100 protein-coding genes and 7 pseudogenes (2 of these 107 only partly in view) are annotated in these 115,343 nt (G+C 42.3%); 47 read left to right on the plus strand and 60 right to left on the minus strand.

Translation table 11 applies throughout. From position 1 onward, the window contains the following. A protein-coding gene (gene hrpA, locus MIS45_RS04075; RefSeq protein WP_249451097.1) for an ATP-dependent RNA helicase HrpA crosses the window boundary here: on the plus strand, nucleotides 1-1,036 show its 3' portion. 356 nt of this gene lie to the left of the window's left edge; only the last 1,036 of its 1,392 coding nucleotides appear in the window; its start codon lies off the left edge, out of view; its stop codon occupies nucleotides 1,034-1,036. Between the two features lie 78 nt (nucleotides 1,037-1,114). Here hrpA and MIS45_RS04080 read toward each other — a convergent pair whose 3' ends face one another. Next, entirely contained in the window at nucleotides 1,115-1,720 is a 606-nt protein-coding gene (locus tag MIS45_RS04080) for a DUF4334 domain-containing protein (protein WP_249443367.1), read from the minus strand. A 48-nt stretch (nucleotides 1,721-1,768) separates the two neighbouring features. Between MIS45_RS04080 and MIS45_RS04085 the strand changes: the two genes are divergently transcribed. The 6 genes and pseudogenes from MIS45_RS04085 to MIS45_RS04110 form a co-directional block, all read left to right on the plus strand. Next, entirely contained in the window at nucleotides 1,769-2,314 is a 546-nt protein-coding gene (locus tag MIS45_RS04085; RefSeq protein WP_249451098.1) for a TetR family transcriptional regulator, read from the plus strand. A gap of 143 nt (nucleotides 2,315-2,457) precedes the next feature. Next, nucleotides 2,458-2,646, plus strand: coding sequence for a hypothetical protein (locus MIS45_RS04090; protein ID WP_249451099.1), 189 nt, complete (start codon nucleotides 2,458-2,460; stop codon nucleotides 2,644-2,646). A 111-nt stretch (nucleotides 2,647-2,757) separates the two neighbouring features. Next, nucleotides 2,758-3,285 carry an REP-associated tyrosine transposase gene (locus MIS45_RS04095; protein ID WP_249451333.1) on the plus strand — a complete coding sequence of 176 codons (528 nt, stop codon included), beginning with the start codon at nucleotides 2,758-2,760 and terminating at the stop codon, nucleotides 3,283-3,285. 141 nt (nucleotides 3,286-3,426) lie between these two features. Further along, nucleotides 3,427-6,963: a DUF3418 domain-containing protein gene (locus MIS45_RS04100; protein ID WP_430472155.1), complete on the plus strand. Its 3,537-nt coding sequence runs from the start codon at nucleotides 3,427-3,429 to the stop codon at nucleotides 6,961-6,963. Nucleotides 6,964-7,161: 198 nt separating this feature from the next. Beyond that, on the plus strand, nucleotides 7,162-8,913 hold the full coding sequence (locus MIS45_RS04105; protein WP_249451100.1) for an ATP-dependent nuclease: 1,752 nt from the start codon (nucleotides 7,162-7,164) through the stop codon (nucleotides 8,911-8,913). 45 nt (nucleotides 8,914-8,958) lie between these two features. Then, a pseudogene (locus tag MIS45_RS04110) lies at nucleotides 8,959-9,108 on the plus strand (DNA-formamidopyrimidine glycosylase family protein); the annotation flags it as partial. A gap of 55 nt (nucleotides 9,109-9,163) precedes the next feature. On the opposite strand, the gene MIS45_RS04115 reads toward MIS45_RS04110, so the two are convergent. Next, entirely contained in the window at nucleotides 9,164-10,807 is a 1,644-nt protein-coding gene (locus MIS45_RS04115; RefSeq protein ID WP_249451101.1) for an SWIM zinc finger family protein, read from the minus strand. A gap of 121 nt (nucleotides 10,808-10,928) precedes the next feature. On the opposite strand from MIS45_RS04115, the gene mutM reads away from it, so the two are divergent. The 4 genes and pseudogenes from mutM (at nucleotide 10,929) to MIS45_RS04135 (ending at nucleotide 14,818) form a co-directional block, all read left to right on the plus strand. Next, entirely contained in the window at nucleotides 10,929-11,747 is an 819-nt protein-coding gene (gene mutM / locus MIS45_RS04120; protein WP_249451102.1) for a bifunctional DNA-formamidopyrimidine glycosylase/DNA-(apurinic or apyrimidinic site) lyase, read from the plus strand. Between the two features lie 389 nt (nucleotides 11,748-12,136). After that, on the plus strand, nucleotides 12,137-12,610 hold the full coding sequence (locus MIS45_RS04125; protein ID WP_249451103.1) for a YceI family protein: 474 nt from the start codon (nucleotides 12,137-12,139) through the stop codon (nucleotides 12,608-12,610). Between the two features lie 206 nt (nucleotides 12,611-12,816). After that, on the plus strand, nucleotides 12,817-13,644 hold the full coding sequence (locus MIS45_RS04130; protein ID WP_249451104.1) for a substrate-binding periplasmic protein: 828 nt from the start codon (nucleotides 12,817-12,819) through the stop codon (nucleotides 13,642-13,644). Between the two features lie 331 nt (nucleotides 13,645-13,975). Continuing rightward, nucleotides 13,976-14,818 (plus strand): annotated as a pseudogene (locus MIS45_RS04135) (IS630 family transposase). A 114-nt stretch (nucleotides 14,819-14,932) separates the two neighbouring features. Here MIS45_RS04135 and MIS45_RS04140 read toward each other — a convergent pair. Together MIS45_RS04140 and MIS45_RS04145 are read right to left on the minus strand one after the other, a co-directional pair. Then, a complete protein-coding gene (locus tag MIS45_RS04140) occupies nucleotides 14,933-15,739 on the minus strand; it encodes an integrase core domain-containing protein (protein ID WP_249451105.1) in 807 nt (268 codons plus the stop codon). Between the two features lie 47 nt (nucleotides 15,740-15,786). Then, nucleotides 15,787-16,079: pseudogene (locus tag MIS45_RS04145) on the minus strand (IS630 transposase-related protein); the annotation flags it as partial. Between the two features lie 43 nt (nucleotides 16,080-16,122). Here MIS45_RS04145 and MIS45_RS04150 point away from each other — a divergent pair. After that, a complete protein-coding gene (locus MIS45_RS04150) occupies nucleotides 16,123-16,425 on the plus strand; it encodes an IS630 transposase-related protein (protein ID WP_249441922.1) in 303 nt (100 codons plus the stop codon). Between the two features lie 85 nt (nucleotides 16,426-16,510). After that, nucleotides 16,511-16,960 (plus strand): annotated as a pseudogene (locus tag MIS45_RS04155) (transposase). 402 nt (nucleotides 16,961-17,362) lie between these two features. On the opposite strand, the gene gtfA reads toward MIS45_RS04155, so the two are convergent. The 3 genes from gtfA to hemG all read right to left on the minus strand — a co-directional run bounded on the left by gtfA (nucleotide 17,363) and on the right by hemG (nucleotide 22,526). Then, a complete protein-coding gene (gtfA, locus tag MIS45_RS04165) occupies nucleotides 17,363-18,817 on the minus strand; it encodes a sucrose phosphorylase (RefSeq protein ID WP_249451107.1) in 1,455 nt (484 codons plus the stop codon). A gap of 212 nt (nucleotides 18,818-19,029) precedes the next feature. Then, nucleotides 19,030-21,735, minus strand: coding sequence for a phosphoenolpyruvate carboxylase (ppc, locus tag MIS45_RS04170; protein ID WP_249451108.1), 2,706 nt, complete (start codon nucleotides 21,733-21,735; stop codon nucleotides 19,030-19,032). A 266-nt stretch (nucleotides 21,736-22,001) separates the two neighbouring features. Further along, nucleotides 22,002-22,526, minus strand: a complete 525-nt coding sequence (gene hemG / locus MIS45_RS04175) for a menaquinone-dependent protoporphyrinogen IX dehydrogenase (RefSeq protein ID WP_249451109.1) — start codon at nucleotides 22,524-22,526, stop codon at nucleotides 22,002-22,004. Between the two features lie 421 nt (nucleotides 22,527-22,947). On the opposite strand from hemG, the gene MIS45_RS04180 reads away from it, so the two are divergent. Next, entirely contained in the window at nucleotides 22,948-24,204 is a 1,257-nt protein-coding gene (locus tag MIS45_RS04180) for a GntP family permease (protein ID WP_249443373.1), read from the plus strand. A 151-nt stretch (nucleotides 24,205-24,355) separates the two neighbouring features. Here the strand turns inward: MIS45_RS04180 and MIS45_RS04185 are convergent, their stop codons facing one another. The 20 genes and pseudogenes from MIS45_RS04185 to iscR form a co-directional block, all read right to left on the minus strand. Then, nucleotides 24,356-24,871 carry a transposase gene (locus tag MIS45_RS04185; RefSeq protein ID WP_430472165.1) on the minus strand — a complete coding sequence of 172 codons (516 nt, stop codon included), beginning with the start codon at nucleotides 24,869-24,871 and terminating at the stop codon, nucleotides 24,356-24,358. A 119-nt stretch (nucleotides 24,872-24,990) separates the two neighbouring features. Further along, nucleotides 24,991-25,088 (minus strand): annotated as a pseudogene (locus MIS45_RS11460) (IS5/IS1182 family transposase); the annotation flags it as partial. A gap of 204 nt (nucleotides 25,089-25,292) precedes the next feature. After that, nucleotides 25,293-25,415 (minus strand): annotated as a pseudogene (locus MIS45_RS11465) (transposase); the annotation flags it as partial. Between the two features lie 20 nt (nucleotides 25,416-25,435). Further along, nucleotides 25,436-26,311, minus strand: a complete 876-nt coding sequence (locus MIS45_RS04195) for an IS982 family transposase (protein ID WP_249450967.1) — start codon at nucleotides 26,309-26,311, stop codon at nucleotides 25,436-25,438. Between the two features lie 59 nt (nucleotides 26,312-26,370). Then, nucleotides 26,371-26,604, minus strand: coding sequence for a transposase (locus MIS45_RS04200; RefSeq protein ID WP_249451110.1), 234 nt, complete (start codon nucleotides 26,602-26,604; stop codon nucleotides 26,371-26,373). 81 nt (nucleotides 26,605-26,685) lie between these two features. Beyond that, nucleotides 26,686-26,991, minus strand: a complete 306-nt coding sequence (hfq, locus tag MIS45_RS04205; RefSeq protein ID WP_249444751.1) for an RNA chaperone Hfq — start codon at nucleotides 26,989-26,991, stop codon at nucleotides 26,686-26,688. A 352-nt stretch (nucleotides 26,992-27,343) separates the two neighbouring features. Then, nucleotides 27,344-28,216: a 3-deoxy-D-arabino-heptulosonate 7-phosphate synthase gene (locus MIS45_RS04210; protein WP_249451111.1), complete on the minus strand. Its 873-nt coding sequence runs from the start codon at nucleotides 28,214-28,216 to the stop codon at nucleotides 27,344-27,346. A 262-nt stretch (nucleotides 28,217-28,478) separates the two neighbouring features. After that, complete coding sequence (locus MIS45_RS04215) at nucleotides 28,479-30,014, minus strand: LysM peptidoglycan-binding domain-containing protein (protein ID WP_249451112.1); 1,536 nt, start codon at nucleotides 30,012-30,014, stop codon at nucleotides 28,479-28,481. A gap of 227 nt (nucleotides 30,015-30,241) precedes the next feature. Next, a complete protein-coding gene (locus MIS45_RS04220) occupies nucleotides 30,242-30,628 on the minus strand; it encodes a hypothetical protein (protein WP_249451113.1) in 387 nt (128 codons plus the stop codon). 201 nt (nucleotides 30,629-30,829) lie between these two features. Beyond that, nucleotides 30,830-32,050 carry a D-alanyl-D-alanine carboxypeptidase family protein gene (locus tag MIS45_RS04225; RefSeq protein ID WP_249451336.1) on the minus strand — a complete coding sequence of 407 codons (1,221 nt, stop codon included), beginning with the start codon at nucleotides 32,048-32,050 and terminating at the stop codon, nucleotides 30,830-30,832. A gap of 245 nt (nucleotides 32,051-32,295) precedes the next feature. Continuing rightward, nucleotides 32,296-33,387: a metallophosphoesterase gene (locus MIS45_RS04230; RefSeq protein ID WP_249451114.1), complete on the minus strand. Its 1,092-nt coding sequence runs from the start codon at nucleotides 33,385-33,387 to the stop codon at nucleotides 32,296-32,298. 64 nt (nucleotides 33,388-33,451) lie between these two features. Then, nucleotides 33,452-34,144 carry a TIGR02117 family protein gene (locus MIS45_RS04235; protein WP_249451115.1) on the minus strand — a complete coding sequence of 231 codons (693 nt, stop codon included), beginning with the start codon at nucleotides 34,142-34,144 and terminating at the stop codon, nucleotides 33,452-33,454. 70 nt (nucleotides 34,145-34,214) lie between these two features. Beyond that, nucleotides 34,215-34,535: an iron-sulfur cluster assembly protein IscA gene (gene iscA / locus MIS45_RS04240; RefSeq protein ID WP_249447397.1), complete on the minus strand. Its 321-nt coding sequence runs from the start codon at nucleotides 34,533-34,535 to the stop codon at nucleotides 34,215-34,217. A 230-nt stretch (nucleotides 34,536-34,765) separates the two neighbouring features. Beyond that, nucleotides 34,766-35,149, minus strand: a complete 384-nt coding sequence (iscU, locus tag MIS45_RS04245) for a Fe-S cluster assembly scaffold IscU (RefSeq protein ID WP_249451116.1) — start codon at nucleotides 35,147-35,149, stop codon at nucleotides 34,766-34,768. Between the two features lie 148 nt (nucleotides 35,150-35,297). Next, nucleotides 35,298-35,561, minus strand: coding sequence for a hypothetical protein (locus tag MIS45_RS04250; RefSeq protein WP_249451117.1), 264 nt, complete (start codon nucleotides 35,559-35,561; stop codon nucleotides 35,298-35,300). 91 nt (nucleotides 35,562-35,652) lie between these two features. Next, nucleotides 35,653-35,820: pseudogene (locus MIS45_RS04255) on the minus strand (IscS subfamily cysteine desulfurase); the annotation flags it as partial. Nucleotides 35,821-35,882: 62 nt separating this feature from the next. Further along, nucleotides 35,883-36,062 carry a hypothetical protein gene (locus MIS45_RS04260; RefSeq protein WP_249451118.1) on the minus strand — a complete coding sequence of 60 codons (180 nt, stop codon included), beginning with the start codon at nucleotides 36,060-36,062 and terminating at the stop codon, nucleotides 35,883-35,885. Between the two features lie 57 nt (nucleotides 36,063-36,119). After that, nucleotides 36,120-36,602 (minus strand): hypothetical protein, encoded by a 483-nt coding sequence (locus MIS45_RS04265; protein WP_249451119.1) that lies wholly within the window; start codon nucleotides 36,600-36,602, stop codon nucleotides 36,120-36,122. A gap of 91 nt (nucleotides 36,603-36,693) precedes the next feature. Continuing rightward, nucleotides 36,694-37,902, minus strand: a complete 1,209-nt coding sequence (locus tag MIS45_RS04270; RefSeq protein WP_249451120.1) for an IscS subfamily cysteine desulfurase — start codon at nucleotides 37,900-37,902, stop codon at nucleotides 36,694-36,696. Nucleotides 37,903-37,973: 71 nt separating this feature from the next. Further along, a complete protein-coding gene (iscR, locus tag MIS45_RS04275) occupies nucleotides 37,974-38,423 on the minus strand; it encodes a Fe-S cluster assembly transcriptional regulator IscR (RefSeq protein WP_249443390.1) in 450 nt (149 codons plus the stop codon). Nucleotides 38,424-38,705: 282 nt separating this feature from the next. On the opposite strand from iscR, the gene MIS45_RS04280 reads away from it, so the two are divergent. Then, nucleotides 38,706-39,185 carry an S-ribosylhomocysteine lyase gene (locus MIS45_RS04280; RefSeq protein ID WP_249451121.1) on the plus strand — a complete coding sequence of 160 codons (480 nt, stop codon included), beginning with the start codon at nucleotides 38,706-38,708 and terminating at the stop codon, nucleotides 39,183-39,185. Then, nucleotides 39,182-39,901, plus strand: a complete 720-nt coding sequence (locus MIS45_RS04285) for a 5'-methylthioadenosine/adenosylhomocysteine nucleosidase (protein ID WP_249451122.1) — start codon at nucleotides 39,182-39,184, stop codon at nucleotides 39,899-39,901. Before MIS45_RS04280 ends, MIS45_RS04285 begins: the two co-directional genes overlap by 4 nt. 72 nt (nucleotides 39,902-39,973) lie before the next feature. On the opposite strand, the gene MIS45_RS04290 is transcribed toward MIS45_RS04285, so the two are convergent. The 3 genes from MIS45_RS04290 to MIS45_RS04300 are packed head-to-tail and all read right to left on the minus strand — an operon-like array spanning nucleotide 39,974 to nucleotide 41,760. Next, complete coding sequence (locus MIS45_RS04290; RefSeq protein ID WP_249451123.1) at nucleotides 39,974-41,272, minus strand: MFS transporter; 1,299 nt, start codon at nucleotides 41,270-41,272, stop codon at nucleotides 39,974-39,976. Further along, on the minus strand, nucleotides 41,269-41,448 hold the full coding sequence (ccoS, locus tag MIS45_RS04295) for a cbb3-type cytochrome oxidase assembly protein CcoS (RefSeq protein ID WP_249443396.1): 180 nt from the start codon (nucleotides 41,446-41,448) through the stop codon (nucleotides 41,269-41,271). Before ccoS ends, MIS45_RS04290 begins: the two co-directional genes overlap by 4 nt. After that, on the minus strand, nucleotides 41,449-41,760 hold the full coding sequence (locus MIS45_RS04300) for an HLGFF motif protein (RefSeq protein WP_249451124.1): 312 nt from the start codon (nucleotides 41,758-41,760) through the stop codon (nucleotides 41,449-41,451). A 110-nt stretch (nucleotides 41,761-41,870) separates the two neighbouring features. Here MIS45_RS04300 and MIS45_RS04305 point away from each other — a divergent pair, with 110 nt between their 5' ends. The 4 genes from MIS45_RS04305 to dapE all read left to right on the plus strand — a co-directional run bounded on the left by MIS45_RS04305 (nucleotide 41,871) and on the right by dapE (nucleotide 47,465). Continuing rightward, nucleotides 41,871-42,737 carry a DMT family transporter gene (locus tag MIS45_RS04305; protein ID WP_249448377.1) on the plus strand — a complete coding sequence of 289 codons (867 nt, stop codon included), beginning with the start codon at nucleotides 41,871-41,873 and terminating at the stop codon, nucleotides 42,735-42,737. Between the two features lie 297 nt (nucleotides 42,738-43,034). Then, nucleotides 43,035-44,069 (plus strand): D-alanyl-D-alanine carboxypeptidase family protein, encoded by a 1,035-nt coding sequence (locus tag MIS45_RS04310; RefSeq protein ID WP_249451125.1) that lies wholly within the window; start codon nucleotides 43,035-43,037, stop codon nucleotides 44,067-44,069. Between the two features lie 235 nt (nucleotides 44,070-44,304). Further along, the gene (locus tag MIS45_RS04315) at nucleotides 44,305-45,957 is read left to right on the plus strand and encodes a phospho-sugar mutase (protein ID WP_249451126.1); all 1,653 of its coding nucleotides are present in this window, start codon (nucleotides 44,305-44,307) and stop codon (nucleotides 45,955-45,957) included. Between the two features lie 380 nt (nucleotides 45,958-46,337). Continuing rightward, entirely contained in the window at nucleotides 46,338-47,465 is a 1,128-nt protein-coding gene (dapE, locus tag MIS45_RS04320; RefSeq protein ID WP_249451127.1) for a succinyl-diaminopimelate desuccinylase, read from the plus strand. A gap of 43 nt (nucleotides 47,466-47,508) precedes the next feature. On the opposite strand, the gene scpC is transcribed toward dapE, so the two are convergent. After that, entirely contained in the window at nucleotides 47,509-49,029 is a 1,521-nt protein-coding gene (gene scpC, locus MIS45_RS04325) for a succinyl-CoA:acetate CoA-transferase ScpC (protein ID WP_249451128.1), read from the minus strand. A gap of 375 nt (nucleotides 49,030-49,404) precedes the next feature. Between scpC and pheS the strand changes: the two genes are divergently transcribed. From pheS to MIS45_RS04370, 9 genes are all read left to right on the plus strand, one after another. Further along, complete coding sequence (gene pheS / locus MIS45_RS04330) at nucleotides 49,405-50,400, plus strand: phenylalanine--tRNA ligase subunit alpha (protein ID WP_249451129.1); 996 nt, start codon at nucleotides 49,405-49,407, stop codon at nucleotides 50,398-50,400. A 197-nt stretch (nucleotides 50,401-50,597) separates the two neighbouring features. Beyond that, nucleotides 50,598-50,888, plus strand: coding sequence for a hypothetical protein (locus tag MIS45_RS04335; protein ID WP_249447410.1), 291 nt, complete (start codon nucleotides 50,598-50,600; stop codon nucleotides 50,886-50,888). 47 nt (nucleotides 50,889-50,935) lie between these two features. After that, a complete protein-coding gene (locus MIS45_RS04340; RefSeq protein WP_249451130.1) occupies nucleotides 50,936-52,003 on the plus strand; it encodes a hypothetical protein in 1,068 nt (355 codons plus the stop codon). Between the two features lie 58 nt (nucleotides 52,004-52,061). Next, nucleotides 52,062-53,138 carry an AAA family ATPase gene (locus tag MIS45_RS04345; RefSeq protein WP_249451131.1) on the plus strand — a complete coding sequence of 359 codons (1,077 nt, stop codon included), beginning with the start codon at nucleotides 52,062-52,064 and terminating at the stop codon, nucleotides 53,136-53,138. Then, on the plus strand, nucleotides 53,139-53,816 hold the full coding sequence (locus tag MIS45_RS04350; protein ID WP_249451132.1) for a DUF4276 family protein: 678 nt from the start codon (nucleotides 53,139-53,141) through the stop codon (nucleotides 53,814-53,816). Between the two features lie 56 nt (nucleotides 53,817-53,872). Then, on the plus strand, nucleotides 53,873-56,227 hold the full coding sequence (gene pheT, locus MIS45_RS04355) for a phenylalanine--tRNA ligase subunit beta (RefSeq protein ID WP_249451133.1): 2,355 nt from the start codon (nucleotides 53,873-53,875) through the stop codon (nucleotides 56,225-56,227). Between the two features lie 78 nt (nucleotides 56,228-56,305). After that, nucleotides 56,306-57,763, plus strand: a complete 1,458-nt coding sequence (locus MIS45_RS04360; RefSeq protein ID WP_249451134.1) for a hypothetical protein — start codon at nucleotides 56,306-56,308, stop codon at nucleotides 57,761-57,763. A gap of 39 nt (nucleotides 57,764-57,802) precedes the next feature. Beyond that, nucleotides 57,803-57,943, plus strand: coding sequence for a hypothetical protein (locus MIS45_RS04365; RefSeq protein WP_249451135.1), 141 nt, complete (start codon nucleotides 57,803-57,805; stop codon nucleotides 57,941-57,943). Between the two features lie 18 nt (nucleotides 57,944-57,961). Continuing rightward, nucleotides 57,962-58,492, plus strand: coding sequence for a hypothetical protein (locus MIS45_RS04370; RefSeq protein WP_249451136.1), 531 nt, complete (start codon nucleotides 57,962-57,964; stop codon nucleotides 58,490-58,492). Between the two features lie 46 nt (nucleotides 58,493-58,538). Here the strand turns inward: MIS45_RS04370 and MIS45_RS04375 are convergent, their stop codons facing one another. From MIS45_RS04375 to MIS45_RS04385, 3 genes are all read right to left on the minus strand, one after another. Continuing rightward, nucleotides 58,539-60,200: an AMP-binding protein gene (locus MIS45_RS04375; protein ID WP_249448366.1), complete on the minus strand. Its 1,662-nt coding sequence runs from the start codon at nucleotides 60,198-60,200 to the stop codon at nucleotides 58,539-58,541. Between the two features lie 355 nt (nucleotides 60,201-60,555). Next, entirely contained in the window at nucleotides 60,556-61,395 is an 840-nt protein-coding gene (locus MIS45_RS04380; RefSeq protein WP_249444782.1) for a transporter substrate-binding domain-containing protein, read from the minus strand. A gap of 147 nt (nucleotides 61,396-61,542) precedes the next feature. Then, on the minus strand, nucleotides 61,543-62,823 hold the full coding sequence (locus MIS45_RS04385; RefSeq protein ID WP_249448364.1) for a LysM peptidoglycan-binding domain-containing protein: 1,281 nt from the start codon (nucleotides 62,821-62,823) through the stop codon (nucleotides 61,543-61,545). Nucleotides 62,824-62,991: 168 nt separating this feature from the next. On the opposite strand from MIS45_RS04385, the gene def reads away from it, so the two are divergent. Continuing rightward, entirely contained in the window at nucleotides 62,992-63,495 is a 504-nt protein-coding gene (gene def, locus MIS45_RS04390; protein WP_249443465.1) for a peptide deformylase, read from the plus strand. Between the two features lie 459 nt (nucleotides 63,496-63,954). Here def and MIS45_RS04395 read toward each other — a convergent pair whose 3' ends face one another. Beyond that, nucleotides 63,955-65,469 (minus strand): polyamine aminopropyltransferase, encoded by a 1,515-nt coding sequence (locus tag MIS45_RS04395; RefSeq protein WP_249451137.1) that lies wholly within the window; start codon nucleotides 65,467-65,469, stop codon nucleotides 63,955-63,957. Nucleotides 65,470-65,959: 490 nt separating this feature from the next. Here MIS45_RS04395 and MIS45_RS04400 point away from each other — a divergent pair, with 490 nt between their 5' ends. From MIS45_RS04400 to yccS, 4 genes are all read left to right on the plus strand, one after another. Then, entirely contained in the window at nucleotides 65,960-66,373 is a 414-nt protein-coding gene (locus MIS45_RS04400; protein ID WP_249451138.1) for an HIT family protein, read from the plus strand. Nucleotides 66,374-66,460: 87 nt separating this feature from the next. Beyond that, entirely contained in the window at nucleotides 66,461-67,684 is a 1,224-nt protein-coding gene (locus tag MIS45_RS04405) for an LD-carboxypeptidase (protein ID WP_249451139.1), read from the plus strand. 865 nt (nucleotides 67,685-68,549) lie between these two features. Continuing rightward, on the plus strand, nucleotides 68,550-69,626 hold the full coding sequence (gene pheA, locus MIS45_RS04410) for a prephenate dehydratase (protein WP_249451140.1): 1,077 nt from the start codon (nucleotides 68,550-68,552) through the stop codon (nucleotides 69,624-69,626). 97 nt (nucleotides 69,627-69,723) lie between these two features. Further along, nucleotides 69,724-71,913 carry a YccS family putative transporter gene (yccS, locus tag MIS45_RS04415; RefSeq protein WP_249451141.1) on the plus strand — a complete coding sequence of 730 codons (2,190 nt, stop codon included), beginning with the start codon at nucleotides 69,724-69,726 and terminating at the stop codon, nucleotides 71,911-71,913. Between the two features lie 160 nt (nucleotides 71,914-72,073). Here the strand turns inward: yccS and MIS45_RS04420 are convergent, their stop codons facing one another. Continuing rightward, nucleotides 72,074-73,846, minus strand: coding sequence for an acyl-CoA dehydrogenase family protein (locus MIS45_RS04420; RefSeq protein WP_249451337.1), 1,773 nt, complete (start codon nucleotides 73,844-73,846; stop codon nucleotides 72,074-72,076). A gap of 209 nt (nucleotides 73,847-74,055) precedes the next feature. Here MIS45_RS04420 and MIS45_RS04425 point away from each other — a divergent pair, with 209 nt between their 5' ends. Together MIS45_RS04425 and MIS45_RS04430 are read left to right on the plus strand one after the other, a co-directional pair. Further along, nucleotides 74,056-74,265, plus strand: coding sequence for a heavy-metal-associated domain-containing protein (locus tag MIS45_RS04425; RefSeq protein ID WP_249443479.1), 210 nt, complete (start codon nucleotides 74,056-74,058; stop codon nucleotides 74,263-74,265). 182 nt (nucleotides 74,266-74,447) lie between these two features. Beyond that, complete coding sequence (locus MIS45_RS04430) at nucleotides 74,448-76,784, plus strand: heavy metal translocating P-type ATPase (protein ID WP_249451142.1); 2,337 nt, start codon at nucleotides 74,448-74,450, stop codon at nucleotides 76,782-76,784. Between the two features lie 290 nt (nucleotides 76,785-77,074). Here MIS45_RS04430 and dxs read toward each other — a convergent pair whose 3' ends face one another. The 6 genes from dxs to MIS45_RS04460 all read right to left on the minus strand — a co-directional run bounded on the left by dxs (nucleotide 77,075) and on the right by MIS45_RS04460 (nucleotide 84,367). Then, the gene (dxs, locus tag MIS45_RS04435; RefSeq protein ID WP_430472156.1) at nucleotides 77,075-78,949 is read right to left on the minus strand and encodes a 1-deoxy-D-xylulose-5-phosphate synthase; all 1,875 of its coding nucleotides are present in this window, start codon (nucleotides 78,947-78,949) and stop codon (nucleotides 77,075-77,077) included. Between the two features lie 303 nt (nucleotides 78,950-79,252). After that, a complete protein-coding gene (gene purF / locus MIS45_RS04440) occupies nucleotides 79,253-80,785 on the minus strand; it encodes an amidophosphoribosyltransferase (RefSeq protein WP_249451143.1) in 1,533 nt (510 codons plus the stop codon). 85 nt (nucleotides 80,786-80,870) lie between these two features. After that, on the minus strand, nucleotides 80,871-81,383 hold the full coding sequence (locus MIS45_RS04445; RefSeq protein ID WP_249451144.1) for a CvpA family protein: 513 nt from the start codon (nucleotides 81,381-81,383) through the stop codon (nucleotides 80,871-80,873). 2 nt (nucleotides 81,384-81,385) lie between these two features. After that, nucleotides 81,386-82,654: an SPOR domain-containing protein gene (locus MIS45_RS04450; RefSeq protein WP_249451145.1), complete on the minus strand. Its 1,269-nt coding sequence runs from the start codon at nucleotides 82,652-82,654 to the stop codon at nucleotides 81,386-81,388. Nucleotides 82,655-82,664: 10 nt separating this feature from the next. Continuing rightward, entirely contained in the window at nucleotides 82,665-83,921 is a 1,257-nt protein-coding gene (gene folC, locus MIS45_RS04455; protein WP_249451146.1) for a bifunctional tetrahydrofolate synthase/dihydrofolate synthase, read from the minus strand. Nucleotides 83,922-83,986: 65 nt separating this feature from the next. Next, nucleotides 83,987-84,367, minus strand: coding sequence for a hypothetical protein (locus MIS45_RS04460; RefSeq protein ID WP_249443495.1), 381 nt, complete (start codon nucleotides 84,365-84,367; stop codon nucleotides 83,987-83,989). Between the two features lie 286 nt (nucleotides 84,368-84,653). On the opposite strand from MIS45_RS04460, the gene MIS45_RS04465 reads away from it, so the two are divergent. After that, entirely contained in the window at nucleotides 84,654-85,760 is a 1,107-nt protein-coding gene (locus tag MIS45_RS04465) for a methyltransferase (RefSeq protein ID WP_249451147.1), read from the plus strand. Then, nucleotides 85,757-86,047, plus strand: coding sequence for an anticodon-binding domain-containing protein (locus tag MIS45_RS04470; RefSeq protein ID WP_249451148.1), 291 nt, complete (start codon nucleotides 85,757-85,759; stop codon nucleotides 86,045-86,047). Before MIS45_RS04465 ends, MIS45_RS04470 begins: the two co-directional genes overlap by 4 nt. Before the next feature lie 381 nt (nucleotides 86,048-86,428). Here MIS45_RS04470 and MIS45_RS04475 read toward each other — a convergent pair whose 3' ends face one another. Beyond that, the gene (locus tag MIS45_RS04475; protein ID WP_249449392.1) at nucleotides 86,429-87,280 is read right to left on the minus strand and encodes a substrate-binding periplasmic protein; all 852 of its coding nucleotides are present in this window, start codon (nucleotides 87,278-87,280) and stop codon (nucleotides 86,429-86,431) included. 250 nt (nucleotides 87,281-87,530) lie between these two features. On the opposite strand from MIS45_RS04475, the gene dnaG reads away from it, so the two are divergent. Together dnaG and MIS45_RS04485 are read left to right on the plus strand one after the other, a co-directional pair. Continuing rightward, complete coding sequence (gene dnaG / locus MIS45_RS04480) at nucleotides 87,531-89,294, plus strand: DNA primase (protein ID WP_249451149.1); 1,764 nt, start codon at nucleotides 87,531-87,533, stop codon at nucleotides 89,292-89,294. A 173-nt stretch (nucleotides 89,295-89,467) separates the two neighbouring features. Then, nucleotides 89,468-91,429, plus strand: a complete 1,962-nt coding sequence (locus tag MIS45_RS04485; RefSeq protein WP_249451150.1) for a bifunctional 2',3'-cyclic-nucleotide 2'-phosphodiesterase/3'-nucleotidase — start codon at nucleotides 89,468-89,470, stop codon at nucleotides 91,427-91,429. 223 nt (nucleotides 91,430-91,652) lie between these two features. Here the strand turns inward: MIS45_RS04485 and MIS45_RS04490 are convergent, their stop codons facing one another. After that, nucleotides 91,653-92,192 (minus strand): REP-associated tyrosine transposase, encoded by a 540-nt coding sequence (locus MIS45_RS04490; RefSeq protein WP_249451151.1) that lies wholly within the window; start codon nucleotides 92,190-92,192, stop codon nucleotides 91,653-91,655. An 84-nt stretch (nucleotides 92,193-92,276) separates the two neighbouring features. Here MIS45_RS04490 and MIS45_RS04495 point away from each other — a divergent pair, with 84 nt between their 5' ends. Then, nucleotides 92,277-92,585, plus strand: a complete 309-nt coding sequence (locus MIS45_RS04495) for a transporter substrate-binding domain-containing protein (protein ID WP_249451152.1) — start codon at nucleotides 92,277-92,279, stop codon at nucleotides 92,583-92,585. 563 nt (nucleotides 92,586-93,148) lie between these two features. On the opposite strand, the gene MIS45_RS04500 is transcribed toward MIS45_RS04495, so the two are convergent. The 3 genes from MIS45_RS04500 to rdgB form a co-directional block, all read right to left on the minus strand. Then, nucleotides 93,149-93,646, minus strand: coding sequence for a hypothetical protein (locus MIS45_RS04500; protein ID WP_249442408.1), 498 nt, complete (start codon nucleotides 93,644-93,646; stop codon nucleotides 93,149-93,151). A gap of 313 nt (nucleotides 93,647-93,959) precedes the next feature. Beyond that, nucleotides 93,960-96,107, minus strand: a complete 2,148-nt coding sequence (locus tag MIS45_RS04505) for a type I secretion system permease/ATPase (RefSeq protein WP_249451153.1) — start codon at nucleotides 96,105-96,107, stop codon at nucleotides 93,960-93,962. Between the two features lie 230 nt (nucleotides 96,108-96,337). Continuing rightward, nucleotides 96,338-96,931 (minus strand): RdgB/HAM1 family non-canonical purine NTP pyrophosphatase, encoded by a 594-nt coding sequence (gene rdgB / locus MIS45_RS04510; RefSeq protein WP_249443783.1) that lies wholly within the window; start codon nucleotides 96,929-96,931, stop codon nucleotides 96,338-96,340. Between the two features lie 207 nt (nucleotides 96,932-97,138). Here rdgB and MIS45_RS04515 point away from each other — a divergent pair, with 207 nt between their 5' ends. The 5 genes from MIS45_RS04515 to xth all read left to right on the plus strand — a co-directional run bounded on the left by MIS45_RS04515 (nucleotide 97,139) and on the right by xth (nucleotide 101,057). Continuing rightward, nucleotides 97,139-97,576 (plus strand): peroxiredoxin, encoded by a 438-nt coding sequence (locus MIS45_RS04515; RefSeq protein ID WP_249451339.1) that lies wholly within the window; start codon nucleotides 97,139-97,141, stop codon nucleotides 97,574-97,576. Between the two features lie 117 nt (nucleotides 97,577-97,693). Next, nucleotides 97,694-98,923, plus strand: coding sequence for a multidrug effflux MFS transporter (locus MIS45_RS04520; RefSeq protein WP_249451154.1), 1,230 nt, complete (start codon nucleotides 97,694-97,696; stop codon nucleotides 98,921-98,923). 151 nt (nucleotides 98,924-99,074) lie between these two features. Continuing rightward, a complete protein-coding gene (locus tag MIS45_RS04525) occupies nucleotides 99,075-99,740 on the plus strand; it encodes a YiaD family glycine zipper/OmpA-like lipoprotein (protein WP_249451155.1) in 666 nt (221 codons plus the stop codon). A gap of 183 nt (nucleotides 99,741-99,923) precedes the next feature. Next, nucleotides 99,924-100,232: an ArsR/SmtB family transcription factor gene (locus MIS45_RS04530; protein ID WP_249449398.1), complete on the plus strand. Its 309-nt coding sequence runs from the start codon at nucleotides 99,924-99,926 to the stop codon at nucleotides 100,230-100,232. Nucleotides 100,233-100,289: 57 nt separating this feature from the next. Continuing rightward, the gene (xth, locus tag MIS45_RS04535; RefSeq protein WP_249451156.1) at nucleotides 100,290-101,057 is read left to right on the plus strand and encodes an exodeoxyribonuclease III; all 768 of its coding nucleotides are present in this window, start codon (nucleotides 100,290-100,292) and stop codon (nucleotides 101,055-101,057) included. A 202-nt stretch (nucleotides 101,058-101,259) separates the two neighbouring features. On the opposite strand, the gene pta is transcribed toward xth, so the two are convergent. The 3 genes from pta to MIS45_RS04550 form a co-directional block, all read right to left on the minus strand. Beyond that, complete coding sequence (gene pta / locus MIS45_RS04540; protein WP_249451157.1) at nucleotides 101,260-102,738, minus strand: phosphate acetyltransferase; 1,479 nt, start codon at nucleotides 102,736-102,738, stop codon at nucleotides 101,260-101,262. Nucleotides 102,739-103,119: 381 nt separating this feature from the next. Next, nucleotides 103,120-103,692 (minus strand): manganese efflux pump, encoded by a 573-nt coding sequence (locus MIS45_RS04545; protein ID WP_249451158.1) that lies wholly within the window; start codon nucleotides 103,690-103,692, stop codon nucleotides 103,120-103,122. A gap of 88 nt (nucleotides 103,693-103,780) precedes the next feature. Then, the gene (locus MIS45_RS04550; protein ID WP_346766867.1) at nucleotides 103,781-104,383 is read right to left on the minus strand and encodes a phosphatase domain-containing protein; all 603 of its coding nucleotides are present in this window, start codon (nucleotides 104,381-104,383) and stop codon (nucleotides 103,781-103,783) included. A 241-nt stretch (nucleotides 104,384-104,624) separates the two neighbouring features. Here MIS45_RS04550 and MIS45_RS04555 point away from each other — a divergent pair, with 241 nt between their 5' ends. Then, complete coding sequence (locus tag MIS45_RS04555; RefSeq protein ID WP_249451159.1) at nucleotides 104,625-105,626, plus strand: YeiH family protein; 1,002 nt, start codon at nucleotides 104,625-104,627, stop codon at nucleotides 105,624-105,626. Nucleotides 105,627-105,813: 187 nt separating this feature from the next. Here MIS45_RS04555 and metW read toward each other — a convergent pair whose 3' ends face one another. The 10 genes from metW to pncB all read right to left on the minus strand — a co-directional run. Then, a complete protein-coding gene (gene metW, locus MIS45_RS04560) occupies nucleotides 105,814-106,395 on the minus strand; it encodes a methionine biosynthesis protein MetW (protein ID WP_249444906.1) in 582 nt (193 codons plus the stop codon). A gap of 223 nt (nucleotides 106,396-106,618) precedes the next feature. Continuing rightward, nucleotides 106,619-106,954, minus strand: a complete 336-nt coding sequence (locus MIS45_RS04565) for a hypothetical protein (RefSeq protein WP_249446523.1) — start codon at nucleotides 106,952-106,954, stop codon at nucleotides 106,619-106,621. Then, complete coding sequence (gene metX / locus MIS45_RS04570; RefSeq protein WP_249451160.1) at nucleotides 106,951-108,081, minus strand: homoserine O-succinyltransferase MetX; 1,131 nt, start codon at nucleotides 108,079-108,081, stop codon at nucleotides 106,951-106,953. The genes MIS45_RS04565 and metX overlap by 4 nt, the downstream gene beginning before the upstream one ends. Nucleotides 108,082-108,542: 461 nt before the next feature. Next, nucleotides 108,543-110,711 (minus strand): RelA/SpoT family protein, encoded by a 2,169-nt coding sequence (locus tag MIS45_RS04575; RefSeq protein WP_249451161.1) that lies wholly within the window; start codon nucleotides 110,709-110,711, stop codon nucleotides 108,543-108,545. Nucleotides 110,712-110,965: 254 nt separating this feature from the next. Next, nucleotides 110,966-111,172: a DNA-directed RNA polymerase subunit omega gene (gene rpoZ, locus MIS45_RS04580; RefSeq protein ID WP_249443514.1), complete on the minus strand. Its 207-nt coding sequence runs from the start codon at nucleotides 111,170-111,172 to the stop codon at nucleotides 110,966-110,968. Nucleotides 111,173-111,248: 76 nt separating this feature from the next. After that, nucleotides 111,249-111,866: a guanylate kinase gene (gmk, locus tag MIS45_RS04585; RefSeq protein WP_249451162.1), complete on the minus strand. Its 618-nt coding sequence runs from the start codon at nucleotides 111,864-111,866 to the stop codon at nucleotides 111,249-111,251. 204 nt (nucleotides 111,867-112,070) lie between these two features. Then, complete coding sequence (gene rpe, locus MIS45_RS04590) at nucleotides 112,071-112,754, minus strand: ribulose-phosphate 3-epimerase (protein ID WP_249444817.1); 684 nt, start codon at nucleotides 112,752-112,754, stop codon at nucleotides 112,071-112,073. Nucleotides 112,755-113,014: 260 nt separating this feature from the next. Beyond that, nucleotides 113,015-114,022: an A/G-specific adenine glycosylase gene (mutY, locus tag MIS45_RS04595; RefSeq protein ID WP_249451163.1), complete on the minus strand. Its 1,008-nt coding sequence runs from the start codon at nucleotides 114,020-114,022 to the stop codon at nucleotides 113,015-113,017. Nucleotides 114,023-114,188: 166 nt separating this feature from the next. Next, the gene (locus MIS45_RS04600) at nucleotides 114,189-114,932 is read right to left on the minus strand and encodes a TatD family hydrolase (RefSeq protein ID WP_249451164.1); all 744 of its coding nucleotides are present in this window, start codon (nucleotides 114,930-114,932) and stop codon (nucleotides 114,189-114,191) included. Between the two features lie 2 nt (nucleotides 114,933-114,934). Next, nucleotides 114,935-115,343, minus strand: the final stretch of a protein-coding gene (gene pncB / locus MIS45_RS04605) for a nicotinate phosphoribosyltransferase (protein ID WP_249451165.1). The gene runs 788 nt beyond the window's last position; 409 of the gene's 1,197 nt are visible here — the last part of the coding sequence; its start codon lies beyond the right edge, outside the window — the gene reads right to left on this strand; the stop codon is at nucleotides 114,935-114,937.

Raw genomic sequence — 115,343 nt, forward strand, 5'->3', positions numbered from 1 at the left:
GGTGGCAGAACGGATTGCGGAAGAATTGGGCAGCCCCATCGGTCAAGCGGTCGGCTACAAAGTGCGCTTCAACGACCAAATTTCACGCGATTCATCAATAAAATTGATGACAGACGGCATTTTGCTTGCCGAAACACAAACCGACCGTTTTTTAACCGCCTATGACACCATTATTATTGACGAAGCGCATGAACGCAGACTGAATATTGATTTTCTATTAGGCTATTTAAAACAATTACTTCCCTCTCGTCCCGACTTAAAAATCATCATCACGTCCGCTACAATTGACGCGGATAGATTTTCGCAACATTTCAACAACGCACCCGTGATTGAAGTAAGTGGGCGCACTTTCCCCGTAGAAATTTTGTATCGCCCCATCAATACTTTAGATGAAGACGAAGCGGAAATTGAAATCGCAGACGCAATTGTGGACGCGGCAGACGAATTGGCGCGTTTGGGCGAAGGCGATATTCTCGTTTTTTTGGCGGGCGAACGCGAAATCCGTGAAGCGGCAGAAGCCTTACGTAAATCGCCATTACGCAAAAATGACGACATTTTGCCGCTTTTTGCGCGATTATCGGCGCAAGAACAGCACAAAATCTTCCACCCAACGGGTTCGCAACGGCGCATTATTTTGGCGACCAATGTGGCGGAAACTTCGCTGACCGTGCCGCGCATTAAATATGTGATAGACACGGGTTTGGCGCGCGTCAAGCGTTATTCCGCAAGGGCAAAAGTGGAACAGTTGCACGTGGAGAAAATTTCGCAAGCGGCTGCGCGGCAGCGTTCGGGGCGATGTGGGCGCGTGGCGGCTGGCGTGGCAGTGCGTTTGTATGAAGAAAGTGATTTTAATCAAAGACCTGCGTTTACCGACCCTGAAATCATTCGCAGCAATTTGGCGGCGGTGATTTTGCGGTTAATGGCATTGGGTTTTGGTAATATTGAAGAATTTCCGCTGTTGGATATGCCTGACCCACGCTATATCAATGACGGTTATCAGGTTTTATTGGAATTGGGCGCGATTGCGGAAGTTTGATTTTTCAGGCTGCCTGAAAATGAACAAAACTGCCTGAAAGCCAAACAAAATAAACTTTCAGGCAGCCTACAATTAAAATTAACGCACAAATTCAACAGGAAAATCAGCAATGCGTTCCAAGAAAAAATAGTAATATTTGCCATTTTCTGCAACGGGTGGGAAACCTGTGGGCGATTTGCCATTCATCACTCCCATGAGCGTGTTGTCGTCCACTTTGCGAAAATGGTCAAAAATTGGTGCACCATCGTAAACCATTGTGGCAGAAACTTTGCCACGAAATTCAATCATCCACAGCGAGCATTCGCCGTTCATCAGTTGATTGGCGTACAACTTGCCGTCTTCGTTGTAGCACACGAGCGGCGAGCCGTCTAATTGGCTGCGAAACCATTTGCCGAACCATTTTTGTTTTTTTAATTCGGGCGTACCCCAATGCCCTGTATCAAAGTCGCCACCTTGCCATTTGGACAAAATTTCCTCCACACCCACAGGCGGCAGTTTGTCAAAAAAATTCATTAACACGGTTTCGTCTTCAAAACGGTTTTGGGCTTTTAATTGGTCAAATTCTTGCTTTAAATTCATGATATTACTCGCTATGTGTTGTTTAAAAAGATGAGTGTAGTTTACCCAGCTTTCAGGCAGCCTGAAACAGGCAAATTGCGCCAAACCGTCTGACAAAGCAGACATATTCAGATATAGTGTATGAATAGATTTGTAAAAATTGGAGCAAATACCATGAACACGCCACAAGACCCACGCGCCGAACGTACTTTGGCGGCGATTGAAACCGCGTTTGTAGATTTAATGCAAATGCATGATTTTGAAGACATTACCGCGCAAGCGATTATTCAACGCGCCAACATCAATCGCAATACATTTTATAAATACTATGATGGTAAACAAGGACTTGCTAACAAATTGGCAGGTAATCTGAAACGCGAATACGAACAAATGATTGCCGTGTATTTCAGCGATGATTTCCAGAAGTTGATTCACAACATCAGTCCGATGATGTTTGCCAAACGCCGCCTGATTTTGACATTGTGGCGGATTAACACGCGCAAATTACACGTTTACACTGATATGGAAAACTTGATTAAACAAGGATTTATAAAATATGCCCAAATGCAACAAACCGGGCGCGATTGGGATTTTGCTGCCGAAATGTTCGCTAAATTGCTGCTTAATAGTGCGCGTTATTTTTGGGAACGCGACCAGCAAATTCCGATTAAACAAGTCTTTGCTGATTGGGACGCGATGTTGAATATCGCAAAACGTTGATTTTCAGGCTGCCTGAAAAAAGCTGACACAATATTTAACTGTAGGTCGGGCATTGATGCCCGACGCATTTCCAATGTTTTGATTATTTTGTTTTTGTCGGGCATAAATGCCCGACCTACATATGATGAACAATCATACAAACAATGCCGTCTGAAAAACCTTTCAGGCAGCCTGAAAAAAAGCTAACACAATATTTAACCGTAGGTCGGGTATTGATGCCCGACGCATTTCCAACATTTCACTATTTTGTTTTTTCGGGCATGAATGCCCGACCTACATATGATGAACAATCATACAAACAATGCCGTCTGAAAACCTTTCAGGCAGCCTGAAAAAAGCTGACACAATATTTAACCGTAGGTCGGGCATTGATGCCCGACATATTTCCAGTATTTCAATATTTTGTCGGGCATAAATGCCCGACCTACAATAATGGAGTAACCATGCAATATCGCCGATTTTACCGACAAGGCGCGTTGTATTTTTTCACGGTTGTCACTTATCAACGCCGCCCGATATTGACTAATCCTGATGTAATGCCTATCTTAAAAGCAGCATTTAAAACGGTACAACAAAAATATCCGTTTAAAATTATTGCATTGGTTGTGCTGCCTGACCACTTGCATACCATTTGGCAACTGCCTGAAAATGATGCGAATTTTTCAATTCGCTGGAATCAAATCAAACGCTATGTTAGCCATCATTGCAAGCATTATGATAATTTGAACAAAACCGCCAGCGAAATCAAAAAACGTCAAAGCAGCTTTTGGCAACAGCGTTTTTGGGAACATTGCATACGCGATGACGAAGATTTTGCCAATTGCATGGATTATATTCATTACAACCCTGTGAAACATGGCTATGTGCAAGCTGCCAAAGATTGGCGGTTCTCCACATTTCATAAATATGTGGCACAAGATGTTTATCCTGAGGATTGGGGTGGCGTTATTCAAGATTTTGATTACGAATAATTGTGTCGGGCATGAATGCCCGACCTACCGATGCCGTCTGAAAAATACCAATACAACATTTAACCGTAGGTCGGTCATTTATGCCCGACACATTTTAAACATTTACTATTTGTCGGGCATCAATGCCCGACCTACAATATTATGAACAATCAACAAACTATACCGTCTGAAACCCTTTCAGGCAGCCTGAAAACCAAAAAACCGCGTTACCAATTAACCAATCTCGGCAAACAAATGGCAAAACTGCCCATTGACCCGAAAATCAGCCGCATGCTGATTGCCGCGCAACAACATGATTGCGTAGCGGAAATGCTGATTATCGCGTCCGCCTTGTCCATTCAAGACCCACGCGAACGTCCGCTTGAATTGCGCGAAGCGGCAGCGAAAGCCCACGAGCGTTTTGCCGACAAACAATCAGATTTTTTGGCGTATGTGAATATTTGGGACAGTTTCCAGCGCGAGCGCGATAAGGGTTTGACCAATAAGCAATTAATCCAATGGTGCCATCAATATTTTTTGTCGCATTTGCGGATTCGGGAGTGGCGCGAATTGCACAAGCAATTGGCAGAAATTGCGGTGGAAATGGGTTTGGTGGCGAAAGAACACGCGTTCAGGCAGCCTGAAAATTTGTCCGTGTTTGAAAAAGCGCAAATTGATGAAAATGCGGACATTGCCGCGCAAGCCAAGCAAAAACAAATCCACAAAAAAAATCATCGCGCCCAAATTCAAGCGAAAAAACAAAGCACTTACGAGCAAATTCATCGTGCTTTGCTGACGGGTTTGGTGGCGAATGTCGGCATGAAATCACCCGAAGGACACGATTATACGGGGGCGCGTGGGGCGCATTTTCATTTGTTTCCCACATCTGCGCTGTTCAAAAGCAAGCCCAAATGGGTGATGGCGGCAGAATTAACCGAAACATCAAAACTTTACGCGCGAGACGTGGCGGCAATTGACCCTGAATGGATAGAGCAGGAAGCGCGGCATTTGGTGCGTTATCATTATTTTGAGCCGCATTGGGAGCGCAAACGTGGCGAAGTGGTCGCCAGCGAGCGCGTAACCCTTTATGGTTTAACGGTTTTGCCGCGCCGCCCGATTGCGTATGGCAAGGTTGCGCCAGCCGAAGCGCGTGAGTTGTTTATTCGTGGCGCGTTGGTGGCGCAGGATTGTGATTTGCAGGCTGTCTTTTTTACGCACAATAAAAAATTAATCAAAGAAATTATTGATTTAGAAAACAAATCGCGTAAACAAGATGTGTTGGTTGATGAAGAAGTGTTGTTTGATTTTTATGATAAAAGGCTGCCTGAAAATTATGTGCCGTCTGAAAAATCATCGCGCCAATCTCTGAATCATCAACCAATGAAACACGTAGGTCGGGCATTGATGCCCGACACGCCAGCTCTTTTGATAGAACAAAAAACCAGTGAGTTAGATACGTCAGCGTTTTTGGCTTATTTTGCTAAACATCTTTATGATGAAGAAAATCGGCATTTGTTAGATAAACCAATATCAAAAAATATTCCTGAATATTTTTACATTTGTGCTTATTTAATTGATTTTGAAACAGAATTGTCAATGTCTGGTTTAGAAGGATTACTTTGCAATAGCACCGCCCATCATTTTAAAGATGTACATAATGCCCTTAAAATAATCAATAATCATCAAGGTGTTGAGTGTATTCAATCCATTATTGATGTATTAGCGCAAAATAATACTTCTCCTGAAACATTTGGCAATGAACAACGTGAACTTTTTGAATTATCTGAAAGTTTACGCAAGTATTCACAACAATTATCCGATGAGATTTTTCCAACTGTTTGGGCTGATTTAGAAAAATATTTGTTGATTCAAAGAAAACAAACCACTCAGTCGGGCATGAATGCCCGACCTACGATGCCGTCTGAAAAATCCGCCAAACTTTCAGGCAGCCTGCAATCTGTCCCCTCCCCCGTCCCCAACGGGGGAGGGTTAGGGTGGGGGCAAAACGGCGCGGATAAAACAAATGCCGTTGCAGCCGAAAACACCACCCCCACCCCATCCCTTCCACGCCAGTCGGGGGAGGGGGTAGGCCGTGGCAAATCAACGCGTTCAGATAAAAATATGCCGTCTGAAAACCACAAACAAGAACAAGTAGGTCGGGCATTGATGCCCGACAATGCGAGCAACCAGTCGGGCATCAATGCCCGACCTACATTGCCCAAACCGCTTGCCGATTTACGCACTTTTGAAGCGTGGCTGAAAACCAGCGACCCCAAGTCTTTGTTTTTAAGCAAAGAAGATTTAATGCAACACGCCGCCGCGCACATCACGGAAGAGCAGTTCCCGAAATTTTGGCAAAACGCAGACGGCAAATTCAAATTGTCCTACCGTTTTGAGCCACATCATCCTTTGGACGGCGTAACGCTGACCGTGCCGCTGACCGTGTTAAACCGCATCAATCCGCACGAATTGGAATGGCTGGTGCAAGGCATGTTGCGCGAAAAACTCGCTTTGTTAATCAAAGCCTTGCCGAAACAAATCCGCCGCGTGTGTGTGCCTGTGCCTGATTTTGTAACGCAATTTTTGTTGAGCGAACCCGACCAAAGCGCACCGATTTTGCCACAACTCGCCCATGCGATTGCCAAACACGCGGGCGATATGCGTTTGTTGGAACAGATTAATTTGGACGAATGGGCGGCTTTCAGGCTGCCTGAACATTGTTATTTTAATTTGCGCGTGGTGGACGATGGCGGTCAGGAACTCGCCAGCAGTCGCGATTTAATTCATTTACAACAACAACTTGGACAAGTAGCAGCCGTTACCTTCCGCGACAACACGCAGGAATTTGAGCGCGACAACATTAGCGATTGGACAATCGGCACGCTGCCTGAAAGCATTAAATTTGCGCGTGGCAAACAGCAACTGACGGGTTACTTGGCACTACAAACGCAAAAAGACGGCACGGTGTCTTTGCGCCTGTTTGACACGGCATTGGCGGCGGAACAGGCGCACCGTAAAGGCGTGATTAAATTGATTCAAATGCAATTAAAAGACCACATGAAAGATTTGAACAAGGGCATTCAGGGCTACACGCAGGCGGCGATGTTGCTGAAACACATTGCGCCCGATGTGTTGAAAGACGATTTGACCGCCGCGATTTGCGACCGCGCATTTATCGGCGAAGACGAATTGCCACGCAATGAAAAAGCCTTTAAAGAACAAATTAAAAGGGCGAAAAGCAGGCTGCCTGCGGTCAAAGAAGCGGTCAGCCGTTATTTGGGCGAGATTACAGCCGCCTACACCGAATTGAACGCCAAATTGGGCAAACATCCACTTACGCCTTTGTTGCGTGAACGACTGAATGTGTTGCTGGGCGCGGGTTTTGCCAGCCGCACGCCGTGGGCGCAATGGGCGCGTTTGCCTGTGTATTTGCGGGCGATGAGTTTGCGGGTGGACAAATACAGCGCAAATCCTGCGCGTGATATGGCGCGAGAAGCCGATATTCAGGAACTGGAAACGATGTGGGCGGAGAAAGTGGCTGGTTTGCAAAGGCAGAATTTGGCGGTTTCAGGCAGCCTGAAAGATTTTGGGTGGGATTTGGAGGAATTGCGGGTTTCGTTGTTTGCGCAGGAGTTGAAGACGCCGAAGCCTATTTCTATCAAGCGGTTAATGAAAGAATGGGAAAATTTAGGAAAATAATTTTCAGGCAATCTGAAAATAAATAGGAGATTATAATGAACGAAAATTTATGGGAAGATTGGTTTAAAGAATTACCAATTGAAGATTTTCCCGAACGAGAGCAAGGATTTCAGGAAGAACGTGAAGCATTGTTTGATGAATAGATTAGCCATCTTAAAGCGTTTCAGGCAGCCTGCATTAAATTAACAAGGAATTTTTATGAAAATTAAAATATTAGAAATTAAAAACTGGCGTTCTATCAAAGAATTAAAAATTACAGCACAAGATTTGATGATTATTATTGGACAAAATAATCATGGCAAATCAAATCTGTTATCTGCAATTTTATTCTTTTTTGGAGAAATAAAACCCCAAGATTTGGATTTCTCGCAAGGTTCAAGCGAATTATTTGTAGAAATTGAATTTGAAAATCTTGATGTGCAAGATTTGAGTACTTTTGGTAAATATGTAACCAATAATCAAACAGTAAAAGTTAGAAAAACTGCATATTTTGGCGGTAGCTTTGATTATCGTGGCTGGATTGAAATATGTGAACAAGACTTTTTAAAAGAAGCTAACGCTAGTAATTATACAAAGCGCGAGACTGCTGAAAGTTTGCCTTTTGCTCAATATTTACCACCGTCAGGTAAAATTACTAAACAAAATATTATTGATGCACAACAAGCCTATATTCAAAATAATGCCGACCAAATTCAATGGAATTATGAGTTAGAAACAACAAATTTTATGGGTTTGAAATCGGTTGCCAAAGGAATTTTTGGCGAAGTTTACTTTTTGCCTGCAATTAAAAATGCTAGTGATGATTTTTCTTCAAAAGAAACAAGTATTTTTGGTAAATTATTAGGAGAGGTAATTAATGAAATGTCTCAAAATAATTCTGATTGGAATGGTACAAAAGAATTAGTTGCTGAATTATTTGCTAAATTTAATAAATATATTGATGGACAGGAGAATACTAGTAGACCACAGCAGCTAATTCAATTTGAAAATGAATTATCAGCAGAATTAAATTCATGGGGAGCAAATTTTGACATTCATATCAGCCCGCCTGATATTGATGCTATATTTAAAGCAAATACATCAGTATGGATAAATGATGGCGCACGCACAGATATTGCAAGAAAAGGACATGGTTTACAACGAGCTGTAACCATTGCTTTAATTCAATTAATTGCGAACCGTCAATTACAAGAAACACAAAATAATGAAATAACCAATAGAAGTGTATCTAAATCTCGCTATTTTATTTTTGAAGAACCTGAATTATATCTACACCCACAAGCACAACGTGCATTATTTAAAATGTTCACTGATTTATCTAATAATAATCAAGTGGTTTTGTGTACTCATTCTAATAATTTAATTGATTTAGAGAAATATAAATCAATTTATATTGTAAAAAAAGAAAGTGAAGAAATAGGTAGTAAAGTTATTCAATGTACAGAAGAATTATTTGATGGTGGAGAAAAGAAAAAATGGGATTTAATTTCTTGGATAAATCCTGATAGAAGTGAGCTATTTTTTGCAACAAAAGTAATCTTGGTTGAAGGAGCAACAGAAAAAGCTATTATTCCTGCATTAGCAAATAAACTTCAATGCTTCAAATATGATTACACTGTAATTGATTGTGGTTCAAAAAATAATCTTCCAGCATATATTCGATTGCTAAATAAATTTTCTATCCCATATGTTGCCGTGTATGATAGAGACCACCAAACTAGAAAGAATCAACAGGCACGAGAACTGGCTGATAGTGATTCTAGAAAAATTGAAGAACTAATTGATACCAATTTTGGAAAAAGTATTGTATTTATTAATGATATTGAAGAAGAGCTTGGTTTTGAGGCTGGCACAACTGGTAAACCATTTGCGGCATTACAAAAAATTGACGAAGAAGCCTTTTCTTTATCAAGTCAATTAGCTGAAAAAATTAAACAAATTTATCAATAAAAATTATGTCTAAATTTTTCAGGTTGTCTGAAAGGAATCATAAAAATGCCCGAACTCCCAGAAGTAGAAACCACCCTACGCGGCATTGCCCCACACATACGCGGCAAAAAAATCGCCCAAACCCTTGTGCGCCAAGCCAAATTACGCTGGCAAATTCCTGCCGATTTGGCGGAAACTTTGCACAAACAAACGGTACGCGAATAGGCTGGGTTTAAGGCAGCCTGAAAAATTTTCAGGCTGCCTCCCTCAATCAAAACTTCAATTTCCTCAATTCCTCCTGCAAAGCAGGTTTACGCGGAAATTTCGCTTTAACTGTTTCCAGCAATTTCATTAAATCTTTTTGAAAAACAGGAAATTGCCTGCCCACATTTTGCATATTCGCAACCCAATCTTGATAGCCAGCTCGCGAACCAGCATGTTCAATTTCCCAACGCAATATCTGCACAAATTGTGGCAACAACACCAAAACTTGATTTTCGGTCAAACTCGGTGCAAATTCCAGCAATTCCGATAAAGATTTGCTTTGTTTCAACATTTCCAATAATTCAGGCTGCCTGCATTCTTCTCGTAAAAAGCACAAATAATTGTGGCGCGATAATTTTTTCATTTTGGGCGCAATTTTATGGCATTCACGTTCCCAATTTTCGGGTGTAATCGTCTGTTTCCATTCACGATACAGCGACATCAATTCATCATCAAACAGCATGGTGGCAAACATCATTTCATACAAAAGTTGCGATTTTTCTTGAATTTTCCCTTGCTTATCATAAGCTTGAACCAATTTCCTTTGCAAATCCGCCACAATGCCACGTTTTTGTTTTTCTTCTGCCAAAACAATGCCTTGCTTAATCAATGCTTCCATTAAAGGATAATTGCCTTCCTTTTCCGCATTTTCTATCGCCATATCCCGAAATGCAGGAAAATTCATACTTTTTTCAAAAAAATCATCGGCTTCATTAGCATTCAATGTTTTCAGCAGTTTCCATTTTTCCAAAGTATATTTTTCATAATAATAAGTGCTACCATTTTGATATTTCTGAATTTGTGTATTCAAAAAATCCAACCATTCATCATATTTCTCCTGATTTGCCCACATGATTGTGCGATAATCATAGCAATCTGAATAAATATAATCCATATAATCTATATAGTATGGATTGACCAAAATGTTATCCAAATGCGCGGCGATTTGCATTTGTAGATTTTCAGGCAGCCTGCGATTACTCACCACTTTGCCTAAAAAATACGATAAATTGTCTACACAATCTTGAATGTCTTCATCAACATAGTCGTTTTTTGCGATGCAATTATCCGCTTCCGCCCACAATGCCAAAACGCCTTGCGCCAAAATTTCATCGCTTTGCTTATCCAATTCATTCAACCACTTATTGCAAGCATGCTCATTAACTTCAATGCAATCAACGTATTTATTATACGAAAAAAAGGTTTTGGCTTTTTTAGCGAAATTTTCGGGTGCATTGGGTTTGCCCAGTTGCAGCAAATTCAGAATTTGCTCACAATTTTCATGGCTTTGTTGGGCGAGTTTGAGCAGCAATTCGCGCAATTTTTCCGTGTCCAATTTGGCTAATTCGGTTTTGATTTCTTTAATTTGTGATTTCATATCAATGATTTGTTCTGTATTTTCTTGAATGGCATACCACAAAGCAGCCTGATGTTTGCACACATCGCCCCAATCGTAGGGGCAATCGCATGTGCCATTTTTCCAGTCGCCTTGCGCGTTCAGTTGGATTTCACAATTGTAGTTTTCTGAACCGTGTACGCTGGCTGAAAAATGGTTTTCATTGATTTTAATGATGTTTTTGACTTTATTTTGCTGAAAATAGGCGTAACCGCGTTGTGCGATTTCAGCAGGGATATTTTTTGGGGATTTCATGGCTGTGTTTTAAAATAAAACAAGATAATGCAATCATATCATCAATTTGTGTTCAGGCTGCCTGAATATGAAGTCAATCTGTTAAAATTTCGTTTCCTTTATTTTTTGTGGAAAAATCATCATGCCCGAACTCCCAGAAGTAGAAACCACCCTACGCGGCATTGCCCCACACATCAAGGGCAAAAAAATCGACCAAACCCTTGTGCGCCAAGCTAAGTTGCGCTGGCAAATTCCGGCCGAGCTGGCGGAAATTTTGCATGGGCAAACGGTGCGCGAATGCACACGCCGCGCCAAATATTTGTTGATTCAGTTTGATACAGGCGTGTTGATTGTGCATTTGGGTATGTCAGGTAGCCTGCGGATTTGGCGCGACAATGCGCCCGAGCCGTCCAAACACGACCATGTGGATTTGGTGTTTGATGACGGCACGGTGCTGCGCTACCACGACCCGCGCCGTTTTGGGGCGATTTTGTGGCTCGCTGGCGTGGCGGAACACCATGATTTACTGAAAAATCTGGGCGTTGAGCCTTTGTCGGACGATTTCACGCCCGAATATTTGTTGGCAAAATTGCAAGGCAAAAGCCGCGCCATCAAACTGATGATTATGGACAACGCGATTGTGGTTGGCGTGGGTAATATTTACGCGAATGAAAGCCTGTTTCAGGCTGCTTTGTTGCCTAATCGCCCAGCCAAATCATTGAATTTACAAGATTGTGCCAACTTGGTCGCCGCCATCAAACAAATCCTGCAACGCGCCATTGACACAGGCGGCAGTACCCTGCGCGATTTCGTGGACAGCGAAGGCAAAAGCGGCTATTTTCAACAAGAATACAAGGTTTACGGTCGCGCAGGTTCAGGCTGCCTGAAATGCGGCGGCTTGATTGAAAAATCGGTTTTGGGGCAACGTGGCACGTTTTATTGCCCGAATTGTCAAAAATAGATGGGATTATTTGAAACCAATTTGGCAGAAAAGATTCGAGCAAGATAATCTATTTTAAAGGATTTTTTAATATTATTTTTGTAAAAACAATAGATTATTGTAGCTATCTTTTAACTTTATAAGATTGTTTATCTTTATTTTTCTTAAAACAATTATTATTTACTTTATCTTTAGAGTAGAGTTATAATACTAGGGTTGGTGGTAATTCGTTTGCGGTTGGATTTGATGCTAAATTCTCCAAAATTTAATACTCATCAATGGGTGATATTGGTGAGTATTTTTGACACAGAGATTTGGTAATTTTAACCCCAAAACAACTGCGAAATGAATTGTCAGCAGCTCCTAGTAATATGAAATTTTCTACAACTAGAATTTAAGGAGAAATATTGATGAATATGCAAAAACTTTTGATTTCGTTATTCGTAATTTCTGCATTAAATGCATGTGGTCAAAATCATCAAGATAATGTAGCAACTATTCAAACTCAAGAGCAATCTGCAACAGAAATGCTTTCTACTGAATCTAAATTATGGCAGTCTACTGATAGTAAAATAACTTTCCTCATTGGGAAGGTAACACCAAAATTAAAAAGTATCACCGAACCTGCATATTTTGCTAAATCATCAGCTCAATTAGATAAAGATGGGCAATTTAGCATGAGTATTGATTTACAAAGTGTTAATACGGATATTGAAATTCGTAATCAACGTTTGAAAGATTGGTTTTTTGAAACCAGTAAGTTTCCAACTGCAACTGTAAAAGGAAAATTGGATTCTGTTGCCATTAATCAAATGAAAATAGGTGATAGATATTTTATTATTAGACCAAGCTTTGGTATTAAATTTACATGGGCAGGATATTGATATTATTGCGCCTTTACTCATCAGTCGTACTTCTAAAAATAAAATTATTGTAAATACACGCCATCCTGTTATTCTAGATGTAAGACAAATGAATATGCTTAATGAAGTTTCAAAGTTAGTTGAAGGTATGGGTTTGTCATCTATTTGGGAACAAGTACCTATTTTTTTCTATGGTGAATTTACTACAAAATAAGTATATTATGAACATGAAAAAAAGTGCTTTATCTATATTAAGTTGCTGTATCAGTTTACTTTTATTAAATGCCTGTACTGAAAAAGTTGAAACTGGTATTTCTGCGAAAACAGATGTCCAACCAACAGTCGGTCAAACATTAAAAAATAATTTCCCAGTTTATACTGTGGCAGTAGATCCTGCTTATCCCCCTTATAGTTTTTGGACAGATAAGGGAAGTATGCAAGGTTTGGATATTGAGATTTTAAATAAAATTGCTGAATTAGAGGGATTTTTAATTAATTATCGTTCTTATCCACGTAATCAAATTATCAATACTTCGAAGATTGATACGATAGATATCGTTGCATCAGGTATGAATGAAGCAGAGACTAAAATACATGATATTCAATTCAGTCAACCATATTACGAATCTCAAAATTGTGTAATTGAGTTACGATATGAAAGTTCTGATACATGGATAAACAAACGCATTGCTGTACTTAAAGATGATGTGCATTCGCAGAAACAACTGATTGAGCAAGGTATTAAACCAGAACAATTTATTTCTGCTGGTTCATACTATTTAGTATTATCTGCATTGATGAAAAATGAAGCTGACTCTGCTGTAGGGAACTGTGTTACATTGAGTTATCATGCTAATGGAGATATGTTAGAAAAATATCCTTTTTCTATTCAATATATTGATGATGAAAATAAAATTAACAAGATTTCTTTTGTTGTTGGTAAAGACAAAACTGAAATTTTAGATAAGATCAATTCAGGTTTATCCAAATTAAAGCAGAATGGGGAATTGCAGGAGTTGATTGATAAATGGATTAAATCTCCACGTTCTGAATAATATAGTGGATTCACTAAATCAGGACAAGGCGATAGCGACCGCTGTGTACAGCTAGTACATAAGGGAGCTGACAACGCTGTACTGGTTTAAATTGAATTCACTATAAACACATGGATACTTGCATTTGACCTTGAAGCATAAAATTTATTCGGATTCAAAAATTTGATTTACAGGGATTCGTTATAATCTGAAACATTTCCCAATCTCCCAAAAAGTCCTCTAGATTCTTTCTAACAAAGAATTTAGAGGACTTTTCTATGCGCATCTTGCTACCAACTATAGTCAATTCAAAATAAAATAGTACAATACCCTATTTTCTAGGATTTAAAAAATGGCACATTCAACTGAACTGCGAAATAAAGCATTAAATTATTATGAACAATGCAAAAATATCAGTAAAGTTTCCCAAGCTTACCAAATATCCAGAAATACACTCTACCTATGGATACGCTTAAAAGAGCAAACAGGCAGCTTAAATCATCAAGTAAAGGGACAAAATGCCAATAAATTAAACAGTCAAAAATTGGCTGAATATGTGCAACAACACCCTGATGCTTATTTATATGAAATAGCTGAACATTTTCATTGTTCAAAATCAGCCATTTTTTATGCACTCAAAAGAATGGGTATCACGCGTAAAAAAAGACCACCACATACAAAGAACAAGACCTAAATAAAGTAAAGCATTATTTAAATCAACTGGCTGAATTTTTTGATTATCAGCATGTTTATTTGGATGAAACAGGATTTGATACTTACTTGTTTCGTCCTTATGCGCGTAGTCCAAAGGGACAGGTCATCAAAGCCCAAATCAGTGGTAAAAAGTACCAACGTTTATCGCTTGTTGCCGCACAAATCGGCAATAAACTGATTGCACCAATGATTTATCAAAACACAATGACCAGTGCTTTTTTTGAAACATGGTTTGAGCAATGTTACCTGTAGAAATAAGAAATCTGTCATTATTTTAGATAATGCACGATTTCATCGTATGGGTATTTTGCGTGAAATGGCGCACAAATGGGGGCATAAAATTTTGCCGCTTGCGCCTTATTCACCAGAGCTTAATCCCATAGAACAAACATGGGCAAACATTAAGAGATATATGCGAACCATGTTACCTTGTGGAAGGCATTTTACTGATACGTTAGTGTCCTATTCTTATTTTAACTGACTATATAATTTATAATCAGTTAAAATATAGTGGATTCAATTTGAATTAGGACAAGGCGACAGCGACCGCCGTGTACACACATAGTACATAAGGTGTAGAAATAAACCGAGTTGTTTACACAACAGGTTGAGAAAAATAAGCTTGTAACACTTCAAATGGCGTATCGCCATTTAAGGAACTGTGCGGCTTTACAGTATTATAAAAATTCACAAAACGACATAATTCCTTTTGCCGATGCAATGGATCAGTAAACTCTGTTTTCTCATACCACATCTGCATAATCGTTCGTATTACGCGTTCCGCTTTGCCATTGGTTTGTGGACGTGCTGGGCGAGTGAATTTTTGATTGATATTGTTTTCAAAACACGCCACACCAAACGCATGATTTGCCGCACCTTTGTATTCACTACCATTATCTGAATAAATGCAGTCAATTTGGTATGGGCAAGGCTCTATGACTTGTTCAGTTAGAAATTTAGCCGCACTTGTAGCAGTTTTATCAGGCAAAATGGCAGCATACAACTCACGAGAAAAATCATCAATAGCAACAAACAGATACTCATGTTTATCCGTTGCTTTTTGTCCTTTAAGTAAAGGTAAGCGTTTGGTATCTACATGTACCATTTCGCCAGGATAAGATTTATTGTATCGTTGTGCTTGCTTTTTGAGTTTCTCTTGAATTTCTCGTTCTACTTTGGCTAATCGTTTCATACCGTATTTTGCTTGTTTGAAACGATTGTTGGTGCTGTTTTGCGGTTTAAGTAGGCGAAGACGAGCGGCTTTCAGTACACGATAAATGGTTTGGCGACTAACCATAAAACGGCGAGCCAGTGAAGTAACGCTTTCTTTGTTTTGCGTATAAGCTAGCCAAATGGCTTGACGATGGTGTGGGGTAAGGCGAGTGTTCTTATGGATATTCATGGCAGTATTGTCTTTCAATACTGTAAACAACGCTAGTAATTTCTACACTTTACTTTATTTGGGTCTTGTTCTTTGTATGTGGTGGTCTTTTTTTACGTGTGATACCCATTCTTTTGAGTGCATAAAAAATGGCTGATTTTGAACAATTAAAAAGTTCAGCTATTTCATGTAAATAAGCATCAGGGTGTTGTTGCACATATTCAGCCAATTTTTGACTGTTTAATTTATTTGCATTTTGTCCCTTTACTTGATGATTTAAGCTGCCTGTTTGCTCTTTTAAGCGTATCCATAGGTAGAGCGTATTTCTGGATATTTGGTAAGCTTGGGCAACTTTACTGATATAGGTGTAGAATTAAATAAACGGTACACACAGGAGAACAGTTATGGCTTATTCACAAGATTATCGCCAAATGATTTTAGAAAAATTAAATTCGGGTTACAGCTACCGTGAATTGGCAGCGGAATATGGCATCAGTCGCAGTACCATTCAACTATGGAAAAAATGCATTGAACGTAAACCCTACCCCAAAAGAACCAATAAAATCAATGATGAATTATTGCGAAAAGACGTAGAACAATTTCCTGATGATTTTCAAAGAGAACGCGCTGTTCGCTTTAACTGTTCACAAAGAGCCATTGGTGTGGCACTTAAACGGCTAAAAATCACTCAAAAAAAAGATTCTTAAACACCCCAAAGCTCAACCCGAAACAATTGAACAATTTCTCTCATTAAAACAACAGTATGAGCAAGAGAAACGTCCTATTGTTTATATTGATGAAAGTGGTTTTAAAAACCAAACTTATCGTCCTTATGCCTATGCGCCAAGAGGACAAGTTTGTCATGGCAATCACAACTGGCAAATCAAAAACACAACCAATGCCATTGGCGCACTGTACCAAAATCAATTGATTGCAGTGGGTTTGTATGAATTCAGCATCAATTCAGATGTGTTTTATTCATGGGTTCAAAACGTTTTACTGCCACAATTACCGCCCAACAGTGTTTTGGTAATGGATAATGCGACTTTTCACAAACGTCAGGACATTCAAGAGCTTATTGTTTTATAAGGGCATGTGATTTTATGGTTACCGCCATACTGTCCTGATTTGAATTTAATTGAGCACACTTGGGCTTGGATTAAACATTTACGTCAAGATTGGTTATTGGATTGCATTCACTCTTTGTTTTTTTATTTTACTTGGTTGTGTACCGAATTTTAATTTCTTTATCTATATCATTATTTTTGTTGAAAACCCCAAAGTATAGTGGATTCAATTTAAACCAGTACAGCGTTTGCCAGCTCCCTTATGTACTCAGTGTACACGGCGGTCGCTGTCGCCTTGTCCTGATTTAAATTGAATCCACTATAGTAGAGCTGCTTTGGGGGTTTGCAAAGGTTTCAGCCTGAAACTTTTACAAAATTCCCAAAAATCCCTTAGATTCTCTCTAATAAAGAATTTAAGGGATTTTTGGGAATTTTAGGTTACATTTTGTCCATTAACATCAAAATAACTATAGTGAATTCAATTTAAACTAATACAGCGTTGCCAGCACCCTTAATGTACTAGATGTACACAGCGAGCGTTGTTGCCTTGTCTGTGTTAATTTGAAACGACTATAAATTACAATTTAATTTCACGAGTTTCGTTGTTTACAGTTTCAGTAATTGCGAAGGTGCGACTATCCATATTCGCTACCAATTTCGAGGATACACCAGCTTCTTGGTTGTCCCACACGATTTCCAATTCTTTCGCGCTCAAAGCTTTCACGCTGAACGCGCCGTCAAATGCCGCAGAGCTATTGCGGAATTTCAACAAATTGAACAACTGTTGTACCACTGGACGTTGAACCGTTTCGTCAATTTCTGCCAAAGAGTAGTAATGACGGTTGATGTTGCGACCTTCTTTGGTGCGTTCCAACAATTCAATGTCATTTTCGCCAGCCAATAAGCCCACATAGTAAATTTGCGGAATGCCAGGGGCGAAACATTGCAACACACGCGCCAAAATATAAGCTTGGTCATTGTTGCCCAAAGCGGAATAGTAAGTACAGTTAATTTGGTAAATGTCCAAATTATTGTATTCAGCGGAGCTGTATTTTTTCTTCACGTTTGCGCCTTGTGCGTACAGGGCTTCGCGTGTGGCTTCGCATTCTTCGTCCGTCATCAAATCTTTCACGTCCACCACGCCGATGCCGTCATGCGTGTCCAAAGTGGTGAATTGTTTGCGTGGGCAGATTTCCATCCAGTTTACCAAACGGTCTACATTGCCGCTAAACAGCGTGTGCAACACCAACATCGGCAAGGCAAAATCGTACACATAATAATCATGTTCCGCGATTTTTAATTGGATTGTGTAGTGTTCGTGGATTTCAGGCAACACGGTAACATTGTGTGCATCCAAAACATCGGTACATTCTTTCAAGGTTTCCCAAATATCAGGTTCAACAAAGAAACAATTGGTGCCAAGGCGTTTGTTGGCATAGGCGAACGCGTCCAAACGGATAATTGCTGCACCTTGTTTGGACAAAAATTCCAAATTGTCTTTGATGAATTTTTTGGTGGTGGCGGTGGTTACGTCCAAATCCACTTGTTGCTCGTCAAATGTACACCATACTTTTTCTGATGTGCCGTCCGCAAATTCCGCCATGCGATAAGGGGCGCGTGGTTTGCGTTTGTAGATTAAATCCACTTGTTCTTCGGTGGGTTCGCCGCCGTTTTCTTTCCAGAAATCTTTGTAGCGAATGAACAAATCGCGGTATTCGGATTCGTCTTTTTTCGCCAAAAAGTCTTTGAAATAAGGCGATTGTGCGGAAATGTGATTGACCATGAAATCAAACATCAAGTAGTAATCTTTTGCCAAGGCTTGAATGTCGTTCCAATCGCCAAATGCGGGGTCCACTTTGGTGTAGTCCATCGGTGCAAAGCCACGGTCGCCCGATGATGGGAAAAACGGCAAAATATGTACGCCACCAATCACGCCTTGCAAATGTTTTTCCAAAACGTGTTTTAAATCTTTCAAATTGTTGCCCAAACTGTCGGAGTAAGTGATGAGCATGGCTTGATTTTTGACTTGCATGGTTATGTCCTTTTATGCATGTTGTGTAAGTTTATTACAATGATGCGGAATATAACATATTTTTTTAGGCTGTAAAGCTGTGTTTGCGAAAGTTTTACAAAGTGTTGTTTATTTTGATTATTATACCTAAATATTTATTTTTTATTTTAAACAATTATAAAAGTAAAAGGCAGCCTGAAAATATTTTTTCAGGCTGCCTATTTATCAAACATTTAACCTGTATTACGCAAACCTTGTGCTACACCATTAATCGTTTGATGCACCATTTGCAAAACATGTTGATTATCAGGCTCTTCGCGTAACTTACGCAATAAAGCAACTTGTAAGCCTCCGAGCGCATTCAAATAAGGAATTCGCAATGCCAAAGAACGTGCTAATGCGCGGTTATCCAACAGCAATTCATCGGTTTGCAAAATATCAAATAATGCTTGGAGACTGCGCTGATATTCTGCCTTAATAGTTGCAAAAATAGCAGCGCCGTGTTTGGCATCTTGACTCAACGCGGCATAGTGTTCTGCCAATGTTAAATCGGTTTTTGCCATAACTTGTTCCATATTAGACAACATGGCGCGGAAAAAAGGATTATGTTGTGCATGTTGTTGTAAGCTGTTCAGGCAGCCTGCATCTTTTTGACACAATTCTGCTACGGCACTACCAAAACCATACCATGCGGGCAACATTAAACGATTTTGTGTCCACGAGAAAACCCATGGAATCGCGCGTAAATCCTGAATGCGTGCCAATGTTTTGCGGCTGGCAGGACGACTGCCTAAATTCAGGCTGGCAATTTGTTCAATTGGACTGGTTTGCAAGAAATAATCAATAAAACCTTCGCGTGTAATCAAAGCACGATAATGTTTGAACGAACTTTCCGACAAGGCATTCATCAAATCAATATCAGGGTCTTGTACGGCTGGCAATAAGGTGGCTTCCAAAGTGGCAGCAACCAAAGTTTCCAAATTACGCGCGGCATTGCTGGCATCGCCATATTTTGCTGTAATCACTTCGCCTTGTTCGGTAATGCGGATTTGTCCGCCCACGCTGCCCGCAGGTTGTGCCAAAATTGCTTGGTAAGATGGGCCACCGCCACGTCCCACGCTACCACCACGGCCATGGAACAAACGAATGCGTACATCATACTTGCGGAACAATTCTACCAAGCCAATTTCTGCTTGATACAATCCCCAAGTGCTGCTGATGTAACCGCCATCTTTATTGCTATCGGAATAACCGAGCATGATTTCTTGGATATTATCGCGGCTGCTGATTAAAGCACGATACCAATCGCAAGAGAACAAGGTTTCCATAACTGAACGCGCGCTAGCAAGGGCTTCAATCGTTTCAAATAATGGCACAATATTGATGCGCGAAATTGGCAAGCCATTTTCCACGCGCAATAAGCCCGTCTCTTTTAAAATCAATGCCAAAGACAACAAATCGCTCGGGCGTTCGCAGTTAGAAATAATGCTTTGTGAAATGGCATCTTCGCCAAATTCCTGTTTAATTTGATTGGCTTCGCGGAAAATAGCTAATTCAGTACAAGTTTGTTCGCTGTATGCCACAAATGGGTTGAATAATGGACGCGGACTGCGCAATTCACGCAATAATACCGCTTGACGTTCATTTTCAGGCAGCCTGAAATAATCCTCCAAACCTGCGTGTTGGAATAGTTCAGCAACCACGCTTTCATGTTTTTCCGCATGTTGGCGCAAATCCAAAGGCATCAAATGGAAACCGCAACTAGACGCGATGCGAATAATATCCGCGATGCGCCCTGTGGCAATGATTTGGCTGCCATTATCACGCAAAGATGTTTGCAAGGTTTTTAAATCTTCCAAAAATTCAGCAGGTTGTGCGTAAGGTTCAGGACTCACACCAAAACGATAACCCAATGGAATACCCAGTTGATGTGCTTTACCAACCAAGCGCGACATAATATAAGCAATAGCACGGCGATAAGGTTCTTCTTGGCGTGCGACTTCGTTATTGGGCGATTTGGCAGACAAAATCATCACACCATCGCTCACATTTACGCGTCGAATAGACACGGGTAATTCTTGATATAAATTTTCTAATTCACGACGATAAAAATGAAACAGCGCGTCAGCATGACGCGTAAATGCCATACGCAAAGTTTCAGCAGAAACAAAAGGATTGCCATCGCGGTCGCCACCAATCCAACCACCAATTTTTAAAATATCTGGAATTTGAATATTAGGATAGGCAGCCTGAAAATGTTTTTCCATGCGTCGATATAGTTGTGGCAAGGCGTGGAAAAAACTCATTGGGAAAATATTCACGCCATTGTTGATTTCGTTTTTTACGCTGATTTTGAAATGCCGCGTTTCGCTGGTTTGCCACAAAGTTAGCAACACAATATCCATTTCTCGTTGCAATTCAGCAAGCGAATCGGCAGAGCGACAATATTCGCGGCGCGGTAACAAAGCGCGAATTTTGCGATGTGAAACCAATGTGGCTTGACGTTGCACTTCGGTTGGATGTGCAGTTAAAACAGGTGAAATTTGTGCTTGATTTAAGGCTGCCTGAATATCGGTTTCGTTTAATTGTTGTGTTTGAAATTTGTAAATGGTTTCAGCAATGCTGCCATCTTGCGTATCTTCGCCACTATTTTCATGAACCATGCGGCGACGTTCGTGATGCACATCTTCGGCAATATTCAAAATTTGTGCAAAAATACCCACTGCGGTAATCAGATTTTCGGTTTGCTCTTCGTTTAGCGAAGGGAGGATTTCAGTAATAATTTGGCTGCTATCATGGGATTTGGCAAGAATTTTGAGTGTATTGACCACAATTTCATCGGCATGTTCGTCCAAAATTTTGTAGAACGATGTGGTCATAAATTCCGCATCTGCAAGCAACTCGGCATCTTTGGGATTGTTGAGCAGTGAAAATTGCATGGGATTTCCTTTCAAATTTTGACATTTTTTTACATAAGAGGCAAAAAAGCATTGTAGCGATATTTTTCGGTGTAAACCATAGTTAATTGGGGATTTTTGTTTATAGTAACAAATAATGTTTTCAGGCTGCCTTTTGGTTTAGTGAATTCACTATAAATATAAAAATGATACAACGTAACATGACCACTATGTACAAATCGCACATATTAAGAAGACTGGCAGCGATGTATTATTTTTAATCTAAATAGGCAGCCTGAAACATGAATTTATAATTGTTCAAATTGTTCGGCAAATTGAGCAACCACTTGCCAGTCAGTAAATTCTACGGGTGTATCTATAGGTGTTAAACCTTTGCCCAGCCACATAATAAACCGAATAATGCGTCTGTCCCAAAAACTATAACGCGCATAGTCCAAGCGTCCTGCAAATACACCTGCTAAATTAGGTTGCCAAGTGATGCTATTGAGAAATTTGCGTGCGTAAGGATTGGTTTGTACCGTGTTGCGGTGTGGTTTTCTCGCCACCACATTCACGCTGAAAAAAGCCGCTGGCTTGGCTTGTAATAAAGCTGAATGTTGTTCTACAAATTGCTTGACTTCGGGTTGATGTTTGCCGTAGCGAATACTTGCGCCAATGAGAATTTTATCGGCTTGATGGAGCTGCTCTGCGTTTGCTTCACGCAAAGGTATAATGCTTATGGCGTGGTGTTTGGGTAGTGCGTTTGCTATGTAACGACAAATGGTTATGGTGTGTCCATCGGTAGTGGAATACAGTATCAATATTTTGCTCATTGTGGTTTCCTGTTTCCAAAAATAGTAATGATACCGCTTATATCAGTAGCCGTGTTGTGTCATGAAATAACATTTTTTCAGGCTGCCTACTTGGTTTTATCGGAAAACCATAGTTAATTAAAATAGAAATCAAACAAAGCGGCAGTATCATTTTTATTTTAAACAAATATATTTTGTATAGTCGTAGAAATGAAAATGCAGTACAAGGCGACAACGCCCGCCGTGTACGAATAGTACATAAGGGCGTTGGCAACGCCGTACTGCTTTTTCAGTTCTGCGACTATAGCTTATTAATTTTAAAAATATACATATTAACTGTCATAAAAGGCAGCCTGAAAGCATTATTTGCGCTAAATCAAAGTTTATTTATTATCTACTGCTATGATGCCAGTCCATTGTTTCTATATTTTTGGAGAATATTATGGAAGTAACGGTATCAGCTTTGGGTGCAGTCGTGGCATTAGCGATTGCTATCTTTTTGATTTTGAAAAAAGTACCTCCTGCATACGGCATGATTGCAGGTGCATTATTAGGCGGCTTGATTGGTGGGGCTGACTTGGTTTCCACAGTTGGCTTGATGATTAAGGGTGCGCAAGGTATCACAACTGCTGTGATGCGTATTTTGGCGGCTGGTGTTTTAGCTGGTGTCTTGATTGAATCGGGTGCAGCAACGGTTATTGCTGAAACGATTGTGAAAAAATTGGGTGAAGCGCGTGCATTATTGGCGTTGGCGATTGCTACTTTAATTTTAACGGCAGTAGGTGTATTTGTTGACGTAGCCGTAATTACCGTATCGCCGATTGCGTTGGCATTGGCAAAACGTGCCAACTTGTCTAAACCTGCAATTTTGTTGGCAATGATTGGTGGTGGCAAGGCAGGTAACCTAATTTCTCCAAACCCTAATGCGATTGCGGCTGCGGACGCATTTAAAGTGCCATTAACTGATGTGATGATGGCTGGGATTATTCCTGCTATTTTTGGTTTGATTTTGACTTATGTGTTAGCTAAACGTTTGACTTCTGGTAGTCGCGTGGAAGATAACGAAGTTGTAGTTTCCAATACCAACAATTTACCTCGTTTTATGGCAGCTATTACTGCACCATTGGTTGCAATTTTTCTGCTGGCATTGCGTCCTATTGCTGATATTACCATTGACCCATTAATTGCCTTGCCTGTGGGTGGTTTAATTGGCGCAGCTGTTATGGGTCGTATGAAAGATACCAATCATTTTGCGGTTACAGGTTTAAACAAAATGGCACCTGTGGCAATTATGTTGCTTGGTACAGGTGCATTAGCAGGAATTATTGGCAATTCAGGTTTGAAAGATGTGTTGATTTCATCATTAACCGCAATGGGTTTACCTGATTTCATTCTTGCTCCTGTGTCTGGTATTTTAATGTCATTGGCAACTGCATCTACAACCGCAGGTACAGCCGTTGCATCCAAAGTATTCGGTGCAACCTTGTTAGAATTGGGTGTAACAGGCATTGCTGCCGCAGCGATGATTCATGCTGGTGCAACTGTTGCCGACCATATGCCACACGGTTCATTCTTCCACGCAACGGGTGGTAGCGTGAACATGAGCATTAAAGAACGCCTGAAACTCATTCCATACGAAAGCGCGATTGGTTTGATTATGACGATTATTTCAATACTGATTTATGGTGTATTTCGTTAATTAAAGTGTAGAAAAAGGCAGCCTGAAACCTTTGCAAAACCCCAAAGCAGCTCTACTGCTTTGGGGTTTTCAACGAAAATAACGATAATTGATACAATATTTGCCCAAATTCTCTCACTTAACAGCCCATTTCAGGCTGCCTACCGCCTTTTCAAGCAGCAATAGGCACAATAAGCCTTAACTTGTTAGCTGCTTTCAACAAGTTCAAACACATCACTTTTAAATTCATTTGCCCTTTGACCTTATCCAAACCAAAATAGCTCGCACGTTTGCATTTAAACAAACGATGCAAAATGGCAAAACTTTGCTCCACACGATAACGCACTTTTGCTAATCCCTTATTGCGTTCAATATCATCACGATTTAATGGTTTATTGCGATGGGCTTTACGCATAATCCCATCTTTTAACTTGCTGTTTTCTAAAAATGCCCGATTATCTTTGCTGTCATAACCTTTATCTGCATACACGGTTACGCCTTCTTCAATCTTATCTAATACGCTTACCAAATGATTGACATCTACTACATTGGCCGGTGTAACGTGGATTTGTTCAATAAAACCCTCTGCATCAGTACGCGCATGCAGTTTGTAGCCCAAATGCCAATGTCCGCTTTTAATCGTCCATTTGGCATCTGTGTCTTTACTGGCTGGGCTGTTTACTTGTATAGTCGCAGAATTGAAAAATCATTACAGCGTTGCCAACGTCCTGATGTGTTTTCACACACGGCGGACGTTGTCGCCTTGTACTGCTTTTTCACTTCTACGACTATACTTGGGGCTGTTCTTGATTTTCGTTTTTTTCACTTACTTCAATGGCTTTTTTGAGTTTGCTACCTGCTGTTTGGATAATGGTTGCATCCACAATCGCTGTTTGGGCTTTTTCTACTTTCAGTTTGTTTTGGGCCAGTTGGTGGTTGATTTCTTGATTGAGTTCGTCTAATAAACCACCTTGCATTAACCAGTTACGAAAGCGGTTGAGTGTATAGTGAATTCAATTTAAACCAGTACAGCGTTGCCAGCTCCCTTATGTACTAGGTGTACACGGCGGTCGCTGTCGCCTTGTCCTGATTTAAATTGAATCCACTATACTGTGGTCGGGTAAATGCATTTCGTCTGGAAATTGACAAAAGATCATGAAATCCAATCGGGTAACCAGACTGCGTTCTAATTCAGGGTCGGAGAGACTGTGCCATTGTCCTAGTAATAACGCGAACTCGGGATAAGTCTTTCTTACTTCATTGGTAACAAAGACTTTTTTCCAAACATCATTGGCTTATAAGGAAACAGGCAATAGGCAGTCAAACCTGAAATCAAATTCAAGATAAAACCACGCTCCAAACGATGCCGAGTATGTTCAATTTGACACAAATTTTTCAGTTGCCCAAAAATGGTTTCTATAACACCACGTTTTTTAAGCAGCTTTTTCTGCTCACTTGTGTATTGTTTGGGTTTCATGCCTTTTTTGATACCCGTTAGTAAAGTAATGCCATATTTCTCTTTAAGCCAATCACTTAAATCTTTTCCAATATAGCCCCTATCCGCCACCAAAATGCCGAATAGGTGCTTTGCCATTTGTTTTAAACCTTGACGGTCATCCACATTGCCTGCGGTTAAGCAAAAATTGACCAGCTCACCCAAGTGGTTAAATACCGCATGCAATTTGAAACCGTAAAACCAGCCTGTACTGCTTTTGCCCCTTTGCGCGATGTTTTTAAACACTTTATGCGAGTGAATACGGCGATTGTGGCAAACCGACAAAGTGGTTGAATCCACCACACCTATACCTGTGCATTTGCCCATTTGGGTGGTTAAAAATACCAACATAGCAGGTAAGGCTCGTGTAGCCAGTTCCAAAAAGCGGTTGTAGCTGGGCATATTGGGGAAGTCTCGCTGCCAAATGGATTGGACTTGCCATTGGTAATAGGTTTTGAAATCACGCATGCGATATTGATGAAAAGCAATCAGTACGGTCATGATTTCTGCGGTACTGATACAACTTGGTCTATTACGAATTTTATTGTTTTTAATCAATTTGCTATTGAATTTGGGTTCAAATTCTTTGCAAAAATCATCAATTTGGCAGAAAAGTGCGGTAAGATAATCCATGTTAAAGGGCTTTCGTGATACTTGGTTGTGTGCAAACAATAGATTATCACGTTTGCCCTTTAATTTTTATGAAATTTCTTATCCCGAGTTCGCGTTAGTAATACTGCACGAAACATTGGCAACAGTGGATAAGCGGGACGTCCACCATTGTCGCGCAGATAAGCTACTTTTTTACTGGCAAGTGTGTTTTCAATGGCTTGCCAGTCTAGTAGTTGGGTGATTTTAAGTAGTGGAAATCGGTCGGTGTATTGATTCAACAGGGTTTGGGCTGATTGGTAGAAAAAGCTGTTCATGGAAAAATCCTCTAAATTCTTGGTTGGTGGGAATTTAGAGGATTTGTTGGGGTTTTGCAAAGGTTTCAGGATGCCTTTGAATTATTCAGCAGATGTTGTTTCAGTAACAATGGTTTCTACTTGCTGTAAGGTTGGTGTAGTGCGTGTAACATTGGGTTTGCCGTCATGTTGAATGCTCACGGCACGCGCTGGAACGATGGTGGAAATAGCGTGTTTGTACACCATTTGGGTAACTGATGTATTACGCAATAAAACGACATATTGGTCAAATGATTCTACTTGACCTTGTAATTTGATGCCATTTACCAAGTAGATAGAAACGGGAACATGTTCTTTGCGTAGCGCGTTCAAAAATGGGTCTTGCAGTAATTGTCCTTTGGTTGTCATTTTGTTCACTCCGTATTTGTTATGGTTTGGACAGATGCGAGTTATCTCGCTGAAAAAAAGCGAGATTGGATTTTAACGCGAAGTAGGGCGAGAAACCAAGTTTTTTCTGTGATTTTGTAAAGAAATATGGTTTTATGTGTGGAAATGGTATTGATGCTTCTCAATAGTGAATAGGTTAGAGGCTTGTATAGTGGATTCAATTTAAATCAGGACAAGACGACAGCGACCGCTGTGTACAACCGAGTACATAAGGGAGCTGGCAACGCTGTACTGGTTTAAATTAAATTCACTATAAACACGTTTTTTAAAGTTTTCAGGCTGCCTTTTGTTATCAGGCAGCCTGAAAATGGGATTATTGGATAATCATGCTTGCGCCTGCTATTTGGGCGAGTTGTTGCAGCGTGCCACTATCCATATGATGATGAATCAGTTGGCTAATATCGGCTAATATCGGCAAATGGCTGAGTTTTCTGGCTTGGACAATGGCGTCTATATCTAGGCGCAGATGGTCGCTGTGTGGATTGAATGTACCCGATTCGCCCAAAATAACGTATTGATTGCCACGCAAAACAATTTGTTCGGCTGCCATTAGCCAATCGCGCACGCTGTGGTGTGGGGCTTTGCAAATGATAACGGGAATATTCAGGCTGCCTAATTCGTGTAACAAAGTACGATTATCGGCTAAATCGCTGCCTATATAAAGCAAATCGGCTTGTGCATGAAGGGCAGCCTGAATATGCGTGCGGTCGCGAAGACGAATGGCAACCAGTTGATTTTGGATATGATGTGTTTCGCTGGTGTGGAGTAGGGTGCGTGTGAGTTCTTTTTCGCTGTTAGTTGGTGTGGGCAAGTAAGGATTACTGGGGCGATAAAAAGGGTCTAGTAATACGCCGTGCGTTGGTTTTTTCAGGCTGCTCATTGGGTGATGCAAATAACACATGGGTGCATCGCCGCCAATGGTTATGCCACGAATGTTGATTTGGGTGTCTTCCACCCATGCTTCACGGCTGATAATGCGCCAGTCGTGCATGATTTTAATGGCGCGTTGAACTTGGGGTAGGGTGGCGATTTCGGTGGGGTCAAATACGCGCTCATCGCCTACTGCGCCGATGATGGTATGTTCTTTGCCGCGTGAGATATGTTCGTGTAAACCACGCTGACGTATGGTGTCCACCACGCGAGCGATGGCGGTTTCATCGGCATTGGCTTGCATGACGATTATCATGGTATTTCCTTATGATTGGGTTTTCAGGTTGCCTTTTATAGTGGATTCAATTTAAATCAGGACAAGGCGACAGCGACCGCCGTGTACACATAGTACATAAGGGAGCTGGCAACGCTGTACTGGTTTAAATTGAATTCACTATAGGTAGAATAACTTTGAAAGTTTATTGTGTATCACAAAAGATAGCCTGAAAAATAAATTATTCAATAAAACAAGAAAAACAGGCAAAGTGTAGATAACTTTGCCTGTTTGCATGTGCTAGTTAGAATGGGATAAAGCCTGTTGGATTAACGGCTTTGCCATCTTCACGAATTTCAAAGTGCAATTTTTGTGTACCCAGTAAGCCCAATTGCTGACCACGTTTCACATCATCGCCTTCTTTGACTACAAAATTTTCCACATTACTGTATGCGGTTAAATATTGTTGCGTGTGTTGGAGCACAATCAAATTACCATATCCACGAGGACCTAAACCTTTGTAAATAACTTGTCCATCAGCAGCCGCTAAAATAGGCGTACCACGTGTCCCAGACAACTCTATACCACGCAAGGCTTCACTAAATGATTGCGCGATTTTGCCACCAACCAAAGGCGTTTGCCATGTGATGCCATTTTTGGTGCTACTACGAGCTTGCGTAATTGTTGGCGTTGGTGTGTTATTGACTGCGACAGGTGCGGTGGTTGCCGTAGTAGCTGCTGCAACAACAGGAGTTGTGGTGGATACAGGCGGTTGCGTGATTACGGGTGCTGTTGAGTTTGCAACAGGCGTAGCGTAATTTGGTGCAGTCGGCTGTGTTGGGTAAGTAGGTATGCTAGGTTGCTGCGTTACCACAGGTGTTGGTGGCGGTTGATACGCTGGTACTTGTGGTCGGCTAACAACGGTTGAATTGCCTTGTACGCGCAAAATTTGCCCTTTTTGGATATTATCTGTCTGCAAATTATTCCATGCACGAAGTTGGTCTTGGCTAACGTTGTATTTTTTCGCTAGGCTATACAGGGAATCGCCCGCCACAACGCGGTGCGTTCCAGCAGCAAGGGTGGTGCTGGAAGACGTGTTGTTTTTACCTGTATAGCCCTGTGGCTTTACCCGTAGTGTTTGACCTATTTTGATGGTGTTATCGGATAAATTATTCCAAGAGCGTAATTGTTCTTGGCTGATGCCATAACGTTTGGAAATATTAAATACGGTGTCGCCAGAAACCACGCGGTGATGCGTTGCATTTACATCTACAGGTGGATAATTACCAACGGTGCTATAAGCTGGACTAGCAGGTGCAGTATATGTAGGCTGTGTATATGCAGGTTGTGTGTAAGCAGTTGTATCAGGCGTATAAGTGGCAGCCGTGCCATATGGGTCAGCTACGGCGGCAGGTGGTGTATAAACGGTACCTGTTGCAGGTGCGGTGCCATAAGGTGTGGCAACCGTGCCGTAAGGTGTAGTTACTGTGCCGTTGTTGTAACCATAACCAGCAGTATTTGCAGTTGTTGGAACGGTGGCCGTGCCATAAGGCGTAGTTACTGTGCCGTTGTTGTAACCATAACCAGCAGTATTTGCAGTTGTTGGAACAGTAGCCGTGCCATAAGGTGTAGTGACTGTGCCGTTGTTGTAACCATAACCAGCAGTATTTGCAGTTGTTGGAACAGTAGCCGTGCCATAAGGTGTTGTTACTGTACCATTGTTATAACCGTAACCATCTATGCCAGAAACAACAGGTGCAGATGTGCCTGCAGTGGTACATGCAGAAAGAATGATGGCTGCGGTTGCAGACAACAGCCAGCGAGTTTGTATCGGTTTCATGGGGGGACCTTTTGAATATTCGGGTTCAAGAAACAAAACGCGCATACAAGCGCGAACGCATCATGTGCGTAAACAATAGTGAAATCATACCGTTTTGTGTGTACTTTGGGCAAGTGTTGTGCATGTTTTCAGGCTGCCTTGATATAAATTGATGCAAATTTGTTTCAGGCTGCCTATGTAGTTTTAAGAAATATCTAAAAATATTGTAGATACAGTTTCAACACACATTATTTTTCTATCAAATCCACCATTAAAGTATTATCGCGGATAACGGCAGCCTGAATATGATGTGTTTTGAAATAGGGTGCAAACGCAGCGAATACAGCTAAATTGACTTGTATAATTTTAGCTTGCGTATCCAGTGTCAGTTTTTTGGTGCGAATATCGCCCCATACACGTTCTGCCCCTTTTGCCAATAAGCCAGCCGCCCAACTACCAAAACTGTATTTAAACTTTAAAGCATCATCAGTATGCCCAATCAACGTTAATTGCAGTTCCAGCAGATAATTGACACGGATTTGATTATCGCCTGTTTGCGTGAAACGTATGACCTTGCCACTTTGTTTGTGTGCCAAGTTTTCCAAATCATTGAGAGAATAACTTAATTGTTGCATGATAAAAATTCAAAAAATAATGTTTTCAGGCTGCCTATTGTGTATACAATAAAAATCAAAATGTAGCCTGAAACTTTTTTACTTTGTTGTTTTGGACATTTGTATCAGAAAATTATCAAATACAAATTGGCATATTCATTTTTCGGGTACGAATAGACAGCCTGAAACCATGAAAACACTTTTCAGGCTGCCTATCGCGATTTAATCTGAAAAAATCGCTTTAAACCACAACACCATACCGTCCCACAAGCGACCAAAGAAACCTGCTTCTTCCACTGCTTTTAACGCTACAACAGGTTGTTCTACAATCACTTTGTCGCCGTCCATTAATTTCAATACGCCTAGTTGCTGACCTGCTTTGACAGGGGCTAACACAGGCTCAGTGGTTTCCAAAATATGCTTGGTATTCGCCCCTTTATCGCGTGGCAAAGTAACAAAAGTATCGTATTGGAAACCAATTTCTACATTGCTGTCCGAGCCTTTGTAGACGCGTAAATTATTAATCACTTGACCTTTTTGATAAATTTTTTGTGTATCAAAACCTTGCAATGCGTAGTTCAATAATTTGCTGCTTTCCGTAGCGCGTGCTTCTTGGCTTGCCGTACCAATCACGATGCTAATGACACGGCGACCATCGCGTTTACTGGATGCAATTAAATTGTAACCTGCGCTATTGGTATGACCTGTTTTTAAACCGTCCACATTCGGGTCGCGGAACAATAATAAATTGCGGTTAGGTTGACGGATGCCGTTGTAAGTAAATTCTTTTTTCGCATAGATAGGGTAATTTTTAGGAAAATCACGAATAATCGCTGCCGATAAAATTGCCAAATCTTTGACCGTAGTTAAGTGCGTTTTACCTGGTAAACCTGTTGAGTTTTCAAAATGTGTGTGATTCATGCCCAAGCGTTTGGCTTCTGCATTCATCATGGCGACAAATGCTTGTTCGCTACCTGCAATGCCTTCTGCCAAAGTAACTGCCGCATCGTTGCCCGATTGAATAATCAAGCCATGAATCAAATCTTTGACACTAACAGATTTATTCATTTCCAAAAACATGCGCGAACCTTCGCTTTTCCAAGCGCGTTCGGAAACAGTCAGCATTTGATTAGCGGTTAATTTGCCTTCTTCCAATGCTTTGAAAGTCAGATAAGCAGTCATCAATTTGGTCAGCGAGGCAGGCTCAACTTGTTGTTCCAAACCTTTTACTGCAAGTATTTGATTGCTTTGTAAATCTTGTACTAAATAAGCGGTAGCTGCAATGTCGGGTAAGGCAATGGAGCCAACGGGTAGCACGAGAGGTGCGTTAGCTGTTTTGGTGGTGCTACTGGGTGTGAGTACAGGCGTGATTTCAGGTGCAGCCCATGCGACTTGTCCGCCTAATAGAAATGTTAATGTAAATGTAGATAAGATTTTTTTCATCATAAATAAAACTCAATATGTGTTCAGGCTGCCTGAAATATATGCCTCATCTTTATCTTTGCCATATTTCTTTATCATACATTTTTTAATGTTGCCATGATTTTGAATGGTTAGTATGGAGTTGGCAAAGATTGCAGCCTGAAAATAGAAAATTCTGCTAAAAATGTTTGATTATAACGTGAAATAGATGTTAAGGCAGCCTGAAAAAACAAATTTTGTCTTTTCAGGCTGCCTATTTTTGCGGATTATCGGGCGGATTGCCCCGTTACATCAATCACCCAAACTTCCGATTGCGAACCCAAGCGAAACGGCACGCCCCAAAAGCCAAATCCAGATGTAACAAAAAAATGTGTATTGTTGATTTTGCCATAACCATAGGAAATATGGTTTAAATATTTCACAATAAAATTGGCAGGGAAAACTTGCCCATTATGTACATGCCCTGACACTTGAACATCAATCGGCAAAGTGCTGTGTTGTTTCACTTCATCAGGGCGATGGTCAATCAAAAACACGGGTTGTTGGGTGTTCACTTGTCGCAGCAAATGTGCGGTTTTGGCACGGTCTCGTGCAAGATTATCGGGGCGACCGACCACCCAAAAACGATTGTCCACCAGTTTGACCTCATCGGTTAAAACCGTTATGCCAGCGTCTTCCAGCGCACGCGTAATGGCACGGTTTTGGCGAATATCGTGGTTGCCTAACGTGGCATACACGCCTAGTGGTGCGCGCAATTTTTGCAGATGCGGTTTCATATTTTCCGCTTCGTATGCCACAGTATCATCGTCCATAATGTCGCCTGGTAACAAAATCACGTCCACTTTTTCACGCTGCATGATGTTTGCCAATTTGTCCAATTGCCGTGCGCCGACCAATACGCCCAAATGGGTGTCCGCTGCCATGCCGATGCGAACGGGTTTGGCAAGCGGTTTATTGATGACAATTTTGGCGTGGTGCACGGTGGGTGTATAGGCGTTATACAGAGCAAGTGCAAAAAAGCCAATTAAAATCAAAGGGGAAATCATGCGTAATCCGCGTGCGCGTTTTTCAGGCTGCCTGAAAATAAAGCGGCAACCGTATTCCAAAAATAAGATGATTAAACTGGTAAACAATGTGAATAACAGTAAAACCATCCATACGGCGGATAGGCGAAACATGATGTGAATACGGAAAAATAGGGCGGAAATCAGTAAGCCGTTGCCTAACAAAAAGCTGGCGAGATAGACAAATTTGCGTTTGATGGGCGTGTTGATAGCGAACAACCAAATCACAAATCGGGCGAAAAAATAGGTAAACAGTTGTAAGATAAAAAGGGTAAAAATAGAGAAAAATTTCATGGTGTTATCTTTGTTTATTTTTGTTTTTCAGGCTGCCTTATTTGGGAAAAGGCAGCCTGAAAACTTAATCCAATGCTTGCAATAGGGATTGGGCAAACGGTGTCCACATCAGCGCGGGTGCGCCGCTATTTTTCAGTTGCAGATTTGTCCAAGTATTACAGGTCATAAACGCGTGATAGCGTCCGTGTGCTTCATAAAATGCGTCCAAATCGGTGTACGCTACATTTTTGATGGCGATGCTTTTGCCATTTTGTCGCACAAAATATTGGGCGATATGTTGGCTTAAACGTTGATATTGTTCGGGCGACAACATGATTTTGGCGACACGCGCATCTTGTTCATCAGGTTCGGCAGCCTGAAAACTGACGTGCAACGCGGTTTGATTGAGGCCTGAAATGGCTTTGATGGCGGTACTGGCTTTCAAATCTGCCCATGTGGGTGTTTCCAAATAAAAACCTTTATCGCCCCAGCCGATGCTGACCCATTGCGCGATAAATTGCGCTTGCTTGGTATCGGTTTCGCTGACCCAATCACGCCATTGCCATTGTGCGGTTTCCATCGGCATCACAATATCGCTATGTGCGCCGTTGCTGACAATGTACACCGCAATGGTTTGGTGGCTGGCATCGGGTTGTTCACGATTGACGCGCCATTGTCCCAAACTCCATGCGGCAAATAAATAGCTGGCGAGTAATGCCAAAATCGCCACACCGATGCCCATCAGTATGGCGAAACATTTTTTCAGGCTGCCTGACATGATTGTTCCTTTTTGATTTTGATGCTATTTTTTCAGGCTGCTTTTTTATAATAAAGGCAGCCTGAAAATATTAGACATGGAAACTTTCGCCGCAACCGCAGCTTTCTTTCACATTTGGGTTTTCAAATTTGAAACCTTCTTGCAAACCCTCTTTGGTGTAGTCCACGACTGTGCCGTCTAGGTAAACATGGGATTTGGGGTCAATGAAAATTTTCACGCCCAAATCTTCAAACACCAAATCATCGGCTTGGATTTCGTCCACAAATTCCATGGTGTATGCCATGCCAGAACAGCCACTTGTTTTCACGCCCAAGCGTATGCCTTCGCCTTTGCCGCGTTTGGCGAGAAAATTGCTGATGTGGGTGGCGGCGCGTTGTGTGATGCTAATCATATTTTTCCTTTGATTTGATTGATAAAGTATTTTTCAGGCTGCCTTTTAGTACACGACAATTTTTGATGTTGCCACTAACCTACTCCCTCCCTCTATGCAAGGGGGCTGGGGTGAGGGTTAGAAACCCAACGAGCCACCCCCACCCTAACCCTCCCCCGCCAGCAGGGGAGGGAACAGGTTTCAGGCAGCCCAACGATTTTTGTCGTGTACTGAAAGGCAGCCTGAAAACATTATGCTGCTTGTTTTTGGCGATAATCTTCAATCGCGGCTTTAACCGCGTCTTCCGCCAAAATGGAGCAATGTACTTTTACAGGTGGCAATTCCAATTCCGAAGCGATGTCGCTGTTTTTAATCGCCAAAGCCTCGTCCAAGCTTTTGCCTTTTACCATTTCGGTAATCAAGCTGGAAGACGCAATCGCTGAACCGCAACCGTAAGTTTTGAACTTCGCGTCTTCAATGATGCCTTGTTCGTTCACTTTGATTTGCAATTTCATCACATCGCCGCAAGCGGGCGCACCCACCATGCCTGTGCCAACGTCTTGGTCGTCTTTGTTGAACGAGCCAACGTTGCGTGGGTTTTCGTAGTGGTCAATCACTTTATCGCTGTATGCCATGATGTATGTTCCTTATGTTTTGTTTATAAAAGGTTTTTGTTGAAAAAATTGTTTTCAGGTAGCCTGAAAAGTCTTGTAGGTCAGGCATAAATGCCCGACAATTTTGTATTTTTCGGGAATGTCGGGCATCAATGCCCGACCTACGGTACTAAAAATCAACTCTTATGGCTTTGCCAACACCATTTACCATGCAGCCATAATAAGCATATTTTTCTGGCTCTGTAGATTTTAAAACATTAAACTCCCCGCCCGCTTGTTCACAACTTTGTTTATATGCAAGTGCTTTTTGCGGTAAATCGGTTCGCTGATTCTGTACAGATTTCGGTAAATCAGTTTGCTGATTTTGTACAGATTGAGTGGAAGTACATGCAGCCAAACCACTCAAACATAAAATATAAATGTATTTTTTCATTTTATTATTTCCTTGAAATATTGTTTTTAGGCTGCCTGAAACCGCCATTTTACCTTTTTCAGGCAGCCTGAAAACGTAAATCACAATGGAATTAGTGCTCCACCCACTCCACTTTGCTCAAATCAATACCATCTTTAAACATTTCCCACAAAGGCGACAAATCGCGCAATTTGCCGATTTTCGCTTTAATCAAATCGGCGGCGAAAGCCACTTCTTCTTCTGTGGTCATGCGACCGAAGGTAACGCGCAAAGTCTTGTAGGTCGGGCATTGATGCCCGACAATTTTGTATTTTTCGGGAATGTCGGGCATTAATGCCCGACCTACGGTACTATGGTTTGCGTTTGCGGAAAGGTGGTATTCACGTTTTCCAAGCGCGAAATACTGTGTATCAGTTCCACAATGTTTTTCTTGGCGAGAAAACGGTTTTGGACAAGGGTTAGGGCGAATTTGTTTTGCATTTCAGGCTGCCTGAAAGATGTAGGTTTGGTTGCAAAACCCAATATTTTCGTATTTCAAATTTCCAGCTATTGATGTTGGGTTTTCAACCCAACATTGTATTAAATATTAAAGGCTGCTTTAATCTGACGTCTAACAGAAAAAATAACCAATGGTGTAATTACAAGCAATATTACTGCTAAACTAGTATGAATATTCCATAATGCAAAAAAGATACCAAAACTAAATATAGAAGTGGAAATTAGAGATAATTTTTCTAAATTTTGGGTTGCCTTATAGTAATCTTCTTCAAGTTCTTCTTCTAATTTTGCTTTATCTTGTTTATTAAGACTTATCCCTTTGTTTATTTCATCTATATCTTTATCTATTTCATCATTATGAAAAGTTAAAATATCTATCAAGACTAAATATGATGATATTGTCATGCTAATAATAAACAAGGTCATACTAATGAGAAATAAATATGATAAATCTGCATTGTTATTTCCTGAATTCTCAACAAAAAAAGTAAATGAACCAATAGTTATGGCACTATTTAACCACCTCTGCCTTAATCTCATAGATTGTATTTTATTAATTTCCATAGTTCTTACTTAAATTTATTTTTGTATTTCAGGCTGTCTAAAATGATATTCAATCTTTTCAGGCAGCCTGAAAACTCAAATCAAAATGGAATTAGTGCTCCACCCATTCCACTTTGCTCAAATCAATACCATCTTTAAACATTTCCCACAAAGGCGACAAATCGCGCAATTTACCGATTTTCGCTTTAATCAAATCAGCGGCAAATGCCACTTCTTCTTCTGTGGTCATGCGACCGAAGGTTACGCGCAAAGAGCTGTGCGCCAATTCGTCATTGCGACCCAAAGCGCGCAAAACGTAGCTTGGCTCCAAACTTGCCGAAGTACACGCTGAACCGCTTGATACCGCGATTTCTTTTACCGCCATAATCAAGCTCTCGCCTTCCACATAGTTGAAACTCACGTTCAAATTGGTGGCAACGCGGTTCGCCATATCGCCATTGATGTACACTTCTTCAATGCCTTCAATGCCTTTCAAGAAAATTTCGCGCAATTTCAAAGCGTGAGCAGTGTCTTTTTCCAACTCTTCACGCGCAATGCGGAAAGCTTCGCCCATGCCAACGATTTGGTGCGTAGGCAAAGTACCAGAACGGAAACCGCGCTCATGACCACCACCGTGCATTTGCGCTTCTAAGCGTACACGTGGTTTGCGGCGAACGTACAACGCGCCAATGCCTTTGGGGCCGTAAATTTTGTGGGCAGACATGGACAACAAATCCACTTGCGCTGCTTCCACATCAACAGGCGTTTTACCGCAAGCTTGCGCGGCATCAACGTGGAAAATAATCTTGTTTTCGCGGCAGAATGCGCCAATCGCTGGAATGTCCTGAATCACGCCAATTTCGTTGTTTACCCACATTACTGAAATCAAAATGGTGTCAGAGCGTACGGCTGCTTTCAACACGTCCAAATCAATCAAACCGTTTTCTTGCACGTCCAAATAAGTAACTTCAAAGCCTTGACGTTCCAATTCGCGCATGGTGTCCAAAACGGCTTTGTGTTCGGTTTTTACGGTAATCAGGTGTTTGCCTTTGGTTTTGTAGAATTGTGCCGCGCCTTTGATTGCCAAGTTGTTGGATTCGGTTGCGCCGCTTGTCCACACGATTTCTTTGCTGTCAGCGTTAATCAGTTTGGCAACTTCGTTGCGGGCGTTTTCTACGGCTTCTTCTGCCGTCCAGCCGTAGGCGTGGCTGTTGGAAGCTGGGTTACCAAATTCATTGGTCAAATAGGGCATCATTTTGTCTAAAACACGTTTGTCCAATGGGGTGGTGGCGGCGTAGTCTAAATAAATGGGTTTGTTCATGGATTTATGTCCTTATTAATAAATATATTTTTGTAAATAATTTTCAGGCAGCCTGAAAATAAAATTTTTTATCAAACATGAATGTGTGTGATTTTGACAATTTGTGTTTGCGTATCCGATGGCGATTGTTCCAACAAACTGGCGAGGGTAACGCTACTTAAATAAGTATGAATGGTTTGGTTTAAGTTTTCCCACAAATTGTGTGTGAGACAAGGCGTGCCACTTTGGCAATTAGCTTTACCGCTGCATAATGTGGCATCCAAACTGTCTTCAGCGGCGGCAATAATTTGGGCAATATTGATATGTTCGGCAGATTTGCCCAAGATATAGCCACCACCTGGTCCGCGTATGCTTTCTACTAAACCCGCGCGGCGAAGTTTGCTAAATAATTGTTCTAAATAGGAAAGGGAAATTTTTTGTCGTTCGCTGATAGCGTTGAGTTTAACGGCATTGTATTGCGCGTTCATTGCCAAGTCTATCATGGCAGTTACGGCAAATCGTCCTTTTGTTGTGAGTCGCATGATTTTTTTGGTGATGGTTGGTTTGATTTAAATGGGAGCGAATTGTCTAATATCCTAGTAAATCAGTCAAGTTTATTTGGCTATAATCTATATTGTTAAAATATTGCGTTTTTCAGGCTGCCTGAAATCGCGTATAATTTGTTTTATAGTGAATTCAATTTAAATCATTACAGCGTTGCCAGCTCTCTTATGTACTATGTGTACACGGCGGTCGCTGTCGCCTTGTCCTGATTTAGTGAATCCACTATATTTAATTGACTTTTTGGCAAAGGACTAAACACGATGACAACCATCACAACTGAAAAAAAAATGAATGTGGAAAGTTTTAACCTTGACCACACGATTGTGAAAGCCCCTTATGTGCGTTTGGCGAGCGTTACCGATGGCGACCATGGTGATGTGATTTACAAATACGATTTGCGCGTTTGTCAGCCCAATCAAGACCATATGGAAATGCCATCTTTGCATTCTTTGGAGCATTTGATGGCGGAATTGTCGCGTAATCATTCTGATAAAATTGTGGATATTAGCCCGATGGGTTGTCAAACAGGTTTTTATGTTACTTTGCTGAATTTACCCGATTATCAAGATGCGGTGGATTTGATTGAAAAAACCTTGCAAGATGTGGTGGTGGCGACCGAAGTGCCTGCGTGTAATGTGGTGCAATGCGGTTGGTCGGCAAGTCATAGCTTGGAAGGGGCGCAAAAAATTGCTCGCTATTTGTTGGATAAACGCAGCGAATGGGAAGAGGTGTTTGCATGAGCCGTGAGATTTTGCAGCCTGAAACCATTGGTATTATTGGCGCGATGGAAGCCGAAGTTGTTACTTTAAAAAACAGTTTAAGCAGCCTGAAAACACAAAATTTTGGTAAATCATTTACTTTTTATACGGGTAAATATGAAGACAAAGATATTGTGTTGTGCCAAAGTGGTATCGGTAAAGTCAATGCGGCGATTGCAACGACATTATTGATTGAACATTTTTCGCCTGATTGTGTGATTAATACAGGCTGTGCAGGCGGTATTGGCAAAGGTTTGAAAGTGGGCGATGTGGTGATTGGTACGCATGTCGCGCATCATGATGTGGATGTTACGGCGTTTGGATACGCGCATGGACAAGTGCCGCAGTTGCCTGTGTTTTATACCTGCGAAAGTGCGTTGGTTTATGCGGCAGAAACAGCGGCAACAGCGTTTAAAAATGCCACCATTTCGCGTGGTTTGATTGTCAGCGGCGACCAATTTGTACATGATTCAGCGACCACGCAAAATATCATGGCGCGTTTTCCCGACCCACAAGCCGTGGAAATGGAAGCGGCATCCATTGCACAAACTTGTTTCCAAATGAATATGCCGTTTGTGGTAATTCGTGCGATTTCAGATGGTGCAGAAGAAACAGCAGAAGTGAGTTTTGATGAGTTTGTGGTTACGGCATCGGAACATTCGGCGGAAATGGTACAAGCGATTATTCGTTCACTTTAATGTAATCAATCAATATAGGCAGCCTGAAAAAATATTTTTTCAGGCTGCCTATTGGTTTTCAGGCTGCATTATTTATTTGGATTGTGCAAAAAATAATTGTGGCGCACGTTTACTCAAATATGCCAGCAAGACAATATTGCCTACCGCCACCGTGCCATATAACACCAAAATGCTGCCAAATACCGCCAATAAAATCGCGCTGATAATCGCTGCGCTAACCATAAACACGGCATTCACAATATTATTCGCTGCCACCGCGTGCGCCCGAAATTCATCGGATGAAGCGGTTTGCAGCCATGTGTACAGCGGTACGGAAAAGAAACCGCCGCAAAAACCAATGCCAAGCATGGTAATAATCACAGGATAGGCGGCACCGTGTGATAAAAATGAAACAATGCCTTGCAATTCGCCATCGCTGGCAAATGATGTGCCACGCGATAGCCACACCAATAAGCAACCAAATATTGTCAAACCGATTGCGCCAGCTGTTACCAAACGCAGTTTCAGGCTACCATGACTGATTTTGGCACACAAAATAGAACCTACTGCAATGCCGATGGAAAATAGACCCAACATTAAATTGAATACATTGGGGTTGCCATGCAGATGAATTTTGACGAATGTTGGTAATTGCGTGGTATAAACCGCGCCGACAAACCAAAACCACGAAATACCAATAATCGCGGTAAATAATTCAGGCTGTCTTTGGGTTGTTTGCAATAATTGTTTGGTGTTGCGGATAATGTGCCAATCAATTGGTGCATCGGGTGTTTTGCTGGGGGCGGGTGGCATAAATAGGCTGCCTGAAAAACCCGTAATGGCAACCAGCAAAATCAAGGCAGTCAAAACGCCTGCACCTGCGCCCGCCACCGCTGTGCCGAGCATTTGTCCGAATAAAATCGCCAAAAATGTTCCTGATTCAATCAAACCGTTGCCCGACAATAATTCTTTTTCATGCAAATATTCGGGCAAAATGGAATATTTGACAGGACCAAATAAGGTGGATTGCACGCCCATCATAAACAGACACAGCATTAATAAAGGTGCGGAAGCAGTGTAAAAACCGTATCCTGCCAATGTCATGATGGCGACTTCCAGAATTTTGCTACTCTGTGCCAAACGCGCTTTGTCAAAACGTGAAGCCAGTTGTCCTGATAGGGCGGAAAATAAAAAATAGGGTAATACAAACAGCAATGAACCTAAATTTAATAATTGTTCGGCTGGCAAAATAGCGTTTTGTCCCAAGCCATAAAAACTAATCAGCACAAACAGCGAATTTTTGAACAAATTGTCGTTGAATGCGCCCAAAAATTGGGTGGTAAACAAGGGCGCAAAACGGCGTGTTTTGGCAAAAGCAAAATCGGTACTCATGATGATTTATCCTGTTCAGGCTGCTTATCAAATGTGTGGTCATCGTCCATTAATATGCGATGAGCAGGGCCTTCCAAATCGTCAAATTGCCCATTTTTACCTGACCACCAAAAGAAATAGCCTATTGCAAATGCCAAAATGATGCTGATTGGAATCAAAATATACAAACTTTCCATTTACAAGCTCCCTTCCAAATCGTTTAGCACGAAACGTGTGCCGTCAATAATCAGCCATTCTTGGCGAATGTAGCCCATCAAATCATTTTCTTCATTGGACACGCGCACACGGTCGCTTTCCATCAACCAATTTAACATGCCAGACTCTGCCCAGTCATTGAGTGCTTGTGTGGCAGGTAACAGGGTGGACGGCAAATCATCGCGCAATTTGATTGCCAGTTGTCCGCAAGTGGGTTCATATTCATCGCTGGGCAGCATAATCAAAAAGCCCAAATGTTCGCCTGTTTGGGTGTGGATGGAAAATTGGTGCATAATATATGGTCTCAAAATAAACTTTTATCGTGAAATTGTATCGCAAAATCTTTCAGGCTGCCTTTAATTTAATGCAGCCTGAAAAATGATAGAGAAGGCAGCCTGAAAATATGTTGCAACCCACAACTATACCCAAAGACCCACTTGGTTCGGCATGGATTATTGTTGCCGCATTTTTCTTTACCTTGATGGGCGTATTGGTCAAGCAAGCAGGTACGCAGTTTAATATGACGCATTATGAATTGGTGTTTTGGCGCGTCTTATTGGCTGTGATTGTGTTGGCGGCGCAAGCACGTTGGCGCGGACATTCCTTGAAAACGCCTTATCTTAAAGAACATTTTGAGCGAGGCATCACAGGAAGCATTAGTTTATTGTTATTTTTCTATGGCTTGACTCATTTGCCACTCGCGACTGCGATAACGTTGAACTATACTTCCGCCTTATTTTTAGCACTGTTTTCTATTATTCTGTTACACGAAAAACCCTCCGCAAAAATGTGGTTTGGTTTGCTATTTGGTCTGGCAGGTATTGTCGTATTATTGCAGCCTGCATTCAGTTCAGGTATGGCAATGCAAACCGTAATTGCACTTGGCAGCGGCGTGTTTGCAGGTTATGCCTATTTACAAGTGCGCGAATTATCGCAAGCAGGTGAACCTGCATGGCGCGTGGTGTTTTATTTTTCGCTGATGTCTGGCGTGATTGCGGCGGTGTTTGCCACTTTTCACGGCTGGCATATACCCACTTTGTCCAGCATACCCATTTTGCTTGGTATTGGCATTACCGCGATGTTTGCACAATTGGCGATGACACGCGCTTATCACGTTGGGCGAAAATTCACCGTTGCATCGCTATCGTATTTGGCTGTCGTGTTTTCCGCCTTGTATGCTTGGTTATTTGCAGGCGAACCATTGGGGTGGCTGGAAATTTTGGGTATGGTCATGATTATTGTTGCAGGCGTGGTTAGCAGCCTGAAATAAAGAATGAAAATATAGAATTTAGGTTTTCAGGCTGCCTTTTTACATTTATGTAGGAATGTAAAAAGGCATGGGTTTCTGTAATTTTACAAATACGCCCCTTTTATCTATCATATCAAAGTGATATTATCCAAAAATTCCGTTTATGTTTTCCTGTTAATCATTTTGAAGCAGCGTTAAGTAGAAAGTTAAGTTTGTATTTTACTGACGTGATTCATGCTCAAATGATATAATATAAACATGTTGGCGGAATGGTTTCCGAGTGTTTTATTTTTACCAATCTGTATGAAAGAGTATTTCATGTCGTTGTTTCAATTCAGCAAAACTTTTTGTCTTGGCACATTGCTTGGTCTAAGCATCATCACACCTGCGAATGCATATGATAACGAAGATGTGCTGGGTCGTTTTCTAGAACAAAATTTTCCTGTGCAACCACAACAACAAGCGTATACACAACCGCAAGCACAATACTATCAGCCACAACAATATGTGCCAGCACCATCTCAAAATGTTGCACCGACTATATATACACAATCTGTACCACAAACTTTTCAAGCGCCACAAAATAGCATTCCATATCAATCTGCCTATGCAGATTCTATGCTTAAGGCGCGTTCAGCTTTAATTATGAATGCGAAAACAGGGCAGATTTTGTATCAAAAAAATATGGATAGCGTGCGTTCTATCGCGTCTATTTCCAAATTGATGGCGGCTATGGTGTTATTAGATGCGAATCTAGATATGAATGAGCAGATTACCATCACAGAGAGTGAAATTGACCGCTTGAAAGGGACGAGTAGCCGTTTGTCTATTGGTACAACTTTGACGCGTGGGCAATTATTGCATTTGGGTTTGATGAGCAGTGAAAACCGTGCCATTCATGCGCTGGGACGTACTTACCCAGGGGGTATGAGTGCATTTGTTGCGGCGATGAACAACAAAGCGCGTAGTTTGGGTATGGCAAACACTCGTTTTTATGAACCCACAGGCTTAGACCCACGCAATGTTTCTACTGCCTTGGAATTGAGCCGTATGGTTCAGGCTGCCAGCCGTTATCCTAAAATCCGTGAATTGAGTACATCTAATTATGGTCAGGCGTATACCAGTACAGGGCGTTTGCAGGAGTATAAAAATACCAATGCTTTGGTGCGTGAAGGTGATATGAATATCACATTGCAAAAAACAGGTTATATTCGCGAAGCAGGGCGTTCAATGGTATTGCAAGCACAAATGGGACGTGAGCCAATTGTGATTGTGGTATTGGGTTCTGCGACTTCTGCAACCCGAGCTAATGATGCGCGTACTTTGGGCAACATGGCACAATTGGCTCTATAATGTAATAAAAAACCGTATGATTTATCAGACGGTTTTTTTTATTTAAGGCAGCCTGAAAATAGAAATTATATAGTCGTTTTCAATTAACACAGACAAGGCGACAGCGACCGCTGTGTACACCTATTTAAACAACCTATTCAAGATATTTTTCAGGCTGCCTTTTGCTGATAAGGTAGCCTGAAAATGTTAAAATATCATTTTTTCTAATAAACCATATTTATTAAAGGATAGAACGATGACAGTATTTACCCAAGCTGAAAACTGGCTGAAACAAGACCCTGACCCAGAGACCCGTGCAGAATTATCGCAGCTGATAGATGCGGCACGCGCAGGCGATGAAGTTGCACAAACCGAATTAGAACATCGTTTTGATGGACGCTTGCAGTTTGGGACGGCAGGTTTACGTGGTCGTCAGCAAGCAGGTTCCATGGGCATGAACCGCGTATTGGTTTCGCAAGCCGCAAAAGGTTTAGCGGATTATATTTTGCAATTTGACCCACAAACGCCCAGCATTGTGATTGGTTACGATGGACGCAAAAATTCCGATATTTACGCCAAAGACACCGCAGAAATTATGGCAGCGGCAGGTATCAAAACATGGCTGTTGCCACGTTGTTTGCCGACTCCTGTTTTGGCGTATGCGATTCAACATTTGGATACCAGCGCAGGCGTGATGGTAACCGCTAGCCACAATCCACCAGCCGACAATGGCTACAAAGTGTATTTGGGTAAAAGCAATGGTGGTGGACAAATTGTGTCGCCAGCTGATGAAGAAATTGCACAACTTATTGATAAATCGACAGAAACACCTATCAATGAATACCCACGCAGCACACAATATATTACGCTGGACGAAACTGTGATTGATGCGTATATCGCTAAAACGGCAGCATTGGCGCAAGAACCTGCGTGCGAACTCAATTACGTTTATACCGCCATGCACGGCGTGGGCAAAGAAGTATTGCTGAAAACTTTGAATGCCGCAAATCTGCCTTTACCGCATATTGTGGCGGAGCAAGCCGAACCCGATGCGGCGTTTCCAACCGTTGCTTTCCCTAATCCCGAAGAAAAAGGCGCGTTGGATTTAGCGATTACTTTGGCGAAAAAACACCAAGCCGAATTTATTTTGGCAAATGACCCTGATGCTGACCGTTTAGCGGTAGCGATTGCCGATGAAAATGGCGAATGGAAACCCTTGCACGGTAATACAGTCGGCTGCTATTTGGCGTGGTATTTAGCACAAAAAAATCAAGGAAAACAAGGTACTTTGGCGTGTTCGCTGGTGTCGTCGCCCGCGCTTGCCAGCATCGCGCAAAAATACGGTTTCGCCAATGAAGAAACGCTGACGGGTTTCAAATACATCGCCAAAACCGAAAATTTATTGTTTGGTTTTGAAGAAGCATTGGGTTATTTGGTGGACCCCGATAAAGTGCGCGACAAAGATGGTATTTCAGCGGCGATTGTCTTCTTGGATTTGGTACGCAGCCTGAAAGCGCAAGGCAAAACGTTATTAGATTATGCGCATGACTTTACGCAAATGTTTGGTGCATTTATTAGTTCGCAAATTTCCATTCGTGTCAATGAGTTGCCTGATATTGCCAAATTGATGGCGGCGATGCGTGAACATCGTCCAAACCAAATCGGTGGGCAAGAAGTGGCGCAATTTATTGACCATTTACACACCGACCGTCAAAGCGATATTTTGGTGTTTTATTTGGCAAACGGTTGTCGCTTGATTGTGCGTCCATCGGGTACAGAGCCGAAAGTTAAGTTCTATTTAGATGCGAAAGGCGAAACGGCGGCGCACGCACAAGAAGTCTTGCAAGCATTTGACCAAGCGGTACGCGAATTATTGCGTCAAGAAAAATATGGTTCGCAAAATTGTTGATTATTGTGTGAGTTTGGGAAGGATTTAATTTAAATATTTGTATTGTAATGTTATTTTTGTTAAAGTAGATATAAATGTCTACGCTATGACAAATTATTCATTGATATTTGAATTTCTTATTCTTGTGGGCTAATGACATTGCTATACTGTCATTAGCCCTTGATTTATGTTTATGATATAGTGAATTCAATTTAAACCAGTACAGCGTTGCTAGCTCCCTTATGTACTCGGTGTACACGGCGGTTGCTGTCGCCTTGTCCTGATTTAAATTGAATCCACTATATTTGAAACGACTATAGAAAAATTAGTTTTTTATAACAATAGTCTAGAAACAAAATTCGCGTTAAAATGATGTTTTTGATTTTTCAGGCAGCCTGAACATGAACGACAGCTTATCATTAGCCAAACAATTATTATCCGAACAATCCATCACACCTGATGACAAAAATTGCCAAAAAATCATCGCGGAACGTTTGCAAAAAATCGGTTTCACAATTGAAGAAATGTATTTTGGGCAAACCAAAAACATTTGGGCGCGATTGGGTAACACCGCACCTGTGGTGTGTTTTGCGGGGCACACCGATGTTGTGCCAACGGGCGATGTGTCGCAGTGGACATTTGACCCATTCACACCCACCGAACACAATGGCAAACTTTATGCGCGTGGCACAGCCGATATGAAAACCGCAATTGCTTGTTTTGTTACGGCTTGTGAGCGATTTGTGGCACAAAATCCCGATTTTTCAGGCAGCCTTGCTTTGTTGATTACATCGGATGAAGAGGGCGACGCACACGATGGTACGACCAAAGTTGTGGACGCATTAAAACAACGTGGTGAGTTGATTGATTATTGCATTGTGGGAGAACCTACTGCTGTACATGTTTTGGGCGATACATTGAAAAATGGACGACGTGGTTCGCTTTCAGGCAGCTTGACAGTGCAGGGCAAACAAGGGCATATTGCCTATCCGCATTTGGCGCATAATCCCATTCATGCTGCTGCGCCTGCTTTGGCGGAACTTGCTGAAACCGAGTGGGATACGGGTAATGCGTATTTTCCTGCCACCAGTTTTCAAATTTCCAATATCAATGGCGGTACAGGCGCAACCAATGTCATTCCTGCAACCGTGAATGTGAAATTCAATTTCCGTTTTCCCACCGAACAAACCGAAGACAGCCTGAAACAGCGCGTGCATGCCATTTTGGATAAATATGGTTTAACTTATGATTTGGTGTGGAGTTTGTCGGGCAATCCGTTTTTGACGGAAGCGGGTAAATTGACCGCAGTAGCGCAACAGGCGATTGGTGAAATTTGTGGTGTGCAGACGGAATTGTCTACTACGGGCGGCACATCAGATGGGCGTTTTATTAAAGCGATTGCGCGCGAATTGATTGAATTGGGTTTTGTAAATGCAACGATTCATCAGATTGATGAGCATATTTCTTTGGATGATATTCCCAAATTGTCTGCTGTTTATGAAAAAATGATGATTGAGTTGTTGAAGTGATTTAAAAGGCAGCCTGAAAAAATATTTTCAGGCTGCCTTTTTATTATTTAACGCGCATATCGCCCGTATCTACAAATCGTTGATGCCAAGACAGAGCTTCCATTAACAAGTGTGGTGTATGCAAACCACCTGCTTTTTCAGCACGGTCATAATAATCTTGCAACATATCGCGATAATCTGGATGCGCACAATTTTCAATCATCAATTTCGCACGCTGACGTGGCGATTTGCCGCGTAAATCTGCCAAACCTTGCTCAGTAACGACAAACATCACATCGTGTTCAGTATGGTCATGATGCGATACCATTGGCACAATGCATGAAATCGTGCCATTTTTCGCTACCGATGGCGTAACAAAAAATGAGAAAGACGCATTGCGTGTGAAATCGCCTGAACCGCCAATGCCGTTCATCATTTTTGTGCCCATAATGTGTGTAGAATTGACGTTGCCGTAAATATCCGCTTCAATCATCGCATTCATACTAATCACACCCAAACGACGAATCAATTCAGGATGATTGGTCAATTCTTGTGGACGCAATACAATTTTGCTGCGCAGAAAATCAATATTATCGTTAAAACGTTGCAGTGCGGCTGGGCTGAATGATAATGCAGTTGCGGATGCGGATTTCATTTTGCCCGATAAAATCAAATCCAGCATACCGTCTTGCAGCACTTCGGTATAACCCATTAGATTTTCAAATGGGGAGTCTTGTAATGCGGTTAGCACGGCATTGGCAACGTTGCCTACGCCAGATTGCAGAGGCAATAAATTTTTGGGCAAACGACCTTGTTTCACTTCGTAAGCAAAAAAATCTATCATGCGTTCAGCAATTAATTTAGAAGTGGCATCGGGTTCAGTAAATTTGCTGTTACGGTCGTTGGCATGTGTTAAAACAATGGCGACAATTTTATCTAAATCGCATTCTAAATAAGCTGAACCCACGCGTTGATTAGGGTCGGTAATCATAATAGGTTGGCGATTTGGAGGCGTACCAATATCGTTGATAATATCGTGCATGCCTTCTAATTTTTCAAGCTGCACAGTATTGATTTCCAAAATAATTTTCTTGGCAGATTTTAACCATTCATTATTTGTACCAATGCTCATAGAAGGAATCAATTTTCCCTCTGCTGTGATACCAACCACCTCAATAATGGCGACGTCCATAGCACCATAAAATCCCAAGCGCACTTGTTGCTCAATATGCGATAAATGGGCATCGTGATACGCGATATTACCCTTGTTGATGTGGGTGCGTGTAGCTGAATCTGATTGATAAGGCGAGCGGAATTTCAGTGCATTCGCTTCCGCTAATACCCCATCACACTCTGCAGCCGTTGATGCGCCTGAAATTAAACCGATAGTAAAAGGTTTACCTTGTGCATGCTCAGCTTTGGCTTTTTCTGCAATCGCAGCAGGCAAAACTTTGGGGTGTCCTGCTCCTGTAAAGCCACTTACACCGACCAACATGCCATTTTGTACAAACGCGGCAGCTTGTTCGGCGGTCATAATTTTGTTGCGTAAACCAGAATGGTGAATACGTTCTTGCGCTTGTGTCATAAAAAATCCTATGCAAAAATCAGTTAAGATAGAGAAATATAGCGTAAAGATGATAGCGAAACAAGCGTTTTGCTTCATTGATAGAAATTATTTTTATTTTAAACGACCATATGTGTACTGTTTTCCAATTCGTTGGTGTATACCTGTTTAGTCTCTGCTTTAAATTTTATACATAATATTTTTCAGGCTGTCTTTTATTTTTTATGCAGCCTGAAAAGCAGTTTTGGAACATTTGATTTTACGTTAAAATACACAATCTTTCTTTATTTTCTCCTACGCATGCTGTATCTATTTTCATTTTAAATAGACTTAAATAGACAAAATGAAAATACTGCGATATGCGCTAAATTATTTTTTACCCACAAGAAAATTATCATGCAAAACAACGCCACCCAAATCACCCAAAACGGCATTGCCGCCATTCAAAACGCCGCCGACCAAAACGCTTTGGAACAAGTCAAAGCGCAATACCTTGGCAAAACAGGCGAACTCAATGTTTTACTGAAACAATTGGGGCAAATGTCGCCCGAAGAGCGCAAAACCGTAGGCGCACACATCAACGAATGCAAAAACCAATTTCAGGCAGCCTATGACAGCAAACGCGCTGAATTAGAAGAACAAAAATTGCAAGCCCGTCTCGCTGCGGAGGCGTTGGACATTACTCTGCCTGCGCGTGGGCAAAGTTTGGGCGGTTTGCACCCCGTAACTTTGACTTTGCAGCGCGTGGTAGAATTGTTTCACGGCATGGGTTTTGAAGTGGCGGACGGCCCTGAAATTGAAGACGATTTCCACAATTTCCAAGCCTTGAATATTCCGCAAAATCACCCTGCGCGCGCCATGCAAGACACCTTTTATGTGGAAAATGGCGATGTGTTGCGTACCCACACGTCCCCCATTCAAATCCGCTATATGCTGGACAAGAAAAATCCGCCCATTCGCATCATCGCCCCAGGGCGCGTGTACCGCGTGGACAGCGATGCGACCCACTCGCCCATGTTCCACCAAGCCGAAGGTTTGTGGGTGGAAGAAGGCGTGAGTTTTGCCGATTTGAAAGCGGTGTTCACTGATTTTATTCGCAATTTCTTTGAACGCGATGATTTGCAAGTGCGTTTCCGTCCGTCCTTTTTCCCGTTTACCGAGCCGTCTGCCGAAATTGACATCATGGGCGACAACGGCAAATGGCTGGAAGTGGGCGGCTGCGGCATGGTACACCCCAACGTCTTGAAAAACGTGAACATTGACCCTGAAAAATACACGGGTTTCGCCTTTGGCATTGGTTTAGACCGCTTTGCTATGTTGCGTTATGGCGTGAACGATTTGCGTTTGTTCTTTGATAATGACTTGAATTTCTTGAAACAATTTCAGAAATGATTTTCAGGCAGCCTTCACTACCCTACAAAACTGAAATAAGCTGCCTGAAACAGAAAAAGCTGCCGTCATTCCTGCGTAGGCGGGAATCCATTTTTAACTTTAAGAAACAAAAGTTTGTGCAACTCAACGTTGGATTCCCGCCTGCGCGGGAATGACGATGTTTTTATTTTATAGGGTAATGAAAGGCAGCCTGAAACATGAAACGCACCCATTTCTTAATGATTGGCTATTTTTTGACGATTGCCGCCTTGTTTGTACAAAGTTATTGCGAGCGACAATCTCTGCAATATTTTGATTTCAAAGCAGGATTGGGCGACAATCAGGCAATGGGCGAATGGTGGCTGGCACACGCGGAATGGGCTTTTTTGACTGGTTTGTTTAGCGTGATTTTGGCTGGGGCATTCGCGCCGTTTCGGGATAAGTGGGAAAATCTGGCGTTGGTGTTTTGCACAATTTGCGCTTATGTTTTGATTTCGGTGTTGGTGTGAATGTTCAGGCTGCCTGAAAAATATTTCAATTTGATAAGGATTTTCTGATGAAACAAACTTATGCCATTGAATTTCGTAAAAAACATTGGGAACTGCAATATGGCAATCCCAATCTGCCAGAGTTCCTTCCCCCTATACATCAGGGTATTAGCCAAGAAAATATGCCCGATTTCATGTCTATTATGAACGACCCTAAAATCATGGACTTTATGTTGGGTAAAAATGATAATGAAAAAGAAGCCTTTGAAATTTTTGAACAGTTTGTATTGGAACACCCTGATTTACTGAATGATTTTCATGAAAACATGGTCGAGGAAAGCGAAGAATACGCAGCATTAAATGAATACACCGAACGATTGAATGCCCACTTTTTGTCAGCTTTTCAATATCAGAAAATTTATCAGGATTTGTTGGGGGCGTGTTATCGGTATCCGAATTTCATTCCTTTGCATTTGCTCGCCAGTGAAAACCAACCCATTGATTATCAACCGATTGCTTTTCAAATGGCGCGCAGTGGCGTGTTTATTGGTTTGAATGCTTTGCAACAGGCTGGTTTTGATTGGCAAAAAGACACTTTGAGCTGGGACAATGTGAATAATCGCCCGTTTATGCGTGTGTATTACAGTTATATTATTCATTTAATGCAACAAAATGAAATCCAAGAAGCCATTTATCACGCCGAACGCTTGTTAAAAGTGTGGCACAATGATAATTTGGGTACGCGTTTTCAGTTAATTTATGCGTATATTCGTGCGAAATTGCCGAATAAATCCTTGTTATTATACAAAAAATATCCCAAAGATGAGAATGCGGAAATGTTGTTTGGGCGCGCTTTGGCGGCATTTCAAAACAAACACAAAGAACAAAATGATTTTTTGCAAGCTGCCATTGAAACTTACCCATTGATTGCCAAAGAATTATGCAAAAAGAAACATCGCCGTCCAACGGGCTGGTATGGCGGTTTGTTTTTGCCCAATACGCCAGAACATGCTTTTGTTTATTGGGAAGAATTTGGGCAATTTTGGTTGGAATGCGAAGGGGCTTTGGCTTGGGTGGAAAATCAGTTGCCAGCCAAATTGAAGCCGAAAAGTGGTAAAGGCAAAGCGCTTGAATAATGTGGGTAAAAAGAGGTTCAGGCTGCCTGAAAAATAATTACTTTTAAAGATAAATAAAATGGCAAAAATTTCTTCACTGACTGTTAATGGTTATAAATCCATTCAAGAATTACAGAATTTTCATTTTTCCAATTTGAATATCTTGATTGGTGCCAATGGTGCAGGTAAAAGTAATTTTATCAGCTTATTTCGTATGCTGAATGCAATGTATGAACAGCAACTGCAACTTTATTTACAAAAACAAGGTGGTCCAGATGCTTTATTGCATTTTGGGAGAAAGGAAACAGAAAAAATTCATGCAGAATTTTATTTTAATTCAAATGGATATAAATTTAATCTCATCCCTACTAATGATAATAGACTAATTTTTGAAAAAGAAATAGTTTGGTATACAGGGCCTCATGGTAGCTTTGATAGAACTTTGGGCTATGGGCATGAAGAATCCAAATTAAAAGAAGCGCAGGATACTTTCTCTGATTATGTACGCCCAGCAGTCAAAAGTTGGCGTGTTTACCATTTTCACGATACCAGTGAAACCGCAAAAATGAAACAAAAACACGCAAGCAATGATAATCTAACCTTTAAACCCGATGCTGCAAATTTGGCTGCGTATTTACATAGAATTTATACAAATTATCCCGATGAATACAAACGAATTATAGAAAATATTCGTTTGGTTTTGCCATTTTTTCATGACTTTGTTCATCGTGATGGCGAGCCTGAAACAATAGAATTAGAGTGGACGCAAGTTAGTAAAACGGATACGCCTTTAAAAGCGCATATGCTTTCAGACGGCAGTTTGCGTTTTATTTGTTTGGTAACACTTTTATTGCAGCCCAGTAGTTTATTACCTGACACGGTTTTGATTGATGAACCTGAACTCGGTTTGCATCCTTATGCGATTACAGTTTTAGCTGATATTTTCAAACAAGTTGCTGAAACAAAACAATTAATTGTATCTACACAATCTGTTGAATTGGTCAATGAATTCAACCCCAAAGATGTGGTTGTTGTAAATCAAAAAAATGGCGCTTCTACATTTGAACGTTTATCCGAAGAAAAACTTGCCGATTGGCTTGAAGATTATTCTTTGGGCGAATTATGGAAACAAAATGTTTTCGGTGGGAGACCATAAATGGTAGAAGTTATTGTTTTAACCGAAGGACAATGCGAAGAAACATTTATTCGTGATGTTGTGGCACCTGCTTTTTATCATTTGAATATTTATCTTCAACCGCGCTGTATTCCAACTTCCAAGAACAGTAAAGGTGGGGCGATTACATTTGACCGCTTTATGCGTTATATTCGTAATACTTTGAATGAACGTAAAGATACTTATGTAACAACCATGTTTGATTTATATGGATTAGATACAGATTTTCCTGACTATAATGAAGCATTATCGCATACCGATATTTATCAAAAAGCAGAAAAATTAGAATTGGGTTTGGCAAATGCAGTTATTCAACAGATATCGTGTAAACCTGAACGCTTTATTCCTTATATTCAACCATATGAATTTGAAGGATTATTATTTTCTGATGTAGAAATATTGAGCCAACAAGAACCCGATTGGAAACGTTCGTTGATTATTTTGCAAAACATACGTTCACAATTTGAGACACCTGAACACATCAATAACAGCTATGAAACCAAACCATCTAAACGATTAGAAGATAATTTGTATCCTAAATATAGAAAAACACGGCACGGTCCATTAGCTGCAAAAAATATTACTCTAACAACAATTGAACGAGAATGTCATCATTTTCGTGCTTGGTTAGAAAAATTAAGAAAATTACAGCCTTTATAAATATTTTCAGGCAGCCTGAAAACCATTTTTAAATTAAAAACAAAGAGATAAAAACAATGCAATTTTCCTACTCATGGCTCAAAACCCAAGCCAACCCCAACCTATCCCCCGACCAACTCGCCCACTTGCTGACCATGGCAGGGCTGGAAGTGGAAGAAACCACCCCAGCCGCGCCTGATTTTTCGGGCGTGGTCATTGCCGAAGTCAAATCGGTGGAAAAACACCCCGATGCCGACCGCCTGAACGTTACCCAAGTGGATGTGGGCAAAGGCGAATTATTGCAAATCGTTTGCGGTGCGCCCAATGTGCGCGTGGGTATCAAAGTGCCGTGCGCTTTGGACGGTGCCTTGTTGCCCAACGATTTCAAAATCAAACCGACCAAAATGCGCGGCGTGGTGTCCAACGGCATGCTTTGTTCCGCCAAAGAATTGGGCTTGCCCGAAGACGTGGACGGCTTGCTGATTTTGCCCGACAACGCGCCCGTTGGACAAAATATCCGCGAATTTTTGGATTTGGACGACACGATTTTCACGTTGAAAATCACGCCCAACCGCACCGATTGTTTGAGTATCAAAGGCTTGGCGCGTGAAGTGGCGGCTTTGACGGGGTGTGAAGTGAATTTCCCAAAAATTCAATCGGTTAAATCCGAAAGCAGCCGCACCCAAGCCGTACAAATTGACGCGCCCGAAGATTGCGGACGCTTTTTGTCGCGCGTGATTGAAAATGTGAATGCGACCGCGCCCAGCCCCGCTTGGCTCACGCAACGCCTTGAACGCGCAGGGGTTCGCAGCATTTCCGCGCTGGTGGACATCGGCAATTATGTGATGTTGGAATTGGGTCAGCCCATGCACGTTTTTGACGCGGACAAACTTTCAGGCAGCCTGCACGTTCGCCGCGCCCAAAATGGCGAAACTTTGGCGTGTTTGAATGAAAAAACCGTTACTTTACAAGATAATACATTGGTCATTGCGGACGAAAAACAGGCTTTGTCCATCGCAGGTTTAATGGGCGGTGCGTCCAGCGCGGTTGGTGATGAAACGAAAAATGTGGTTTTGGAAAGCGCGTGGTTTACGCCTGAAATGATTTCTGGAAAATCAAGACAATATGGTTTTGGTTCGGACAGTTCATTCCGTTTTGAGCGCGGTGTGGATTTTGCTTTGCAACAAGACGCGATTGAACGTGCTAGTGAATTGATTGTGCAAATTTGTGGCGGTCAGGCAGGCGAAATCGTTGAAGCAAAAGGCATTTTGCCTGAAAGCAAAACCGTTGCCATGCGCCCCGAGCGCGTGAAAAAAGTCTTGGGCGTGGACATCGCTTTGGACAAAATGCAGGCGATTTTGGACAAATTGGGTTTACAGCCTGTCCAAAATGAAAATGGCTTGACGGTAACTTCCCCGAGTTTCCGTTATGACATTGAAATTGAAGAAGATTTGATTGAAGAAATCGCGCGAGTTTACGGCTACGAAAACATTCCAGACGATTACACTTCGGGCAAATTGGCGATGTTGAAGCTGCCTGAAACGCGCCATGCGCGTTTTGGTGTGTACCAGAAATTGGCGGCTCGCGGTTTTCAGGAAGTGGTCAGCTATGCTTTTGTGAATGAAGAATGGGAACAGGATTTTGCGAATAATCAAGACCCTATCCGTTTGCAAAACCCGTTGGCGGCGCAATATTCGGTAATGCGTTCTACGTTGATGGGCGGTTTGATTGAGATTTTGCAAAACAATTTGAACCGCAAACAAAACCGCGTGCGCGTGTTTGAAGTGGCGCGGACGTTCCGCAAAGAAAACGGTAACTTTGTGCAAAATGAACAAGTTGGCGGTTTGGTTTACGGTTCAGCGCAGCCTGAACAATGGGGCGAAAAAGCGCGTCCAGCCGATTTTTACGATGTGAAAGCGGATGTGGAAAGCCTGTTGTCTGGACAAAATGTCCAATATGTTCGTGCGGAACACCCTGCTTTGCACCCCACGCGCAGCGCAAATGTGTTGATTGGCGGTAAAAATGTCGGCTTTATCGGCGAATTGCATCCAAAATGGTTGCAAAAATACGATTTGCCCAATGCGCCTTTGTTGTTTGAATTGGACATGGCGGCTGTGTTGGCGACCGAAAAAACGCGCTATCAGGCGGTGTCCAAATTCCAGCCTGTACGCCGTGATTTGGCGTTTGTGCTGCCTGAAAATGTGGATTTTGCGGCTTTGCAAGCTGCTTTGTGGGCGGTGCGTTCAGATTATATTCAAGCGATTGAATTGTTTGACGTTTATCGCGGCGCAGGGTTGTCTGAACAGCATAAATCGTTGGCGGTCAAAATCGTGTTGCAAAGCCATGACGGCACATTGAATGATGAAACGGTTGAGCCGATTGTGCAGCAATTAATTGAATCAGCAGAGAAAATTGGCGCGAAATTGCGTTAATACTGAAACAGGCAGCCTGAAAGTCCTAGCGGACGACAAATCAGGCTGCCTAAATTATAAAATTTGGAAAGGAATAATATGAAAATTTATTTTACTGATTTTTTTAATGTATCTCCGATTGATTTAAGTAATTATGGTGCATTTAATATTTCATTAATCAATGATTTACCAGCATTCATTGACCCCTTTTTATTATTTAACAGCGATAAATCTGAATATCAACAATTACATCATCAAATTATTGATTATGTAAAGTTTTTACGGGATATGTCGGCTCAATCTGATATGGATAAAGGGCTATTAAAAACATTGTACCAATTTCCTGAAGTTAAACAAAATTGGTTAGGTTATAGCAAAATCGGTAATGGAGGTTCTGGTTTGGGTAAAAAATTTAGTAATGCCCTTCATGAAAATTTGCATACAATTTTTCATAACTTCGGAGAAGAGCAGATTACTAAAGGAAGTCATTTAGAGAAACTGTGTTTAGTTGAAAGTGGCATTGGTAGAGATAATATTAGTGATTTTACTACAAATTTGATTAAAGGCTTTTTGTGTGAATATACACAAAAATTTGCAATCCAATATATTGAACCAAATAGATTAAAAGAAATAGCTGTTTCACATGTGGAATTTAATTATCAAACAAAATCTTGGGTAACTAAACGATTTATCCTACCTTATATTGATGGTGATTTCATCTTATTAACACCAAAAGATATTCTTACAAAAGATGAGGAATGGATTAATCGCTCTGATATGATTAGAGATTTTGATGAAATTGTGGCTTCATTACCAAATGATGGCTTACGCAGCCAAATTAATAGTTATTTACAGGGCGTATTATCCGATAATCCAAATAAAAAAGAGAAAGACCATGCAATTCAACAAGCATTTAAGAAATTTCCTTACTTAATTGATTATTATATGAAATTCAAAGAAGATAACGGAGATGAAGCTGTTGCGTTAAGTGAATTAAAATTAAATGAAACTGAACAATTATTGATTGATAACATTAGAAGTTTTGTTCATCTTTTAAAAGATAGCCATTTTTATCAAAATATTGATGATACTTATCAAGCAGCATTAAAACGTGTTCATTTTTTGAAACAAGTCATAGAAAATAACGATGGATATAAATTATTTTATTACAAAAATAATCCCATTCAACGAGAATCTGATTTACAAGTTATTTATAGACTTACTTGGTATGCTACTGATGATGATGTCAATGCTGAAGTAAATAATGGGAGAGGTCCTGTTGATTATAAAATTTCTCGTGGTTCAAAAGACAGTACAATCGTTGAATTTAAATTAGCAAGCAATTCTAAATTGAAACAAAATTTACAACATCAGGTTGGGGTATATGAAGATGCCAACCAAACTAAAAAATCAATTAAAGTAATTTTATATTTTTCCGAAAGTGAATTATTAAAAGTATTAAAGGTATTAAAAGATTTAAAATTAGAAGGACAAGAAAATATTGTTTTAATTGATGCAAGTAAAGACAATAAAATTTCTGCATCTAATGTGAAATAGTTTTATTTCAGGCTGCCTGAATATTTTTATGGAAAAAATATGAAAAAACAACATGATTATTATGATTTAAAATTGGGCAGTATTGAGCAATATTGCATGCTTGTTCCCAAATCTGAAAAGCAAAAATGGTGTGCATTGGGTTGGCGCACTTATAAGGAAATCGGTTTACCCCAATGGTAAGCGCGGGCGGCTTATTTGATGTATGGCTGGTTCAGTTTTCGGGAAATTTTGATGTTTAATCGCCCGAAAATGTTGGCGGAACACAGTGTGATTGGGCAAAAAATTGTGGGATTTTGCACGCATTTGGGTACTTATGGCATGGGTGGCGCGGGCTTTTTTGGTTTACTTTTGGATAATCAGGAATATTTGGTGTATGCGGTTTGGGGTGCGGGGGAATTTGTTTTATTGGACAATCGCCCGATTCAGCAACCGCATTTTATTCAATTAGAAACAATGGCTTGGCTAAATCAGCAAGATGAAGACGGAACGGCTTTGTTGTCGGTTTTGCAAAATGCTGTGATTCGGGAATGTGTTTTGACGGACGAAACGTGTCGTTTGCAAATTGAAAAAGACGGTATGGCGCATATTTTGGAATATCTGTGTCAAGATAGTCGCTTAAATGTCCCCGATTTCAGCGATGAGCAGCAAAGACAACGTGTGGCATTTGATACGGGCAAAATCGCGGATTATTTGTTGTTTCAGCATGAAAATGGGACGTTGATTGTGTGATTTCAGGCAGCCTGAAAGTTTCAGGCTGCCTTTTTTCTAAATTGAATTATTGTTCACGCAATTCACGGCGCAAAATCTTGCCTACATTGGATTTAGGCAATTCATCACGGAATTCAATATCACGGGGTACTTTGTAGCCTGTTAATTGTGTGCGGCAATATTCAATCAGCTCATCTTTGGTCAGCGAGGCATCTTTTTTTACCACGAATAATTTTAATGCTTCGCCTGTCTTATCACTTTTCACGCCTACACAAGCTACTTCTTGTACTTTCTCGTGATGCGCCACCACTTCTTCAATTTCATTTGGGTAGACATTGAAGCCAGATACAATAATCAAATCTTTTTTACGGTCAACGATTTTTAGCCAACCTTTTTCATTCATAATGGCAATGTCGCCCGTTTCTAGCCAGCCATCTTGGTCCATTACTTTGGCGGTTTCTTCTGGCTTATTCCAATAGCCACGCATGACTTGGGGTCCACGAATCCACAATTCGCCTGCTTCACCAATCGGTACTAAGCCACCGTGTCCATCACGCAGTTGTACATCGGTACTGGGAATAGGCAGACCAATACTGCCTGTATAATGTGTGATATTCAATGGATTGACACACACACCAGGACTGGCTTCAGTTAAGCCATAAGCATCGACAATCGGCGAACCTACCAATTTTGCCCATTGTTCGGCTGTGGATTCTTGTGTTGCCGTTCCACCTCCTACCACTAATTTCCATGTGGAAAAATCTACTTGTTTAAATTCAGGTTTTGCCATCAAGCCACGGAACAAAGTGTTCAAGCCAATAAATACGCTGACAGGGTATTTCTTTAATTCTGCAATAAAGCTATCCAAATCACGCGGATTACTAATCAAAATACTTTTTGCCCCTACTTTGAAAAACAATAATAAATTTATCGTTAGTGCGAGAATATGGTATAGCGGTAAAGCAGCAATGACTACTTCTTTCCCATCTACCAGCTTATGCTTAATGACTTCAGTAGCTTGCAACATATTGGCGCAAATATTACCATGCGATAACATAGCTCCTTTAGCCACACCTGTTGTACCACCCGTGTATTGCAAAAATGCCAAATCATCGCGTGTCAACTCCACAGGTTTAAACGTGTGTGTCGCACCTTGCGACAAAGCCTGTTTAAATGGAATCGCCTGCGCAATACGGTACTCTGGCACCATTTTTTTCACTTTACGCACCACAAAATTCATGATGGTGCCTTTTAATGCACCAAACATATCACCCAGATTTGTTACAATCACATGTTTAATTTGAGTTTTGGGTAAAACCAATTCTAAAGTGTTGGCGAAATTTTCTAATACTACAATCGTTGTTGCGCCACTATCATTCAGCTGATGTTCCAATTCACGCGGCGTATAAAGTGGATTGGTATTAACTACCACCAAACCTGCTTGCAAAATTCCAAAGGTAACAATGGGATATTGCAAGACATTTGGCATCATAACTGCCACACGTTCACCACGAGGTAACTGTAAAACATTTTGTAAAAAACTAGCAAAATCAGTTGCTAACTTACCAATTTCACGATAGCTCAATTCTTTACCCATATTGCAAAATGCAGTTTGGTTGCCGAATCTCTCCACGCTTTGTTGTACCACGTCCACAATAGAGCGGTATTGCGTCAAATCAATCTCCGCCTGAACGCCTTCTTCGTAACTGCTTAACCAGATTTTTTCCATTGTTTGAGTCCTCTGTATTTGTGCCTACATCATCGTTGATAGGAATAGGCAGAATTATAACCCATTGTATGAAAACTGTGCTTTTTGTGTGAAAATTGGATAAAAGGCAGCCTGAAAGCCAAAAAACATAAATAAAACTAATAAATTAGTTATTTAGTATTTTTAGCTTTCAGGCTGCCTAAATTAAGAACCTGTATTCACTATCTTAATAGCTTGTTTTTATCGCCACTTCATGCGCCTACTGCGTTGGCTTTTCATACCAATATGTTCAATATTGGCATGAAAAGCCGCCTTGTATTCGCAAGTGTGTCAATAAAATCAAGCCATCAATCTTATGAATACAGGTTCTAAAATATCAATGTAGACTAACATCTTCCCCAAAAAATTGTTCGCCCAATTTTTTTAACGTTCCATCGGCTTTTAATTCAGCCATTGCTTCATTGATTTTCGCTAATGCTTCAGGTTCATTTTTATTGATAACCAAACCAGCACCCAATTTTTCAGCACTAGGAGTACGCCAAACTTCTTTTAAACCTGAATCTGGATTTTTCTTCAAGTAATCCAACAACGACAATTCATCATTCAGCGTAATATCTGCACGTTTTTGTTGTACTAATAATAAACCCTGCGCCATGGTATCGGTGTGCACTAAATCCGCACCCATTTGTTTTGCAACTTCGTCATAATTAGAAGCCAGCATAACTGCTGTTTTAACACCTTTAATATCTTCAATTTTGGCAATTGGCGCATGGTCAGCGCGTGCTACAATCATTTTGCCACTCCAACTATATGGTTCAGCTTTATCAAACATGGCTTGACGTTCGGGTGAGGTCAGCGCAACTTGGTTTGCCACAATATCAAAACGACCACCTTTCAAACCAGCCATCATGGCATCCCAAGGTGTTTCCTTAAATTCCACTTGCACGCCCAATTTTTCAGCTACGGCGCGAGTAACTTCTACATCATAACCCGTTAATTTACCGTCTGTTTCATGGTAAGTGAAGGGTGCATACGTTCCCATTGTGCCAACCAATAGTGTTTGTTTATTATTGATTTTATCAATTAATTTGACCGTTTCTGTTGGTGTAGATGTAGGTTGTGATGCTTGATTTTGTGCTGATGCAGAACCACCATCTTGTCCACAAGCTGCCAACATCAATGCAAAAGTTGTACTCAAAATTACTTTTTTAAACATAACTATCTCCAAATTAAGAAACAAAACAAATATATTGTAAAAGGTTTTTCAGGCTGCATTAAGATTATTTTGTACTATACGATAGTGTATTTTGAAACAATAAGGCAGCCTGAAAAAGTTTTTAGGCTGCCTAGTATTATCTAAATATTATTTAGATTGTTCACGATTTTGTTGGTATTGTTTTAAAGAACGTGTCCAACGGTTGACAGGTTCTTGAGTTGGGTCTTTAAGTGCTTCGTTCGGTTCATTGCCAAAAGTATCCAAATCTTGTCCAGGATTAGACAATAAGTCATCACGGCTAATATTTGCAATACTTTCAATAATGATAGCTGAAGAAACATTTTGATTTGCACGATACACCATGGCTAAACCAATTTCTTGATTAGGTGTAACCACATAAGGTGATTTGCTTAAATCTCGGTTTTCCCAGTCAGATTGAACCAATTTGCCACGACGATAAATACCCAAAACAGAACCAGGCTCTAAACCATTAGCAAGACCTTTGTTTAGGATAAGTGTTTGCATGGTACCACTTTCTGCTACGCCATCCATAATGTCCACAATATCTGCATCAATACGACCTTCTGTTTCATGTGGCATAAAGTGGAAATTAGCATAATTGCTTGGGCGTTTTACCAAATAATCGCCTTTGCGAATTTCGGACAATGCACCCGTAATTATCATTGGTTGTGCAGTACGAACAGCAATGGGTTTTCTGCTGCCGTTTGGATTTTTTACAAAATATTCATCGTCATGCAAGGCAGCTTGTGCTTCTGCGCTACGGTGTGATAATGCGCTATTAGGCGTACTTAATGTTGATGCTTCGCCAGCAAATTCCATCAACATACCTAAACTTGCTTTGGTACGAGGGTCTTTCAATTCGCGTACGGCACGCAAAATCATATAAGTACCTGGTTCATCAATACCGTCAGCATACACACGGTCACCATCAGAGAAATACAAACGATTGTCTGTTGAGCTGACCAAACGTGGCAATGAGGTTAATTCTTCCGCACTCATAAATTGTGGCGTTTTCATAAACATACGGTAGAAATCCACATTAATAGATGGAATGCCATAACCAGAGCCTAAATCACGTACACGAGGGCTTAATTTGATGGTTGGAATACCACCACTACGGCTGCGATCCACGCCCAAACGTGGTTTACCATTCACATAACTCAACACCAATGTTTGACCAGGATAAATCAAATGTGGGTTACGAATTTTACTGCGGTTTGCGCCCCACAAAGCATGCCATTTCCATGGGCGATACAAATACTTACCTGAAATACTCCATAATGTATCACCTTGTTTCACGGTGTAACGTGAAGGTGCACCTGGTCTAACACGTAAGTTTTCAGCTATCGCAGAGTTAGAAATTATCATACCTGCTGCACACAGCAGCGTTATAATAGACTTTTTCATCAACAATCCCCTTGTGGATTACAATATTTAACTAAACAGCCGTAATAATAGTGCATTTCTAGGTATTTCGGCTAGTTTTATGATGATAGAATGTTAAGAAAAATGGCATAAACGCCACATCTTTACATAAAACACACATTTTAACATATGATATAGAAAGACTAAAACATGGCATTACTACCTATTTTAACTCATCCAAATGAACGTTTGCATATTGTGGCACAACCTGTGGCACAAGTGGACGACCGCATCCGCAAATTAGTGGAAGATATGGCGGAAACTATGTATGCTGCGCGTGGTATTGGTTTGGCTGCGACGCAGGTTGATGTACATGAACGCGTGGTTGTGATTGATTTATCGGAAGAAAAAAATCAGTTACTGGCTTTAATCAATCCAGTGATTACCAAAAAAGATGGCGAAACCACTTACGAAGAAGGTTGTTTATCTGTGCCAGGGATTTACGACACGGTTACACGCGCGGAAACAATAACAGTAGAATTTTTGGATGTAAATGGTGAAAAACAAACGCTGGATGCTGATGGATTGCTGGCAATTTGTATTCAACACGAACTTGATCATTTGTTAGGTAAATTATTTGTGGAATATTTGTCGCCATTGAAACAAAATCGTATTAAAACAAAATTGAAAAAACGCGCACGCGAAACCATGTGAAGTACAAGTGCTGTGAAATAGGATAAGTTGGATATCAATATCTGAGTTTATTTTTTCAGGCTCAAACTTTTGCCAAAAACTTTTCAGGCTGCCTATCTTTAAATAATGGGCAGCCTGAAAACTTGTGGGTCGGATACTTAAATTCTGAAATATTATATAAAAATTTTCAGGCAGCCTTTCACTACCCTACAAAACTGAAATAAGCTGCCTGAAACAGAAAAAGCTGCCGTCATTCCCGCGTAGGCGGGAATCTATTTTTAACTTTAAGAAACAAAAGGTTGTGTAACTCAACGTTGGATTCCCACCTGCGCGGGAATGACGATGTTTTTTTATTTTGTAGGGTAATGAAAGGCAGCCTGAAAAGTCCTAGCAGATGGCAATAGGTCATTTTTGATTTACAAGCAACTTGTTTTCTTCCCGCAAGCAGGGGAGGGGGTAGGTTGGTAGCACAATGAAAATTTAACGCATCACATCCGCCCAATCCTGCTCAAAATACGCCACCAATTTTTGATTGTTCAAATAATTGGGTTCCACGTTTCGCCTTGCCATATCGGGCGGAAAATCAAACATTTGTGCCAAAACAGTCGGATTGAGAAAGGTGGCTGGCACGTCCACTTTTTCAGGCAGCCTGAAATCGTTTTTCGCGCTCGCCAACACAAAACCCCATTCGCCAAAACTCGGCACATAAGCGTGATAGGGGGCGGTGTGCAGCCCCGCCGCTTCCAAAGTCGCCACCACAGACCAATACGCATTCGGCGCAAAATAGGGCGATGTGGATTGCACCACCACCTTGCCACCGTCCGCCAAACGCCGCGCGACCATGCGGTACATCGGCACGGAATACAATTTGCCCAGCGCGAAATTGGACGGGTCGGGCAAATCAATCACAATCACGTCAAATTTATCCGTGTGATTTTCCAGAAATTTGGCTGCGTCCGTGTTCACGACCGTCATTTTGGGGTGGTTGAGCGCGTTTTCGTTGAGCTTGGTCAATTTGTCGGCTGTCTGAAAGGTTTTGGTCATGTCGGGGTCCAAATCCACCAATGTAACCTGTTGAACATTCGGGTATTTCAACACTTCTCGCGCTGCCAAACCGTCTCCGCCGCCCAAAATCAACACGCGCTCGTGTTTTGCCGCCATTTGCATGGCTGGGATAACGAGTGCTTCGTGGTAACGCCTTTCATCACGCGATGAAAATTGCAAATTCCCGTTAATGTACAAGCGGATATCGTCTTTCCATTGGGTAACGACCAAGCGTTGATAGGGCGAATGGCTTTCGTAAACCACAGGGTCGCCAAAATATTTTTGCTCTGCCGTGAAAACCAAGCGGTTGGCATACACAAACGCCACAGCCAATATCATCAAAACCAAATAAGCACGAAAATTCAAAGATTTGTAATTCGGCAAATGCTGCCTAAAAACGCGCGCCGTCAGCCATGCCACAGCCGCATTCAACAAACCAAACAGCAAAGCCGACCGCGCCATGCCCAGTTTTGGCGCAAGAATAAGCGGAAACAGCAAGGAAACCGCCAAGGCACCCAAATAGTCAAAAGTCAAAACGCGCGACACGATTTCTTTAAAATCCGCATCTTGATTGTTCAATACGCGCATGACGAGCGGAATTTCCATGCCAACAATCGTGCCGACAATGAAAACCAGCGCGTAAAGCAAAGTCCGAAACGGCGCAAGGGCAAAGCCAAACGCCACAAACAAAAACAATGCCGACACGCCACCCAGCAAGCCGACCAGCAACTCAATTTCAATAAAGCGTGTGAGCGCGTGTTCGTCTGAAATGTAGCGCGTGAGATGCGCCCCAATCCCCATTGAAAACAAATACAAACCAATGATAAACGAATATTGAAATATGCTGTCGCCCAGCAAATAGCTCGCCAAAGCCGCCATAATCAGCTCGTATGCCAAGCCGCAGCTCGCCACGATGAAAACCGATAAAATTAAAGTGCGCGATAGTTTCATAAGCCAAAAAATCGGGAAAATAAGGGGGATTTTAACATTTTTCGGTTTTCAGGCTGCCTGAAAACGCTTTTTGCATTTGTTAGGCTGAAATCTTTGCAAAACTAGAAGGTAGGTTGAATTCTTGAATTTGACATTTCTCTGCTTTAACAAACATTTGTTTTATAGTCGTTTTAAATTAACACAGACAAGGCGGCAGCGACCATTGTGTATACCGAGTATATAAGGGAACTGATAATGCTGTATGTGTTAATTTGAAACAACTGTGATAGTGGGTTAAATTTAAATCAGGACAAGGCGACAATGCTCGCCGTGTACACAGAGTACATAAGAGCGCTGGCAACGCTGTACTGGTTTAAATTGAATTCACTATAATTTGAAACGTTGGATACGAGTATCTCTATACGAGTTTTCAGGCTGCCTATTTATTTGATACCGCAAATTGTTGTAACATTAGCACTCTCATATTTCCCTTTCTTTAAAATATCTAATTATGACAAACACTTGCCCTATTTGTTCCACCCAAAACGAAGAAATTTTATTGCAAACCCCAAATCTGCGCGTGATTGTGGTACACAACGAAGCCAACGCACCTGCATTTTGCCGTGTGATTTGGCAAAACCATGTCGCCGAAATGACCGATCTATCCGCCGCGCAACGCCATGAAATCATGGATATGGTGTATCGCGTGGAAGCCGCCATGCGCGAAGTTTTGCAGCCAAGCAAAATCAATCTCGCTAGTTTGGGCAATGTGGTGCCACATCTGCATTGGCATGTGATTGCGCGATTTGCCGATGATGCTTGTTTTCCTGCGCCAATTTGGGCAAATCCTGTGCGTGAACATGGTTTCAGGCTGCCTGATAATTGGACAAGTCAAGTAAAAGTTTTATTAGAAAAAGCAGCCTGAAAACCGTCAAATCAGGTAAAAACAAATAGATAGGCAGCCTGAAAACGCTATAATCGCCCCATATTTCAAATAAATAAGGACACACGCATGACTTTTGCTCTATCTCGCCGCCACTTATTGCAAGGCTCTCTCATTACCGCTGGCAGTGGTTTATTGACTGCTTGCGGTGGTGGCACATCGCCTCAATCTCCTAACCGACCCAATAGCAACCGACCACAAACCATGACTCCTACTGCCCAACGTCCACAAATTCAAGTACAACCTGCGCGTGTTGTCTCACAAGGCAACGCCAATACCATGCGTATTTTCGCATCATCGGGTTTTTGCGAAGACCCTTCGCGCATTCAAACAGGCTTGAATAGATTAAGTAGCGCAGGTTTTGTCATCAGCAATCATCACGCAGCGTATCGCCGTTTCCAACGTTTTGCAGGCAGCGATGCCGAACGCATTGCCGATTTGCAAGAAGTCGCCGATGGTCGCGTACCCACACCCAAAGTATTGATGGGCGCACGCGGTGGTTATGGCGCAGCGCGTTTGTTGCCACACATTAATTGGGGCAATTTGGGTGCGCGTATGCGTGAACAAGGCACTTTATTGTTTGGATTCAGCGATGTAACCGCCATTCAAATGGCATTATTGGCGCAAAGTGGCGTACCCAGTTTCGCAGGTCCTATGTTGTACAGCGAATTTGCCAAACCCGTCGCTGATACCTACACGATGGACAGCTTTATCCGCACCACCACATCTTCACAATTAACCGTTGCCGTATCCAGTTTCCAAATTCAACGTCCACGCGCCGTAGAAGGTATGTTGTGGGGTGGTAATTTGAGCGTGGTGGCATCGCTGGTTGGTTCGCCATATATGCCGCGTGTGCAAGGTGGAATTTTGTTTTTGGAAGATGTGTCTGAGCAACCATATCGCATTGAACGTATGTTGCAAACGCTGCATTTGGCAGGTATTTTGCGCCAACAGCAAGCCATTGTGTTGGGCGATTTTCGCATGGGCAATATCCGTGATAGCTACGACAGCAGTTATGATTTGAATATGGTGGCGCAAACCATGTCTCGTGTTGCCAATATTCCTGTGTTCACAGGTTTTCCATTTGGACATATTGCCAACAAAACTTCATTTCCATTGGGTGCGCGCGCCAAAATCCAGCCCGATAATATGGGCGGATACACGGTTACATTCAGCGACTATCCTGCACTTAATGCCGCCGCACTGAATTTGAATGCTTTGTTACCGCCACCGACATACGATTTTGGTACAGGTTTTTTCGGTTCAGGCGAAAGCAGCGACAGCGAATTTTAATTTTCAGGCTGCCTTATCATCATTTTCATGATAAGGTAGCCTGAAAAAATGATTTTTTGAAACTTAGTTATTTAAAATTAAAATGATACAATGTTTCTAGTTTCTAGCATTTTCAGGCTGTCTCATAGGTTTTGTATAGTGGATTCAATTTAAATCAGGACAAGGCGACAGCGACCGCCGTGTACACATAGTACATAAGGGAGCTGGTAACGCTGTACTGGTTTAAATTGAATCCACTATAAAAGTTTCATGGAGCAGAAATTCTCTTGTTGATACACAGTATTCGCCTTGTCTTAATTTCTGTTTTTTTTGTTGTTAAATGTAATTAAATCATTCCGAGATGTGAATATTGAGACATTTTTCAAAAAATATATTTTTCATCTAGCAATAAATAAGTTGCAATGCAAAAAAGTTTGGTAATTTATTGTTTATTCACTTGGCATACTTGGTTTATGATGCAAATAAGCGTATATTTCGCTACATTCAATTACAAATTAATGGCGCAAATAAACGCTTATTTTTGTATCGTATTTTTCAGGCTACCTTTATTAGCTCCTAGTATAGGTAGCCTGAAATTCCAGCTTTGTGACATTGTCTTTTCTCTCCTTTCGGGCAATGGCGCAAAGGGTAGGCTCAGCCTACATGTTTGTGAAGCGTAAAATCTCTGATTTGAGGTATTTTCAGGCAGCTTGTGATTAGGCTGCCTGTTTTTTTGTATTGTCAATTTTAGTGAATTAAAATATCCTTATATTTTCAGGCTGCCTTCAATAGATATTTGCCTATAAATCATAAAATGTATTGTATTGATTATCGGGTATGAAAAGGCAGCCTGAAACTTTTATTTTTATTCATACGAGAGCCAACCATGTCAGACGAAACTAAACTGCTCCCCCATCGTCAAGCGATTGATGCGATTGACCAACAAATCTTAACATTGATGAATCAACGTGCCGAACACGCGCATGCGATTGGTGTATTAAAAGGTACGGGAGCTGTGTATCGTCCTGAACGCGAAGCGCAGGTTTTGCGCCGTATTCAAGATTTGAACATGGGGCCGTTGCCCGATGAAAGTGTGGCACGTTTGTTTCGCGAAATTATGAGCGAATGCTTGGCGGTGGAACGTCCTTTAACCATTGCGTATTTGGGCCCAGAAGGTACGTTTACGCAACTGGCAGCAATAAAGCATTTTGGTCATGCTGCCAAAACGGTAGCTTGTACAACGGTGGATGATAGTATGCGCATGGTAGAAGCGCGACAAGCGGATTATGTGGTTGCGCCTGTGGAAAATTCCACCGAAGGCTCGGTTGGGCGAACCTTGGATTTGTTGGTTTCTACGCCATTGAAAACCTGTGGCGAAGTAATTTTGCGCGTACATCATCATTTGATGAATATTTCAGGCAGCCTAAAAGATGTGCAAACGGTTTATGCGCACGCGCAGGCATTGGCGCAATGTCAGCAATGGTTGAATTATCATTTGCCCAAAACGGTGCAACGTGTGGCCGTATCCAGCAATGCGGAAGCGGCACATTTGGCACAACAAAATCCGCAAGTAGCCGCGATTGCCAGCCAAGCAGCGGCAGAAATTTATGGGCTAACCAAATTGGCGACTAATATTGAAGATGAACCTAATAATACCACGCGCTTTTTGGTACTCGGTCATCAAACAACCACGCCAAGTGGCAGCGACAAAACTTCGTTAATTGTGTCTGCGCCGAATAAAGTTGGCACGTTGCAAAATATGATTGAGCCATTTAGTCGCGTGGGTATTTCTATGACTAAATTTGAAAGCCGACCCAGTCGCACAGGTTTATGGGAATATGTGTTTTTCATTGATATTGAAGGACATATTGACGAACCCAAAGTGCAAATGGCGATTGATGAATTGCAAAAACGCGCAGCATTTGTCAAAGTGGTGGGTGCATATCCAAAAGCGGTGTTGTAAATGGTTTTCAGGCTGCCTTATATGAATAAAAGGCAGCCTGAAAACGATATTTTTTCATCATTTTATTATTCATCTGTCCAGCGCAATATCATCTATCATGTTATTTAAAACCCCACCCATTGATACCAAAATCATCAACTCCATTCCCGTACTCATCAGCGCGAGCATCGCCGCTTGCGTGATTGGCTATTATGAGGTGTATCATTTTTTTGCACCTGTCATGCTGGGTATCATCGCGGGCGGTTTGGTAGATTTGGACAATGGTTTAACGGGTAAATTCAAAAATATTCTCTATGCCATTGTGGCGTTTAGCGTGGTTTCGTTGGCAGTACAAATCACCTATCCCTATCCCATTCTGCTCATACTCACGCTCACTGCCACTGCCTTTATTTTTACCATGCTTGGTGCGGCTGGCGTACGTTTTCGTACCGTGTCATTTGGTGTATTAGCGGTTGCGATTTACACCATTTTGACTCATGACCCGAAAATGACTTGGTATCTCAATTCCCTGTCACTTGTCGTAGGTACTTCTTTGTATAGCGGTTGTACTTTGCTGACACATCTGTTTTTTCCTCATCGCCCTGTGCAAGAAAATATGGCAAATGCTTACGATGCGCTTTCAGACTGCCTTGATGCCAAAGCCGACTTTTTTGACCCTGATGAAGTGGAACAACTGGAACAACAACAAATCAAACTTGCTATGAGTAATTCCCAAGTCATCACAGCATTCAATCAATGCCGTGAGGCCTTGTTTTATCGTATGCGCGGACAACATCGCCACCCACGCACCACCCAAATGCTGCATTATTATTTCATTGCCCAAGATATTCATGAGCGCATCAATTCCAGCTACATCAACTACAAAGTGTTCGTGCCTCAAATGCGCCACACCGATTTAATCTACCGCATACAACGTTTGATTAAATTGCAAGCGAACGCCTGCCGTACATTTGCACAAAATCTACGCCAAAACCACGACTATCAAAATCCACCACAACTTGACCGCGCGACCAAAGGTGCAGCCAAATCACTCAACTGGTACGCCACGCATACACCAGACAATGGTGCCTCGCCTTATAGCGTACAACAATTATTAGAAAACTTATCGCGCATTAGTCTGCAATTTAGCCAATTAGGCAGCCTGAAAAGCGAAAATCTCGTCCAAACCAACGAAAAAACACGCATACACATCAGCGATGCGCGCAATTTTCATCATGCATGGCGCACATTACGCCAGCACAGCACCTTACAATCCGCCACTTTCCGCCACGCCGTTCGCATGGCAATCATTACTTTTATATGCTGTATTAGCGTGCAAATCATCGCCAAATTTCAACTCAATCAAAATGATTTGAGCTTTGGTTACTGGATTTTATTGACCGCCGTATTTGTTTGCCAACCCAACTATACCACCACCAAAACACGCTTACTGCACCGCATTTACGGCACAGTCGGCGGCGTATTAGTCGGTTCAACCATTGCACTCATTCCCATGAGCATGGCAATTCAAATGACTATTGCCGTGTTGATGCTAACCCTGTTTTTCTTCACACGCACCAATAAATACAGCTATTCCACTTTTTTCATTACCATACAAGCCATGATGGGTTTCGCCATTATGGGTTTTGATGTATCAGGCTTTTTTGTGCCGCGCATCATTGATACCCTATTGGGTGCAGCCGTTGCAGGATTGGCCGTATATTATTTATGGGCAGATTGGAAATATCTTTCACTAGACAAAACCAGTGTACACGCCATACACAGCAATGCTGCGTATTTAGAAGCTGTATTAGCCGAATTACAAAACGGCATCAGCAACGATGTTGCTTACCGAGTAGCACGCCGTAATAGCCACGAACAAGCCGCCACTTTATCCAGCGTATTATCCGATATGGCACTCAATCCCGATAAACACCAGCAACAATTAGATAACGGTTTCAAATTATTGAAAACCAATTACGCCTTGATTAGCCATATTTCCGCGCTGGGTTCATATCGCGATAAAATCCATACAGATGATGCAACGGAACAACATTTTTTGTTGCTTTTTTATCCAGCTGCTAACAGCATCGTCCATATCTTGCGCCATATAAACACATGGAATGAAAACAAATTTCAGGCTGCCTTAACCCAATTACATACCCAATTAAATCAATTAAATCATTGGGTAGAAACGCAAGAAAATGAGCAAACTCAAAATAATGTTCTTTTTTATCAATTAATTATGATAAATGGATTGTTGCCAACCGTTTTTCAAACATTGCAATCATGCGCTGAAACAGCGTAAATCGTATCCAAAATGAAAGGCAGCCTGAAACCTTTGCAAAACCCCTAAAATTTGATTTTTAAAAATTTTAATGTTTTGAATTTTAAGAAATTTATTTTTCAAAAAAGTTCAAAAAATGGGGTTTTGCAAAGGTTTCAGGCTGCCTTTTTATGATGATTGATTAAAAATTATCCAATGCTACATCTAAAATCGTTTCACTACCCACAATTTGTTCATACAAACCATGTACTTGTGGCAACACATACGCGCTATACGCTTGGAAAATTTGCGTTTGAGCCGTGCAAAAATCATCGGATAAATCCAATTCATCTTTCAGGCTGCCTGAACGCAATGCCAACACGCCACGCATCAATTCAATCGCGCCCAAAGTCAAACCCATTTGCTGCAAATAAACACTTGCTGCCGCGCCGATTTTTTCAGGCTGCCCTGACCATTCCACCAATTTGGCGATGCTGCGTTGTGCTACATCAATCGCGGACAAAATATTCGCTGCGCTATACGCATCGGTTTCGTGTAATTGCATCGCCAAATCTGCGCCTTCTTGCAACAAACTCAATGGCAATGCGCCATCTTTGGCGGTGGTTTTGCGCCCTGCAAAATCTTCCGCTTGAATGCCGTTGGTGCCTTCGTAAATCGGCGTGATACGCACATCGCGGACAAATTGTGCCACGCCTGTTTCTTCCACAAATCCTGCGCCGCCAAATACTTGCATCGCCAAATTGCTTAAAACTACGCCATTGTCGCTCAACCATGCTTTAATCAATGGCACGAGTAAATCCAATTCGCGCTCATATTGTTTGCGCGCTACATTGTCTTCGCAATGACTTGCCAAATCGCTTAATGCGGCTGTACGCACATACAAAGCGCGTTGTGCTGCCAAAGTTGCTTTTTGTGTCAATAACATACGGCGCACATCGGCATGATGAATAATCGGCACGGCTTGCGGATTGTCGCTTGAGACATCGCGTCCTTGTACACGTTCTTTGGCGTAGGCAAGCGCGTTTTGATAAGCACGTTCTGCCACCGCATGCGCTTCAATGCCGACATTCAAACGCGCTTGTTTCATCATGGTAAACATGTATGCCAAGCCTTTGCCTGCACGTCCTACCATATAGCCGAGTGCATTGTCAAATTGCAAGGTGCAAGTTGGGCTGGCGTGAATGCCCATTTTATGTTCCAAACCAATCACTTGTACTGAATTGCGTTCGCCTAAACTGCCATCATCATTGACTAAATATTTGGGGACGATAAACAAAGAAATGCCGTTTACCCCTGTCGCGGCATCGGGTAAACGCGCCAAAACCAGATGAATGATGTTTTCGGCTAAATCGTGTTCGCCCCAAGTAATGAAGATTTTTTGCCCTGTGATGCGATAACTACCATCGTCTTGCGGTACGGCTTTAGTAGCGACTTGGGCTAAATCCGTGCCAGCGTTGGCTTCGGATAAATTCATCGTGCCTGCCCATTCGCCTGTACACATTTTGGGCAGATATGTTTGCTGTTGTGCTTCGCTACCGTGTTTAGACAAGGTGTCCACCGCTGCAATGGTCAGCATCGGTAGCAACGACAGTGATAAATTTGCTGCACACCACATTTCTTCACAAGCAGCGGAAACCAACGATGGCAGACCTTGTCCTCCAAATTTGGTGGGTGCACGCAATCCTGCCCAACCTGTTTCGCAGAATGATTGGTAGGCACGTTGTAAATCTTCGTGGGTGTGTACATGGCCATCGGACAGTTTTGCGCCGTTCAAATCGCCAGTACGGTTGGTGGGTGCCCATTCTTGTTCGGCAAAATGAGCGGCCTCGTCCAAAATAGCGTGTACAGTGTCGGTATCCACTTCTTGATAGGCAGGCAAATTTAAGATTTCAGGCAGCCTGCCATTGACATGGAGTGCAAAACGGAGTTCGGTTAGGGGAACGCGGTAATTCATGGTAAATCCTTTGTCGTGTGATTGATAATAGAACTGTATGCCTAATTGCGTGAATTGCAAAGTGCTGTGTGTGATTTTTTTGTATAAACGCAAATATTTTTCAAGCTGCATTGGAATAGAGGCAGCCTGAAAAAATAAAAATATTTGACTTTAACCTGTGGTTTAGGTTTATGATGTGTTTTTTTAATCGTGATAGAAAGGTTTGGCGTATGGAAACGATAACCCTAAAAATTGACGGCATGACCTGCGGTGGCTGTGTTAGCAGCGTAACGCGTGTTTTGAGCGAAACGACTGGTGTGGCAAACGCACAAGTGGATTTGGCAAGTGGCACGGCAGTGGTGCAATTTGATTCGGCGCAGACCAATGTGGCGGCATTAATTGATGTGGTGGAAGACGCTGGGTTTGATGTAGTGGTGTAAACTCAAAACAGGCAGCCTGAAAGGTTTTCAGGCTGCCTGAAACGAAAAACATCATTTTCAGAAAACTTAACCATAAAAACAGGGGATGGATTTTTATATCCGCCCTTTATATTTCAGGCAGCCTGATAAGGAGTAAAATCCCCTTTTAGGCAGCCTGAACCCATTTTCGGAGACCCCAAAAAATGCCCACCCAACACATCAACCTAAACATACGCGGCATGACCTGCCAAGCTTGCGCCAATCGCATTGAAAAAGTATTGAATAAAAAAGATTTTGTCCAATCCGCCACCGTCAATTTTGCAGGCGAAACCGCACAAATTGCATTTGATGACACACGCACCACGCCCAATGAACTAATCCAAATCATTGAAAAAACAGGTTTTCAGGCTGCCTTACCCAATACGGAGCAGCCTGAAAACAACCACGAAACCCATTGGCGCGTGTGGGCTTTGCTGGCGATGGCTGCACCGTTTATGTGGGGTATGCTGGGCATGATGTTTGGTTCACACGCGCTGATGCCGCCGCTTTGGGCGCAAATTGTGTTGGCAACGGCAGCGCAAACTTATTTCGCCTTGCCCTTTTATCACGGCGCGGTGGCGAGTGTGCGCGGCGGTGCGGCGAATATGGACGTGCTGGTTTCTATGGGGACTGTGGCGATTTATCTGTATTCGCTGGGCATGGTGCTGGCGGGACATGGCAGCCATCATGTGTATTTTGAAGCAGGGGTGATGGTGTTGGCGTTTGTGTCGCTGGGCAAATATTGGGAAGCGAAAACCAAACGTGGCAGCCTGAACGCACTTGGCGCATTGCTGCAACTCACGCCGCGTGAAGTCCTTGTTTACCAAAATGAAAACTGGATAACGCAGCCATTGGACACAATTAAAATTGGCGATATTTTACGTTGCGTACACGGCGGTCGTGTCGCGGCAGACGGCGAAGTGATTGCAGGCGAAGCATGGGCAGACGAAAGTCATCTCACAGGCGAAAGCCAACCCGTTTACAAAACACTAGGCGACAAAGTATTAGCAGGTTCCATTCTTTCAGGCAGCATGGACTATCGCGCCGAAAGTTTGGGCGGCGACACGCTATTGGGCGATATGGTGGCGGCGTTGGCGGACGCGCAGGGCAGCAAAGCTCCGATTGCGCGTTTGGCGGACAAAGTGGCAGCGGTGTTTGTGCCAACCGTGTTAGCCATTTCCGCCATCACATTGATTTTAACTTGGCTTATTTTGGGCGATTTGACGGCGGCGTTGGTGCGTGCGGTGGCGGTGTTGGTGGTGGCGTGTCCGTGCGCTTTGGGTTTGGCAACACCAGCCGCGATGATGGCGGGCATGGGCGTGGCGGTACGACATGGCGTGTGGTTTAAAAATGCGGCGGCGTTGGAAGCCGCTGGCGCAATTGAACACATTATTTTAGACAAAACAGGCACCATCACACAGGGCAAACCCGATATTGCCGCCATTTGGACAGCACACAATACAGATGAAACCAAACTATTACAAATCGCGGCGGCGGTAGAACGTCACGCGGCGCACCCTTTGGCGGCGACGATTGTCGCAGAAGCGGATAAGCGTGAACTGGCTGATTTGCCCATAGAAAATGTGAACACAGTCGCGGGCGAAGGCATTAGCGCGGACATTGTGGGCATGGGTAATGTGAAAGTGGGGAAATTAGATTTTTGTGGTTTCAGGCTGCCTGATTTTTTATTGGAAAACAAGAATGTGAGCGTTTCAGGCAGCCTGAATAATTATCAGCAATCTATCCCCTCCCCCGTCTCAAACGGGGGAGGGTTAGGGTGGGGGCAAAACAGCACAGACAATGCCAATTGGGTTGCGCCTGAAAACTCCACCCCCACCCCAGCCCTCCCCCGCCAGTCGGGGGAGGGAGCAAATTTCAGGCAGCCTGAAAACATTTGGCAAATCGCCAGCCTAGTTGCCGTCTCATTAAACAATCAAGCACTGGGCGCATTTGCCCTTGCCGACCCACTCAAACCCGACAGCCACGCCGCCATCACCCGTTTGCGCGAACACGGCATACACGTCCACATTTTGAGTGGCGACCACGCCGCCACCGTCCAACACATCGCCCAACAACTGGGGTTGCCCGAACACATGGCGCACGGCAACCAATCGCCGCGCCAAAAAGCCGAATTTATCCAACAACTCAAACAAACAGGCGTACGCGTAGCCATGGTGGGCGATGGCATAAATGACGCGCCCGCTTTAGCGTTGGCGGACGTTGGTTTTGCCGTACGCGGCAGCACCGACATCGCAGAACAGAGCGCGGACGCGGTGTTGGTCAAACCGTCCATCCAACAATTGGCGGACGGTTTATTGACTGCACGCGCCACCGTACGCACGATTAAACAAAATTTATTTTTTGCCTTTATTTACAATTTACTGGGGATTCCATTTGCCGCGATAGGGCTGCTCACGCCTGTGATGGCGGGGGCGATGATGGCGATGAGTTCCGTGTCAGTGTTGGGCAATGCTTTAAGATTGAAAAAACAAAACTTTTAAGTTTCAGGCTGCTTCACAGTCATTATGTCGGGCTACGGAAATCATTTTTTGTCGTGTACCGTAAGGCAGCCTGAAAACTTATTTGATAGTGAATTCAATTTAAACCAGTACAGCGTTTCCAGCTCCTTTAGTACTAGGTGTACACGGCGGTAGCTGTCGCCTTGTCCTGATTTAAATTGAATCCACAATAATTATTGAGTTATTTATACAAAAAACATCTTAATATCAAAAAATATAATGATTATAGGCAGCATGAAAACCCATATTTCATTTTCAGGCTGCCTTTTATATTATTTATCCGCTAACCAATCTCGTACGCGCGCTTCCAAAGCCGTTGCGCTTAATCCCATTTTATCCAGCAATAAAGCCGCATCGCCATGTTCGGTAACCACATCGGGAATACCACACAATAAAATTGGTTTCAGGCTGCCTTGGGCGGCTAATGTTTCCAAAACTGCACTGCCTGCACCACCTTGCACGGCATTTTCTTCCACGCATATCAAATAATCGTGTGTTTGCGCCAATTGTTGCAACAATGCTTCGTCAATTGGTTTCACAAAACGCATATCTGCCACCGTTGCGTCCAATTTTTCAGCAACCGTCAATGTGGCTTGTACCATGCTACCAAAAGCGATAAATGCCACACGTTTTCCTTCGCGGCGTACTATGCCTTTGCCAACAGGCACGGTTTTCAGGCTGCTTTCTACGGTTAAACCCAAGCCTGTACCACGCGGATAACGCACCGCTGTTGGTTGATTTAATGCATAACAAGTGCTTAATAAATCACGGCATTCTTGTTCATTACTCGGTGTGGCGATAACCAAATTCGGAATACAACGCAAATAGCTCAAATCATAAACACCTGCGTGAGTGGGACCATCTGCGCCGACAATGCCACCTCGGTCAATCGCGAATAAGACGGGCAAATTTTGCAAGGCAACATCGTGTACCAATTGGTCATAAGCGCGTTGCAAAAAGGTGGAATAAATGGCAACCACAGGTTTCGCGCCTTGCGTGGACAAACCTGCGGCAAAGGTAACGGCATGTTGTTCAGCAATGCCTACATCAAAAAAACGGCTTGGGAATTGTTTTTCATAGGCTACCAAACCGCTGCCTTCGCTCATGGCAGGGGTAATTGCCACCAATTTTTCATCTGCGCTGGCTTGGTCAATCAACCATTGCCCGAATACTTGGGTATAAGTCGGCGGCGTTTTCAGGCTGCCTTCTGTATTGGCAGGTGCTTTACCAATCGCGTGATATTTAATTGGGTCATTTTCGGCTAATTTGTAACCTTGTCCTTTTTTGGTGATGACGTGCAGCAGTTGCGGTCCTTTTTTCTCACGCAATTCGCGCAAAACATGAACCAGTTGTTCCACATTATGCCCATCTACCGCGCCTGTGTATTCAAAACCAAAATTTTCAAATAAAGACAAGGATTGATGCAGATGTTCGCCTTCGCTGGCGATGGTTTTAATGGTGCTTTCTGCTTTTTCGGCGATTTCTTTGACAACGGGTAATTTGTCCAACACTTTGGTGGAATGTTGTTTGATTTCATGCAACACGCCGCGCATATCACGCATCACATGACGTGCCAAATGTTTGGGCAATGCGCCGACATTGTGTGAAATAGACATTTCGTTATCGTTCAAAATCACGAGTAAATTCACGTCCATATCGCCAGCGCAATTTAAGGCTTCAAAGGCTTGTCCAGCGGTCATCGCGCCATCGCCAATAATTGCCACGCTGCGATTGTCTCGCCCTGCCAATTTGTCGGCAATAGCCATGCCCAACGCCGCGCCGATGGAAGTAGAAGAATGTCCCACGCCAAATACGTCATATTCACTTTCGCTGCGTTTGGGAAAACCTGCCAAACCGCCGTATTGCCGCATGGTGTGCATCAGATTTTTGCGCCCTGTTAAGATTTTGTGTGGATACGACTGATGCCCCACGTCCCAAACCAAATGGTCTGTGGGCGTATTGTAAATATAATGCAATGCAACGGTCAGCTCTACCGCGCCAAGATTGCTGGCAAAATGTCCGCCTGTTTGGGCAACGCTGTCTAATAAAAATTGGCGTAATTCAGCTGCAACTGCGGGCAACTGGTTTTCTTTCATTTGGCGCAAGTCGGCAGGGGAGTTAATTTGGTCAAGTAAGGGCGTATTCATGATTTGTTGTTGCGTGTAATAGATAAAATTGGGTGGGATTGTACTACAAGATAGGTTGAGAAAGGAGAGGCATCAATAGAGTTTCCGTAGAATAAAGGCAGCCTGAAACCTTTGCAAAACCTATTCAGGCTGCCTTTATAGTGAATTCAATTTAAACCAGTACAGCGTTGCCAGCTCCTTATGTACTAGGTGTACACGGCGGTCGCTGTCGCCTTGTCCTGATTTAAATTGAATCTACTATAATTATAGTAGCAGTAGTTGTTTTTAGTTTTTAATGAAACGTTTTTTTATAATAGTTTCACACTATTCATCCGTATCACTATTATCAATATTCACACTGTAATCAATGATAGAGGGTTGTGGGCGTGTTTTCGGTTGATGCTTACTGGCAGATAAATTATCCAAATATGCTTCATCAATATCGCCAGTGATATAGCAGCCTGAAAAACATGAATCATCAAATCCTTCAATTTTAGGATTGAGTTTGATAATTGCTGCTTCTAAATCTGCCAAATCTTGAAAAATAACTGCATCGGCATGAACTTCTGCGGCAATTTCTTCCACGCTACGCCCATTGGCAATCAATTCTTCGCGTGTGGGCATATCAATGCCGTACACATTGGGGAAACGTACTTCGGGCGCGGCGGATGCCAAGAAAACTTTTTTTGCGCCACTTTCACGCACCATATTCACAATTTCGCGACTGGTTGTACCGCGCACAATGCTGTCGTCCACCAATAATACATTTTTGCCCACAAATTCGCTAGGAATGGGGTTGAGTTTTTGACGAACAGATTTTTTGCGCGTGGCTTGCCCTGGCATGATAAACGTGCGTCCAATATAGCGATTTTTGATAAGCCCTTCACGGTAAGGTTTATTTAAATGATGCGCTAATTCCATCGCACTGGGACGGCTGGTGTCTGGAATCGGCATCACTACATCAATTTCATCCAAAGAAATGGCACGTTTGACTTTTTCTGCCAAAGTAACGCCCATATCGGCACGCGCTTGGTACACGGATACACCATCAATCACACTATCGGGTCGGGCAAAATAAACAAATTCAAATAAACAAGGTTTCAGGCTGCCTGAAAACTTGCGACTGTGAATATTGCCATCAAAATCAATAAAAATGGCTTCGGCTGGCTCAACATCGCGCACCAAATCATACGCCAAACCGCCAAATACCACGCTTTCGCTGGCAACTGCCCATGAAGTTTTGCCTTTATCTTCACGTTTGCCCAACACGAGCGGACGAATGCCTTTGGGGTCGCGGAACGCTACCAAGCCATAACCTGCAATCATGGCAACGACACCGTATGCACCGCGTACACGTTGATGCACTTTTTCTACGGCATCAAAAATATTATCTACTGTTAAACGCAAAGGGTCGGCGTTGGCGGCAACGGCACTGCGAATTTCATGTGCAAATACGTTGAGCAATACTTCGCTGTCCGATTGTGTGTTCACATGGCGTAAATATTTGGCATACACTTCTTGATACAATTCTTCGGTATTGGTCAAATTACCATTGTGTGCCAAGACAATACCGAAAGGTGAGCTGACATAAAATGGTTGCGCTTCAGCTGGGCTGCCTGCATTGCCTGCGGTAGGATAGCGCACATGCGCGATGCCTGCATTACCGTGCAAATCGCGCATATTGCGTGTGCGGAATACTTCGCGCACCATGCCTTTGCCTTTGTGCATATGAAAACTGCCATTTTGTGTGGTAACAATGCCTGCCGCATCTTGACCGCGATGTTGCAACATTTGTAAACCATCATAGAGCAGTTGATTAACAGATTCGTGTGCAATGATGCCTAATACGCCGCACATATTGGTTTTACTCCGTTGGTGTTGTAGAGGAAGATTTTTTGTGTGATGAATTTAATTTTCTATTGGTTTTATCATCGGAAGAGGGTTATTTCAGGCTGTCTTTTTCATGATTAAATTGAATTTGGTCAGCTAAAAAAGAAGGGAGATAGGGTGTGCCTAACATAGCCGTTTTTTCAAAAAAAGGGGAAGTTTTGGCATTAACCCACTCGGGATGACTGGGTAATTCACTAAATGAACAAGCAAGTGTGCCGATGCTGATGATAATCACCCCCTTAATTGCACCCAAAATACCACCCAATATGCGATTAATATGTGATAGACGAGTTTTTTTGATAAATAAATCCAGCATTTCATGCAAAATAGCCACGCACACTCGTGCCACGATATAGGTTATCACAAAAGCGAAAATAACCGCTATTTCACGAGGGCGCATGGATGTAAAAATAATATCAGCAACATCGGCAGCGAACATTTTGGCAATCAGTAAGCCAATGATGAAGCTGGCAAACGCAAGAACTTCGCCTACCAGCCCTCGCATGACTGATACGATAATGCAGCATAACAATATGCCTAATGTAATTAAGTCAAAAGTCGTCATAATTATTTATGTTCAATTACCATGCCACCTAAGCCACGGCTTTTCATTTTAGCAGCAGCTTGTTCTGCTTCATTGCGGTTGGCAAATGTACCTGTCTGAACACGATACATTTTACCTTTAGAAGTATTAATTTCTTCAATGCGTGAAGAATAGTTCAGGCTGCGTAATTTTTGTTGTACTTGCAAGGCACGGTCACGTTCACGAAATGCGCCAGCTTGGACAATTACTTTGCCACTACTATTTTTATTGGTAGAAGCGGTTGCTGTTTTGCGTTCGGTTGCTTTACGAGCTGCTTCTTCTGCAGCACGACTTCGCTGTTGTTCGGCGGCACGAGCAGCAATCAAACGACGTTGTTGCTCATTGGCAGCACGTTGTTGTGCTTGAATTTTTTCACGTTCTGCCTGACGCGCACGTTCTGCGGCTAATTGTGCTTGACGCGCACGTTCCGCAGTTGCGCGTTGTCGTGCTAAACGTTCGGCTTCCGCTTTGGCAGAAATGGCTTGTGCTTCTCGACGGCGGCGTTCATCTTCACGTGCTTTGGCAATGCGCGCTTGTTCGGCACGTTGTTTAGCCAGTTCACGTTCGCGTTTTTCCATTTCTTTTTTACGCGCCGCTTCTTCACGCGCCAAACGACGTTCTTCTTGACGGCGTTTGCGTGCTTGTGCAGCCGTTTCTTGTGAACCATCTGCACTCTTTGCAACGGAATCAGTTGTGCGTAATTGGTCATCACGAATGTTTGATTTAGGCGTAGTTGATTTTGTCAATGGTGCAGGACTGGCAATTTCGGTTAATTGACGTGCAGTTTCGGGAACAGAACGTTTATTTTCCGTTTGTGGTGCTTCGGCTATCATTTCATCGGCGCGTAAAGCATTACTACTTGATAATGTGGTTAATTTAGGTGTGATGGTCGTATTTTTACGATTGGTGTGTTCATCAGCAGTTTGTTGTTGTGTATTTTTAATGGCATGATTATTTGTTGTTTGTTGCACATTATCAGTTGAACTTGCAGTTACTGTATCTGATGCTTGATTCTTGCTTAAGTCAGTTGGTCGTAAAACTTCTTTTTGTATTTTTTTTGGTTTTTGTTGTTGATAAACAATTGGTTGAGGTTGCTCTTTGGGTTCATTGCTAGCAACGGCAGCAAATAGGCTACCTGCCAATAAAGTAATCGCACCTGCGCCAATCAAACGGCGACGGTTTTTGCGTTTGAGCAACTCATATTCAGAGATAATTTCGTATTCGTATTGTTGGTCTTTATTGGGTTGATTCATGGAAATTCTTTCAAGCAATAAGCATTTGAGCAATCTCGCTCACGGTGTGGAATGAGCCAAAAATGGTAATTCTATCATGTTCTTGTGCATCGGATAAGGCAGCTTGATAGGCAGCCTGAATATTCTGGAATATTTTGATAGATGAAATATTATTTTGCTGCATTTTTGCCAATAAATCTGTGCTATTCATGCCACGTGGCATATCCAATGGGGCGATATACCAATCATCAAAATCGTTTTTCAGGCTGCCTAATACGCCGTCAATGTCTTTATCTGCCAAAATACTGAATACGGCAATGCGTTTTGTGGCGGTGGGTAAGTTTTTGAAATTATCCGACAAAGCGCGTGCGGCGTGTGGATTGTGTCCGACATCTAAAATAACCATCGGATTTTGTTGTACAATTTGGAAGCGCCCAATATTGGTTGCGCTTTGTAAACCTTGTGCGATGGCGTTTGTTGAAACGGGCAACTGTGTTTTCAGGCTGCCTATGGCTTGTAGCGCACAGGCGGCGTTGTTGAATTGATACGAGCCGTGTAGGGCAGGGTGGGGCAGAGATTGTATGTTCAGGCTGCCTGAAAAATCCCATGTGTTTTCATGAATTTGATAAGTAAAATCGTGTTGTACGATGTGTAAATCTGCGCCGATTTCTGCGGCGTAATTTATCATGGTTTGTGGTGGTGGATTTTGTCCACAAATGGCGGGTGTGTGGGCGCGGAAGATGCCTGCTTTTTCGTAGCCCACTTGTTCTATGGTGTCGCCTAAAAAATTTTGGTGGTCTAAATCCACGCTGGTGATGATGGTGCAATCGGCATCAAAAATATTGACTGCGTCCAAACGTCCGCCCAAGCCGACTTCCAAAATCATCACGTCCACATTTTCTCGTTGGAAAATATCTACGGCGGCAAGGGTGTTAAATTCAAAATAAGTCAGCGAAATGTCGCCGCGTGCGACTTCAATGCGTTCAAAGGCGGCGACAATTTTGGCATCATCAACGGCTTGGCAGTTGAGTGCGATGCGTTCGTTGAAACGCAATAAATGTGGGCTGGTCAGCGTGCCGACCGTGTAACCTGCAGCGCGGTAAATGTGCGACAAAAAGGCACAGGTTGAACCTTTGCCATTGGTACCGCCCACGATGATGATGGGGCAGGTGGGGGTAAGTTGCATGGCGTTTTTGACTTGGGTGATGCGTGTTAAACCCATATCAATCAAACCATTAGAATGCGCGGTTTCTAAATGCGCGAGCCATTGTGAAAGTGTTTTTTGCATGATTTATTTCGGTGTGAAAGGCAGCCTGAAAGGTTTCAGGCTGCCTAATTTTATTATCGGGAAAATTACCAATACCATGGATGCCAGAAAGGCGAACGCCAGCGCCAATCGTGATAGTAGGCGTTGCGGATTTCGTGTAAACGCTGTTGCGCCAAATAATTTTGCCATGCCATTTTGTAGCACGATTGGAACATCGGTTCATTGATTTTTTCTACATAACGCAGTTTGAAATCTTGTTTTTCTTTTTCGGATGCGTATTCGCGTTGGTCAAATTGTTCGCGCATCAAATCAGCGGTATCTTTATCGCATTGTTCAGCAAGGGCAACTTGTAGATTTTCTTCAAATTTTTTTTGTTCGGCAGCGCGCTGTGCTTGTTCTTCGGGCGTGAGCGCGCAGGCGGATAATAATAGTGTGGCGAATGTGGCAGTCAAAACAGAACGAGACATGATGACTCCTTGGTTTATAAATTTGATGAGATAAGATTATACTGCGTTTTAGGCAGCCTGAAAGCTTAAAAATTGGTTTTCAGGCTGAAACCTTTGTAAAACTCGAAATTGTAGGTCTGATTCTTGAATCCGACATTTCTTATATTATTATAACTGTCTATTTTTATTTAAAAATTGTAATATACAAGTATCTGATACACGAGTTTTCAGGCAGCCTGAATAGGTTTTGCAAAGGCCTTTACCTATACTATAATCCACAACCATCCACATTTTTTCAGGCTGCATCATGGCAACCCTACTCTACCAAAATACCCCAAGCGAATACCGCAACGAAAGCACACAAAAACCACCCCGCGAAGCCATCGCCGTGCGTGAAACTTCTGCTGACCACATCATTCAAAATGCACGCAACAACATCGCCACCGTTTGGCAGGGCGATTTTCACAATGCCAAACAAGTCCTATCCGCCATCAAAAAGCGTGTGCAGCCCAAACCCAAACACGAAACCGACCCCACTACCGCGTTTCACAAACACCGCTTGGCACAATCGCAAACCGCCCGTTTGGTCAATATGTTATTGGTAGAAATCCAAGCCGATTTGCAACTGAATTTACCACGCGCACCCAATATTCAGGCTGCCTTATTGGACGTTTATGGCGAACACAATAGCGAAAAATTCCTGTTACCACTCAATCAATTACTTGGATTTATTGGCGCACACGAATGGCACAAAAAAGGCGTAGCCATCGCTGAATTGGACGACAAAATCCATGTCCCTTTCGGCGTATTTTCCCCTATTCGCGGCGAATATTTATCCTTACTGATGCAAGCAAAGCAGCCTGAAAACGCCCAATTTGCGTTTGATATTGGCACAGGCAGCGGCGTATTAGCCGCCTTATTGGCAAAACGCGGCATCGCAAAAATCATCGCCACCGATACCAACCCACGCGCTGCCCAATGTGCGCGTGAAAATATCGCGCGATTAGGTTTCTCTGCACAAGTTTCGGTTATAGAACAAGATTTATTTCCCGATGACATGGCAGATTTAATCGTATGCAATCCGCCATGGTTACCCGCCAAACCCACTTCGGCGGTGGAAACGGCTTTGTATGACCCCGAACACGGTATGTTGCACGCATTTTTGCGTGGTGCAGCGGCACATTTGCGCGAAAATGGACGCGTGTGGCTGATTTTGTCGGATTTAGCGGAACATTTGGGCTTGCGTAGCAAAGATGATTTGCCACATTGGTTGGACAAATATGGTTGGGAAATAGAAAGCAGCCTGAAAACTACGCCACAACATAATAAAGCGCACGATTTACGCGACCCTTTGGCATTTGCACGTGCACGCGAGACAACTTATTTATTTGTTTTAAAAAAGAAAGTTTTATGATGAAATGGACAAGCAATCATCGGCTGCCTGCAAGCGAACCCAATGAAAATAATCGCGTTGAATACGCTCATCCGCAATTATTAAGTGGCGCATCGGACGATGGACAATTTATTTATGATGCAATTTGGGCGGAAACGGAAGCGGTATTTGTGCTGACTGTGATGTGGATAAACGAAGAGTTTGGTTTTGTGGAAGATACGGTGCGCATGTATCCAAATAATCGGGCAGAATTATTGCAGCAAGTCGCAGCATTTCAGGCTGTCCCTGAATCATTTTTTGGTATATAAGCATGATTAGTTTACTGATGTTTTGAGAACCTGTGTTCATAATCTTAATAGCTTGCTTTTATCGCCACTTCATACGACTACTGCGTTGGCTTCCCACGCCAATATGTTCAATATTGGCGTGGGAAGCCGCCTTGTATTCGCATGAATTGACAATAAAATCAAGCTATCAATCTTACGAACACAGGTTCTGAGATAAATGCAGAAGATATGATAAAAAATGTTCAGGCAGCCTGAAAACAATAATTTTGCAAAAGTTTCAAAAAGTGTATAAAAGTTTTCAGGCTGCTTTTCAATTAAAAGGCAGCCTGAAAACTTCATTAAAAATAATCGATTAAAATTATTTTATATAAATGTAAAATGTATTTATACAGTCAGAAATGCTTATTTTTTCTCTGGTGCGCGTAAACTGTTGTCATCGCCAAACCATTTAGTATAAATTTTGTCATATGTACCATCAGCTTTTAGTGCTTTTAAGCCAGCATTGATTTTACCAATTAATTCGGTATTGCCTTTTTGTACAGCAAAGGCAATACGAACATCTTCATTTGGGTCATAAACCGATGTGTAGACTTTAGGTATATCTGTTGCTGATGCAGCATTGGTGTCGTGGTGGCTGTGGTGATAACTTAATACGCCTGCATCACCCGCAACGTAATCTACTTCGCCACGTATAAAAGCGGTATATGCAGCGTAAACACTAGGAAATGGCACAATATTGCTTACACCAGCATGTTTGAGTGAATCTTGAGAATGCGAACCTTGTTGTACACCTACTTTTTTATCTTTTAAATCTGTCAAAGTTTTGGCAGTACCGCCTTCTTTACCCATAATCACATTAGGTGCAAAGGCATAAGGTTCTGACATTTCTGATTTTTCTAAACGTTCAGGGCGCATGCCTAAACAAGCTGCCAAAATTTGAAATTCTCCAGAACCTAAAGAATCAAACAAACCACTGCGAGCTTGTGAAACGAAGCTCACTGAGAAACCTTGATTTTGTGCAATGGCGTTAAGTAAGTCTACATCAAAACCTGCAATTTGACCTTGTTCATCTTTAAAATCAAATGGAGGATAGCTGGCATCTGTGCCGACAATATAACTTTCTTGTTGACTGCTTACAGAAGTAACAGCCGAGGTTGGTGTTTCGGTTGGTTGTGTACTTGTAGAAGTTTGACTTTCATTACTACATGCAGATAAAGCCAGCAAACAAGCAGCAACTAAAATACTTTTCTTCATAATTGTTCCTTTGTAACTAAATGATGAGTGTAAAAATTAGAGATACATTCCATTTGGAGAATGGAACTTTAAAAGTATAGAGTAGGGTATTCACTCTTGTATAGAATAAGGTTGATGAATGCCCTATAATCATGTATTTATTAGATAAGTTTATGATGCTGTTGTTACTTTTCTGCAACATATAGATATGCTGAAATTTTTCCTCTTATAATTATAATTTCTTTCTACAAGCAGCCTGAAAATCATTATTATGATACCACACTCATTTATAGACGAATTACTTGCCAAAACCGATATTGTGGACGTGATTGACCAATATGTTCCGCTGAAAAAAGGCGGTGCCAATTACATGGCATGTTGTCCGTTTCACAAAGAAAAATCGCCCAGTTTCTCTGTTAGCCCAACCAAACAGTTTTACCATTGTTTTGGTTGTGGCGCACATGGTTCAGCGATTGGATTTGTGATGGAACATCAAGGGCTAACTTTTCCCGAAGCGGTGCAAATTTTAGCAGATAGAGTTGGCATGAAAGTGCCACAAGACCGCAATATGCAGCCTGAAAATGCCGCAGAACGTGCACAACGCAAACAGCAGCAACAAACATTAGAAACCACCGTGCAAACCGCCGCACAATTTTACGCGCAACAACTCAAAAGCAGTCTGTCAGCGATGGATTACGCTCGCAAACGCGGTTTATCGCCCGAAATCATCGCGCATTATGGCATTGGTTACGCGCCCGAAGGCTGGACACCGCTGGCGCAGGTTTTTCAACCGTATCCCAATGGCGAACTGATTGCCAGCGGCATGGTCATTGACCAAGAAGGTAAACAATATGACCGTTTTCGCCATCGTTTCATGTTCCCTATTCGCAATCTTTCAGGCAGCGTGATTGGTTTTGGCGGACGAGTTTTGGACGACAGTAAACCCAAATACCTTAATTCACCTGATACCCCTTTGTTTGACAAAGGGAAAAATCTGTATGGCTTATACGAAGCACGCGCTTCGATTAAAGATGCGGGGCGAATTTTGGTGGTAGAAGGTTATATGGATGTGGTCGCATTGGCACAATTTGGCGTGGGTTACGCGGTGGCAGCATTGGGAACAGCGACAACCGCAGAACACATTAAATTGCTGATGCGTCAAACCGATAGCATTTATTTTTGTTTTGATGGCGATATAGCAGGACAAAAAGCCGCATGGCGCGCGCTGGAAAATGCGTTGCCACAGTTGAAAGACGATAAATCGCTGCATTTCCTATTTTTGCCCGAACAACATGACCCTGACAGTTTTGTACGCGAATTTGGCAAAGCACGTTTTGAAGAAGCCTTGTTACACGAAAGCAAGCCATTATCACGTTATTTTTGGGACGCACTGACGGCGGATTTGGATTTGGCAACACAAGAAGCCAAAGCCGAATTGGTCAAACGCGCCACACCTTTGCTCAACCAAATTACCGCGCCGACTTTGGCATTTTTGCTGAAACAAACTTTGAGTGAAATCACGGGCATTGATGCGAGCAATTTGGCATATTTAATGGGTCAAGCTGCACCACAACGGCATATTACGGCAAAAAATTACAAATTACCGCGAGAAAGTTTCAGGCAGCCTGAAACGCCGACTTTGGTACAAAAACAAATTCGTACTTTATTGCTGAATCCAGCATGGGCGGAATATGTCGTGTTTCCAGATTATTTGCGTGTACAGGGCGATTTTGCTTGTTTATTGGCATTGGCGGATATGTATCGCGCGCACGGTGGCATCAGCGTGGCGCAAGCGATTGAGCATTTTCGTGATACACCGTTTGCGTCCATCATTGAATATATTTTCCGCAATACGATGCAAAGCAATGAAGATTTGAGTGAAGCGAGTGAAGAAAAATTGCAGGAATTTCAAGATGGTATGCTGAAATTGGTGGAAATGCTGAAAAAAGAACAAGTGAATTGGTTGCGACAAAAAGGGGAGGATTTGAGTGCGGAAGAGAAAAGATTGTTGGTGTATTTGTTGAGTGGGAAATAAGATTGAGGCAGCCTGAAAACATTAAAATTGTATTAAACCGCGTGGGCAACAAATTACCTAGCCTTGTATCTACGCTTGCTGAATTTTAATTTCTTTAACTATATTTTTACATTCACATATATAATGCGTTTGTTTTTCTTATTTTTATAACTGAATCAACAAGGGTCTTAAACATGAAAAAAACTGCTTTAACTTTGGTTGTAAGCGCATTGTTGGCGCACAACGTGGTAGCCGCCCCCATTCAATTTCGCATTATTGAAACTAGTGATATCCACACCAATTTAACCGACTTTGATTATTACAAAGACCAAGTCAATCCCCAATACGGTTTAACTCGAACCGCTACGCTGATTAATCAAGCTAAACAAGAAAATCCCAACCATATTTTGTTGGACAATGGTGACCTGATTCAAGGTGCGCCCATGGGCGATTTCATGGCAAGCAAAGGCTTGGTAAAAGGTGAAAAACACCCAGCCTATTTAGCTTTGGAACATTTGGGGTTCCATGCCAGTACTTTGGGCAACCACGAATTCAATTTCGGCTTGGATTTTTTGCATCAAGCGATGGAATCCACCCACATTCCCATACTCAATGCCAATGTGGTGGACGCCAAAACAGGAAAAAATAAATACACGCCTTTCATCATTTATCTCATGAATTTGAAAGACCAAAATGGCAAACAACACAATGTGAAAGTGGGTATTTTGGGTTTGGTAACACCTCAAATTTTGCAATGGGACAAAAAACATTTGGAAGGCAAAGTGTTGGTGCATGATATTGTGGCAAGCGCGAAAAAATGGGTGCCGCACATGAAACAACAGGGTGCAGATGTGGTCATTGTTTTGAATCACAGTGGCTTGGGTGACACCAAAAAAGCCTATCAAGCTCAACAAGAAAACACCACCTATGAATTGAGTAAAATTGCAGGCGTGGATGCGGTGGCATTCGGTCATGCACACGGGCAATTTCCTAGCGAAGAATTTGCCAATCTGCCCGCCATTAACATCCAAAACGGTACGATTCACGGTAAAGCAGCCACCATGCCTGGTCAATTTGGCAGTCACATCGGTATCATGGATTTGACTTTGGATAATCGCTCGGGCAAATGGCAAGTGGTCAATAGTCAATCGCATTTGCGTTCCATTTACGATAGTAAAAACAAAAAACCTTTGGTGGAAAATGACCCACAAATAGTCAAATTGATGCAGCCTTATCACGAAGCCACTCGTCAATTTGTTGGCAAACCCATAGGCAAATCGTCTGACAATATGTTCAGCTTTTTGGCATTGGTGCAAGATGATCCCACTATGCAAATCGTCAGCCAAGCCCAAATCGATTATGTGAAAAAAGTCTTTCAGGACCACCCCAAATACAAAAACCTGCCTGTATTGAGTGCCGTTGCACCCTTTAAGGCGGGTGGACGCAAAAACGACCCTAACAGCTACACCGAAGTCCACAAAGGCACATTGACTTTCCGCAATGCCGCTGATTTGTATTTGTATCCCAACACCCTGTATGCGGTTAAAGTGTCGGGCAAAGAATTACGCGAATGGCTGGAATGTTCTGCAGGCATGTTCAACCACATTGATGTGAACAGCAGCCAACCCCAAGCCTTGCTGAATTGGAACGGTTTCCGAACCTATAATTTTGACGTGATAGATGGAGTGGAATACGAAATTGATGTCAGCCAACCTGCCCGTTACGATGGTTCGTGCAAATTGGTCAATTCAGGCAGTCGCCGTATTCAAAAACTGACTCATCAAGGCAAAGCCGTGAAAGATAGTGACGAATTTATTGTTGCTACCAATAACTACCGTGCTACAGGAGGTAGTTTTGCAGGCACAGGCGATAACAACATCATTTACGCCGCCCCTGATGAAAACCGCCAAGTTTTGGCGCAATACATCAGTCAATATAGTCAGCAACACGGCGAAATACGCCCCAATGCCGACCAAAACTGGACATTCAAAGCTTTGCCACAGCCTAATTTGCATGTTTATTTTGAAACTGCCAATAGTGAATTGGCACGACAATTCATCAAAGAAAAAGCCGTGCGCTCCTACACATTTGAAAAAGTGGATGAAACAGGTTTTGCCGTGTATCGCATTGACCTGTCAGGAAAAAAAGTCAAATAAGCAAGAGTAGATACAAGGATGGGCAACTCGTTGCCCACATAAATAACCATAGTACCCCTAACCTCTTTTCAGGCTGCTTATAATCATAAATATCTTTCCTATTTTTGATATAAACATGACTTGTATCAATAATCCAATGATTAAAATAAGCTTTCAGGCAGCCTGAAAAATAAAATAACACGGTATGTATCAAACCGCGTGGGCAACGAGTTGCCCACGCGGTTTAATCCCAATCCCCTACCTGCATTTGGTTGCGCACAATCTCTGTGCCACCCCAGTTTTCAGGCAACATACCCAAGCGCACATAACGATGAAAGGTTGAATATTCCCAATCCACGCATTGTGCCACATAACCATGTTTCACAGGATTAAAATGCACATAATCTATGCAACGCTGTAAATCTTGCTCATCACGGATTTCATGTTCCCAAAATCGGCGTTGCCAAATGCCTTTTTCTCTGTGTTTGATTTTGCTGTGGCTACGCGTTTGGCTGGCATCAAAATGACGCGAAAAATAGCGTTTAATCAGTTGCCATCTCAATGAATAATCGCAGTCATCGGGCGGTAAAGTCCAAATGGCATGAACGTGGTCGGGTAATACGCATACTGCAACTGATTCAAAAGGATAATCTTGCCAAACTTTGCGATAGGCTTGTTTGAAATAATCAATATGTTGAACCAATAAATTGCTTTGGCGATTGGCTAATGCAACGGTAAAGAAAAATGTACCGCCTTTTTGTTGCGAACGCCGATAATGGGACATGATTTCAGGCTGCCTATAAGAATGAAATGGTCATATTAACATTATTTTTTTGTTTAAATAATTCAATGGTTACAATGGAATTTTATGCAGCCTGAAAAATTGGAGAATTGCGTTAAACCGCGTGGGCAACGAGTTGCCCACCCTACTCTTGCTGCAGCGCAAGAACAAAATAAATCGGCTGCTACTACAGAAACTGTCGCAGGTTCAGCTACAGCAACTGTGCAAGAATCCAATAATGGTGGTGAAACCTATATCGTGATGAGCCAACCATCTTATCCACCATTTGCCACTCGTGGCGATAAAGGTGAAATGATTGGGTTGGATATGGATTTGCTCAATGCGATTGCCAAAAAAGCAAGCGTAGGGTGGGCAACTCGTTGCCCACGCAAATAACCACAGCACCCTTAACCCCTTTTCAGGCTGCCTATAATCAGAAATATCTTTCCTATTTTTGATATAAATATTATTTTTTATCAATAATTTAATGATTAAAATGAGCTTTCAGGCAGCCTGAAAATAAAATAACACGGCGTGTATCAAACCGCGTGGGCAACGAGTTGCCCACCCTACTTGCTTTTAAATAGCAAAGTGAATGATGTTTGGCATGCGTGTAGTATAGTGCCAGCCATTAATCATTAAATTCATGCAGCCTGAAAAATGAGAATTTGGTTCTAGAAAAATAATTTTGCTGTTGTTTGCATAGGCAATGAATTACCCACACTATGCTTGCTATAACATTGGTAATTTTGATGGTAGCAACAGTTTTCTTGTACCAATTCGCCAGCAGGATTGTAGGTGTAACGGCTTAATTTGCCGTCAAACCCAGTTTCACTCAATAAACGGTTACGCTCATCATACGCAAAACGGTAAATATTGCCGTTTTCGTTGATGAGTTCGTTTAAACGACCAATGCGAATTAGCCCCTAGTAAATGGTTACTGTCATGAATAATAATCATTAGGGAACTGGTTTACCTTTAAGATAGTCGCTATAAGTATAGACATAATACAGTCTATGATAGGTACCAGGTTCAGAAAATCCTGATACCAAAATCAGTTTTTTATCCATTTCCCATGAAATACGAGTTTCATAAGTATGATTTTTGAGTTTAAAAGTGACTAAAAAATAATGATTATTTGGTTTCAAAGTATCTTTATCAAATTCTGAAAATAGGTAAACACCTTGTAAAGTTGAACCCATTTCTTTGATGAATGCTTTGTAAGGTAATTCTTCTTGAGTCAATTCATTCTCACGGAGAAAAGTACGATAAAGGTCTTGATTTATATCAGGAATTTTCATACCTTTTTTGTAAATAAGATAACAATCAGAAACTTTTAAATAATTTTCTTCATCTATTAACCATTGCTTTGCACTGAACCAATATTTTGTGTATGGATAGATATCTGTTGATTCTTGGTCGCGTCTTATCACATACATTTGATATTTTTGCTCCATTAAATATATTCCTATCAATAATACTGAAGATAAAATGACAATAAGCTTAATGTGTTTATATATTTTTTTCATGATTTCATTTTGGTCGGTATTCTACTAAACCTTCCCTTACTCCTGTTGGAGCAAGCGTAGGGTGGGTAACTCGTTGCCCACGCAAATAACCACAGCACCCTTAACCCCTTTTCAGGCTGCCTATAATCAGAAATATCTTTCCTATTTTTGATATAAACATGACTTGTATCAATAATCCAATGATTAAAATAAGCTTTCAGGCAGCCTGAAAAATCACTTTTCAGGCTGCCTGAATCTTATTTCACGATGCCGCTTGTTGCTGCGCCCGTTCATTGTCTATCAATTTTTGTAACACCACATCACGCGCACCATCCATCGCTACCACGCCATTTTCCATAATGATGATTCTGTCCACCATCTGCAAAACCTGTGGGCGATGCGTTACCACAATCATGGTTTTATCGTGCGCCCATTGTTGCAGCGCGCGCAACGCCAAATTTTCGGTGGCAGGGTCAAGCCCCGTAGTCGGTTCGTCCAACAATACCACACGCGGCTGTTTCAAAGTCAATCGCGCCAATGCCACAATTTGTTTTTGTCCACCCGATAAACCTTGTCCATCTTCGCCCAAAGGCATATCCAAACCTTTGGGATGATTTTGAATGATTTTATCCAAACCAAACCGCGCCAAAGCATTGAGTAAATCTTGGTCAGATGAAACATAGCCATCAGAACGCGCCAAATCCATATTTTCGCGCAATGTTCCCAAAAATAAACGCGGCGATTGGTTTAACAAAGCGACTTGATTGCGTAAGAAATTCGGGTCAAGCTGGCGCAAATCCACATTATCCAGCGTAATATTGCCCTGTTGTGGCTCATACAAACCTGCCAACAATTTCAATAAAGTAGATTTGCCGCTGCCAATACTCCCCAAAATCGCCACTTTTTCGCCTGCATGAATGGTTAAATTAACACCTCTTACCGCAATCGGCGCATCTTTACTGTATGTAAATACTGCTTGATTGATATTCAGGCTGCCTGAAACCGTATCCAGCGTAATGTATTGACGGTCAGGTGCGCGCTCAATCGGGCGTTCCACAATTTTGTTCACGCCTTCCAAAGCGTGTTTTGCCGATTGATAACGTGTTGCCAAACCTGCAATTTGTCCCAGCGGCGCAAGGGCGCGTCCCGACAAAATCACCGATGCAATCAATGCACCCATTGTGATTTGTTCACTTGGCATGGTACTGTGAATTAAAAATGTGCCGACCACCACTAAAAATACTGTATTTAACTGTTGCATCGCCACTGCAAAATTCACAATAAAGTTGCTTGTGTCTTTCACTTTAATGGATGCTGCTGCCGTTTTAGCGGTGAACAAATCCCATTTTTGTTGTGCCCAGTTGGTTGCGTTGTTCACTTTCAACGTTTCAATTCCCTCAATCGCTTCCACTGCCAACCCTTGACGTTGTGAACTTTCTTTCATGGATTGATTGATGTAGCGCGACAAAGGGCGTTGCATGATGAAACTGACTACAACCACTATCATGATAATGGTAAATGGCACAATCGCCAGTTTTATGCCACCAATTAAGCCAATCACACTCACAAATAACAATAAAAACGGAAAATCTACAATTGCCAATAAACTCGCGCTGGTCATAAATTCGCGCACAGCTTCAAAATCGCGCAAATTATTGGCATATGAACCTGCTGATGTGGGTTTTTCTGCCAAACGCAGCGACATCACGCGACGAAATAGCGCAGAGCTGATAATCAAATCAGCTTTTTTGCCCGCAATATCAGTCAAATGTCCGCGTATCAATTTGGTGATTAATTCAAACAAAACCGCAATAACTACCCCAATACTCAACGCAGTTAAAGTCTCGTAAGATTTATTCGGAATCACGCGGTCATACACTTGCATCACATACAAAGAACTGACCAAAGCCAAAAAATTGATGATGACAGTTGCCAAAATGACTTGATAATAATAGCTGCGAAAACGCGCAATCACTTTCCAAAACCATGCTTTGGGCAGCGTGTATTCAGGCAAATCGCTGCGACCATCGGCGGCGATTTTCGGTTTGATAAACCAACAATAGCCCAAATAATGCTCATTTAATTCATCGTACGACAATTCTTGTGCCACATTGCCTGTTTGCAAAATACGATAGCGTTTCAGGCTGCCTGAACCTGAAATGTGCGTGATAACCGCCGCTTGTTCATCTTTCAACACAATCACACACGGCACGGCAAGCGTGGGAATATCGTTCAGGCTGCGTTTAGATAGTTGATTATCAAAACCATGACTGGACAGCACTTCGGCAAGCGATGCGTAATTCACATGCAGATTTTTATCGCGCAAAACTTGGGCAGCCAAAGCGGCTTCGGCAATTGGTGTACCCAACTGTTGTGTGGCAAGAGACAGATGTTCAATAATGGATTTCATGGTATTTGTAAAAAGATAAAAGTTAAAAAATAGGCAGCCTGAAAATCAAAAATTATAGTGGATTCAATTTCAATCAGGACAAGGCGACAGCGACCGCCGTGTACACATAGTACATAAGGGAGCTGGTAACGCTGTACTGGTTTAAGTGAATTCATTATAGGTTTTCAGGCTGCTTTTTTATAGGATAAGGCAGCCTGAAAAATAATATGATTGTATCAAATTAAGCCTTTTCAGGCTGCTTGTATTTTGCTAAACAATTCTTGCAACGCTAAGGCGCGATGGCTAATGGCATTTTTTTGTTCGGCAGATAATTCGGCGGCGGTGCAAGCAAAATCAGGCAGATAAAAATGTGGGTCGTAACCAAAGCCATTTTTACCAGCAGCTTGCGTTTGCCATTGTCCGCGCCAAATGCCTTCAGCGATGATGGGTTGTGGGTCGTTGGCGTGGCGTACGAAAACCAATACGCAAACGTAATAGCATGATTTGTCGGATTGATTGGCCAATTCTGCCGATACTTTGGCATTGTTTGCCGCATCGGATTTGGGATTATCGCCTGCAAATCGTGCCGACAATACCCCTGGTGCGCCGCCGAGTGCGTTGACGCAAATGCCACTATCATCCGCCAATGCAGGCAAACCGCTGTGTTGGCTGGCGTGGCGTGCTTTGGCGAGCGCGTTTTCCACAAATGTGTGAAATGGTTCGGGACATTCGGGTGTGTTGAATGCGGATTGTGGCAAAATTTCAATGTGTTGTGCGGCAAATAGCGCGGAAAATTCTTTTAATTTGCCTGCATTATTGCTGGCGAGAACGATTTTGGGAAACATGGCAAACCTGTGTGGGATGGCGTAAAATAATGCCATTATAAATCTTTTCAGGCTGCCTTACAGTACACGATTTGTTGTAGGTCGGGCATTCATGCCCGACACAATGCGCCGTGATTCATCATGTCGGGCATGAATGCCCGACCTACGGAAATGATTTTTTATCGTGTACTGTCAGGCAGCCTGAAAAATCATCACAAGGAAAACATCATGACCTACACTTTCTCTCTTCCCTCTTCATCGGGCGAAATCTTCCACAGCGCGGAACATTTGCCGCTGGTGGTGTATTTTTATCCAAAAGACAATACCGCTGGTTGCACCACAGAAGGCTTGGATTTCAATCGTTTGCTGCCCGAATTTCAGGCTGCGGGTTATACGGTGGTGGGCATTTCACGCGATGGGGTCAAATCGCATCAAAATTTTTGTCATAAACAAGGTTTCCAATTTGAATTATTGAGCGATGCGGACGAAACGGTATGCCGACAATTTGATGTTTTGAAACTGAAAAAATTGTATGGCAAAGAGCATATTGGCATTGAGCGCAGTACATTTGTGTTGGACGCGCAGGGCAATGTGCTGCATGAATGGCGCAAAGTGAAAGTGGCTGGGCATGCACAAATGGTTTTAGATGCAATTAGGGCAGCCTGAAATCTTGTTACATTAAATAATGCGGTGTATGATTTTGTTTTATTACCGTTTAGGCAGCCTGAAAAATGTTTTCAGGCTGCCTAAATTGATGGGTATCACAATAAATAGGCAATATAAATGACACAAATTCCCTCAATCCAGAAAAACTTATCCACCAAACAAATGGCGGCATTATTGGCCATGCTGATTTCCATTATGCCCTTTTCCATTGATGCTTATTTACCCAGCTTGCCACAAATCGCGCAATCGCTGAATACTGATATTCATCACATAGAAAAAAGTTTGAGTACGTTTATTTTTGGTGTGGCGATGGGTCAGTTGATTGGTGGCTCGCTGTCGGATATTAAAGGACGGCGCAATATTGCTTTGTCGGGTTTGGGGATTTATTTATTCAGTACCTTGTTGCTGATTTTTGTGCAAACGGTGGAACAATTACTGGGGTTGCGCGTGTTACAAGCATTGGGGGCAGGGATGTCGGCGGTAACCGTAGGCGCATTGGTGCGCGATAATTATCAGGGTAAACAAGCGGCGCAAATGTTTGCTTTGATTGGGATTATTTTGATGGCAGCACCTTTGGTTGCACCGATGTTGGGTGCGCAATTACAGTATTTGGGTGGTTGGCGTACGGTGTTTGCTTTTTTGTTGTTATATAGTGCATTGGTGTGTTATTTGCTCTACCGCTTTTTACCCAAAAACAAGGAAGCCGAACCCATCAATCGAGCGCAAATCAAACAAATGGGTGTTCGTTATTGTCAAGTTTTGGCAACCAAACCTGCGTTGGGCTTTTTGATTTATCAAGCCGCATCATTTTCTGCAATGCTAGCATTTTTGTCAGAATCGCCCTTTGTGTATATGCAGCTTTATGATTTAACGCCAACACAGTACGCGTGGGCTTTTGGTTCTAATATTATTATGATGATGTTTTGCAACCGATTAACGGCATTCGGTTTGCGTCATAATTGGACTTCGGCAACTTTGTTGAAAATTGGCGTTGGTATTCAGCAAGTAGCCAATTTTTCTTTGGTAACATTGGTTTTGCTGTATCAACAACCAGCATTATGGCTGCTTATCCCCATGATAATGGTTTCTATTGGCACACAAGGCTTGATTGTGGCAAACACGCAAACTTTGTTTATGATGAACTTTAAGCCAGAAATTGCAGGCAGTGCCAACGCCATTTTAGCGGCAGGACAATCTTTGATTGCTGCCATGATTGGTTTCTTGGTAACGGTTTTGCATAATGGCACAGTTTTCGTGATGGTAGGGACAATGATGGTATCCACTTTATGCGGTGCAATGTGTTTGTGGTATTTTTCGCGTGTGCAATTGGTTAAAAAAGCAGCCTGAAAAGTAATTTAGCGTTAATAGGCAGCCTGAAAACAAAATTATGCGGTATATTGACACCTGTTTATTTGTTTTCAGGCTGCCTTTTGCTATTTGTATGATATGTTATGCAGCCTGAAAATGTGTTTAACTTAATCAAACAAGGAAATGCAATATGAAAATCTTGACAAAAATGACAGTAGTAGCCGTTGCCGCAGCTTTGGGTTTGAGCGGCTGTGTAACCAACGCGCAAGGTCAGCAAACCATGAGCAAAACTGCAATGTACGGTTTGGGCAGTGCTGCAGCATGTAGTATTGTGGGCGCATTGACACATGGCAGTAAAGGTGCGCGTAACTCTGCATTAGCTTGCGGTGCAATTGGTGCAGGCGTGGGCGGTTACATGGATTATCAAGAGCAAAAATTGCGTGAACAGTTGCAAGGTACAGGCGTAACTGTGGAACGTCAAGGTAACCAAATCAAATTGACCATGCCTGAAAATGTAACGTTTGCAACCAATAGCGCAGCATTGTCGCCACAAGCGATGACTTCTTTGGAACAAGCGGCACAAACATTGGCAACTTATGTGGATACCACCATCAGCATCGTGGGTCATACCGACAGCACAGGTAACGATGCGATTAACAATCCATTGTCTTACAATCGTGCGCAATCTGTGGCAACTTATTTGAATCAACGTGGCGTAGCAGCCAATCGCATGAGCATTGCAGGTCAAGGTTCGCGTCAGCCGATTGCCAGCAATGCAACTGTGGAAGGTCGCGCACAAAATCGTCGTGTGGAATTGTTGATTAATCCAAGCCAAGCGGCTTTGAATTTGCAATAACGATTGCAGAATGAATTGGATTTAAACTAGGGGCTGATGATAATTTGGGAAACGAATTGTCATCAGCTCCTAGTTTAATTTAAAATAATGATAATTTTGTTTATCAGGCAGCCTGAAAACTATGTTTCAGGCTGCCTGAATTGTTATATTTGTTTAGTAAACAATAATCAAAATAAATTACAAATGCTAAAAACTAATTTAACGGACACACAAAACACATTGGAACACACGGCGCAAATGCTCAAAGCAATGTCGCACCCAGAACGATTGGCAATTTTGTTAGAATTGTCGCGCAATGAAGCCAGTTTGCAAGAATTATCCCAATACACGGGTTTATCGCCAACCCAATTATCAGCACATTTAACCAAAATGCGACAGTTGGGCATGGTGGATTACACCCGATTTATGCGTATTGTGCAGTATCGGATTACATCGGATATTGTGCGTAGTGTGTTGAAAACTTTGCCACAATATCCGCTTGAAAGAAAATAGTTTTCAGGCTGCATTGAAATATAGGCAGCCTGAAAAAATCACATCACAGGAGAAAATATGAAAATTGCTACATGGAACGTTAATTCGCTGAATGTGCGTTTGCCACACGTTTTGAACTGGTTGGCGGACAATCAGCCTGATGTGCTGGTGTTGCAAGAATTGAAATTGGAACAAGATAAATATCCAGCCGCCGCGATTCGCATGATGGGCTGGCACACCGAGTGGAGCGGACAAAAAACCTATAATGGTGTCGCAATCATCAGCCGCCACGAATTGCAAGATGTGCATATCGGTTTACCTGATTTATCCGATGACCCACAACGCCGTGTGATTGCTGCTACCGCCAATGGTGTACGCGTGATTAATGTGTATTGCGTGAATGGCGAGGCATTGGATAGTCCTAAATTTGCCTATAAACGCGAATGGTTTGCTGCGCTCACGCAATTTGTGCGCGAACAAATGACACGTTATCCAGAATTGGTGTTGCTGGGTGATTTCAACATTGCGCCGTCTGATGAAGATGTGTACGCGCCCGATAAATGGTATGAACAAATCCATTGTTCATCGGAAGAACGCCAATGGCTGAAAAATTTGTTGGATTTGGGTTTAACCGATGCGCTGCGCCATGTTCATCCAACGGGCAAATTTTATACTTGGTGGGATTATCGTGGTGCGATGTTCCAAAAGGGCTTGGGCTTGCGGATTGACCATTTGTTGATTAGCGATACGCTGAAAATGCGCTTGCAAGATGTGCAAGTGGATACGGTTACACGCGGTTTGGAACGCCCAAGCGACCATGCGCCAGTGGTGGGTTTATTTGAATAATTTATAATTATAGTCGTTTCAAATTAACACGTACAAGGCGACAACGCTCGCCGTGTGTATCTGGTATAAGGGCGTTGGCAACGTCGTACTGCTTTTTCAGTTCTGCGACTATATTTGTATTTGAAACGACTATAAATGATTATAAAAAAGGCAGCCTGAAAGTTTTTCAGGCTGCCTTTTTTATTTTAAATCATTAATATGATTATTTTTGTGTTGCTTGAATTGCTGTCAAAGCGATGGTGTACACAATGTCTTCCACTAATGCACCACGAGACAAATCATTCACGGGTTTACGCAGACCTTGCAACATTGGACCTACGCTCAACACATTGGCATGGCGTTGTACTGCTTTGTAAATGCAGTTACCTGTTGTCAAATGTGGGAAGATGAAAACATTGGCTTTACCCGCTACTTTGCTGTTTGGTGCTTTGGATTTAGCGACGCTTTCCACCACAGATGCATCGTATTGCAATGGACCATCAATCGCCAAATCAGGACGTTTTTCGCGCACCAAATTGGTCGCAGTACGCACCAAATCTACATCTGGACCTGTTCCTGAATCCATAGTTGAATATGAAATCATCGCCACGCGTGGCTCAATGCCAAATGCTTTGGCAGAATTGGCTGATTGAATGGCAATTTCTGCCAGTTGTTCAGCGGTTGGATTAGGATTAACCGCGCAATCGCCATAAACCACCACTTGGCCAGGTAACAACATGAAAAATACGCTAGAAACAATGCTTTCGCCTGGAGCTGTTTTAATCAACTGGAAAGCAGGACGAATGGTATTGGCAGTTGTGTGAACCGCGCCAGATACCAAACCATCTACATCGTTTTGTGCCATCATCATGGTGCCCAGCACAACGGTATCTTGCAGTTGTTCACGCGCTTGTTCAGGTGTCATGCCTTTGGATTTGCGCAATTCACACATTGGCGCAACATAATTTTCCACAATAGAGGCAGGGTCAATGATTTCTAAACTTTCAGGCAGCGTTAGATTGAATTCTTTGGCGACTGCTTCCACTTCGGCGCGAGTTGCCAATAAAACGCAACGTGCAATATTTTTTTCGTGGCAAATCACGGCTGCGCGAACGGTGCGTGGTTCTGAACCTTCTGGTAACACAATACGTTTATTTGCTTTTTGCGCCGCATCCATCATATTGAAACGGAATTGTGCTGGCGACATACGGTCGGTTGTGAAAGTTGCGATTTGGGCTAAATCTGCTGCTTTCAGGCTGCCTACATTGCCCAAATCTGCTAAACCATTGGCGGTTGCAGCTGCTGCATTGCCAATTACGCCTGCAAAATGAACAGGGAAACCATTGAATGCTTGTTTTGCCAAAGCAACACGTTTATCTGCACCTGCTTCATCGGCAGCCAAGAAAATGATTTGTGCATTGAAGGCAGTTGCTAATGCTACATTTTGTGTTGCCAAAAACGCATTTTCAGCATCAGGTGTAATGCCTTGAATCACGACATTTTTTTTACCCAAAGTGAATACTTCACTTACCAAAACTTCCAACCAATCATCTGCTTTACCTGCAGCAATCATGTTTTCTGCACGCGCAAAATCTGCCAGTGGGTTAAATGATGCAGCATCGTCCAAGAGCGCTGTAACGGCTTGTGTTGCCGCAACAGCATCAACATGTGCACAAGTTGGAAGAATTAAAATATTTGCCATTGTTTTGTTTTCCTAATTTACAAAAAATAGTTGTTTACCATGTCATTTCAATAACAAAAAGAAATTGCCCATTCATTTTTTCGTTAATTAGCTTATCTGGATTTTAATTACAATTATGACGGATAATATTTAAATGTATCCAGCACAATAAATACCATGCGCAAAATGAATAGCCAATAATTCTTGTTGATGTCGCAGAACAAAGCGCGACAACGGGCGTAATTATACTCTGATTTGCTGTTTATGATGACGTGGATTATTGTGTGAGTAGAGGCGTGATATAAGATGAGGCGATAACGACCGCCATAAACTCATTCAGGCAGCCTGAAATTTTGTCAGATTGGATACAAATATCCAACTCGCTTCTATTTTGCAAGAAATTTATTGAATCAAGCCAATATGCTCAATCAAAATAAAAATTCCCATACTCACTAATACGATACCCCCCAATATTTCTGCACGCGTACCCATTGCGATTCCCAATATTCGCCCAAAAAATAAGCCCAATGCCGACATGATTGTGGTTGCCGTACCAATCGCCAGTGCGGTTATCACAATATTGACGTGTAAAAATGCCAAGCCCATGCCAACAATAAGTGAATCCATGCTGGTGGCAATGGCGGTGCTGACAGTTAGCCAGAAACCATGATTTTGAGGCGATGCTTCTTGGGCTTTTGTCGTAGAAAAAATGCCATTGTGTATCATTTTTCCACCCAAAATCAGCAGCATAAAAAAAGCGAGCCAGTGATTGTATTGTTCAAAAAACGGAACGGCTGCTTTGCCAACTAACCAACCAATCGTTGGCGCAATGGTTTCTATTGCACCAAAAATTAATGCTGTTTTGATGATGGTTTTCAGGCTGCTATTGGGTTGCGCTGCGCCTCTGGCGAGTGCAGCGGCAAAAGCATCTACCGACATACCCAATGCTAAAATAACGATGGCAAAGAAGCTCATAAGTTTGTTTATGTGAATGGACGATACAAATAAACAAGGCAGCCTGAAAAATAATTTTTCGTTTTCAGGCTGCCTTTATACCAAAAAATTATGATTGTGCGGCACGCAATTTTTGCAATTCTACGCGTACTTTTTGGACATTTTCTTCGGTAAATAAGCGTTCCAAATTTTTCCAAATGCTGTGATAGCCAAATCCGCCTTGTTGCATTTCACGCTTGGCAGCGTCAATCGTCCAGCCCTGATAAATGATGCGATACATGCCAATAACCGTGCCTGTTCTGTCCGCGCCATGGTAGCAATGTACTAATACTGCGCCTTTTTTTTGTTGCTGTTCAATCGTCCACAAAATGTGTGCAATTTGAGCGGGTTTGACATCCCAAGTCAATAAAGGGCGATTGAGTAATTCTATATCATCGCCAGTAAATAATTTTTCGTTGCCACGGCGATTGAAAAAGCGCAAATTGATGATGCTTTTGATGCCCAAAGATTGCACCGCCAATTTGTCTTCGGCAATTAATTGTTCGCTGCGAAACAGTTTATCGTCTACTTGATACAGATTGGCATCTTGTTTGAGTGAACGGGCTGCGGATGTTGGTGTTGAGGTCATGGTTTGTTCTCCTTGTGCCCATGTGACACAGGGTAAGCATAACGCCACGATTGCGATGGTACGCCATGTGTTCATTTTGTTCATAGTGGTTTATCCTTGTTTGGTTGATAGGGCAGCCTGAAAATAAGTTATTTGTGTTTCAGGCTGCCTTAATATAGGGGGATTTATCAAATATTTGAAATCAATAAGTATTGCTTCTCTTTATCTCAATCTTTGTTTATGTGTCATATTTTATCAGTAAATTTTAATAATGTTTACTCACAACGTATAATACGGCGTTTTCAGGCTGCCTTTATATGCGTAGTCCAAAATAAATGGAGCACAAATGAACAAAAGTACAGGTTTATTATTGGTTGGTTTATTGGCGTTATCTGCCAGTTTTTTGGCGCAAACGGCATGGGCAAAACATTGGCATATTGGCGCGATGACGATTGCGATTGTATTGGGTATGCTATTGGGCAATAGTGTATATGATAAAGTGGAACATCGCGCTGCTGCGGGTGTGTTGTTTGCCAAAGGATTTTTGTTGCGTATGGGAATTGTGTTGTATGGTTTCAAAATCACGCTACACGATATTGGCAAAGTGGGCGTGAATGCGGTGGTAAGCGATGCTTTGATGTTGTGTGGCACATTTTTGTTTGCGTGTTGGTTGGGGATTCGCGTGCTGAAAATTGACCGCGAAACGGTATATTTAACCGCATCTGGATGCAGTATTTGTGGTGCGGCGGCGATTATGGCAACTGAACCTGTTGTCAAAGCACCTGCACATAAAGTGTCTATTGCCGTGGCATTGATTGTGTTATTTGGCACGGTGGCGATGTTTGTTTATCCTTTGTTGTATCCTGTATTGAATACTTGGTTGTCGCCACATCAATATGGAATTTACATCGGTTCTTCAGTACACGAAGTGGCACAAGTTTATGGTGCAGGCAGCGCGTTGGATTCGGTGGTGGCGGATACGGCAGTTATCACAAAGATGATTCGCGTGATGATGCTAGCACCATTTTTGATGGTATTGTCATGGTATCTGCAACGCAATCAGTCGGGCGAAAAAAGCAAAATTGTTTTGCCATGGTTTGCGGTGTATTTTTTGGGTGTGGCGTTGTTTAATTCTTTGAACTTGTTGCCCAAATCGTTTGTCGGCGTGTTGGTGCAAATAGATGATATTTTTTTGATGATGGCGATGGCAGCTTTGGGTTTGACTACGCGCATTAAAGCGATGCGCCAAGCGGGAGTGAGACCGTTATTGTTGGGTTTGGGCGTATTGATTTGGTTGATGGTGGTGGGATTTTTGGTCAATGTTGCGATGCAATCTGTGATTCAGTAAAAATATAGTCGTTTCAAATAAAAATAATACAGCGTTGTCAGCGACTTGTCTTAATTTCTATTTAAACGACTATATGTGTACGGCGGTCGCTGTCGCCTTGTCTTGATTTAAATTGAATCCACTATATATAAAGGCAGCCTGAAATCTTACATAACCTATTCAGGCTGCCTTTTATAAAAATCCAATTTTAACCAACCCGATAAAACGCCAAACTGCCCAGCAAATTGGGCAAAATGTCCACACGCTTATCGCCCGTCATCACAGCGCGTTCCAGTACACGAATATTATTTTGCTCGCACAAACGGTCAAAATCGTGCAGCGTGCACCAATGAATATTGGGTGTGTTATACCATTGATACGGCATGCGCTCACTCACGGGCATATGTCCGCCCAGCGCGATTTGCAAGCGGTTTTTCCAGTAACCAAAATTGGGGAAAGACACAATCGCTTGCTTGGCGATACGGGTTAAATCGCGCAAAATGGTTTCGGTGTTTTGCATCGCTTGAATGGTTTGGCTCAACACAATCACGTCAAAACTATTATCGCCAAAGCTGGCTAAACCGTGTTCCAAGTCAGCTTGAATCACATTGACATCGCGTTCAATGGCAGCCTGAACGCTGTTTACGTCAATTTCTACGCCATAGCCTGTACAGTTTTTTTTCATCATCAGTTCGTGCAGCAATTCGCCATTGCCGCAACCCAAATCCAATACATGTGAGTTGTCGGGAATCCAGTCATAAATAAGTTGTAAATCGTCTCTTAATTTCATCATGATGTTGTTCTTTATTTAAATAGTTGGGTTTTCAGGCTGCATTTATAGTAAATTAAAATAAGAAATCTGCTTCGTTGCCCACGCCCTTATGTACTATTTGTACACGGCGGGCGTGGTCGCCTTGCATCTTTCTTATTTTACTTCACTATATATAGTATAGGCAGCCTGAAAATAGGGGAAAGATTGTTTGCGTATGATGGCAAGGTTGTTTCAGGCTGCCTTATTGCGCAGTCAATGCCCATTTTTTTTCATCGGATTGCCAATATAAAAACGGTGCAGCGTAACCATCGGCATAAATAATTCGGTAACTATCCGCATCTTGTTTTTGATACGCAGGCTGCCAACCCAGTTTATTTTTCTTAAAACCAAGTTGTTCCAAAACCTGCGTTTCGTTGTTTTCAGGCAGCCTGAAATGTTGGGCGCGATATTGTTCCACTTTGGCGATGAGTTTGTCGCCATGCTCAATGTCTTTGTGTCGACGCCATTGTAGCGGCATAAACAAATAAGCCCAAACAATCAAGATGATGGATGTGATGCCAATCAGCGTTTCTTTCATGCGCCCACCTGAATATTGTTCATATAGGCACGGACGGCGTTGATGTATGCACTGTCTTCCATTAAAAACGCATCGTGTCCATGTACTGATTCTATTTCTACATATTGTACGGATTTTTTATTGGCAATCAATGCTCTAACAATTTCGCGCGAACGTTTGGGCGAAAAACGCCAATCGGTACTGAAACTGGCAATAAAAAATTTGGCTTGTACATTTTGTAGGGCAGCCTGTAAATCGTTGTTGTATTCGGCGGCTGGGTCAAAATAATCCAAGGCTTTGGTCATCAGTAAATAAGTGTTGGCATCAAAGCGTTCGGAAAATTTGTCGCCTTGATAACGCAAATAACTTTCTACTTCAAAATCAATATCGTAACTGTATTTGTATTGGTCGCCACGCAATTCGCGTCCGAATTTTTTGCCCAAGCCGTTTTCGGCGAGATAGGTAATGTGTCCCATCATTCGCGCAATGCGTAAACCGCGGCGGGGCAGGGTGTTGTGTTTGGCATAATGTCCGCCGTTGAAATCAGGGTCGGTAAGAATGGCTTGACGCGCGACATCATTGAAAGCGATGTTTTGCGTGGATAATTTGGGCGCGGATGCAATGACAAGTGCGTGGCGCAAACGTTCGGGATAGTCAATAGTCCATTGCAGGGCTTGCATGCCGCCCAAACTGCCGCCAACAACTGCCGCCCATTGTTGTATGCCAAAATGGTCGGCGAGTAGAGCTTGTGAACGTACCCAATCGCGCACGGTAACCATTGGGAAATCTGCGCCGTAGGTTTTGCCTGTTTCGGGATTGATGCTGGTTGGCCCTGTGCTGCCTGCACAGCCGCCTAAATTGTTGAGTGCAACCACGAAGAATTTGTCGGTGTCAATCGGTTTACCTGAGCCAATCATATTGTCCCACCAGCCTGCATTTTTGTCGTTTTCGCTGTGGCGACCTGCGGCGTGATGTGTGCCTGATAGGGCATGACAAATCAATACGGCATTGGATTTGTCGGCGTTCAGGCTGCCGTAAGTTTCGGTAATTAAATCAAAACGGGGGAGTGTGTGTCCGTTTTGTAGGGTAAACGGGTGGTCAAAAGCAATGGTTTGTGGTGTGATGATGCTGGTGCTGGTAATAGACATAATTACGTTAATTTGAGTAAATTGATGTTTAGATTATAACGCGATTTGGGGTTTCAGGCTGCATAAAAACCAATTTTAATTATTGTGTTGTTTACACAAAAAATGATATGGCAATTCAAGATATGGATGATGTAGGCAGCCTGAAAGTCAGGATATTGGATAATGTGGCAAAGAAAATATAGTTGGTTAAAATAAAAATAATACAGCATTAGATGTACACGGCGGTCTGTGTTAATTTGAAACAACTATACATAAGGGAATTGGCAGTGCTGTATGATTTTTTATAGTGGATTCAATTTAAATCAGGACAAGGCGACAGCAACCGCTGTGTACACCTAGTACATAAGGGAGCTGGCAACGCTGTACTGATTTAAATTGAATTCACTATATTTGAAAACTGCCAGATACAAGTATTTAACCTATTTCAGGCTGCCTTTAACTATAAAGGCAGCCTGAAAATTTTAAACACGAGTTACTTTTCGTACCAAAACAATTTTGTGTAATGCAGCAATAATTTGTTGTAACTGCGTTGTATGGCGCACATTCAAGATAAAGCGAAATTCAATGAAACCTTCCACACCACTTTGCGATTTGGATAATGTTTCTACGGCGGCAATATCGCCTCCTGAATTGGAAATAGCAGCAGCAATCATTGCTAATAACCCATGTTTATCTTCTGCGGATACGGTTATGGCTGTTTCGTAAGTTTGTTTATCATCAACAGATAAGGTCGCCCAATCTGCATCTAGTTGATGTTCCACATCGGATTTCAGTAAAACAGAACAAGTATCGCGATGAATCATTAAACCTTGGTCGCGTACGATGACGGCACGAATTGCATCACCTGCCACAGGTAAACAACATTTACCCAAATGTACATGTGGTGTTTCATTGCCATTGACTTGAATAGCGCTCAATTTTACTTCGCTGCCTAAATGTTCACCTGCTAATTCTGCAATTTCCATTGCCACTGATACAGGCATCAAGGCACCGATGCCAACTTGATACAACACATTTTCCCAAGATTGCTGTTTGTTTTGCAGATGTTGCAAATATTTTTCAAGCAATTCATCTGATTGTGCAATTTTGCGTGGCAGCAAGTTACCCAATGCTTGTATCAATAAACGCTCGCCCAAAACCAAAGCATCTTCACGACTGGCATTTTTAATGTAACTGCGAATGGCACTTCGCGCACGACCTGATTTGGCAAAGTTTAACCAAGTTGGATTGGGTTTACCATAAGGGGCGGTTATGATTTCCACCGAATCGCCCGTTCGCAACTGCGTTCTCAAAGGAACAGTTACTTTATTGACGCGTGCGCCTACGCAGCGATTGCCAATATCGGTGTGAATGGCATAGGCAAAATCAATCGGTGTTGCACCACGCGGCAATGTGATGATTTTCCCTTTGGGTGTCATCAGATACATTTCATTGGGGAACAAATCCACTTTGACATGTTCCAAAAATTCAATCGCATTATCACTATTTTTTTGTAAATCAAGGATGTTGCGCAACCATTCATTTGTACGCATGGTGGTTTCATCTCCACGGTGTTGTCCACCAAATTCCTGCGCCCAATGGCTAGCAATGCCGACTTCTGCCACCGCATGCATTTCTCGCGTACGAATTTGTACTTCAATTGGCAAACCAAAAGGTCCATTTAAAGTGGTGTGTAGCGAACGATAACCATTGGATTTGGGAATAGCGATGAAATCCTTAATCCTCCCAGGTTTGGGTTGATACAAACTATGCAATGCACCCAATGCGGCATAACATTGCTGCTCGCTGTGCACGATGACACGGAAACTATAAATATCCAAAATCTCTTCAAATTTCGCCTTTTTGGATACCATTTTTTGATGAATGCTGTATAGATTTTTTTCACGTCCACGAATTTGTGGCTCAATATTGGCGCCGACCAAGCACATATTCATTTCGTGCATGACGCGATTGATAACATCATGACGGTTTTTTTTGAATGCTGTCATCGCTTTTTGCAGCACCACAAAACGAGCAGGGTGCATGGCATAAAACGACAAATCTTGTAAATCTCGATAAACCTGATTCAAGCCCAAACGATTGGCAATCGGTGCATAGACCTCTAACGTTTCTGTTGCAATACGGCGGCGACTAGCGGTGCTTTTTGCACCCAATGTACGCATATTATGTAAACGGTCGGATAATTTGACGATAATCACGCGCACATCTTTGGTCATCGCTAAAATCAGTTTGCGAAAACTTTCGGCTTGATGCTCCGCCTTGTTATCATATTTCAAATTTTCCAATTTGGATAAACCATCCACCATTTCGGCAATCGTCTCACCAAAAATTTCTGTCATTTGCGATTTGGTTACGGGGGTATCTTCCAAGACATCGTGCATCAAGCCAGCACTTAATGTTTGAATGTCCATGCGCCAATGGGCTAATTCGGTGGTTACAGCGATTGGGTGTGTGATATAAGGTTCGCCACTTTTACGCATTTGACCATCGTGTGCATGGAACGCAAAAGCACAGGCTTTTTCCAATTGTTGCAATTCGTCATGGGACAAATAACGCGCCTCACGAAACAATTTTTCGCGGTATTCGGCGGTTAGAGCATCATAGGGAGCAGTAGGTTGTGGAGCGTGCATGGCAGTCATCCTTATTATAGTTGGAGTTTCAGGCAGCCTGAAAAGTAGAGCTGCAAATATAGCCAATACCGAAACTGATTGAGTGAAGCACGTTAGCTATATGGCTTGTGTATGAAGAAAAGTATCAAGAAAAGAGAGAAATAATAAAATACGGTTATCATACGACTTGTGTATCAGAACTCGTATATACAAGTTAAATAAAGATATTTCAGGCTGCCTTTAAATAATAAAAAGGCAGCCTGAAAAAACATAAATTATCTATTGCGCGACAAAATGTCCACGCCGATTTGACCTGCTGCAATTTCGCGCAGGGCAGTTACGGTAGGTTTATTATTGCGTACATCATCAACCAAAGGCTGCGTACCATTTTCCAGTTGGCGCGCACGGCGAGCAGCAGCTAGCGTTAAATCAAAATGATTGGGGATTTGAGGGATACAATCTTCAACGGTAATTCGTGCCATATTGGGGTTCTTTCTGATAATTAGGATAAATAGAAAATGTTTTTCAGGCTGCCTGAAAATAAACAATGATTGGATTTTACTGATTTTGCAATACTTTTTCAACGGCAGTTGTTTGATTTCGCAAACTTAATTTTGCAGCTTTGAAAATATGCAGTAAATCGGTTTCGGCTTGCACCAAATCACGATTGGTTACGATGTAATCAAAGGCAAAAGCGTGTTGGATTTCTTGTTCCGCTTCGTTCAAACGGCGCATAATCACTTCTTCGCTGTCGCTTTGACGTTGGCGCAAACGTTGTTCCAAAACTTCCATAGATGGCGGCAAAATAAAGATGCTGACCGCATCGGGCATGGCTTTGCGTACTTGTTCCGCGCCTTGAACATCAATCTCCAAAATCACATCAAAACCTTGCTGACACATTTCTTTCAGTGCTGCGGCACTTGTGCCATAAAAATGACCAAAAACTTCAGCATGTTCTAAAAATGCACTTTGTTCAATCAGTTGGGAAAATTCTTCGCGTGAAACAAAATAATAATGTTTGCCATGTGTTTCGCCTTCACGCGCTGGTCGCGTGGTGTGGGAAACGGAAACGCGAATGTCTGGATTATGATTAATCAAGCGAGTAACCAGCGTGGTTTTGCCTGTGCCAGATGCAGCGGAAATAATGAATACATTGCCTTTTTGTGGGGTAGTCATGGCTGCGTCTCCAAAATAATGTAAAGTTTTGTATTATGCCATTTTTCAGGCTGCCTGAAAACTGGATTAATGATTTTATAGTCGTTTGAAATTAACATATACAGCGTTGCCAGCTCCCTTATGTACTATTTGTACACGGTGGTCGCTGTCGCCTTGTCTGTGTTAATTTGAAACGACTATATATTGACTGATGCAGCCTGAAAATCACGCGCTAATCTGCGCCAAATTTGCCCGCATTTCTTTGATAACACGTCCATAATCGTCCGCACCAAAAATGGCAGAACCTGCGACAAATGTGTCGGCACCTGCTGCGGCAACTTCGGCAATATTGTTAGTCTTGATGCCGCCGTCCACTTCTAATGCGATGTGGCGACCACTTTGTTGGGTATATTCGTCCAATAAAGCGCGCGTGCGGCGGATTTTGTCCAGCGTGTTCGGAATGAATGTTTGCCCACCAAAACCGGGGTTTACCGACATCAGCAATACCATATCCAGATAGGGCAACACATCTTCCAAAACGTGAATGGGCGTGGCGGGATTGAGCACCAAACCTGCTTGTTTGCCCGCATCTTTAATCAGCGACAAACTGCGATGCACATGACGGCTAGCTTCGGGGTGGAAGGTAATGATGTCTGCGCCTGCTTGTGCGAATTGTTTAATCATTTCGTCCACAGGTTCAACCATCAAATGCACGTCAATTGGCACGCTGGTGTGGGGACGCAGGGCGGCACAAATCATCGCGCCAAAAGTTAAATTGGGGACATAATGGTTATCCATCACGTCAAAGTGAATTAAGTCTGCACCTGCGGTAATGACGTTGCGAACTTCTTCGCCTAAACGGGTAAAATCAGCGGACAAAATGCTGGGGGCGATACGATATGGAGTCATGGTATTTACCTTTGTACTGGAATAAATGGATAGCAAAATATTCTTGACAAAATGGCTAAAAGGCAGCCTGAAAACTTTGCGATAAAAATGTTATTCAACTGCTTGACAGCTAAAATTTTGTCATAACATTATGATTATTTTAATCATTTTAAAATTTGCTCATTTTTTAAGCAAAATGATTGTAACGACTGATTTCATAAGGTTTTTATGAGCACAGTTGTGGAAATCGCTGGAATTATCCACAGTTTCTGTGGGTAATTTTACTTTATATTGTGTAGTAATTCGTTAAGCGGTTTGGGTAAACCATAGTCAGCTAAATCATGTGGTGCGACCCATTTTCCGTGTTTCAGGCTGCCTGAAAATGCCACTCGATAGGGGATAATTTCCAACAGGCGATGGGTGAGACGATGGGTAATAGTCGGCAATTCTTCGCCATCGTGTGTGCCTATGTAGTCGTTTAAATCGGCGAGTGTGGCAAATGTAGGGACGCAATATAAGCCTGCCCAAATGCCGCGTTGTGGGCGTTTTTCCAGCCAAATGCTGCCGTTTTCGTGTTGTGCAATCAGCCAAAACAAGGTTTGTTGTTTAACGGCAACGGCGGTTTTTTTGCGTGGCAATTCGGCAACACGATTTTGTGCATAGGCTTGGCACATATCGCGCATTGGGCAAATGTTGCAACGGGCTTGGCTGCGTGTACAAATGGTTGCGCCTAAATCCATTAAACCTTGTGTATAAACAGGCATTTCGGCGTGATTATCGGGCAATAGGGTTTCGGCATGTGTCCACAATTCTTGTTCAAATTTTTTGTTGGCGGGGTCGCCATCTTTGGCAAAAACGCGACACAAAACTCGTTTAACATTGCCGTCTAAAATGGTTTCAGGCTGCCTGAAAGCAAAAGCTGCAATCGCGGCGGCTGTGCTGCGTCCCACGCCTTTTAATTTTTCTAATTCAATGCGTTGTGTGGGAAATTGTCCGCCAAATTGTTGGACGATTTGTTGCGCGGCGTGATGCAAATTGCGTGCGCGGCTGTAATAACCCAAGCCTGCCCACAGTTGCAACACTTGGTCTTGTTCGGCGGCGGCTAAATCTTGCACGGTTGGAAAAGCGGCGATGAAGCGCGGATAGTAATCCAAGACGGTGGCGACTTGGGTTTGTTGCAACATGATTTCGGATAACCAGATGCAATAGGGGTCGCTCACTTGCCATGGAAGATGGTGGCGACCGTGTTGTTTTTGCCATGCAATCAGGCGTTGGGAAAATTCAGACATGGTTTGCGTGTTTTCAAATAAGGCAGCCTGAAAATGGGCTGATGTGTTTATATTTTTTAGTAAATTTAAGACTGTATTTCAGTTGTAGGTCGGGCATTCATGCCCGACATTATCACTGAAAGGCAGCCTGAAAATTAAACGGCGTATTTTTTCAGGCAGCCTAACTTTATTTTGCCATCAAATTACACCAATTTTCTTCACAAGCCGCTGCCAAATCCTGCACCGAAATACCACGCAAATCTGCCACGATTTCAGCAATTCGGCGTATATTGGCGGGCGTATTACGGTTTTCAGGCTGCATATACGGGCTATCGGTTTCCAAAACAATGCTGTTTAGTGGCAAAGATTGTGCAGCCATGCGGACTTTTTTGGCACGCGGATTGAGCAATAAGGAACCGATGCCGATTTTGAAACCGTGTCGGATAAAAACACGCGCTTCTTCCAAGCTGCCCGAAAACGCGTGAATAATGCCACCACAAGTGAATTTTTCCGCACGGATAATGTCTGCCAACGTCGCGCTGGCTTTGACATTATGCACAATAATCGGGCGAGAAAATTGCTGTGCCAGTTGTAATTGCAGCCTGAAAACAGAGACTTGTGTTTCGCGTGGCGTATCATGCAAAAAATCCAAGCCAATTTCGCCGACCCAAGCATTTGCATTTTGTTGCAAAATTTGTTTCAGGCTGCCTTCGGTTTCCTGCCGCCATTCATCGGCAAACCAAGGATGTACACCAATCGCTACTGCACGAATTTCAGGCTGCCTTAATTGCAAAATCGCATTCCAATCGCCAACGGTTACTGATGGCACAACCAATCCTGTTACGCCAACTGCCGCCGCTTGAGCCACAATTTCAGGCAGCCTGAAACGCAATTCGGGCGCGATTAAATGACAATGTGTGTCGGTAAGCATGATTATTCTGATTGAATATCAAATACTTGGCGTAAATATGCCAAGAACGTATCATTTTGCGTAACCGTTTTACCGGGGCTATCGGACAATTTGGCAACCGATTGTCCATTGCATTCCACCAATTTGAGTACGATGTTCAAAGGTTCGTGTCCCATATCATTGGTTAAATTGGTGCCGATGCCAAAACTGGTTTTGAAACGACCTTTGAAATATTGGTGCAAATCCCACGCTTTTTGTAAATCCAAGCCATCGGAAAAAGTCAGCATTTTAGTGCGACTATCAATTTTTAATTTGCGATAGTGCGCGTAGGCTTTGTCGCCCCAAACATAGGGGTCGCCGCTGTCGTGGCGTAAACCGTCAAATAATTTGGCAAAATACAAGTCAAAATCGCGTAAAAATGCGTCCATGCCG

The organism is Wielerella bovis (assembly GCF_022354465.1).
Classification (GTDB): Bacteria; Pseudomonadota; Gammaproteobacteria; order Burkholderiales; family Neisseriaceae; genus Wielerella; species Wielerella bovis.

Excerpts from the sequence above, each read along its gene's own strand:
- MIS45_RS04235 (WP_249451115.1), bottom strand. The coding sequence starts at position 34,144 with ATGTCAGGCAGCCTGAAAAAATGTTTCGCCATACTGATGGGCATCGGT.
- MIS45_RS04405 (WP_249451139.1), top strand. The coding sequence starts at position 66,461 with ATGACTTTTGCTCTATCTCGCCGCCACTTATTGCAAGGCTCTCTCATT.
- MIS45_RS04150 (WP_249441922.1), top strand. The coding sequence starts at position 16,123 with ATGGCTTATTCACAAGATTATCGCCAAATGATTTTAGAAAAATTAAAT.
- rpe (WP_249444817.1), bottom strand. The coding sequence starts at position 112,754 with ATGACTCCATATCGTATCGCCCCCAGCATTTTGTCCGCTGATTTTACC.
- ppc (WP_249451108.1), bottom strand. The coding sequence starts at position 21,735 with ATGCAATTTTCACTGCTCAACAATCCCAAAGATGCCGAGTTGCTTGCA.
- pheA (WP_249451140.1), top strand. The coding sequence starts at position 68,550 with ATGTCAGACGAAACTAAACTGCTCCCCCATCGTCAAGCGATTGATGCG.
- dxs (WP_430472156.1), bottom strand. The coding sequence starts at position 78,949 with ATGAATACGCCCTTACTTGACCAAATTAACTCCCCTGCCGACTTGCGC.
- MIS45_RS04565 (WP_249446523.1), bottom strand. The coding sequence starts at position 106,954 with ATGAAAGAAACGCTGATTGGCATCACATCCATCATCTTGATTGTTTGG.
- MIS45_RS04130 (WP_249451104.1), top strand. The coding sequence starts at position 12,817 with ATGAAAAAAAGTGCTTTATCTATATTAAGTTGCTGTATCAGTTTACTT.
- MIS45_RS04545 (WP_249451158.1), bottom strand. The coding sequence starts at position 103,692 with ATGAGCTTCTTTGCCATCGTTATTTTAGCATTGGGTATGTCGGTAGAT.
- MIS45_RS04230 (WP_249451114.1), bottom strand. The coding sequence starts at position 33,387 with ATGAAATTTTTCTCTATTTTTACCCTTTTTATCTTACAACTGTTTACC.
- def (WP_249443465.1), top strand. The coding sequence starts at position 62,992 with ATGGCATTACTACCTATTTTAACTCATCCAAATGAACGTTTGCATATT.
- MIS45_RS04310 (WP_249451125.1), top strand. The coding sequence starts at position 43,035 with ATGTCGTTGTTTCAATTCAGCAAAACTTTTTGTCTTGGCACATTGCTT.
- metW (WP_249444906.1), bottom strand. The coding sequence starts at position 106,395 with ATGAAATTAAGAGACGATTTACAACTTATTTATGACTGGATTCCCGAC.
- MIS45_RS04350 (WP_249451132.1), top strand. The coding sequence starts at position 53,139 with ATGGTAGAAGTTATTGTTTTAACCGAAGGACAATGCGAAGAAACATTT.
- MIS45_RS04300 (WP_249451124.1), bottom strand. The coding sequence starts at position 41,760 with ATGCACCAATTTTCCATCCACACCCAAACAGGCGAACATTTGGGCTTT.
- mutM (WP_249451102.1), top strand. The coding sequence starts at position 10,929 with ATGCCCGAACTCCCAGAAGTAGAAACCACCCTACGCGGCATTGCCCCA.
- MIS45_RS04370 (WP_249451136.1), top strand. The coding sequence starts at position 57,962 with ATGTATGGCTGGTTCAGTTTTCGGGAAATTTTGATGTTTAATCGCCCG.
- MIS45_RS04445 (WP_249451144.1), bottom strand. The coding sequence starts at position 81,383 with ATGACGACTTTTGACTTAATTACATTAGGCATATTGTTATGCTGCATT.
- rpoZ (WP_249443514.1), bottom strand. The coding sequence starts at position 111,172 with ATGGCACGAATTACCGTTGAAGATTGTATCCCTCAAATCCCCAATCAT.
- MIS45_RS04450 (WP_249451145.1), bottom strand. The coding sequence starts at position 82,654 with ATGAATCAACCCAATAAAGACCAACAATACGAATACGAAATTATCTCT.
- MIS45_RS04520 (WP_249451154.1), top strand. The coding sequence starts at position 97,694 with ATGACACAAATTCCCTCAATCCAGAAAAACTTATCCACCAAACAAATG.
- MIS45_RS04180 (WP_249443373.1), top strand. The coding sequence starts at position 22,948 with ATGGAAGTAACGGTATCAGCTTTGGGTGCAGTCGTGGCATTAGCGATT.
- MIS45_RS04420 (WP_249451337.1), bottom strand. The coding sequence starts at position 73,846 with ATGAATTACCGCGTTCCCCTAACCGAACTCCGTTTTGCACTCCATGTC.
- xth (WP_249451156.1), top strand. The coding sequence starts at position 100,290 with ATGAAAATTGCTACATGGAACGTTAATTCGCTGAATGTGCGTTTGCCA.
- MIS45_RS04475 (WP_249449392.1), bottom strand. The coding sequence starts at position 87,280 with ATGAAGAAAAGTATTTTAGTTGCTGCTTGTTTGCTGGCTTTATCTGCA.
- MIS45_RS04385 (WP_249448364.1), bottom strand. The coding sequence starts at position 62,823 with ATGAAAAAGTCTATTATAACGCTGCTGTGTGCAGCAGGTATGATAATT.
- MIS45_RS04220 (WP_249451113.1), bottom strand. The coding sequence starts at position 30,628 with ATGCAACAATTAAGTTATTCTCTCAATGATTTGGAAAACTTGGCACAC.
- MIS45_RS04500 (WP_249442408.1), bottom strand. The coding sequence starts at position 93,646 with ATGGAGCAAAAATATCAAATGTATGTGATAAGACGCGACCAAGAATCA.
- MIS45_RS04095 (WP_249451333.1), top strand. The coding sequence starts at position 2,758 with ATGCAATATCGCCGATTTTACCGACAAGGCGCGTTGTATTTTTTCACG.
- MIS45_RS04115 (WP_249451101.1), bottom strand. The coding sequence starts at position 10,807 with ATGAAATCCCCAAAAAATATCCCTGCTGAAATCGCACAACGCGGTTAC.
- MIS45_RS04315 (WP_249451126.1), top strand. The coding sequence starts at position 44,305 with ATGACAGTATTTACCCAAGCTGAAAACTGGCTGAAACAAGACCCTGAC.
- MIS45_RS04550 (WP_346766867.1), bottom strand. The coding sequence starts at position 104,383 with ATGAACAAAATGAACACATGGCGTACCATCGCAATCGTGGCGTTATGC.
- MIS45_RS04505 (WP_249451153.1), bottom strand. The coding sequence starts at position 96,107 with ATGAAATCCATTATTGAACATCTGTCTCTTGCCACACAACAGTTGGGT.
- pheS (WP_249451129.1), top strand. The coding sequence starts at position 49,405 with ATGCAAAACAACGCCACCCAAATCACCCAAAACGGCATTGCCGCCATT.
- dnaG (WP_249451149.1), top strand. The coding sequence starts at position 87,531 with ATGATACCACACTCATTTATAGACGAATTACTTGCCAAAACCGATATT.
- MIS45_RS04365 (WP_249451135.1), top strand. The coding sequence starts at position 57,803 with ATGAAAAAACAACATGATTATTATGATTTAAAATTGGGCAGTATTGAG.
- MIS45_RS04375 (WP_249448366.1), bottom strand. The coding sequence starts at position 60,200 with ATGGAAAAAATCTGGTTAAGCAGTTACGAAGAAGGCGTTCAGGCGGAG.
- MIS45_RS04080 (WP_249443367.1), bottom strand. The coding sequence starts at position 1,720 with ATGTCTGCTTTGTCAGACGGTTTGGCGCAATTTGCCTGTTTCAGGCTG.
- MIS45_RS04465 (WP_249451147.1), top strand. The coding sequence starts at position 84,654 with ATGGCAACCCTACTCTACCAAAATACCCCAAGCGAATACCGCAACGAA.
- MIS45_RS04140 (WP_249451105.1), bottom strand. The coding sequence starts at position 15,739 with ATGAATATCCATAAGAACACTCGCCTTACCCCACACCATCGTCAAGCC.
- MIS45_RS04470 (WP_249451148.1), top strand. The coding sequence starts at position 85,757 with ATGATGAAATGGACAAGCAATCATCGGCTGCCTGCAAGCGAACCCAAT.
- MIS45_RS04125 (WP_249451103.1), top strand. The coding sequence starts at position 12,137 with ATGAATATGCAAAAACTTTTGATTTCGTTATTCGTAATTTCTGCATTA.
- MIS45_RS04515 (WP_249451339.1), top strand. The coding sequence starts at position 97,139 with ATGACCTACACTTTCTCTCTTCCCTCTTCATCGGGCGAAATCTTCCAC.
- MIS45_RS04345 (WP_249451131.1), top strand. The coding sequence starts at position 52,062 with ATGGCAAAAATTTCTTCACTGACTGTTAATGGTTATAAATCCATTCAA.
- scpC (WP_249451128.1), bottom strand. The coding sequence starts at position 49,029 with ATGACACAAGCGCAAGAACGTATTCACCATTCTGGTTTACGCAACAAA.
- MIS45_RS04335 (WP_249447410.1), top strand. The coding sequence starts at position 50,598 with ATGAAACGCACCCATTTCTTAATGATTGGCTATTTTTTGACGATTGCC.
- iscR (WP_249443390.1), bottom strand. The coding sequence starts at position 38,423 with ATGCGACTCACAACAAAAGGACGATTTGCCGTAACTGCCATGATAGAC.
- MIS45_RS04425 (WP_249443479.1), top strand. The coding sequence starts at position 74,056 with ATGGAAACGATAACCCTAAAAATTGACGGCATGACCTGCGGTGGCTGT.
- MIS45_RS04090 (WP_249451099.1), top strand. The coding sequence starts at position 2,458 with ATGCCGTCTGAAAAACCTTTCAGGCAGCCTGAAAAAAAGCTAACACAA.
- MIS45_RS04380 (WP_249444782.1), bottom strand. The coding sequence starts at position 61,395 with ATGTTTAAAAAAGTAATTTTGAGTACAACTTTTGCATTGATGTTGGCA.
- iscA (WP_249447397.1), bottom strand. The coding sequence starts at position 34,535 with ATGATTAGCATCACACAACGCGCCGCCACCCACATCAGCAATTTTCTC.
- MIS45_RS04360 (WP_249451134.1), top strand. The coding sequence starts at position 56,306 with ATGAAAATTTATTTTACTGATTTTTTTAATGTATCTCCGATTGATTTA.
- MIS45_RS04250 (WP_249451117.1), bottom strand. The coding sequence starts at position 35,561 with ATGAAAAAATACATTTATATTTTATGTTTGAGTGGTTTGGCTGCATGT.
- metX (WP_249451160.1), bottom strand. The coding sequence starts at position 108,081 with ATGTCTATTACCAGCACCAGCATCATCACACCACAAACCATTGCTTTT.
- MIS45_RS04215 (WP_249451112.1), bottom strand. The coding sequence starts at position 30,014 with ATGAAACCGATACAAACTCGCTGGCTGTTGTCTGCAACCGCAGCCATC.
- MIS45_RS04280 (WP_249451121.1), top strand. The coding sequence starts at position 38,706 with ATGACAACCATCACAACTGAAAAAAAAATGAATGTGGAAAGTTTTAAC.
- MIS45_RS04085 (WP_249451098.1), top strand. The coding sequence starts at position 1,769 with ATGAACACGCCACAAGACCCACGCGCCGAACGTACTTTGGCGGCGATT.
- MIS45_RS04400 (WP_249451138.1), top strand. The coding sequence starts at position 65,960 with ATGACAAACACTTGCCCTATTTGTTCCACCCAAAACGAAGAAATTTTA.
- hfq (WP_249444751.1), bottom strand. The coding sequence starts at position 26,991 with ATGACAACCAAAGGACAATTACTGCAAGACCCATTTTTGAACGCGCTA.
- MIS45_RS04555 (WP_249451159.1), top strand. The coding sequence starts at position 104,625 with ATGAACAAAAGTACAGGTTTATTATTGGTTGGTTTATTGGCGTTATCT.
- iscU (WP_249451116.1), bottom strand. The coding sequence starts at position 35,149 with ATGGCATACAGCGATAAAGTGATTGACCACTACGAAAACCCACGCAAC.
- MIS45_RS04100 (WP_430472155.1), top strand. The coding sequence starts at position 3,427 with ATGAACAATCAACAAACTATACCGTCTGAAACCCTTTCAGGCAGCCTG.
- MIS45_RS04600 (WP_249451164.1), bottom strand. The coding sequence starts at position 114,932 with ATGCTTACCGACACACATTGTCATTTAATCGCGCCCGAATTGCGTTTC.
- MIS45_RS04195 (WP_249450967.1), bottom strand. The coding sequence starts at position 26,311 with ATGGATTATCTTACCGCACTTTTCTGCCAAATTGATGATTTTTGCAAA.
- rdgB (WP_249443783.1), bottom strand. The coding sequence starts at position 96,931 with ATGTTTCCCAAAATCGTTCTCGCCAGCAATAATGCAGGCAAATTAAAA.
- MIS45_RS04575 (WP_249451161.1), bottom strand. The coding sequence starts at position 110,711 with ATGCACGCTCCACAACCTACTGCTCCCTATGATGCTCTAACCGCCGAA.
- MIS45_RS04265 (WP_249451119.1), bottom strand. The coding sequence starts at position 36,602 with ATGGAAATTAATAAAATACAATCTATGAGATTAAGGCAGAGGTGGTTA.
- MIS45_RS04430 (WP_249451142.1), top strand. The coding sequence starts at position 74,448 with ATGCCCACCCAACACATCAACCTAAACATACGCGGCATGACCTGCCAA.
- ccoS (WP_249443396.1), bottom strand. The coding sequence starts at position 41,448 with ATGGAAAGTTTGTATATTTTGATTCCAATCAGCATCATTTTGGCATTT.
- pheT (WP_249451133.1), top strand. The coding sequence starts at position 53,873 with ATGCAATTTTCCTACTCATGGCTCAAAACCCAAGCCAACCCCAACCTA.
- hemG (WP_249451109.1), bottom strand. The coding sequence starts at position 22,526 with ATGAGCAAAATATTGATACTGTATTCCACTACCGATGGACACACCATA.
- pta (WP_249451157.1), bottom strand. The coding sequence starts at position 102,738 with ATGGCAAATATTTTAATTCTTCCAACTTGTGCACATGTTGATGCTGTT.
- MIS45_RS04270 (WP_249451120.1), bottom strand. The coding sequence starts at position 37,902 with ATGAACAAACCCATTTATTTAGACTACGCCGCCACCACCCCATTGGAC.
- MIS45_RS04495 (WP_249451152.1), top strand. The coding sequence starts at position 92,277 with ATGCAGCCTGAAAAATTGGAGAATTGCGTTAAACCGCGTGGGCAACGA.
- MIS45_RS04490 (WP_249451151.1), bottom strand. The coding sequence starts at position 92,192 with ATGTCCCATTATCGGCGTTCGCAACAAAAAGGCGGTACATTTTTCTTT.
- MIS45_RS04395 (WP_249451137.1), bottom strand. The coding sequence starts at position 65,469 with ATGAAACTATCGCGCACTTTAATTTTATCGGTTTTCATCGTGGCGAGC.
- MIS45_RS04200 (WP_249451110.1), bottom strand. The coding sequence starts at position 26,604 with ATGAACAGCTTTTTCTACCAATCAGCCCAAACCCTGTTGAATCAATAC.
- MIS45_RS04105 (WP_249451100.1), top strand. The coding sequence starts at position 7,162 with ATGAAAATTAAAATATTAGAAATTAAAAACTGGCGTTCTATCAAAGAA.
- mutY (WP_249451163.1), bottom strand. The coding sequence starts at position 114,022 with ATGTCTGAATTTTCCCAACGCCTGATTGCATGGCAAAAACAACACGGT.
- MIS45_RS04460 (WP_249443495.1), bottom strand. The coding sequence starts at position 84,367 with ATGTCTCGTTCTGTTTTGACTGCCACATTCGCCACACTATTATTATCC.
- MIS45_RS04285 (WP_249451122.1), top strand. The coding sequence starts at position 39,182 with ATGAGCCGTGAGATTTTGCAGCCTGAAACCATTGGTATTATTGGCGCG.
- MIS45_RS04340 (WP_249451130.1), top strand. The coding sequence starts at position 50,936 with ATGAAACAAACTTATGCCATTGAATTTCGTAAAAAACATTGGGAACTG.
- purF (WP_249451143.1), bottom strand. The coding sequence starts at position 80,785 with ATGTGCGGCGTATTAGGCATCATTGCACACGAATCTGTTAATCAACTG.
- MIS45_RS04305 (WP_249448377.1), top strand. The coding sequence starts at position 41,871 with ATGTTGCAACCCACAACTATACCCAAAGACCCACTTGGTTCGGCATGG.
- MIS45_RS04210 (WP_249451111.1), bottom strand. The coding sequence starts at position 28,216 with ATGATAATCGTCATGCAAGCCAATGCCGATGAAACCGCCATCGCTCGC.
- dapE (WP_249451127.1), top strand. The coding sequence starts at position 46,338 with ATGAACGACAGCTTATCATTAGCCAAACAATTATTATCCGAACAATCC.
- gtfA (WP_249451107.1), bottom strand. The coding sequence starts at position 18,817 with ATGCAAGTCAAAAATCAAGCCATGCTCATCACTTACTCCGACAGTTTG.
- yccS (WP_249451141.1), top strand. The coding sequence starts at position 69,724 with ATGTTATTTAAAACCCCACCCATTGATACCAAAATCATCAACTCCATT.
- gmk (WP_249451162.1), bottom strand. The coding sequence starts at position 111,866 with ATGACTACCCCACAAAAAGGCAATGTATTCATTATTTCCGCTGCATCT.
- MIS45_RS04525 (WP_249451155.1), top strand. The coding sequence starts at position 99,075 with ATGAAAATCTTGACAAAAATGACAGTAGTAGCCGTTGCCGCAGCTTTG.
- MIS45_RS04290 (WP_249451123.1), bottom strand. The coding sequence starts at position 41,272 with ATGAGTACCGATTTTGCTTTTGCCAAAACACGCCGTTTTGCGCCCTTG.
- MIS45_RS04485 (WP_249451150.1), top strand. The coding sequence starts at position 89,468 with ATGAAAAAAACTGCTTTAACTTTGGTTGTAAGCGCATTGTTGGCGCAC.
- MIS45_RS04530 (WP_249449398.1), top strand. The coding sequence starts at position 99,924 with ATGCTAAAAACTAATTTAACGGACACACAAAACACATTGGAACACACG.
- folC (WP_249451146.1), bottom strand. The coding sequence starts at position 83,921 with ATGCAAAAAACACTTTCACAATGGCTCGCGCATTTAGAAACCGCGCAT.
- MIS45_RS04225 (WP_249451336.1), bottom strand. The coding sequence starts at position 32,050 with ATGAAAAAAATCTTATCTACATTTACATTAACATTTCTATTAGGCGGA.